General features: G+C 65.7%; 103 protein-coding genes, 1 tRNA gene and 1 other RNA gene (2 of these 105 cut by a window edge). 46 read left to right on the forward strand and 59 right to left on the reverse strand.

Annotated elements, in window-relative coordinates; translation table 11 throughout:
* The 7 genes from accD to hrpB form a co-directional block, all read right to left on the reverse strand.
* On the reverse strand, positions 1-112 hold the 5' end (the start) of the coding sequence (gene accD / locus DYI37_RS13875; protein ID WP_245413915.1) for an acetyl-CoA carboxylase, carboxyltransferase subunit beta. Its footprint begins 821 nt before the window's first position; 112 of the gene's 933 nt are visible here — the first part of the coding sequence; the start codon lies at positions 110-112; the stop codon falls past the left edge of the window.
* A 67-nt stretch (positions 113-179) separates the two neighbouring features.
* A complete protein-coding gene (trpA, locus tag DYI37_RS13880; protein WP_116683848.1) occupies positions 180-1004 on the reverse strand; it encodes a tryptophan synthase subunit alpha in 825 nt (274 codons plus the stop codon).
* A gap of 149 nt (positions 1005-1153) precedes the next feature.
* Entirely contained in the window at positions 1154-1477 is a 324-nt protein-coding gene (cutA, locus tag DYI37_RS13885; RefSeq protein WP_116683849.1) for a divalent-cation tolerance protein CutA, read from the reverse strand.
* Positions 1478-1488: 11 nt separating this feature from the next.
* The gene (locus DYI37_RS13890) at positions 1489-1881 is read right to left on the reverse strand and encodes a hypothetical protein (protein ID WP_116683850.1); all 393 of its coding nucleotides are present in this window, start codon (positions 1879-1881) and stop codon (positions 1489-1491) included.
* Positions 1882-1910: 29 nt separating this feature from the next.
* On the reverse strand, positions 1911-3131 hold the full coding sequence (gene trpB / locus DYI37_RS13895) for a tryptophan synthase subunit beta (RefSeq protein ID WP_116683851.1): 1221 nt from the start codon (positions 3129-3131) through the stop codon (positions 1911-1913).
* Positions 3128-3799, reverse strand: a complete 672-nt coding sequence (locus tag DYI37_RS13900; protein ID WP_116683852.1) for a phosphoribosylanthranilate isomerase — start codon at positions 3797-3799, stop codon at positions 3128-3130. Before DYI37_RS13900 ends, trpB begins: the two co-directional genes overlap by 4 nt.
* A gap of 103 nt (positions 3800-3902) precedes the next feature.
* A complete protein-coding gene (gene hrpB / locus DYI37_RS13905; RefSeq protein ID WP_116683853.1) occupies positions 3903-6458 on the reverse strand; it encodes an ATP-dependent helicase HrpB in 2556 nt (851 codons plus the stop codon).
* Positions 6459-6568: 110 nt separating this feature from the next.
* Here hrpB and DYI37_RS13910 point away from each other — a divergent pair, with 110 nt between their 5' ends.
* Positions 6569-7324, forward strand: a complete 756-nt coding sequence (locus DYI37_RS13910) for an SDR family NAD(P)-dependent oxidoreductase (protein WP_116683854.1) — start codon at positions 6569-6571, stop codon at positions 7322-7324.
* Positions 7325-8151: 827 nt separating this feature from the next.
* Here the strand turns inward: DYI37_RS13910 and DYI37_RS13915 are convergent.
* From DYI37_RS13915 to ffs, 6 genes are all read right to left on the reverse strand, one after another.
* Positions 8152-9324, reverse strand: coding sequence for an HPP family protein (locus DYI37_RS13915; RefSeq protein WP_116683988.1), 1173 nt, complete (start codon positions 9322-9324; stop codon positions 8152-8154).
* Between the two features lie 91 nt (positions 9325-9415).
* On the reverse strand, positions 9416-10042 hold the full coding sequence (locus DYI37_RS13920; protein ID WP_116683855.1) for a nucleoside triphosphate hydrolase: 627 nt from the start codon (positions 10040-10042) through the stop codon (positions 9416-9418).
* Between the two features lie 71 nt (positions 10043-10113).
* Positions 10114-10719 (reverse strand): recombination mediator RecR, encoded by a 606-nt coding sequence (gene recR, locus DYI37_RS13925; RefSeq protein WP_116683856.1) that lies wholly within the window; start codon positions 10717-10719, stop codon positions 10114-10116.
* Positions 10720-10772: 53 nt separating this feature from the next.
* Positions 10773-11096: a YbaB/EbfC family nucleoid-associated protein gene (locus DYI37_RS13930; RefSeq protein WP_116683857.1), complete on the reverse strand. Its 324-nt coding sequence runs from the start codon at positions 11094-11096 to the stop codon at positions 10773-10775.
* A gap of 6 nt (positions 11097-11102) precedes the next feature.
* Positions 11103-13181, reverse strand: a complete 2079-nt coding sequence (locus DYI37_RS13935) for a DNA polymerase III subunit gamma/tau (RefSeq protein WP_116683989.1) — start codon at positions 13179-13181, stop codon at positions 11103-11105.
* Positions 13182-13443: 262 nt separating this feature from the next.
* Positions 13444-13540: signal recognition particle sRNA small type (ffs, locus tag DYI37_RS13940), an RNA gene on the reverse strand.
* A 64-nt stretch (positions 13541-13604) separates the two neighbouring features.
* Here ffs and DYI37_RS13945 point away from each other — a divergent pair.
* The 3 genes from DYI37_RS13945 (at position 13605) to DYI37_RS13955 (ending at position 15975) form a co-directional block, all read left to right on the forward strand.
* Positions 13605-14030: an HIT domain-containing protein gene (locus tag DYI37_RS13945; protein ID WP_116683990.1), complete on the forward strand. Its 426-nt coding sequence runs from the start codon at positions 13605-13607 to the stop codon at positions 14028-14030.
* The gene (gene nudC / locus DYI37_RS13950; protein ID WP_116683858.1) at positions 14027-14974 is read left to right on the forward strand and encodes an NAD(+) diphosphatase; all 948 of its coding nucleotides are present in this window, start codon (positions 14027-14029) and stop codon (positions 14972-14974) included. Before DYI37_RS13945 ends, nudC begins: the two co-directional genes overlap by 4 nt.
* 128 nt (positions 14975-15102) lie before the next feature.
* Entirely contained in the window at positions 15103-15975 is an 873-nt protein-coding gene (locus DYI37_RS13955) for a DUF1028 domain-containing protein (protein WP_116683859.1), read from the forward strand.
* 15 nt (positions 15976-15990) lie between these two features.
* Here DYI37_RS13955 and DYI37_RS13960 read toward each other — a convergent pair whose 3' ends face one another.
* The gene (locus DYI37_RS13960; protein WP_116683860.1) at positions 15991-16929 is read right to left on the reverse strand and encodes a DMT family transporter; all 939 of its coding nucleotides are present in this window, start codon (positions 16927-16929) and stop codon (positions 15991-15993) included.
* Between the two features lie 151 nt (positions 16930-17080).
* Here DYI37_RS13960 and pepN point away from each other — a divergent pair, with 151 nt between their 5' ends.
* The 3 genes from pepN to DYI37_RS13975 all read left to right on the forward strand — a co-directional run bounded on the left by pepN (position 17081) and on the right by DYI37_RS13975 (position 23922).
* Positions 17081-19729: an aminopeptidase N gene (pepN, locus tag DYI37_RS13965; RefSeq protein ID WP_116683861.1), complete on the forward strand. Its 2649-nt coding sequence runs from the start codon at positions 17081-17083 to the stop codon at positions 19727-19729.
* Between the two features lie 253 nt (positions 19730-19982).
* Entirely contained in the window at positions 19983-22187 is a 2205-nt protein-coding gene (locus DYI37_RS13970) for a PAS domain-containing sensor histidine kinase (RefSeq protein WP_158555182.1), read from the forward strand.
* A 187-nt stretch (positions 22188-22374) separates the two neighbouring features.
* A complete protein-coding gene (locus tag DYI37_RS13975) occupies positions 22375-23922 on the forward strand; it encodes an undecaprenyl-phosphate glucose phosphotransferase (protein WP_116683863.1) in 1548 nt (515 codons plus the stop codon).
* A gap of 28 nt (positions 23923-23950) precedes the next feature.
* On the opposite strand, the gene DYI37_RS13980 is transcribed toward DYI37_RS13975, so the two are convergent.
* Positions 23951-24805: a DMT family transporter gene (locus DYI37_RS13980; protein WP_245413916.1), complete on the reverse strand. Its 855-nt coding sequence runs from the start codon at positions 24803-24805 to the stop codon at positions 23951-23953.
* A 397-nt stretch (positions 24806-25202) separates the two neighbouring features.
* Between DYI37_RS13980 and DYI37_RS13985 the strand changes: the two genes are divergently transcribed.
* Complete coding sequence (locus tag DYI37_RS13985) at positions 25203-26171, forward strand: AEC family transporter (protein ID WP_116683864.1); 969 nt, start codon at positions 25203-25205, stop codon at positions 26169-26171.
* Here DYI37_RS13985 and DYI37_RS13990 read toward each other — a convergent pair.
* The 3 genes from DYI37_RS13990 to DYI37_RS14000 all read right to left on the reverse strand — a co-directional run bounded on the left by DYI37_RS13990 (position 26148) and on the right by DYI37_RS14000 (position 28995).
* Positions 26148-26642: a hypothetical protein gene (locus tag DYI37_RS13990; protein ID WP_116683865.1), complete on the reverse strand. Its 495-nt coding sequence runs from the start codon at positions 26640-26642 to the stop codon at positions 26148-26150. The two genes, DYI37_RS13985 and DYI37_RS13990, sit on opposite strands and share 24 nt — an antisense overlap.
* A 279-nt stretch (positions 26643-26921) precedes the next feature.
* A complete protein-coding gene (locus DYI37_RS13995; protein ID WP_116683866.1) occupies positions 26922-28688 on the reverse strand; it encodes a sodium:solute symporter family protein in 1767 nt (588 codons plus the stop codon).
* Between the two features lie 22 nt (positions 28689-28710).
* Positions 28711-28995, reverse strand: coding sequence for a DUF4212 domain-containing protein (locus tag DYI37_RS14000; protein WP_116683867.1), 285 nt, complete (start codon positions 28993-28995; stop codon positions 28711-28713).
* A gap of 366 nt (positions 28996-29361) precedes the next feature.
* On the opposite strand from DYI37_RS14000, the gene DYI37_RS14005 reads away from it, so the two are divergent.
* Both DYI37_RS14005 and DYI37_RS14010 read left to right on the forward strand, forming a co-directional pair.
* On the forward strand, positions 29362-29868 hold the full coding sequence (locus DYI37_RS14005; protein ID WP_116683868.1) for a GNAT family N-acetyltransferase: 507 nt from the start codon (positions 29362-29364) through the stop codon (positions 29866-29868).
* A gap of 91 nt (positions 29869-29959) precedes the next feature.
* Positions 29960-30913, forward strand: coding sequence for an alpha/beta hydrolase (locus DYI37_RS14010; RefSeq protein WP_116683869.1), 954 nt, complete (start codon positions 29960-29962; stop codon positions 30911-30913).
* Positions 30914-30953: 40 nt separating this feature from the next.
* On the opposite strand, the gene cobT is transcribed toward DYI37_RS14010, so the two are convergent.
* The 10 genes from cobT to choX all read right to left on the reverse strand — a co-directional run bounded on the left by cobT (position 30954) and on the right by choX (position 42360).
* Entirely contained in the window at positions 30954-31970 is a 1017-nt protein-coding gene (gene cobT, locus DYI37_RS14015) for a nicotinate-nucleotide--dimethylbenzimidazole phosphoribosyltransferase (protein WP_116683870.1), read from the reverse strand.
* A gap of 175 nt (positions 31971-32145) precedes the next feature.
* Entirely contained in the window at positions 32146-33222 is a 1077-nt protein-coding gene (gene cobD, locus DYI37_RS14020) for a threonine-phosphate decarboxylase CobD (protein WP_116683871.1), read from the reverse strand.
* Positions 33219-34517, reverse strand: a complete 1299-nt coding sequence (locus DYI37_RS14025) for a cobyrinic acid a,c-diamide synthase CobB (protein ID WP_116683872.1) — start codon at positions 34515-34517, stop codon at positions 33219-33221. The genes cobD and DYI37_RS14025 overlap by 4 nt, the downstream gene beginning before the upstream one ends.
* Positions 34518-34524: 7 nt before the next feature.
* Positions 34525-35301, reverse strand: coding sequence for a precorrin-4 C(11)-methyltransferase (gene cobM, locus DYI37_RS14030; RefSeq protein ID WP_116683873.1), 777 nt, complete (start codon positions 35299-35301; stop codon positions 34525-34527).
* Positions 35302-35404: 103 nt separating this feature from the next.
* Positions 35405-37249 carry a precorrin-3B C(17)-methyltransferase gene (gene cobJ, locus DYI37_RS14035; protein WP_245413917.1) on the reverse strand — a complete coding sequence of 615 codons (1845 nt, stop codon included), beginning with the start codon at positions 37247-37249 and terminating at the stop codon, positions 35405-35407.
* Positions 37246-38016 carry a precorrin-2 C(20)-methyltransferase gene (gene cobI, locus DYI37_RS14040; RefSeq protein ID WP_116683874.1) on the reverse strand — a complete coding sequence of 257 codons (771 nt, stop codon included), beginning with the start codon at positions 38014-38016 and terminating at the stop codon, positions 37246-37248. Before cobI ends, cobJ begins: the two co-directional genes overlap by 4 nt.
* A gap of 12 nt (positions 38017-38028) precedes the next feature.
* Positions 38029-39228 carry a sirohydrochlorin chelatase gene (locus DYI37_RS14045; RefSeq protein ID WP_116683993.1) on the reverse strand — a complete coding sequence of 400 codons (1200 nt, stop codon included), beginning with the start codon at positions 39226-39228 and terminating at the stop codon, positions 38029-38031.
* Between the two features lie 235 nt (positions 39229-39463).
* Positions 39464-40501, reverse strand: coding sequence for a choline ABC transporter ATP-binding protein (gene choV, locus DYI37_RS14050; protein WP_116683875.1), 1038 nt, complete (start codon positions 40499-40501; stop codon positions 39464-39466).
* Positions 40498-41340, reverse strand: coding sequence for a choline ABC transporter permease subunit (gene choW / locus DYI37_RS14055; RefSeq protein WP_116683876.1), 843 nt, complete (start codon positions 41338-41340; stop codon positions 40498-40500). The genes choV and choW overlap by 4 nt, the downstream gene beginning before the upstream one ends.
* Before the next feature lie 81 nt (positions 41341-41421).
* Positions 41422-42360 carry a choline ABC transporter substrate-binding protein gene (choX, locus tag DYI37_RS14060; RefSeq protein WP_116683877.1) on the reverse strand — a complete coding sequence of 313 codons (939 nt, stop codon included), beginning with the start codon at positions 42358-42360 and terminating at the stop codon, positions 41422-41424.
* A 136-nt stretch (positions 42361-42496) separates the two neighbouring features.
* On the opposite strand from choX, the gene betI reads away from it, so the two are divergent.
* The 6 genes from betI (at position 42497) to DYI37_RS14090 (ending at position 50034) form a co-directional block, all read left to right on the forward strand.
* A complete protein-coding gene (gene betI, locus DYI37_RS14065) occupies positions 42497-43087 on the forward strand; it encodes a choline-binding transcriptional repressor BetI (RefSeq protein ID WP_116683878.1) in 591 nt (196 codons plus the stop codon).
* Positions 43084-44601, forward strand: a complete 1518-nt coding sequence (betC, locus tag DYI37_RS14070; protein ID WP_116683879.1) for a choline-sulfatase — start codon at positions 43084-43086, stop codon at positions 44599-44601. Before betI ends, betC begins: the two co-directional genes overlap by 4 nt.
* A gap of 1 nt (position 44602) precedes the next feature.
* Positions 44603-45250, forward strand: coding sequence for a glutathione S-transferase family protein (locus DYI37_RS14075; protein WP_116683880.1), 648 nt, complete (start codon positions 44603-44605; stop codon positions 45248-45250).
* Positions 45247-46710, forward strand: a complete 1464-nt coding sequence (gene betB / locus DYI37_RS14080) for a betaine-aldehyde dehydrogenase (protein ID WP_116683881.1) — start codon at positions 45247-45249, stop codon at positions 46708-46710. The genes DYI37_RS14075 and betB overlap by 4 nt, the downstream gene beginning before the upstream one ends.
* 3 nt (positions 46711-46713) lie before the next feature.
* The gene (betA, locus tag DYI37_RS14085) at positions 46714-48396 is read left to right on the forward strand and encodes a choline dehydrogenase (protein WP_116683882.1); all 1683 of its coding nucleotides are present in this window, start codon (positions 46714-46716) and stop codon (positions 48394-48396) included.
* A gap of 198 nt (positions 48397-48594) precedes the next feature.
* Positions 48595-50034 (forward strand): YfcC family protein, encoded by a 1440-nt coding sequence (locus DYI37_RS14090; protein WP_116683883.1) that lies wholly within the window; start codon positions 48595-48597, stop codon positions 50032-50034.
* Positions 50035-50113: 79 nt separating this feature from the next.
* On the opposite strand, the gene DYI37_RS14095 is transcribed toward DYI37_RS14090, so the two are convergent.
* On the reverse strand, positions 50114-51115 hold the full coding sequence (locus DYI37_RS14095) for a 2-hydroxyacid dehydrogenase (protein ID WP_116683884.1): 1002 nt from the start codon (positions 51113-51115) through the stop codon (positions 50114-50116).
* A 157-nt stretch (positions 51116-51272) separates the two neighbouring features.
* Here DYI37_RS14095 and DYI37_RS14100 point away from each other — a divergent pair, with 157 nt between their 5' ends.
* From DYI37_RS14100 to DYI37_RS14120, 5 genes are all read left to right on the forward strand, one after another.
* Positions 51273-51839, forward strand: a complete 567-nt coding sequence (locus tag DYI37_RS14100) for an SH3 domain-containing protein (RefSeq protein ID WP_116683885.1) — start codon at positions 51273-51275, stop codon at positions 51837-51839.
* A 165-nt stretch (positions 51840-52004) separates the two neighbouring features.
* Positions 52005-52970 (forward strand): methionyl-tRNA formyltransferase, encoded by a 966-nt coding sequence (gene fmt / locus DYI37_RS14105; protein ID WP_116683886.1) that lies wholly within the window; start codon positions 52005-52007, stop codon positions 52968-52970.
* The gene (truA, locus tag DYI37_RS14110) at positions 52970-53755 is read left to right on the forward strand and encodes a tRNA pseudouridine(38-40) synthase TruA (RefSeq protein ID WP_116683887.1); all 786 of its coding nucleotides are present in this window, start codon (positions 52970-52972) and stop codon (positions 53753-53755) included. Before fmt ends, truA begins: the two co-directional genes overlap by 1 nt.
* Positions 53756-53820: 65 nt before the next feature.
* Positions 53821-55923: an ATP-dependent DNA helicase RecG gene (gene recG, locus DYI37_RS14115; RefSeq protein WP_116683888.1), complete on the forward strand. Its 2103-nt coding sequence runs from the start codon at positions 53821-53823 to the stop codon at positions 55921-55923.
* Between the two features lie 119 nt (positions 55924-56042).
* On the forward strand, positions 56043-56987 hold the full coding sequence (locus DYI37_RS14120; protein ID WP_116683889.1) for a glutaminase: 945 nt from the start codon (positions 56043-56045) through the stop codon (positions 56985-56987).
* 54 nt (positions 56988-57041) lie between these two features.
* On the opposite strand, the gene DYI37_RS14125 is transcribed toward DYI37_RS14120, so the two are convergent.
* The gene (locus DYI37_RS14125; RefSeq protein WP_116683994.1) at positions 57042-57725 is read right to left on the reverse strand and encodes a DUF502 domain-containing protein; all 684 of its coding nucleotides are present in this window, start codon (positions 57723-57725) and stop codon (positions 57042-57044) included.
* Positions 57726-58027: 302 nt separating this feature from the next.
* Here DYI37_RS14125 and DYI37_RS14130 point away from each other — a divergent pair, with 302 nt between their 5' ends.
* Positions 58028-60241, forward strand: coding sequence for a xanthine dehydrogenase family protein molybdopterin-binding subunit (locus DYI37_RS14130; RefSeq protein WP_116683995.1), 2214 nt, complete (start codon positions 58028-58030; stop codon positions 60239-60241).
* Between the two features lie 73 nt (positions 60242-60314).
* On the opposite strand, the gene cysK is transcribed toward DYI37_RS14130, so the two are convergent.
* Positions 60315-61343 carry a cysteine synthase A gene (gene cysK, locus DYI37_RS14135; RefSeq protein WP_199520161.1) on the reverse strand — a complete coding sequence of 343 codons (1029 nt, stop codon included), beginning with the start codon at positions 61341-61343 and terminating at the stop codon, positions 60315-60317.
* Between the two features lie 262 nt (positions 61344-61605).
* On the opposite strand from cysK, the gene DYI37_RS14140 reads away from it, so the two are divergent.
* A complete protein-coding gene (locus tag DYI37_RS14140) occupies positions 61606-62406 on the forward strand; it encodes a GGDEF domain-containing protein (RefSeq protein ID WP_116683890.1) in 801 nt (266 codons plus the stop codon).
* Positions 62407-62489: 83 nt separating this feature from the next.
* Here the strand turns inward: DYI37_RS14140 and dut are convergent, their stop codons facing one another.
* From dut to ubiE, 4 genes are all read right to left on the reverse strand, one after another.
* Positions 62490-62936 carry a dUTP diphosphatase gene (gene dut / locus DYI37_RS14145; protein ID WP_425365046.1) on the reverse strand — a complete coding sequence of 149 codons (447 nt, stop codon included), beginning with the start codon at positions 62934-62936 and terminating at the stop codon, positions 62490-62492.
* Positions 62933-64159 carry a bifunctional phosphopantothenoylcysteine decarboxylase/phosphopantothenate--cysteine ligase CoaBC gene (gene coaBC / locus DYI37_RS14150; protein WP_116683997.1) on the reverse strand — a complete coding sequence of 409 codons (1227 nt, stop codon included), beginning with the start codon at positions 64157-64159 and terminating at the stop codon, positions 62933-62935. Before coaBC ends, dut begins: the two co-directional genes overlap by 4 nt.
* Before the next feature lie 174 nt (positions 64160-64333).
* On the reverse strand, positions 64334-65920 hold the full coding sequence (gene ubiB / locus DYI37_RS14155; RefSeq protein ID WP_116683892.1) for a 2-polyprenylphenol 6-hydroxylase: 1587 nt from the start codon (positions 65918-65920) through the stop codon (positions 64334-64336).
* Positions 65921-65964: 44 nt separating this feature from the next.
* Positions 65965-66744 (reverse strand): bifunctional demethylmenaquinone methyltransferase/2-methoxy-6-polyprenyl-1,4-benzoquinol methylase UbiE, encoded by a 780-nt coding sequence (gene ubiE / locus DYI37_RS14160; RefSeq protein WP_116683893.1) that lies wholly within the window; start codon positions 66742-66744, stop codon positions 65965-65967.
* Between the two features lie 156 nt (positions 66745-66900).
* Between ubiE and mutM the strand changes: the two genes are divergently transcribed.
* The 11 genes from mutM (at position 66901) to tal (ending at position 78029) form a co-directional block, all read left to right on the forward strand.
* A complete protein-coding gene (mutM, locus tag DYI37_RS14165; protein ID WP_116683894.1) occupies positions 66901-67794 on the forward strand; it encodes a bifunctional DNA-formamidopyrimidine glycosylase/DNA-(apurinic or apyrimidinic site) lyase in 894 nt (297 codons plus the stop codon).
* A 122-nt stretch (positions 67795-67916) separates the two neighbouring features.
* Positions 67917-68690, forward strand: a complete 774-nt coding sequence (locus DYI37_RS14170; protein WP_116683895.1) for an enoyl-CoA hydratase — start codon at positions 67917-67919, stop codon at positions 68688-68690.
* Positions 68691-68839: 149 nt separating this feature from the next.
* Positions 68840-68915, forward strand: a tRNA-Ala gene (locus DYI37_RS14175).
* A 370-nt stretch (positions 68916-69285) separates the two neighbouring features.
* Positions 69286-70284, forward strand: coding sequence for a BMP family lipoprotein (locus DYI37_RS14180; protein WP_199520162.1), 999 nt, complete (start codon positions 69286-69288; stop codon positions 70282-70284).
* 18 nt (positions 70285-70302) lie between these two features.
* On the forward strand, positions 70303-71880 hold the full coding sequence (locus DYI37_RS14185) for an ABC transporter ATP-binding protein (protein WP_245413919.1): 1578 nt from the start codon (positions 70303-70305) through the stop codon (positions 71878-71880).
* Positions 71877-73040 carry an ABC transporter permease gene (locus DYI37_RS14190; RefSeq protein WP_116683897.1) on the forward strand — a complete coding sequence of 388 codons (1164 nt, stop codon included), beginning with the start codon at positions 71877-71879 and terminating at the stop codon, positions 73038-73040. Before DYI37_RS14185 ends, DYI37_RS14190 begins: the two co-directional genes overlap by 4 nt.
* Positions 73037-74005, forward strand: coding sequence for an ABC transporter permease (locus tag DYI37_RS14195; RefSeq protein WP_116683898.1), 969 nt, complete (start codon positions 73037-73039; stop codon positions 74003-74005). The genes DYI37_RS14190 and DYI37_RS14195 overlap by 4 nt, the downstream gene beginning before the upstream one ends.
* A 4-nt stretch (positions 74006-74009) precedes the next feature.
* Positions 74010-74801, forward strand: coding sequence for a purine-nucleoside phosphorylase (locus DYI37_RS14200; RefSeq protein ID WP_116683899.1), 792 nt, complete (start codon positions 74010-74012; stop codon positions 74799-74801).
* Between the two features lie 21 nt (positions 74802-74822).
* Positions 74823-75566 carry a deoxyribose-phosphate aldolase gene (gene deoC / locus DYI37_RS14205; protein WP_116683900.1) on the forward strand — a complete coding sequence of 248 codons (744 nt, stop codon included), beginning with the start codon at positions 74823-74825 and terminating at the stop codon, positions 75564-75566.
* A 16-nt stretch (positions 75567-75582) separates the two neighbouring features.
* The gene (gene deoA, locus DYI37_RS14210; protein WP_116683901.1) at positions 75583-76923 is read left to right on the forward strand and encodes a thymidine phosphorylase; all 1341 of its coding nucleotides are present in this window, start codon (positions 75583-75585) and stop codon (positions 76921-76923) included.
* A 161-nt stretch (positions 76924-77084) separates the two neighbouring features.
* The gene (gene tal, locus DYI37_RS14215; protein ID WP_116683902.1) at positions 77085-78029 is read left to right on the forward strand and encodes a transaldolase; all 945 of its coding nucleotides are present in this window, start codon (positions 77085-77087) and stop codon (positions 78027-78029) included.
* A 120-nt stretch (positions 78030-78149) separates the two neighbouring features.
* On the opposite strand, the gene DYI37_RS14220 is transcribed toward tal, so the two are convergent.
* From DYI37_RS14220 to DYI37_RS14250, 7 genes are all read right to left on the reverse strand, one after another.
* Positions 78150-79601, reverse strand: coding sequence for an aspartate aminotransferase family protein (locus tag DYI37_RS14220; protein WP_116683903.1), 1452 nt, complete (start codon positions 79599-79601; stop codon positions 78150-78152).
* A gap of 11 nt (positions 79602-79612) precedes the next feature.
* A complete protein-coding gene (locus DYI37_RS14225; RefSeq protein WP_116683904.1) occupies positions 79613-80626 on the reverse strand; it encodes an NAD-dependent epimerase/dehydratase family protein in 1014 nt (337 codons plus the stop codon).
* Entirely contained in the window at positions 80623-81063 is a 441-nt protein-coding gene (locus DYI37_RS14230; protein ID WP_116683905.1) for an EamA family transporter, read from the reverse strand. The genes DYI37_RS14225 and DYI37_RS14230 overlap by 4 nt, the downstream gene beginning before the upstream one ends.
* A 159-nt stretch (positions 81064-81222) precedes the next feature.
* Complete coding sequence (locus DYI37_RS14235) at positions 81223-82551, reverse strand: FAD-binding oxidoreductase (RefSeq protein ID WP_116683906.1); 1329 nt, start codon at positions 82549-82551, stop codon at positions 81223-81225.
* Entirely contained in the window at positions 82544-83980 is a 1437-nt protein-coding gene (locus DYI37_RS14240) for a UbiA family prenyltransferase (protein WP_116683907.1), read from the reverse strand. Before DYI37_RS14240 ends, DYI37_RS14235 begins: the two co-directional genes overlap by 8 nt.
* A 178-nt stretch (positions 83981-84158) precedes the next feature.
* Complete coding sequence (locus DYI37_RS14245; RefSeq protein ID WP_116683908.1) at positions 84159-84986, reverse strand: ferredoxin--NADP reductase; 828 nt, start codon at positions 84984-84986, stop codon at positions 84159-84161.
* 249 nt (positions 84987-85235) lie between these two features.
* Positions 85236-85742 carry a DUF3429 domain-containing protein gene (locus tag DYI37_RS14250; protein ID WP_116683909.1) on the reverse strand — a complete coding sequence of 169 codons (507 nt, stop codon included), beginning with the start codon at positions 85740-85742 and terminating at the stop codon, positions 85236-85238.
* Positions 85743-85892: 150 nt separating this feature from the next.
* Between DYI37_RS14250 and DYI37_RS14255 the strand changes: the two genes are divergently transcribed.
* The 4 genes from DYI37_RS14255 (at position 85893) to DYI37_RS19815 (ending at position 89693) form a co-directional block, all read left to right on the forward strand.
* Positions 85893-87002: a branched-chain amino acid ABC transporter substrate-binding protein gene (locus DYI37_RS14255; protein WP_245413920.1), complete on the forward strand. Its 1110-nt coding sequence runs from the start codon at positions 85893-85895 to the stop codon at positions 87000-87002.
* Positions 87003-87004: 2 nt separating this feature from the next.
* Complete coding sequence (locus DYI37_RS14260; protein ID WP_116683910.1) at positions 87005-87985, forward strand: P1 family peptidase; 981 nt, start codon at positions 87005-87007, stop codon at positions 87983-87985.
* 120 nt (positions 87986-88105) lie between these two features.
* Positions 88106-89428, forward strand: a complete 1323-nt coding sequence (purB, locus tag DYI37_RS14265) for an adenylosuccinate lyase (RefSeq protein WP_116683911.1) — start codon at positions 88106-88108, stop codon at positions 89426-89428.
* 79 nt (positions 89429-89507) lie between these two features.
* A complete protein-coding gene (locus tag DYI37_RS19815; RefSeq protein ID WP_147307933.1) occupies positions 89508-89693 on the forward strand; it encodes a hypothetical protein in 186 nt (61 codons plus the stop codon).
* Between the two features lie 86 nt (positions 89694-89779).
* On the opposite strand, the gene DYI37_RS14270 is transcribed toward DYI37_RS19815, so the two are convergent.
* Positions 89780-90541: an endonuclease/exonuclease/phosphatase family protein gene (locus DYI37_RS14270; RefSeq protein WP_116683912.1), complete on the reverse strand. Its 762-nt coding sequence runs from the start codon at positions 90539-90541 to the stop codon at positions 89780-89782.
* Between the two features lie 181 nt (positions 90542-90722).
* Here DYI37_RS14270 and cls point away from each other — a divergent pair, with 181 nt between their 5' ends.
* The gene (cls, locus tag DYI37_RS14275; RefSeq protein ID WP_245413921.1) at positions 90723-92231 is read left to right on the forward strand and encodes a cardiolipin synthase; all 1509 of its coding nucleotides are present in this window, start codon (positions 90723-90725) and stop codon (positions 92229-92231) included.
* A gap of 12 nt (positions 92232-92243) precedes the next feature.
* Here the strand turns inward: cls and DYI37_RS14280 are convergent, their stop codons facing one another.
* The 4 genes from DYI37_RS14280 to DYI37_RS14295 all read right to left on the reverse strand — a co-directional run bounded on the left by DYI37_RS14280 (position 92244) and on the right by DYI37_RS14295 (position 97022).
* Positions 92244-93296 carry a phytoene/squalene synthase family protein gene (locus tag DYI37_RS14280; protein WP_199520163.1) on the reverse strand — a complete coding sequence of 351 codons (1053 nt, stop codon included), beginning with the start codon at positions 93294-93296 and terminating at the stop codon, positions 92244-92246.
* Positions 93293-94822, reverse strand: a complete 1530-nt coding sequence (locus DYI37_RS14285) for a phytoene desaturase (protein WP_116683913.1) — start codon at positions 94820-94822, stop codon at positions 93293-93295. The genes DYI37_RS14280 and DYI37_RS14285 overlap by 4 nt, the downstream gene beginning before the upstream one ends.
* A complete protein-coding gene (gene crtY / locus DYI37_RS14290; RefSeq protein ID WP_116683914.1) occupies positions 94819-95994 on the reverse strand; it encodes a lycopene beta-cyclase CrtY in 1176 nt (391 codons plus the stop codon). Before crtY ends, DYI37_RS14285 begins: the two co-directional genes overlap by 4 nt.
* Before the next feature lie 317 nt (positions 95995-96311).
* The gene (locus DYI37_RS14295; RefSeq protein ID WP_158555183.1) at positions 96312-97022 is read right to left on the reverse strand and encodes a HisA/HisF-related TIM barrel protein; all 711 of its coding nucleotides are present in this window, start codon (positions 97020-97022) and stop codon (positions 96312-96314) included.
* A gap of 78 nt (positions 97023-97100) precedes the next feature.
* On the opposite strand from DYI37_RS14295, the gene DYI37_RS14300 reads away from it, so the two are divergent.
* Positions 97101-98132: a hydantoinase/oxoprolinase family protein gene (locus DYI37_RS14300; RefSeq protein ID WP_245413922.1), complete on the forward strand. Its 1032-nt coding sequence runs from the start codon at positions 97101-97103 to the stop codon at positions 98130-98132.
* A gap of 40 nt (positions 98133-98172) precedes the next feature.
* Here DYI37_RS14300 and DYI37_RS14305 read toward each other — a convergent pair whose 3' ends face one another.
* The 9 genes from DYI37_RS14305 to DYI37_RS14345 form a co-directional block, all read right to left on the reverse strand.
* Positions 98173-99588: an L-serine ammonia-lyase gene (locus DYI37_RS14305; protein WP_116683917.1), complete on the reverse strand. Its 1416-nt coding sequence runs from the start codon at positions 99586-99588 to the stop codon at positions 98173-98175.
* 169 nt (positions 99589-99757) lie between these two features.
* Positions 99758-101329 (reverse strand): PQQ-dependent sugar dehydrogenase, encoded by a 1572-nt coding sequence (locus tag DYI37_RS14310; protein WP_116683918.1) that lies wholly within the window; start codon positions 101327-101329, stop codon positions 99758-99760.
* Positions 101322-101777 (reverse strand): DUF2231 domain-containing protein, encoded by a 456-nt coding sequence (locus tag DYI37_RS14315; RefSeq protein ID WP_116683919.1) that lies wholly within the window; start codon positions 101775-101777, stop codon positions 101322-101324. Before DYI37_RS14315 ends, DYI37_RS14310 begins: the two co-directional genes overlap by 8 nt.
* Positions 101778-101899: 122 nt before the next feature.
* Positions 101900-103045, reverse strand: coding sequence for a carboxylate-amine ligase (locus tag DYI37_RS14320; protein ID WP_116683920.1), 1146 nt, complete (start codon positions 103043-103045; stop codon positions 101900-101902).
* 121 nt (positions 103046-103166) lie between these two features.
* Positions 103167-104102, reverse strand: coding sequence for a l-ornithine N(alpha)-acyltransferase (gene olsB, locus DYI37_RS14325; RefSeq protein WP_116683921.1), 936 nt, complete (start codon positions 104100-104102; stop codon positions 103167-103169).
* Positions 104103-104373: 271 nt separating this feature from the next.
* Positions 104374-105363: an acrylyl-CoA reductase (NADPH) gene (acuI, locus tag DYI37_RS14330; RefSeq protein WP_116683922.1), complete on the reverse strand. Its 990-nt coding sequence runs from the start codon at positions 105361-105363 to the stop codon at positions 104374-104376.
* 60 nt (positions 105364-105423) lie between these two features.
* Complete coding sequence (lspA, locus tag DYI37_RS14335) at positions 105424-105933, reverse strand: signal peptidase II (RefSeq protein WP_245413923.1); 510 nt, start codon at positions 105931-105933, stop codon at positions 105424-105426.
* The gene (locus DYI37_RS20315; protein ID WP_116683924.1) at positions 105930-106784 is read right to left on the reverse strand and encodes a TrmH family RNA methyltransferase; all 855 of its coding nucleotides are present in this window, start codon (positions 106782-106784) and stop codon (positions 105930-105932) included. Before DYI37_RS20315 ends, lspA begins: the two co-directional genes overlap by 4 nt.
* Entirely contained in the window at positions 106781-107830 is a 1050-nt protein-coding gene (locus DYI37_RS14345) for a class I SAM-dependent methyltransferase (RefSeq protein ID WP_245413924.1), read from the reverse strand. Before DYI37_RS14345 ends, DYI37_RS20315 begins: the two co-directional genes overlap by 4 nt.
* 196 nt (positions 107831-108026) lie before the next feature.
* On the opposite strand from DYI37_RS14345, the gene DYI37_RS14350 reads away from it, so the two are divergent.
* The gene (locus DYI37_RS14350; RefSeq protein ID WP_116683926.1) at positions 108027-108506 is read left to right on the forward strand and encodes an SRPBCC family protein; all 480 of its coding nucleotides are present in this window, start codon (positions 108027-108029) and stop codon (positions 108504-108506) included.
* Positions 108507-108639: 133 nt separating this feature from the next.
* Here DYI37_RS14350 and DYI37_RS14355 read toward each other — a convergent pair whose 3' ends face one another.
* The 3 genes from DYI37_RS14355 to sppA form a co-directional block, all read right to left on the reverse strand.
* Positions 108640-109059, reverse strand: a complete 420-nt coding sequence (locus DYI37_RS14355) for a LapA family protein (protein WP_116683927.1) — start codon at positions 109057-109059, stop codon at positions 108640-108642.
* A 188-nt stretch (positions 109060-109247) separates the two neighbouring features.
* On the reverse strand, positions 109248-109532 hold the full coding sequence (locus DYI37_RS14360) for an integration host factor subunit beta (RefSeq protein WP_199520169.1): 285 nt from the start codon (positions 109530-109532) through the stop codon (positions 109248-109250).
* A gap of 109 nt (positions 109533-109641) precedes the next feature.
* A complete protein-coding gene (gene sppA / locus DYI37_RS14365) occupies positions 109642-110586 on the reverse strand; it encodes a signal peptide peptidase SppA (RefSeq protein WP_116683928.1) in 945 nt (314 codons plus the stop codon).
* A 251-nt stretch (positions 110587-110837) separates the two neighbouring features.
* Here sppA and lptC point away from each other — a divergent pair, with 251 nt between their 5' ends.
* The 5 genes from lptC to hpf all read left to right on the forward strand — a co-directional run.
* Positions 110838-111647, forward strand: a complete 810-nt coding sequence (gene lptC / locus DYI37_RS14370; RefSeq protein WP_245413925.1) for an LPS export ABC transporter periplasmic protein LptC — start codon at positions 110838-110840, stop codon at positions 111645-111647.
* A gap of 2 nt (positions 111648-111649) precedes the next feature.
* A complete protein-coding gene (locus DYI37_RS14375) occupies positions 111650-112261 on the forward strand; it encodes an LptA/OstA family protein (protein ID WP_245413926.1) in 612 nt (203 codons plus the stop codon).
* A 4-nt stretch (positions 112262-112265) separates the two neighbouring features.
* Positions 112266-113081 carry an LPS export ABC transporter ATP-binding protein gene (gene lptB / locus DYI37_RS14380; protein WP_245413927.1) on the forward strand — a complete coding sequence of 272 codons (816 nt, stop codon included), beginning with the start codon at positions 112266-112268 and terminating at the stop codon, positions 113079-113081.
* Between the two features lie 190 nt (positions 113082-113271).
* Positions 113272-114708, forward strand: a complete 1437-nt coding sequence (rpoN, locus tag DYI37_RS14385; protein WP_116683930.1) for an RNA polymerase factor sigma-54 — start codon at positions 113272-113274, stop codon at positions 114706-114708.
* Positions 114709-114968: 260 nt separating this feature from the next.
* Positions 114969-115343, forward strand: the 5' portion of a protein-coding gene (gene hpf / locus DYI37_RS14390) for a ribosome hibernation-promoting factor, HPF/YfiA family (RefSeq protein WP_116684005.1). The gene runs 198 nt beyond the window's last position; only the first 375 of its 573 coding nucleotides appear in the window; its start codon is at positions 114969-114971; the stop codon falls past the right edge of the window.

The following is a 115343-nucleotide window of genomic DNA, read 5'->3' on the forward strand; positions in this document are numbered from 1 at the left end:
GGAAGACCATCTCGCCCGTTTCCGGGCACTTGATCCAGAGATTGTCCGGAACGGTCCGCGGGCCGAGAAGGCTCGAGAACTTCGGGCGGACGTAGTTGGTGATCCAGTTCATGACGTGACGCTTTGCGTTCGTGTTTGGTGACGCGCGTGACCCGATGTGGGCAGGCGGCTGTGCGGACTCAAGCCTTGGAAGCGCGAAGCCCCGAGGACAGGTCGCGAACCACCGAGAGCGCCGCCTCGACGGTTCGGCTGCCGGCCCGGCCCTCTTCGAGCGAATTCTCGATGGCGGAGACGATGGCGGAGCCGACGACCACGCCGTCCGCACCCTTGCCGATCTCAACGGCCTGTTCGGCGGTGCGCACGCCGAAACCGACGCAGACGGGAAGATCGGTATGGCGCTTGATCCGCTCGACGGCTTTCGCGACCTTGCCGGCATCGGGCGCGGCCGCGCCGGTGATGCCGGTGATCGAGACGTAATAGACGAAACCGGAGGTGTTCTTCAGAACGGCGGGCAAGCGTTTGTCGTCGGTGGTGGGCGTTGCGAGACGAATGAAGTTGAGACCGGCCTCAAGCGCCGGGAGGCAGAGTTCGTCGTCCATCTCGGGCGGCAGGTCGACGACGATCAGGCCGTCGACGCCCGCTTCGAGAGCTGCAGCGACGAAGCGGGCGACGCCGTAGATATAGATCGGATTGAAGTAGCCCATCAGGATGACCGGCGTCTCGTCGTCGCCCGCCCGGAAGCCCTTCACGATATCGAGCGTCTTCTGGAGGCTCGCACCGGCCTTCAGCGCGCGGATGCCGGCTTTCTGGATCGAGGGTCCGTCGGCCATCGGATCGGAGAACGGCATGCCGAGTTCGATGATGTCGGCGCCGGCGCCCGGCAGGTCGCGCATGATCTGAAGACAGGTCTCGTGATCCGGGTCCCCGCCCATGATGAAGTTCACCAGCGCCGGTCGCCCCTCGGCCTTCAGCTTGGCGAAACGGTCCTCGATGCGTGTGGTCATGGCAAGCTTTCGGCGGCAGCGGTTCTGGACGACGGGACGCGAACGGCAGGCAAGGCCATTCGTCCGCAGGAAATCGTCCGCACCCTTACGCGATCCGCACCGACGATGCCAAGACTCGCGCTTCGTCCCTTAAGAGGCGACGGGAGTTCTCAGGCGCTGGTGCAGCTCTCGTCGATCCAGCGCTTCGTCGCCTCGTCGCTGAACGGCACCACGAAGCCGAAGATCGCCGGCGTTTCGTAAGGATGATGCTCGCGGATCATGGCGGCGATCCGATCGAAGAGATCGGCGCGCGTCTTGATGATCAGCGGCGTCTCGTCGCCGCGATGCTGACTGCCGTCGTACCAGTAGCGGCTGTCGATTTCCTTGGCGATCTGGCAGCAGGCCGCCAGCCGCTCGTCGAGCAGGATATGGGCGAGCTGGCGCGCGTCCTCCAGGCTTGGACAAGTGGTCTGGATTTCGATGATGTCGGTCATGGACGGCCTTTCTAGCTGGCGAACAACACGACTGATGCCCCAAATAAAGCGAACACCGCCATCAAGATATAAAAAATCTTCAGCGAATTTCCGTATGTGACGCGAAAGCCTTCAGGCTGATCAAAATCATCAAGAAGACCCTTATAGGAATGCCAAAACTTCATTTGAGATTCTGAAATCTTGACCAATTCCTTAGTTCTAATCTCTAACGCCCAAAATACTGCCGAAATGCCAAAAAGTACTACGAATATCATTGCCCCGGCGTAAAGATTGACGCCGGATAAGAAAGATGCTGCAGCAAAAATTCCAGCATAGAGAGCGCAGAAATACTGAACCAGCCTCAATCTCTGGTCAGCGTGAATTTTGAACATTTCGAACACGAACTCGGCTTTATCCTTCTTCATATCATATCTTCTATCCACACTACTAAGCCTCAGATTTCCACGCCAAGATGCTTGGCCGCCGTGTGGACGTCCTTGTCGCCGCGGCCGCACAGATTCATGATGATGATCTTGTCCTTGCCCATCTTCGGTGCGCGCTTGACCACCTCGGCGAGCGCATGGGCCGGCTCCAGCGCCGGGATGATGCCCTCGGTGCGGGTGAGGAGCTGGAAGGCGTCGAGCGCCTCGGTGTCCATGATCGGGACGTATTCGACGCGGCCGGTATCCTTCAGCCAGGAATGCTCCGGCCCGATGCCCGGATAGTCGAGACCGGCCGAGATCGAATGGCCTTCCTTGATCTGTCCGTCCTCGTTCTGGAGAAGATAGGTGCGGTTGCCGTGCAGGACGCCGGGCGAGCCTGCGGTGAGGGACGCGCAGTGCTCGTCCCCGTCGAGGCCCTTGCCGCCCGCCTCCACGCCGACGATCGCCACATCCTTGTCGTCGAGGAAGGGATGGAACAGGCCGATGGCGTTCGAACCGCCGCCGACGGCCGCGACGAGGAGATCGGGCAGCCGGCCTTCGGCCGCCAGCATCTGCTCGCGCGCCTCTTTGCCGATCACCGACTGGAAGTCGCGCACCATCTCCGGATAGGGATGCATGCCGGCCGCCGTGCCGATCAGGTAATAGGTCTCCTCGACATTGGTGACCCAGTCGCGCATGGCCTCGTTCATGGCGTCCTTGAGTGTGCCGTGGCCCGCCGTGACGGGCACGACCTCCGCACCCAGAAGCTTCATGCGGAAGACGTTGGGCGCCTGACGCTCGACATCGGTCGCGCCCATGTAGACGACGCAGGGCAGGCCGAAACGCGCGCAGACCGTGGCCGTCGCGACGCCGTGCTGGCCGGCTCCCGTCTCCGCGATGATCCGCGTCTTGCCCATCTTGCGGGCGAGGAGGATCTGGCCGAGGCAGTTGTTGATCTTGTGCGAGCCCGTGTGGTTCAGCTCGTCGCGCTTGAAATAGATCTTCGCACCGCCGAGCTTCTCGGTCAGCCGCTCGGCGAAGTAGAGTGGCGAGGGACGGCCCGTATATGTGGCGTTCAGCGCATCCAGCTCGCGCTTGAAGCCGGGGTCGCTCTTGGCCCAGGTCCACTGCTCCTGAAGGTCGAGGACGAGCGGCATCAGGGTCTCGGCGACGAACCGGCCGCCGAACTTGCCGAACCGGCCTTCCTCATCGGGACCCGCGCGGAAGGAATTCGGGTTCAAAGCCTGGTTCATGACTGGTCTTCTCCTTGAACGTCCGTCTCGCGCGCCCGCTCCAGCGCGTCGAAGAAGCGGTTGATGCGGCCGATATCCTTGATGCCGGGCGCGCTTTCGACCCCCGACGATATGTCGAGTCCGGCCGGGCGCGCAATGCGCACGGCTTCTTCCACATTGTCGCTGTCGAGCCCGCCCGAGAGCATGAAGGGCACGTCGCGGTCAAGCGCCGTCAGAAGCCGCCAATCGAAGGAAAGGCCGTTGCCGCCGGGAAGATTCGACCCCTGCGGCCGCTTGGAATCGAGAAGAATGGCATCGGTGACGGACCGATAGGGCTCGATCCGATCGAGATCGTCGATCCCGGCGATCGGCAGAGCCTTCATCACCTTGAGGCCCGTCTTCGCCTTCGCCTCGGCCACCCGCCGCTCGGTTTCGCTCCCGTGCAGCTGGAGCCAGTCGACCCCGACATCGCCGGCAAGACGGGCGAGAAGGTCGTCCGAAGGATCGACGGTAACGGCGACGGTCTGCGCGCGGCCCTGAACATAGTCGACGAGTTCGGCCATTTCGGCGAGATCCACATGGCGCGGGCTCTTCTCGAAGAAGACGAAGCCGAGATGGCTCGCGCCCCGCGCGATCGCGGCATCGATGGCCTCGAAGGTGGAGAGGCCGCAAATCTTGACGTCGAGCATCCGGCAGCCTTTCTGCGTGCATTCGATTGTCGTGCATGAGCCGGTAGCATCGAAACGGGCTGTTTCGCAAAGGCCATCCCTGCGAACGAGCCGTTCCCGAAGTTCAGGGCGTCCTGCGTTTCGCGCGCGCAGTCGGAGCGGCGTTCGCCGGATCTTCCGGCCATTCGTGACGCGGATAGCGGCCGCGAAGATCGGCGCGTACATCGGCCCAGGAACCGGACCAGAAGCCCGGCAGGTCACGGGTGATCTGGATCGGCCGCTGGGCCGGCGACAGAAGCTCGATCGTCAGCGGCAGTCGTCCCTCGGCGATCGAGGGATGGCGCGTCAGGCCGAACAGTTCCTGGACCCGGATCGAGAGCACGGGCTGGTCGTCTTCGTAACGGATCGGATGGCGGTTGCCGGACGGCGCTTCGAAGTGGCTCGGAGCAAGGTCGCCGAGCCGTCCCTGAACGGGGCCCGGCACGAGCGCGTGAAGCGCCTGGCTCACCTGCCCCTCGCTGATCTCCGAGAGCGAGGTCGCACCGGGCACGAAGGGACCGAGCCATTCGGCAAGGCGTCGGCGAAGGGTCTCTTCCGAAAGATCCGGCCAGACCTCAGGATCGGCGCCGGCAAGGAAGCGCAGCCGCCGCAACAGGCGCTCGCCCTCCTTGCCGAAGGGCAGGATGCTGAGATCGAACCCCGCAAGGCCCTCCATCAGCGCCGTCGCCGCCGCCTCGCCCGTCGGGGTCTTCAGCGGTGTTTCCGATAGGATGATGCGCCCGAGCCGTTCGATGCGCCGGGCGCGCACAGCCTTGGCGTTCCGGTCGAAGAGAAGGACGTCCTCGGCGAGGCCATCGCGCTCGACGATGGCCGCGAGCGCCTCCTCAGACAGGGGCGCGGCCGCGACGATCCGCGTCGACTTGGCAGCCCCCACCAGATCGGCCACCACGAGAGCACGATGTCTTGCCAGCGCCTCGGCCGGGTCGACGAGCCCGCCGCGACCATTGGAGAGACCATAGGCGCCAGGGACGCCGCGCCGGACCGCGATCCTGTCCGGATAGGCAAGGGCGAGAAGCGCGCCGGCTTCGCCCGAGAGACGCGGATCGCGGGACGCATCCTCCTCACCGCCGTCCGCGCTTTGCGCAATGCGCCTCGCCAGGGCGTCCGCGCTTCTGGCGCGCGGGCCACGATCCGTCTCGAAACGGCGCAGGCGCTCGGCGAGATCGGCATCATTGCCGCCAAGGCCCCGCTCCGTGAGGAGAACGGCGAGCCGCGCGGCCATCAACCGGTCGCCTCTGCCGGCCGCGACCACCATCCGCGCAAGGCGCGGCGGCAGCGGGAGGCCGCGCATCGCCTCGCCGGCAGCGGTCAGCCGCCCATCGCCATCGAGCGCACCGAGATCGGCGAGAAGCCGCCGCGCTTCGTTGAGCGCAGGTTCCGGCGGGGGATCGAGAAAGGCGAGATCGCGCGGGTCCGCGACGCCCCAGGCGGCACAATCGAGAAGCAGGCCCGACAGATCGCTCGCCATGATTTCCGGCGGATCGAAGGCTTCGAGCGCCGCCGTCTGCTCGGCCCGCCAGAGACGAAGGGCGATGCCTGGCTCGGTGCGTCCGGCCCGCCCCGCCCGCTGGTCGGCGGAGGCCTTAGAGACGCGAACGGTTTCCAGCCGCGACAGCCCCGTCGCCGGCTCGAAGCGGGGCCGGCGCGAGAGGCCGCTATCGATCACCACGCGCACGCCGTCGATGGTGAGTGAAGTCTCGGCGATGGAGGTCGCGAGCACGACCTTGCGCTGGCCGGCGGGGGCGGGCCTGATCGCGAGATCCTGAGCGGCGCCGTCCATCGCCCCGTAGAGTGGAGCAAGGATCGTGTTGGCGGCGAGACGCCCCGCGAGCCGCTCGGCCACTCGCTCGATCTCGCGCTGGCCGGGCAGGAAGGCGAGCACGCTCCCTGTCTCCGTCGCCAGAATCTCGCGGATCGCGCTCGCCATCGCGTCCTCGATCCGCTCGGTGCCTGGATGCTCGCGGTGGCGGATCTCGATCGGAAATCCCCGGCCCTCGCTGGTGATCACGGGCGCATCGCCGAGAAGGCTCGAGACCCTCGCACCGTCGAGGGTCGCCGACATCACGAGGATGCGCAGATCCTCCCGCAGGGCGCCCTGCACATCGAGGGCGAGAGCGAGGCCGAAATCGCCGTCGAGGGACCGCTCGTGGAACTCGTCGAAGATGACGGCGCAGACACCGGCAAGCTCGGGATCGCCGAGGATCATGCGCGTGAACACACCCTCGGTGACCACCTCGATCCGGGTCCTGGCCGAAACCTTGGTGTCGAGCCGCATGCGCCAGCCGATCGTCTCGCCCACCGTCTCCCGCGCGATCTCGGCCATGCGCCGGGCGGCGGCCCTCGCCGCGAGCCGGCGCGGCTCGACGAGGAGGATCGTTCCCGGCGATCCGCCGCCCAGCAGATGGAGCGGAACGAGCGTCGTCTTGCCCGCGCCCGGCGGGGCGACGAGGACGGCCGATCGCCGTTCGCCGAGCGCCGTGCTCAGATCGTCGAGACTATGGGATACGGGAAGGCGGGGAAGGTCGAACAGGATCGGAACTCGCTGGAATTCGGTCGGCGATTGGCTTGCCCTGAAGATCGGCGATGTGGCCGGCACGCCGAAATGACGGACCGGTGCCATCGCGATCTTGGGCCTTGCCGCCACATGGTATAGGACGGGACCAAGCCCTGCGAGGGCCGTCAATCGCCGCAAGGCCACGACCGATCCCGGTCCCAGGAGTTCTCCCGACCATGTCGCAGATCCAGTCCGACGAACGCAAGACGATCGTTCTCACCGGCGCATCCCGGGGGATCGGCCATGCGACGGTCAAGCGCTTCTCGCGCGAGGGGTGGCGGGTCATCACCTGTTCGCGCCAGGAATTCGCCGACAACTGCCCCTGGCCGGCGGGACCCGAGGACCATATCCGCGTCGATCTCTCCGATCAGGAGGATGTGGGCTATGCGGTGTCCGAAATCCGCCAGCGGCTGCAGGCCAACGGCTCGCGCCTCCACGCCCTCGTCAACAATGCGGCGATCTCGCCCAAGGTCGAGGGCGGCGGGCGCATGGATTCGATCAAGACGCCGATGCATCTGTGGCGCGACGTCTTCCAGGTGAACTTCTTCGCGCCCATCATGCTGGCACGCGGGCTCTTCAAGGAACTTCAGACCGGGAAGGGATCGATCGTCAACGTGACCTCGATCGTCGGAAGCCGTGTCCATCCCTTCGCGGGCACCGCCTACGCCACCTCGAAGGCCGCCCTCAATTCCCTCACGCGGGAGATGGCCGCCGACTTCGGCCCCGCCGGCATCCGCGTCAACGCCATCGCACCCGGCGAGATCGAGACCGCGATCCTGTCCCCTGGCACCGAAGACATGATCGACGACATCCCGCTGCGCCGCCTCGGCCAGACCTCGGAAGTGGCCGACGTCATCTACTTCCTGTGCTCGGACCAGTCCTCCTACGTCAACGGCTCCGAACTCCACATCAATGGCGGCCAGCACGTGTGAGGGCGTGGGGCGACCTATGAACGTGGCTTCACTCTCGAACACCACGTGGCAGGCGCCGGTCGCTTCGCAATGCAGCGATTACATCAGAGTGAAACAGGATTAATAATTCTGTTTCAGGAAACGCCTACATCACGCGAACGAAGCGACCAGGCATGTTGCCTTTATTCGAGCATAGAAAGGCTCGGCCCGTAGTCTTGCTGGTAACGATCAACGATCCCCGACGAGGCTGGATGACAGATCGTAAAGCATCTTTGAACTCATCCCACGTCATTGAACTTGGACGCTTGAGCAGAAGGGTCGTTTTGTGTCGGACTATCTCGACGTCTAGACCGAGATGCTCCAGACGTTTCGCACAAAGCGCGATGCTATCACCGCGAACCCTGTTAAATTCCGCCATATAGTAACGGGATTTGAGAACCAACTTCATTTTCTTGGGCATGTGCCGAAGCCTCAAGGCGGTTAAAAAACGAAAATTGGCAGCCCTTGCGATGACGACAAGTCATCTCAATGAAACGCCTTTCAATGAATTCCGATTCAAGGACGCTCGGCACGGCATTACCGTGCCGAGCGCGAGGCGTGGGTTCAGGCGGAGATGCGATGGATTGCCATGGCTAGGTAGCAAGCGGCATGACGGCATAGATGGGTGTAGAACATGAAATTCTCCGAGATTGCAGGTTTTGAAATGCCCTCGGAGGCGCTGGACTGAACGGTCCTCGCACGAGCATCGTGCGAACCCTTCGAGCCTGCGGAGTTCGCTCTTTTTGTTTCTCACAAAGCCGTGATTACTCATTCTGAAACGCTTCTTCCTTATTCTGTTTCAAGCATCATCATTCCTCAACCATCTCGCCCGTACCCCTCACATCACCGCTAAAAAGCGCCATGACCAGATCCGTCTGGGTCACGAGCCCGACCAGCCGTCCGGCGTCGTCGGTGACGGCGACATGGTGTAGCCCGGCTTTCGAAAGGGTCGGGACGAGATCCGCGATCGCGGTGGACGCCTTCGCCGTCCGTGGGTTCCTCGCGGCGATCCGCTCCACGGGCATTCGCGCCGAAAATCCCTTGTCGAGACCGTGGCCCAAGCGCTTGCCTCCTCGCACGGGTGGCCAGGAGAGACCGCGTCCGATGGCGTTCACGAAGGTCTCGCGGGTCAGGAGCGCGACGAGCGTCCGGTCGTCGGTGGTCACAGGCAGAACGCTGAAATTGCGATCCTGGATGATGTGCCAGGCCTCGCCGATCGGCGTTTCCGGCGAGACCGTCACCACGTCGCGCGACATGATGTGCCCGCATGTGAGACTGCCCGAGCGGCGGCGATGGGCCTCGTGCTCGGCCGTCGTCAGGATCTCCATCAGTTCGTTGCGGTCGATATCGACGACCCGGCCCCGGCGCTCCAGCACCGTGTCGAGATCGTCCAGCGTCAGCCCGGTCCGCTCGCGCGGCGACGGGTCGCTCGTCCCGTGCGGGTTCGGGCTCTCCGTCGGTCGCAGCTGGGGATATCGCCGGCCGGTGAGGCGGTTGTAGAGAAGTGCCGTCGCCAGAAGAAGCGCCGAGTTGAGGCCGATCGGAACGGCGGCGAAGGCAAATCCCAGGCTATCGGCGACGGGGCCGGCAAGCACCGCGGTGACGGCGACCGCTCCACCCGGCGGATGAAGGCAGCGCAAGGCGAACATCAGGGCGATGGCGAGGCAGACCGCGGCTGCCGCGGCAAGCAGGGGATCGGGTATCAGCATCCGGCACGCGATGCCGACGAGAGCCGCAGAGACATTGCCGCCGATGATCGACCAGGGCTGGGCGAGAGGACTGGATGGGACCGCGAACAGCAGAACGGCCGAAGCGCCCATGGGAGCGACCAGAAGCGGCACCGCCGTATCGGGGCCGAGAACGAGAAGCGTGGAGAAGCCCGTAACGGCGATACCGATCAGCGCGCCGAGACTGGCACGCACCTGTTCGGTGGCGCTGACATAACCGAGATCGGGGATGAGACGAAGAAGAGACCGAGCCATCGCGGCACCTGCGAGCGAGAATTTCTGCCGCATTTATCAGCATCTCGCTCAAAAGACAGGCATACGACGCGACGATCTCGGTAAAGGCCTCTCACCCGATCCGATAGTCCGGGTCGATGCTGCGCCGGACGACCGTCGCAACGTTCGGAAGATCGTTGCCCTCCAGCTTGGCTCGCAGGGTCTCGCCTTCGAGGCCAAAGCCGAGCCAGCGATCGGTGAGGCGCTCCCTGAGTGTCGCCTCGGGCACGTCGAGAAAGGCGGTCAGGTCGAAGAACTCCCGCAGCACGGCCCAGCGCGGCTCGTCGAGCAGGAGATAATTGCCCTCGACGAGGATGATCGGAACCTCGCGCTCGATCAGCCGGGCGCCGGCCCGAGCGATTTCGATGGATCGGTCGAAAACCGGAACGGCGACGACGTCCTCCTCCCGCCGCTTCAGGCGTTCGAGCGTCGAACGAAGGCCGCCGACGTCGAATGTATGCGGTGCACCCTTGCGCGGGCGGTCTCCGCGCGCCTCCAGCACCCGATCATCGAAGTGGAAACCGTCCATCGGCAGGATGGCTGAGGCGCCCGGCATCTCATCATTCAGGCGCTCGCAGACCATCTCCGCGAAGGTGCTCTTGCCTGAACCCGGCGCACCGGCGATCGCGACGATATGCCGGCGCGAGCGATCGAGACCGAGCACGATCTCCGTGAACGTCTGTCGTGATATCGTCGTCATCGCGGTTCTCCCCTCTCCTCGCCTCGCACGCACCCCCGTGAAGCGCGGTCCGGCTCGGTCGGACGAACCCATCAGAGGGCCGTGCGCGACCGCATGGCTGCGGACAGCGTGCCCTCGTCCAGATAATCGAGTTCGCCGCCGACGGGAACGCCGTGGGCGAGCCGCGTCGCCTTCACGTCGAGGCCTTCCAGCTGATCCATCAGGTAATGGGCGGTGGTCTGGCCCTCCACCGTGGCGTTGACCGCGATGACCAGCTCCTTCACCTCGCCGGTTGCGACGCGCTCGACGAGCTGGCGGATGGTGAGGTCCTCCGGGCCGATCCCTTCCAGGGGCGACAGCACGCCGCCGAGCACGTGATAGGCGGCATTGAGGGCCTTTGCCCGCTCCAGCGCCCAGAGATCGGACACATCCTCCACCACGATCACCACCGACTGGTCGCGGCTCGGATCGCGGCAGATCGTGCAGGGATCGGAAGTATCGATATTGCCGCAGACGGAGCACTCGCCGACCTTGTCGAGGGCGTCCGCCATGGCCGCCGTCAGCGGACGCAGGATCGGCTCGCGCTTCTTGACGAGATGAAGCGCCGCGCGCCGGGCCGATCGCGGCCCGAGGCCCGGGAGCTTGGCGAGAAGCTGGATCAGCCTCTCGATCTCGGGGCCGGCGATGGTCTTGGCCATGGGTCTTTTAACCTAGAAGCTTGCGCCGGTCGTCGTCGCGCCTGGAAGAGCGGTCAGAACGGCAGCTTCATGCCGCCCGGCAGATTGAGCCCGGCGGTCATTTCCTGGGTCTTCTCCTGCATGGCGGCATCGAGCTTGGTCTTGGCATCGGCATGGGCCGCGACCAACAGATCCTCGAGAATGTCGGCTTCTTCGGGTTTGATCAGCGACGGATCGATCGAGACGCCCGTCATCTCGCCCTTGCCGGACAGGGTGACCGACACGACGCCGCCACCGGACTGACCGGTGACCACCATGGCCGCCATCTCCTCCTGGAGACCCGCCATTTTCTCCTGCATGGCTTTCGCCTGCTTCATGAGGTTCATCATGTCTTTCATCGGGGATCACCTGTCCTCGTCGTCATCGTTGTCGTCGTCGTTCGTGCCGATATCGTCATCGTCGAGCCCGGAGTCCAGACCGAAATAATGTTCGGGATAGGCTTCGATGTCGGGCCCGCCCTCGGGAATGCCGTCGACGAGGTCGGCGGCGGCCTCTTCCGCCATCATGTCCTCGCGAAGGCGCACATCGGCGATCTTCGCGCCGGGAAACGCCTTCAGCACGGCAGCGACGGCCGGATCGAGTTCGGCATCGCGCAGAAGATTGCGCCGCTTTTCGGCGCGCGCCTCCTCCAATGTCGCCCCCTCCACGCCGCCCGAGACGGTGACCGACCAGCGGGCGCCGGTCCATTCGTGCAGCTTGCGCGTCAGCTCGCCCGCGAGCGCCTCGGGCGCCTCCTCGGTCACGCCGATCTCGAGCCGCCTGTCGCCGATGGACTTGAGGCGCACATAGCGGCGCACCCAGGCTTCCAGGCGCGAATCCCGCTTGTCCTTCGCAAGATCGGCGAGGTCGGCGAGGCTCGCGATCCGCACCTCGGGCAAGCCGGGATCGGGTGCGGTCTCGCGGCGCGTCTGGTTCGCCATCTGCGGCATGGAGCTCGTCGCGAGCGAGAGCGGCGCACGCACGGGATGGGCGGACGATGCGAGAGAGGCGGAAGGCGAAGCCGACACCGCGCGCGGGGCCGTCGCTCTGGCATTCTGGGCGCCGCCCGCGCCGCCCGCCGCCGCGGACACCGCCTGCCTGCCCGGCCCGGCCTCGGGTTCAGGGGCTTCGGAACCCGTCTTTGCGACCGCTTGCGAATGCGAGCCGATCCGCGAGAAGCCGGTCGAACCAACCATGGACCCAGCGGGCCCCTCCCCGCCACCTTTCGCCGCGGTGTCGGCTGACGCGGCTCGCGGCCCCGGCAGAGCGCCGGTCTCGCCGGTCTTCAGGAGACGCAGGAGATCGTCCGGCGAGGGCAGATCGGCGGCGTGGGCGATGCGGATCAGCGCCATTTCCGCCGCCTGCCGGGGCGAATCCGCGTTGCGGGTCTCCTCGATCGCCTTCAGGAGCATCTGCCAGACCTGACCGAGGGTACGGACCGACAGGCTCTTCGAATAGGCAAGGCCCCGCTGGGCTTCGTCGGGCGAGAGCACCGCATCCTCCGCCGCTTCGGGCGCATAGCGCAGCGTCGTGACGAGATGGGTGAAATCGGCGAGATCGCCGAGCACGATCGCGGGATCGGCTCCGACGGTGTACTGATCGCGCAGTTCGGCGAGAGCGGCGCCCGCATCGCCCCGCATCACCGTCTCGAAGAGATCGATGATGCGCACCCGGTCGGCCAGACCCAGCATGTCGCGGACGGCGCCCGCCGTCACCGCTCCCGCGCCGTGGGCGATCGACTGGTCCATCAGGGACAGGGAATCGCGCACCGAGCCTTCCGAAGCACGCGCGACGAGCCGAAGCGCGTCGTCCTCGATCTCCACATTCTCCTTCTGCGCGATCGCCTTAAGATGGCCGATGAGGACACCCGCCTCCACGCGCCTCAGATCGAAGCGCTGGCAGCGCGACAGAACGGTGATGGGCACCTTGCGGATTTCGGTCGTCGCGAAGACGAACTTCACATGCTCCGGCGGCTCCTCGAGCGTCTTCAGGAGCCCGTTGAAGGCCTGGGTCGACAGCATGTGGACTTCGTCGATGATGTAGACCTTGTAGCGCGCCGAAACCGGCCGGTAGCGCACCTGGGCGATGATCTCGCGAATGTCGTCGATGCCCGTATGGGAGGCGGCATCCATCTCCACCACGTCCACATGGCGCCCCTCCATGATCGCCTGGCAGTGGATGCCCGGCTCGTTCATGTGGATGGTCGGCTGGTGGATCGTCTCGGTCTCGTAGTTCAGCGCGCGGGCGAGGATGCGGGCCGTCGTGGTCTTGCCGACGCCGCGCACACCGGTCAGCATCCAGGCCTGGGCGATGCGTCCGGTCTCGAAGGCGTTGGTGAGCGTGCGGACCATCGGATCCTGGCCGATGAGATCGGCGAAGGAATGGGGGCGATATTTGCGGGCGAGGACCCTGTAGGCCTCGGCCTGGGGGGCTTTCGTCTCGATCTCGCTCACGGGCGGACCGCCGGGCGGCAGATGCCGCTCCCCTGCCTCGTCCACTGGTCGCACGGCAACGCTCGGGGTCGAAGGACGGTCATCGAAACGGACAGCTCCCGGAGTGGCAGGCGATCTCTCAAGGCTCGTCTTGTGCGGCCTTGCGGCCGCAGGCGCAACCCTCCACCGATCGACTTGCGACGAAACGGATCTTTTCCGTCACCGGGCGGCCTGCCGGGCGACGGACGCAGATCTGTCGTCGAGGGGATGAAGGGTGGGAGGCTGGCACGATGACCCGTGCCTGGCTCGTTGGGGCTGCTTCCTTCCGGACCTGACCCGGTTGGCGAGTGGCTCGTCCACCACCAACCTCCCGGGCTCCATATCGCCGATGGGTGCCCTAATTGCAAGGCGGGGCCGATGGAAAACAGGAAGACGATGACGACCAAGCCGACGCCATTCGAGTTGCACCCGCGCCTCGCGGCCGACTCCCTGCCGGTCAAGACGCTCGGTCTGTGCGAATTGCGTCTGATCAACGATTCCCGCTGGCCCTGGCTGATCCTCGTCCCGAGGAGACCCGATACGGTCGAGTTTCACGACATGACGGGGCTCGACCAGACCATGCTGACCTTTGAGCTCGGCCTCGTCTCCAAGCCGTTCAAGGCCCTCACCGGCTGCGACAAGCTGAACATCGCGATGATCGGCAACATGGTGCCGCAGCTGCATGCCCACATCGTCGCGCGATCGTCGGGCGACGCGAACTGGCCCGGGCCCGTCTGGGGTTTCGGCGAGGCGGTCGCCTACGAGCCGGGCGTCGCCGACGCATTCATCGACGATCTCGTGAAGGCCGTCTTTCCCCTATGACCAGCCTCTTCAAGACCCCGACCGAAGCCTCGACCCCGCCGCTCGGCTTTGCCACCAACAGCCTCGACCGGGAGAGCGAGACGCGTGGCCCCGAGACGCTGGCGCAAGCGCTGGCGGATCCGAATGCGATCGTCTTCGTGCGCGCGGCCACCGGCTTCCTGTGTGCCGTGACGGGCGATGCGCCGCAGCCCGGCTTCTCGATGGAAGAGGCGACCCGGTTCGCCGATCTGGCGAACCCCGACACCGTGCTTCTCGGCCATGACGGCGAGAAGCGGCCGGTGATCGCGGTGGGTGCCCTCCCCGATCTCGATCCGCCCGACCACATCAAGATCATCGACCTGCGTTCGCTTGCGGCCCAAGGCAATCTCGAACCGGAAACCGAAGGGCGTCTCGCCCAGGCCCAGCATCTCCTCCTGTGGCACGGGTCGAACCATTTCTGCGCCCAGTGCGGCGGGGAGACCGTCAGCGAGGCGGCCGGAGCCAGCCGGCGCTGCACGCGCTGCGGCGACATCGTCTTTCCCCGCATCAATCCGGTGTCGATCATGCTGATCCACGACGGTGCGGGGCGCTGCATCCTCGGCCGCCAGCCGCATTTTCCCGAAAAGTCCTGGTCCTGCCTTGCCGGTTTCGTGGAGGCGGGGGAGACGCTGGAGGCGGCGGTGCGGCGCGAGACCCGGGAAGAGGCCGGGGTCGAGATCGCCTCCGTGCACTACCTGTGCAGCCAGCCCTGGCCGTTCGCGGGCAATCTCATGCTCGGCCTCGTCGCACTCGCGGCCACCACCGAGATCCGCTTCGATTCGAACGAATTGGAGGCCTGCCGCTGGTTCGGGCGAGACGAGGTGAAGGCGATGATCGAAGGGCGTCATGCAGATGGTCTCGTCGTTCCCCCGCCGCTCGCCATCGCCCACCATCTGATCCGCGCCTTCGTCGCGGACGAGATCTGATCGGAGCGTTCCAGACGCCTCGTTCGCGTCCCTCGTCGTTTGCCGACCCGCCGCATCGTGCCAGATGATCGGAACGTGCCGCCCCGTGCGGCCGCAATCCTCACGCGACATCTTCGGAGCACGACCCCATGACCTATTCCATCATCGGCCGCGATCCCGAAACCGGTGCGGTCGGCGGCGCGGTGCAATCGAAATTTCCAGGTGTCGCCTCCCTCGTCCTTCATGGCGATGCCCGCTGCGGGATCGTCCATACCCAGGCCTTCGGCAATCCCGATCACGGCGAGGACGGGCTGGAACTTCTGCGCCTCGGCCTCGATCCGGCAGGCGTCATCGGCGTCCTTTCCAACAAGGACGACGACGACCATTGTCGCCAGATCGCGGTGATGGGCCTCAATGGCGCAAAAGCGCATTTCACCGGGAAGAGCATCGCGACGTGGCGCGGTGAAAGTGGCGGCGCAGAAGGCGAGAACAGTGTCGCGATCGGCAATTCCCTGACCAATGACAGGGTTCTGGATGCCATGATCGAGCGTTTCGAGACGGGCACCGGCGACCTTGCCGAACGTCTCGTCTCGGCACTTGCGGCAGGCCGGGACGCCGGTGGCGAGATGCGCGGACAGCAGGCGGCCGGCGTCCTCGTCGTCAAGGCGGGCACGGCCTATGCCGGACGGGCGGGCCGGCTCGTCGACATCCAGATCTACGACCATCTCCAGCCGATCGAGGAACTTGCCCGTTGCTACCGGCTGCACAAGCTTTCCTTCTTCCCGTCGAACGAGAGCGATGTCGTCCCGATCGACGCCGGGACCGCCGCCTATCTCAAACGCCTCCTTTCGAGGACCGGTCTTCTGTCCCGGCCGTCCGAGGGGGCGGAATGGAAGGAGGCCGAGATCGCGGCGATGGCCCGCTTCATGGGCGAGGAAAACTACGACAACCGGATCCGCGACGATGCGCGGATTGATCTCGAAGTCCTCGCCGATATCAGGACGAAGCACCCGGAGGCATGATCTCTCCCGGGCTTGTCAGAAGGTGCGGGTTTGGCGGTCCTTGCGCCGCTTCAGGCCGAGCTGGCTCTCGCGCCAGATAATGGAGATACCGGCCAGCACGACGATGGCGCCGCCGAGGATGGTCGATACGGCGACGACCTCGCCGAAGACCGTCGCCCCGATGAGGATCGCGAGGATGAGAGAGGAATATTCGAAGGGTGCGATGGTGGACGTGTCGGCGAAGCGATAGGCGGCCGTCAGGAGAAGCTGGCCGATGCCTCCGAGAATACCGGCGATGACGAGGAGGACCGCCTGTTCCGGCGTCGGCACGACCCATCCGAAGGGCAACGAGAAGAGCGAGATGATGCTCGCGGCGACCATGAAGAACAGGACGATGGTGGCCGTCTTTTCGCGCTGGGCGAGCCGGCGCACCTGGATCATCGCGATCGCGGCGAAGACGGCCGAGAAGATCGCGGCGAGCACGCTGAGGCCTTCGACCCCGCCCATGTCCCGTCCCGCGACGCTGAAATTCGGCAAGGTGACGACGGCGACACCGACGAGGCCGATGGCGACCGCCGTCCAGCGATAGGCGCGCACCACCTCGCCGAGGAAGAGCGCGGCAAAGACCACCGTGATGAGCGGCGTCGCATAGTTGATCGTCGTCCATTCGGGATAGGCGAGCCGGGTGATCGAGAAGAAGCCGAGCCCCATGGAGGCGACGCCGACGATGCCGCGCAGCACATGGCCCTTGATGTCGTTCGTGCGGAACGCGGTCTTCAGATCGCCGAGCCAGGCGAGATAGAGAAGCACCGGCAGCAAGGCGAAGAAGCAGCGGAAGAACACGATCTCGCCGGCGGGCACGCCGGAACCCGCCAGCTTGATGGCGGTCTGCATGCCCACGAAGGACAGGATCGAGAGAAGTTTCAGGCAAACGCCGAAGACCGGCCTGTCGTCGTCCGTCGAGCCTTGCTGCATGGGTCATCGGCCTTCGTATGCGATGCTGGATCGTCACCCTATGGGTGTGGACGCCACCGGGATGCCGTCCGTTCCTATCCCAATCGGCCGGCCAAATTGCAAATGGTGCGGGCCTATCTAACTAGGGGACCAGAGGAAAAAGGACCCCGCCATGCTGCGCACCGAGACCGGACAGACCGTGAAGCTGAAGAATTATTCGCAGACGGATTTCGTCTTCAAGGGCGTTTACCTGACCATCCGTCTGTTCGAGGGCTCGGCCGAAATCGAGAGCCAGATACGTCTCGAGCGGCGGCAGGGCACCGCGAGCGACGCCCCGCTCGTGCTCGACGGCGACGAACTGAACCTCACCTTCCTGAAGCTCGACGGCCGGACGATCCCGGACAGCGATTACGACGCCGCGCCCGATCGCCTGACCATCCGCAATCTTCCCGCCTCCGGGGAGTTCCTCCTCGACATCGGCACCCGGATCGTGCCGGAGGAAAACACCAAGCTGATGGGGCTCTACCGCTCGAACGGCATCTGGTGCACCCAATGCGAGGCCGAAGGTTTCCGCCGCATCACCTATTTCTACGACCGCCCCGACGTCCTCATTCCCTACACGGTGCGGATCGAGGCTTCGAAGGAGGCGGCTCCGGTTCTCCTCTCGAACGGCAATCCCGGCGAGACCGGCGACCTGCCGGACGGCCGGCATTTCGCGGTCTGGGACGATCCGTTCAACAAGCCGTCCTATCTCTTCGCGGTCGTCGCGGGCGATCTGGAGCGGGTCGGCGACAGCTTCACCACCGCGAGCGGGCGAAACGTCACCCTCGGCATCTTCACCGACAAGGGCCGCTCCCATCAGGCCGGCTACGCCATGGATGCCCTGAAACGCTCGATGGCCTGGGACGAGCGGCGCTTCGGGCGCGAATACGATCTCGACGTCTTCAATGTGGTCGCGATCTCGGACTTCAACATGGGGGCGATGGAGAACAAGGGTCTCAACGTCTTCAACCACAAATACGTGCTGCTCGACCCCGACACCGCGACCGATCAGGACTATGCGGGCGTCGAGACGGTGATCGCCCACGAATACTTCCACAACTGGACCGGCAACCGCATCACCTGCCGCGACTGGTTCCAGCTCTGCCTGAAGGAAGGCCTGACGGTGTTCCGCGATCAGGAATTCTCCGCGGACGAGCGCGAGCGCACGGTCCAGCGCATCGGCTCGGTGCGCCGGCTGAAGAGCATGCAGTTCCCCGAGGACCAGGGCCCGCTCCAGCATCCGGTGCGGCCCAGCGAATATCGCGAGATCAACAACTTCTACACGGCGACCGTCTACGACAAGGGTGCCGAACTGGTGCGGATGATCGCGACGCTCCTCGGTCCCGAGGACTTCCGCGCCGGAATGGACCTTTATTTCGAACGCCATGACGGCGACGCCGCGACGATCGAAGACTTCGTGAAGGTTTTCGAGGATGCGAGCGGGACGGATCTCTCCACCTTCGCCCTCTGGTACGAGCAGGCGGGAACGCCGACGCTGACGGTTTCGGAACGCTACGACGCGTCGGCCGACAGCATGACCGTGACCCTCTCCCAATCCCTGAAGCAGGGCGCGGCGAGGACCGGAACGAAGCCGGTGATGATGCCGGTCAGGATCGGGCTCGTCGGACCCGACGGCGAGGACCGTCCGCTGGTGCCGGCGGCGGGCGGCGACATCCGGGACGACGTGATCCGTCTTCAGGAGGCCGAGGAGAGTTTCGTCTTCGAGAAGGTCGGCGGCCGCCCCTACCTGTCGGTGCTGCGCGATTTCTCGGCGCCCGTCACCCTCGTCCACGATCAGCCCGAGAGCGACCGGCTGGCCCTTGCCCGCCTCGATCCGAACCCCTTCAATCGCTGGCGCATCCTCAACGACCTTCTCGGCGAGCGTCTCGCCTCGGCCGCGGGCGGCACGGGGCCCATTGCCGAGGATCCGCTCGGGGACGAACTGATCAGGGCGATCGTCGAAACCGCCGGCGACGACGATCTCGATCCCGCCTTCCGCGCGCAGGTGCTCGCTCTGCCGGCCGAGACCGACATCGCCCGGCTCATCGGCAAGGATATCGATCCGAGCCGGATCTACGAGACCAGTCTCAACGCCCGCAGTGCCATCGCCGAGCGCGGCCGTGCGGTTTTCGAGCGACTGATCGCGATCGCGCCCGCGGACGAGGCGTTTTCGCCCGATGCCGAGAGCGCCGGACGGCGGGCGCTCGCGAATGCGGCGCTCGGATTCGTCACCGTCGCCGATGGCGATCCCGAACGCACCTTCCAGCGCTTCGAAGAGGCGACGAACATGACCGATCGCCAGGGGGCGCTCGCGATCCTCGTCTTCCGCTTTCCCGGGCATGAGAGAACCCGGCAGGCGCTCGATCGCTTCTACGAACGCTACGAGGACGACCCGCTCGTCCTCGACAAGTGGTTCGCGCTCCAGGCCGCAGCGCCGGGCGAGGCGACGCTCGATCGCATCCGCGAGCTTGCCGCGCACCCGCGTTTCACGCTGAAGAACCCGAACCGCGCACGATCCCTGATCGGCTCCCTCGCGGGCATGAATCCGACCGCGTTTCACCGGCCCGACGGCGAAGGCTATGCGTGGTTCGCCGAGCGCCTTCTGGAACTCGACGCGATCAATCCACAGATCGCGGCGCGGATGGCGACCGCCTTCAGAACATGGCGAATGCTGGAGTCCGGCCGCAGGGGGAAAGCCGAAGCGACCCTCTCGAACATGGCCAAAATGCCACAGCTTTCGAAAGACCTTAAGGACATCTTGGAACGAACCCTTGGCTGACAATGTCAAGTTCAGTGAAGAAAAATTTAACCAAATCGATCTTGTGGACAAACTGATTCGCGTCTGTTGATATCTTGTTGGTTCGCGGATGTGGCGTTTGCGAATCAGCAGTGCGGCTACGAGGAAACTTCATATGCGCGCAGACGCGATCATCGCGTCGGCAGGGGATTTGTTGTCCAAATTTCGGACCTTCCTCTCCGACAAGTTCGCAGTTTTGAGTCGACAAGAGCTTTCCCTTCGCTCTCTTCACGACATGAGCGTGCGCTCCGCTCCTTTCCGCCGACGCGGCATCCCGGTCCTCATCATCGGCTTTCTGGTCCTCGTCGCGCTCATCCGCTTCGGGGCCCTGGCCGAACATCATTCGACCGTCGAGAGCGACGTGGACCGCGACCTGAAGATGGGCGCCCGCTATATCGCGGCGGAGAGCCACGCGCTTTCGAGCGACGAGGCCGAGGCCTCGCCCCTCGACATCCTTGTGACGAGCCGCCTGCCGGCCGACCTCATGGTGCCGGGGCGCTTCGTCGTCATCAGCGGCACGGACGGCGCCATCAAGGCGACGAGTGTCGGATACGAATATCTCATCGGCTCCGATCTCGTCTCGACCCTCGGCCTTTCCCCGAGCGCCATTCAGTTCGGGCGCGGGGATGCCGTCATCGCCGGCATCTTCGACGAGGAGCCGGTCAGCACCGCCTCCATGAGCCTCGCCGCAGATCTCGGCCTCGCGACGATCGTTCAGATCGACAGCGCCGCCATGACGGGCTGGCGCAAGTCCCTCGCGATCAACGTCTCGCTCTTTACCTTCACGAGCCTCGTCCTCCTCGCTCTCATCCTGGCCTTCTACCAGCAGGCCGCCCGCGCCGCGGAGATCGAGGCCGATTATCAGGAGCAGCGCGATCTCGTCGACACCGCCTTCGTCCTCGGGCATTCCGGCATCTGGGACTGGAACGTGACCGGCGGGCAGCTCCAGCTTTCCGGATCGGTCCACACCCTTCTCGGCCTGAAGGCGGACGGTTCGCGCATCGGATTGAGCGAGTTCCGCGACCGTCTGCATCCGTCCGACAGAAGCGTCATGAACAAGCTGCACCGGATCCTCGCCGGTGAGGGATCGAGCTTCGACCAGACCTTCCGCCTGCGCCATCACAACGGTCACTATCTGTGGTTCAGGGCCAGAGCCGAAGCGACCGTGAAGGCCGATGGCGAGCGTCATCTCGTAGGCGTGGTCGCCGATGTCAGCGAACAGCAGGAGCTCTCGGAGCGGACGCGTCAGGCCCACCAGCAGCTTCACAACGCCATCGAGAACATTCCCGAGACCTTCGTCCTGTGCGACAACGACGACAAGATCGTGCTCGCCAATTCGAACTACCGCGCCGTCTTCGGCCTTTCGGAAGCCGACACGAAGCCCGGGACCCACCTCGCCGAGGTCATGACCCGCTCGCGTCGACCGATCGAGAGCCATCCCCTGACCGGACGCACCTCGAACGGTGCCGACAGCGCCTACGAGATCAAGATGGCCGATGGCCGGTGGCTGCTTCTGTCGGAGAGGCGGACCCAGGAGGGCTTCATCGCCATCGGCGCAGACATCACCAAGCTGAAGATGCATCAGGCCCGTCTGCACGAGTCCGAACGCCGGCTCACGGACGCGATCCACACGCTGAGCGAGACGCAGCGTGACGCCGAGTTGAAGGCCGAGCAGCTCGAGGAGCTCAATCTCAGCTTCCGCAGGGAGAAGAACCGCGCCGAGGCGGCGTCCTGCGCCAAGACCAAGTTCCTCGCCAATATGAGCCACGAGCTGCGCACGCCGCTCAACGCGATCCTCGGCTTCTCCGACATCATGCGGCAGGGCATCCTCGGACCGATCGGCTGCGAGAAATATGCCGGCTACGCGAACGACATCTACGAGAGCGGCTCCTTCCTCCTGCAGCTGATCGACGACATCCTCGACATGCAGAAGATCGAGTCCGGACGCACGACGATCCTGCGCCAGGTGTTCAACCTGTCCGAAGCCGTGGACGAGAGCGCGCGCATGGTGGAGGCGACCGCTGGCAAGCACAACGTGACCGTCGCCATCGAACAGCCGGAGACGCTGAACGTCTATGCTGATCGCCGCGCGCTGATCCAGATCATGACCAATCTCGTCTCGAACGCGGTCAAGTTCAGCGAGGACGGGGGCACGGTCCGGATCTGCGTCAGGGAGCGCGGCGGCGCGATCCATCTCAGCGTCACCGATCGGGGCGAGGGAATTGCCAGAGAGCACCTGAAGACGATCGGCAAGCCCTTCGAGCAGACCGAGAGCGAGTGGACCCGCACCAAGAAGGGAACCGGTCTCGGTCTCGCGATCGCCCGCTCCCTCACCGAACTGCAGGGCGGACGCCTGAAGATCGCGTCGACCTTCGGCGAGGGCACGATCGTCGCGGTCCGCCTTCCGAACAAGCCGGTCCGGCGCGCCTTCGCGGCTTGACCCGAGGGCGGGACCGGGGAGCGTCCTGCCGCCGGGATCCGGACTTTTCGACCCGTTGCAGACATCCGTTGAGCGCGCATTGATCCTTTCTTAGTCAGGCAACCGTATAGTTGGGCCGAAGAGGAAGCGCGCTGCGCATGGACGCCCATTCGGTGCGCCGCTTCCGATCAGTGCGACCGGACATGCGATGAGCCAGATCGAACTCGTAGACGACCTGAGCAGGCTGAAGGACCAGACGCCCGGTCCGGCCCGCAAGGAGGTCGACGCGGAACAGGCGGAGTTGAACGCCCTGGCCGCGCGGATTGCGGATCATTACCGCACGGACTTCATCACCCCACGCCTCCTCAGCGGTTACCTGCGGCTCGCCGAGTTTTCGGCGCTCGTTCTCGTGGGCATCCTCCTGCTTGGCTTCAGGGTGGAGTTCGCGACACCGTTCATCACGTCCTACGCCCTGATGATCGTTCTCGGCCCCCTCGCCGCCATCGCGGCGATCGAAATGGCCGGCGGCTACAGGATCGCCTTCCTCAAGCGATCCCCGCTTTCGCTATGGCGCATCGCGGCGACCTGGGTCGGCATCGTCGCGGCGATGACGACGAGCGTCTTCTTCATCTACGAGGACGCGGTCCATTCGCGGATCTTCTTCGGCGGATGGGCGCTGGGCGGCATCGTCTCCCTTCTCGCTTTGCGCATCCTGCTGCGCTCCCAGATCCGCCGATGGGCCCGGGACGGCCGCATGGAGCGGCGCGCGGTCATCGTCGGCGGTGGCGGCAATGCCGAAAAGCTCATCCGCGGCCTCGAAGCCGATCCCGGCTCCGACATCCGCATCTGCGGCATCTTCGACGACCGCGACGACCGGAGGTCTCCGCCGATCGTCGCCGGCTATCCCAAGCTCGGCACGATCCCCGAACTCGTCACCTTCTCGCGGCGAACGCGCATCGACATGCTGATCGTCACCCTGCCGCTGACGGCCGAACAGCGCCTTCTGGCGCTTCTGAAGAAACTCTGGGTCCTGCCCGTCGACATTCGCCTTTCGGCCCATGCGAGCGAACTGAGCTTCCGGCCGCGCAGCTACTCCTTCATCGGCGACATGCCGATGATCGACATCCTCGATCGGCCGCTGGCGGACTGGGATCTCATCGCCAAGCGGATCTTCGACATCGCCTTCGCTGTCCTGGCGATCCTCGCCCTCTCGCCTCTCCTCGCCCTTACGGCACTGGCGGTGAAGCTCGATTCACGCGGTCCGGTGATCTTCCGCCAGAAACGGCACGGCTTCAACAACCAGACCATCGAGGTCTTCAAGTTCCGTTCCCTGAAGCACGAGTTCACCGATCCGGAGGGCAAGCGCATCGTCACCCGGAACGACGATCGGGTGACCCGCGTCGGCGCCTTCATCCGCAAGACCTCGATCGACGAGCTGCCGCAGCTGTTCAACGTGCTGCGCGGCGAACTCTCCCTGGTCGGGCCGCGTCCCCATGCGCTCCGGGCCCAGTCCAGCCAGAACGAGACCTTCGTCGAGATCGTCGACGGCTATTTCGGTCGCCACAAGGTGAAGCCCGGCATCACCGGCTGGGCCCAGATCAAGGGCTGGCGCGGCGAGATCGACCAGCCGCAGAAGCTGAAGATGCGCTTCGAGCACGACCTCTACTATATCGAGAACTGGTCCCTGAGGCTCGACCTCTACATCCTCGTGATGACCCCGATCAGCATGCTGCGGAAGACCGACGGGGCCTATTGAGCCGATGAGGCCGGCACGGCCGGACGCCTCAGGCGGTCGGAGGCACCTGCCGGCGCGTCCAGCGCCGGGTGGACACCGCGACGCCGAGGGCCGCCAGGACGAGGCCCGCAAGCTGCACCGCCGTCAACCTCTCGTCGAACAGCCAGTAGGCCATGACGGCGGTGACGCCCGGCGTCAGATACATCAGCGATGCGACGGACGAGACGGCACCCTCGCGGATCAGCACCATCATCAGAAAGATCGCGCCGATCGACAGGACCAGCGTCAGCCAGACGAGGGCGAAGACCAGTTCTCCCGTCCAGTCGACCTCCCCTGTTTCGAGGAGGAAGGCGAGCGCCAGCGTCGGGACGAGCGCCCCGCAATATTGCAGCGCGGTTCCCGCTCGAAGGTCCAGCCCGCTGGCGAACTTCTTCTGCCAGATCGTTCCGATGGAGATGCCGAAGGCGGCCGCGAAGACCGGAGCGAGCGTCTGAAATCCAAGATCGCCGCCGGAGCCGAGCTTCGGCGAGACGACGAGGGCGATGCCGCAAAGCCCGAGCGCAAGGCCGGCAAGATGGCGGGCCTCGATCCTGTCACCGAGAAAGAGCCCCGCCAGCATGGTCGTGATGACCGGCTGCAGGCCGACGATCAGCGCGGCGATGCCGGCATTGAGACCATGACGGATGGCGTAGAACAGACCGCCGAGATAGACGCCGTGAATGAGGGCACCCGCCACCATCGAGTGGAACGCGGCCCGTCCGCGCGGCAGCCCGACGCCGCAGGAGAGGGCAAGAGCGACGAGGACGACCAAAGCCAGAGCGAAGCGCATCGCCAGGAAGGTGAACGGCTCGGCATGCGGCATGGAATAGCGCGCGCCGATGAAGCCGGTCGACCACAAAAGCACGAAGAGCGGCGGGAAGAGCCAGAGAAAACGGGCGATGATCGAAGCTCCCAGAGCATTGGACCGGAAAACAGGCCCCGTTTTCCGACCATCCGATGCGTCTTCACAAAACCGGAGCCGCTCACGGGCTCCGCAGAACGGGTCCGGGGCTCCGGGGGCCCAGGCAGGACGGCCACCCGCTGCAGCGCTATCAGAAGGGATCGGATGGTGCCAGAGCCCTGGCCAGCGATGCACCGAGTTCGCCTCCCCGCTTTCGCGTGTCCCCCGCGCCTCCCCTGCCCCAGCTTCCGCGTGAGAGCTCCGGCGGACGCAATGACCGGGGCCTTCACTGCCTTAAATTTGCAACCCGGCGTGGGAACGCCTATCGCGGACGCATCATCGACACCGGCGCTCCGTCCGAATGCAGACCATCCTCGACATCATCGTTCCAGTCTTCGGGCTCATCGCCATCGGCTACATTGCCGGGCGGGTGAAGCTGTTGAGCGAAGAGGTCGGCCGCGCGCTCGCGCAATTCGTCTTCGTCGTCGCCGTCCCGTGCCTCCTGTTCCGCTCGCTCTCCCAGGCCTCGTTCGGGGATGCCAATCCGCTGACCCTGTGGATCGCCTATTTCAGTTCTGTCGCCATCGCCTGGGCCCTTGGAACCGTCATCGTTCGCTGGGTCGCGAAGGCCGATCATCGCACGGGCGTCATCGCCGGGATCTCGGCGAGTTTCGCCAATACGATCTTCGTCGCGCTGCCGACATTGCAACGCGCCTACGGAGATGCCGGCCTCGAGCCGCTCCTCGTCATCGTCGCGATCCATCTGCCGGTGATGATGATCGCCTCGACCCTCATGGTCGAGCGCGCCATCCATCTCGACAGGCGCACCGAGACCGGGCCCGAGCAGAGCCCGGCAAGCCTTCTCGACATCGCGCGGCGCACGGGACGCAACCTTGCCACGAACTCGATCATCATCGGCATCGTCCTCGGCCTCGTCTGGCGCCTCACCGGCCTGCCGCTGACGGGCCATTTCGACGAGATCACGCGGCTCGTCGGATCGACCGCAGGCCCCCTTGCGCTCTTTAGTCTCGGAATGTCGCTGACGCGCTACGGCCTGAAGGGCGATCTTCTCTCCGCGTCCTGCATCGCCGTCATCTCGCTCATCGTGCAGCCGGGGCTCGTCTGGATCATCGGCCTCGAACTCGGGCTGACCGATCTCTGGCTGAAGGGCGCGGTGCTGACGGCGGCAGCGCCTGCGGGCGTCAACGCCTATCTCTTCGCGGCCTATTTCGGCACGGGCGAGAAGCTCGCCGCGACGACCATCCTCCTGTCGACCATCCTTTCGGTGATCACCCTCAGCGGCTGGCTAATCGTTCTGGGTGCCGGCTGACGAGGCGGCCTTGTCGCAGATCGCCTGGATCAGCCGCCCATCTGCCGCAGTCTCGCCTGCGGGCGATCGAGGCGAGGCGCAGTCGACCGAGATCGTGCTCTTGCGCGCCGCCTGCCGCCGCTCGATGAAGTAGAGATCCGCGCGCACGAGGCCGGAATCGTTCGCCTCCGGGCGCACGCTTCCCTCATCCAGAGCGACCAGGCGCTCGGTGACGGGAAAGAGATAGCTCCAGGGACGCCAGACATTCGATTCGCCCAGTTCGTCGACGACCACGACGCGCGCGGGCAAAGCGGACGCAGTACGGGACGCCCAGGAATAGTCGCCCCAGATCGCGAAGGCGACGAGGGCCAGCGCGGCTGCGACGGGGATCACCGTCTTCGGCAGACGGCCGCCGGAAATCCTGCGCAGGCCATAGGCGAGACCGCCAATGCCGAGGGCGAGCGTGATCGCCGCCACGAGTTCGAAGAGCATGAGAACTGTCGCTCCCTAGGATCGAAAGCATCGGACCGGGACCTGTGCCGGGTTCTCAGATCGTCCGATGCGTCTTTGAGGAACCGGGCCATCGCGGCCGGAAAGGCATGCGCCTCTTATGACCCGGATGGCCGCGTTCGCGCTCGATGACACATCGCGCGGCTTCGGGCCAGCCGAAGAATCCGCACGACACCGGCGCGATCTGGCGCCCGATAAACGAAGACGGCCCGCCCTTAGGGCGGACCGTCCTGTCACTGCGATCGCAGAGGTGGCGAGAGCTTAGTGCGCGCTCGCCGCAGATGCACCGCGCGGAACGCGAAGCGCCTCGACCATTTCCTGGATCCGCTGGGGCGGACGTCCGGTCATCTTCGAGACGATGATCGCCGCCGCGAAGTTGAACAGGGCGCCGATCGCACCGAAGGAGGTCGACTTGACCGAAAGGAACAGCGGGTCGGTATCCGTGAAGCTGTTCGTGTCGGGAATGAACATCCAGCCCTTGTGCAGGAAGATGTAGACCAGCGTCGTGACGAGGCCGACGAGCATTCCCGCGACGGCACCGTAATTGTTGATGCTCTTCGAGAAGATGCCCATCATCAGCGTTGGGAAGATCGATGCAGCCGCGATGCCGAAGGCGAGCGCCACCGTCTGCGCCGCAAATCCCGGAGGATTGAGACCGAGATAGGTGGCCACCGCGATGGCGATCGCCATGGCGATGCGCGCCGTCAGCAGTTCGCCCTTCTCCGATATGTTCGGAGCGAGCGCGCCCTTGACCAGATCGTGGGACACGGAGCCGGCGATTGCGAGCAGCAGGCCTGCGGCGGTCGAGAGAGCGGCCGCGAGACCACCGGCCGCCACGAGCGCGATCACCCATCCGGGGAGATTCGCGATCTCGGGATTGGCGAGAACCAGGATGTCGTTGTTCACCTCGAGTTCGTTGCCGTTCCAGCCGAGCTCCTGAGCGCGCGGCGCAAAGTCCGGATTCTTGTCGTTGTAGATCTGGATCCGGCCGTCGCCGTTCTTGTCGTCGAAGACGATGAGGTTCGTCGTCTCCCAGTTCTTGATCCACTGCGGACGGTCGTCATAGGCGAGCGACTGTTCGCCGACGCCGTTCGGATAGACCGTATCGATGATGTTCAGACGCGCCATCGCGCCGACGGCAGGCGCCGTCAGGTAGAGGAGCGCGATGAACACCAGGGCCCAGCCCGCCGAATAGCGTGCGTCCGAGACCTTGGGTACCGTGAAGAAGCGGATGATGACATGCGGCAGGCCCGCGGTGCCGATCATCAGCGTCAGGGTGAAGAGGAACAGGTTGAGGTTCGTGTCCTGCTGGCCGGTATAGCTGGCAAAGCCGAGATCGCCGAGCACCGAGTTCAGCGTGGCGAGGATCGGCTGGCCCGACTGCTGGAAGTCGGAGAACAGGCCGAGCGGCGGGATCACGTTGCCGGTCAGCTGCAGCGAGATGAAGATCGCCGGGATCGTGTAGGCGAGGATCAGCACGACGTACTGGGCCACCTGGGTGTAGGTGACGCCCTTCATGCCGCCGAGAACCGCGTAGAAGAACACGACCGCCGCGCCGATCAGGAGACCTGCGGTGTTCGAGACTTCGAGGAAGCGCGAGAAGGCGACGCCGACGCCGGTCATCTGCCCGATCACGTAGGTGACCGACGCGATGATGAGGCAGAGAACGCCGATGAGGCGGGCCGACTTGGAATAGAAGCGCTCGCCGATGAACTGCGGAACCGTGAAGGATCCGAACTTGCGCAGATAAGGAGCAAGAAGCAGTGCGAGAAGCACGTAGCCGCCCGTCCAGCCCATGAGATAGGCCGAAGCGTCGTAGCCGTTGAAGGCGATGATGCCGGCCATCGAGATGAAGGACGCGGCCGACATCCAGTCGGCTGCCGTCGCCATGCCGTTGGTGATCGGATGGACGCCGCGATTGGCGGCGTAGAAGTCGTCCGTCGACCCGGCCCGCGCCCAGATCGCGATGCCGATGTACAAGGCGAAGGTCGCCCCGACGAAAAGAAGATTCAGATAGTATTGATCCATAGCGCTTACCTCCCCACTCCGATCACTTTTCGTCCACGTCGTACTTGCGATCGAGAGAGCCCATCCGCCAAGCATAGAAGAAGATCAGCGCGATAAAGACGAGGATCGATCCCTGTTGAGCGAACCAGAATCCCACATCTGTTCCCCCGACGCTGATTTCGGCGACAAGCGGCCGCAAGAAGATCGCGAAGCCGAACGACACGATCGCCCAGACGATCAGGCAGCCAACCATTAGCCTGACATTCGCACGCCAATAGGCGGCGGCACTGCGATCGTGTGCGCCCCCCGGTTTGTTCGTTTGACTCATTTAAGATTCCTCCCACTCGACAACTGCGATGATTAGCATGAGGAAGACCGGAAAGGTAAAGCCGGCGAAAGTCCTATTTCGTGAATTATTCGTTGTGCAGCGCAGCAAATGCTTCGATTTTCATACTCTCTTGTCGCCTGCTTTGGCCGCTTCGACATCTGTCCCTGGGCAAGTCCCGTTCATCCGAGACTAGTCAGACCAGTAATTCTCAAAGAGGCGCCACCCTCCCCCGATAAGCTGAGACGTTACAGGGGCGATGGACTTTCAAACCTCCCTGCACCAGTTTGTCCGTCAGGAAGACACTCGCACCACTCCTCAGCGGACCGGGTATCGAACGCCTTCGTTCCCGGGCAATTGCAGGCTGGAATGACCACCACTGTCACGGATATCCGCCTGGCGGACGAGACGGATAGCGCGGGCCTCGAGCGCGTCCACGCTGCGTCCTGGCGCCAGGCCTATACCGGGATCATTCCCTTCCGCGAGCTCAACGCGATGATCTCACGGCGGGATACGGCCTGGTGGGCGCGCGCGATCCATGCGGGGGCACAGGTCCTCGTCTGCAGCTTCGGCGGCACGACCGTTGGATACGCGACCTTCGGTCCGAACCGGACCGCTGCCCTTGCGGGCCAAGGCGAGATCTACGAACTCTATCTCGATCCCGTCTTCCAGGGCGTCGGCCTCGGCAGGCGCCTGTTCGGCGCCGCGCGCCGCAGGCTCTCGCGCGATGGATTGGACAGCTTTCTCGTCTGGACGCTCGCCGAGAACCTCCGGGCCGTCGACTTCTACGGTGCCATGGGCGGCGTCCGTGTCGCGACGGGGACGGAACGCTTCGGAGCACGAGCCGTCGACAAGGCCGCGTTCCGCTGGGCATGACGGGCGATCACGGACGGACATCTGCGCCGATGCGGACCTCGAACTCCCATGAGAGCCACGTCCGGAACCCGTTGCGAAGAGGTTCGAATCGATGATCTCCGCCAATGTCTCGACCCTCGACAGCCCGACGGGCGCTGCCCTGAACCTCTACCGCTGGGGTCCCGAACGGCCGAGAGGCGTCGTCATCGTCTTCCACGGCCTTGCCGAGCATGCCGGGCGCTATGGCGCCCTTGCCGCGCGTCTCGCCGGGGAAGACCTGGCCGTCTTCGCCCACGACCATCGCGGCCACGGCTCCACGAGCGCCGCCGATGCTCCGCTACGCCGGTTTGCCCGCAGGGATGGTGCGTCGAAGGTGGTTCGCGATTGCCGGGCGGTGTTCGATCATGCCCGCGAGACCGTTCCCGGTCGCCCGATCTTCGTCTTCGGTCACTCCATGGGCGGGCTGATCGCCCTCAATTATGTGCAGCACCACGGAAAGGACGTCGCCGGCGCCGCGATCTGGAATGCGGATTTCCGCACCGGCTGGCAGTTCTCCGCTTCCCGCTACGCCCTCAAGGCCGAGAAGGCGCTGAAGGGATCCGACGTGGCGAGCCTTCTCTTCCGCCGGCTGCTGTTCGACGCATGGGCGAAGACCGTACCGGAGAGGAGAACCGAGTTCGACTGGCTCTCCCACGATCCGGCGAGCGTCGATGCCTACATCGCCGATCCCCTCTGCGGCTTCACGCCGACCGTCTCGATGGCCGAGGACATCGTCGCCCTGGTCGAGGCCGGCTCGTCGAAGGAAGGGCTCGCCCGCCTTCCGCCCCATCTGCCGATCCATCTTCTGGGCGGAACAGAGGACCCCGCGACCGGCAATGGCGAGGCCATGCGCTGGCTGGCGGATCGCCTCGGAGACCGGGGATGCAGCGACGTGACGCTGACGATCGCAGAAGGCGCGCGGCACGAGACCCTCAACGAGATCGCCGCAATTCGCGATGCGGCGATCGATACTCTCCTGGGATGGCTGAAGGCCCGTATGCCGGACGAGGTCGCAAAGCGCACCTGAGATCGGCGGCGGGGACGGTCTCGTTCGGACTGCGACGGAATCAGCCGGCCTTTGTGGAGACGGCGGCCTGCTCGAAGGTCGCCATCCCCGTATGGCACTGGCACGCGGCCTTGACGATGCCGGCGGCGAGCGCCGCCCCGGTCCCCTCGCCCAGCCGCATGCCGAGTGCCAGAAGCGGCACCTTGTCCATGGCGGCGAGCGCCTTCATGTGGCCGGGCTCGGCCGAGACGTGGGCGAACAGGCAGTGGTCGAGGCTGGACGGGTCCATCTTGTAGAGGACGGCCGCAGCCGCCGTCGCGACGAACCCGTCGATGATCACCGGAACGCGCTGGGTGCGCGCGGCGACGATCGCCCCGGCCATCGCCGCGATCTCGCGGCCGCCGAGCCTGCGCAGAGCCTCCAGTGGATCGCGCAGATGGCCCTTGTGGGTTTCGAGCGCCCTGCCGACGACCTCGGCCTTGTGGCGCAGGCCCTCTTCGTCTAGGCCGGTGCCGGGCCCGACCCATTCGGCAGGCTCTCCCCCGAACAGCGCGCAGTAAAGGGCAGCGCCGATCGTGGTATTGCCGATCCCCATCTCGCCGAGGCAGAGAAGATCGGGATCGCCGGCCAGCACCTCCATGCCGAAGGCCATCGTCGCCGCGCAGGTCTTCTCGTCCATCGCCGGCTCGACGCTGATATCGCCCGTCGGATATTCGAGGGCGAGGTCGAAGACCTTCAGTCCGAGATCGTAGGTCGCGCAGATCTGATTGATCGCCGCGCCGCCTGCCGCGAAATTCGAGACCATCTGCTGGGTGACCTCGGACGGATAGGGCGAGACGTTCTGCTTCGTCACGCCGTGCGTTCCGGCGAAGACGGCCACGAGGGGCCGCAGGATGGTCGCCGAGCCGCGCCAGGACGCCACCCATTCGGAGAGGTCTTCGAGACGGCCGAGAGAGCCCGCCGGCTTGGTCAGCTGCGCCTCGCGCTCTCGCTTGGCGTGAACGGCCTTTCGATCGGCCTTCGGCATGTTTGCGACGAGATCGCGGATATCGTCGAAGGGAAGACCGGACGCGGACATGACATCTCCTTGAATTACGATCGCGGCACCGCCGTCGGACCGGCCTGCGGGTCGAGTGCCGGCTGGGTTCCGGCCGAAAGGTGAGGCCGGAAGCCCGTCACTCGAGGCTTGCTTCCGAACTTTCAGGCCCGGCCGAGCGACCGAAGGCCGGCGGCCACCGCTTCGACCCGACGCTCTAGCGCAAGCGGCCGGCTTCGTCATCCGGCGCGGGTCCGGAAAGTTCGGCCAGTGCCTCGGCCAGCGCCTCTTCGAGCCGTTCGGCCTCGCCTCGACCCGGCGGGTTGCCTATGCGCAGCCAGTCGGGCGCATAGTCGAACGGCCGCGTCAGGATCAGCCGGCGGCAGAGTGCGTCGTGCAGCCGGCCCGCCTGCCCATGACGGATCGTCGCAAAAAGCGCGGTCCGACCGAGGATCGGGATGTTCAATCGGGCGAAGACGCCGTCGCGGCGCTCCCCCTGGTCGATGACGGAGGCGCGCAGCCGCGCGCCGAGGGGCGCGTCCTCGAGAAAGGACGCGCCGATGGAAAGAGCCGGTCCTGACACCGCCCAGGGTCCGAGCCGTTCGGCAAGCCGTGCGGCAAGCGTCCGTGTCGTCAGGGCGAAGCCCAGCCGCAGCCCGGCGAGGCCGTAGAACTTGCCGAAGGAGCGATGGACGAGAAGCCCCTCGCACCCGGCCTGCGAGGCAAGGCTGAGATCGGGCTCCGCATCCGCGAAGGCCTCATCGACGATGAGCAGTCCCCCCCGGCTCGCGAGCCGTTCGCGGAGCGCGAGAAGCTCGCGGGGCGCGAAGCGACGTCCATCGGGATTGTTGGGATTGACCACGACGACGATCCGCGCGTCCGTCGGAATGTCCGCAAGGCCGTGGAAGCTCCTCACATCGTGACCTGCCGCCGCGAAAGCCGCCGAATGCTCGCGGTAGCTCGGATCGAGGACCGCCACGGATGTCGGGGCAAAGAGGAATGGCAGATTCGAGATGATCGCCTGCGAGCCCGGCGCTGCGACGATCCCGGCCTCCTTCCCCGCGCCATAGGCTCGGCGCGCGGCCTCTCTCAACCGCTCCTCCATGCCGCGTTCGGGCAGCCGGGTCCAAGCCTCCATGGAGAGATCCGGCAGCGGGGCCGGCCTCGGATTGATGCCGGTCGAAAGATCGAGCCAGTCCTCGCGACGGCCACCATAGCGGGCGATGGCGGCATCGAGGGCGCCGCCATGGCGGGCGAAGACCGGTTCGGCGCAGCCTTCCGGGGTCGTCGTCATTCGCAGGCCCGATCGATGACATGGAGGAACGAGCCCGAGACCTTGCCCAGGACGTGCCCGCATGTGCCGAGATCGGCGCCGCGTGCATCCGCCATGCGCCAGAGCGGACTATCGCTCGCCTGTTCGAGGATCGTCGCATAATGGAACTCGTGCCCCGTCACCGCGAAGGGCAGTGCTGCCGCGTTCACGGGCTCGGCGCGGCGATAGCCGAGGGTGAGACGACGCTCCGCGAAACTCGTTGCGACCGGCAGAAAGCCGAGCATGGCGTGACGTTCGCCCGCGCCGTCCACCAGCCCCTCACCCAGGGCCATATAGCCTCCGCACTCGCCGTAGATCAGCGCGCCCCGCTCGCGGGCCACAAGCATTCCCCGTCGGTAGTTCGACGCCGCCGCGAGGCGGCCCGCATGAAGTTCGGGATAGCCACCCGGAAGATAGACCGCATCGGCATCGGCTGCCGGCGCCTCGTCGCCGAGAGGAGAGAAGAACGAGAGTTCGACGCCCGCCGCCCGCCAACCCGTGAGGAGATGCGGATAGGTGAAGGCGAAAGCGGCGTCCCTTGCGATCGCGACGTGCTGGCCAGGAGGCGGCAGACGGGCCGGATCCCGAACCGCGCCCCCGGTGGAAGACCGGGCGAGACGCTTCAACGCGTCGAGATCGGCATGGGGCGTGAACCAGTCGGCCGCCGCGCCGAAAAAACCGCCGAGATCGCCGTGTTCCATCGCCTGGACGAGGCCCAGATGGCGCTCCGGCAATGCAAGCCCCGTCTTGCGAGGCAGGCAGGCGAGGATCGGCAGGCCGAGAGGATCGAGTGCCTCGCGAAGAAGCATCTCGTGTCGCGCCGACCCGACGCGATTGAGGATGAGACCCGCGAGCGAGAGGCTGGGCCGAAAGCCCGCAAAGCCCGAGACGAGCGCTGCGACCGAATGGCTCTGGCGCGCGCAGTCGACGACGAGAACCGTCCGAAGTCCGAGAAGGAGCGCCAGATCGGCGGGCGAACCTGTCCCGTCCGCCGCGCCGTCGAACAGCCCCATCGCGCCCTCGACGATGAAGGCTTCGCCGTTCGCCCGTGCCTCGTCCGCGAGAGCCTTGAGAAGATCGGCCCGCATCGCCCATGGATCGAGATTGACGCATGGGCGCCCGCTTGCAGCCGCATGGAAGGCGGGATCGATATAGTCCGGCCCGGCCTTCGCCGAAGAAACGGTCAATCCCGAGCGAGCGAGGGCCGCGATGAGGGCCAGGGTGACGGTGGTCTTGCCTGCCCCCGAGGCGGGCGCCGCGATCAGGAGGCCGGACATCGGAGGATCAGCCGGCCGTCTTGCGCTTGGGGCGCAGGACATGGACGTGATTGCCGTCATAGAGCTTTGAATCGATGAAATCGCGCGCGCCAAGCCCCCGGCCGACGAAGATCAGCGCCGTGCGGGTGAGTTTCGCCTCCCGCGCCTTGCGATGGATATCGCCGAGCGTTCCGTGGATGAAGGCCTGGTCGGGCCAGCCCACGCGATAGGCGATGATCGCCGGGCAGTCCTCGCCATAGGCCGCGACGGGAAGAAGCTCACGCTGGATATGCGGAATGTTGCGGACAGACAGGTGGATCGCGAGCGTCGCCCCGCTCTTGGCGAGCGTCGAAAGCTCCTCGCCTTCCGGCATGGACGAGGACTTCATGGCGGTGCGGGTGAGGATGACCGTCTGGCAGACTTCCGGCACCGTAAGCTCGGTGCGAAGGGCGGCGGCGGCGGCCGCGAAGGCCGGCACGCCCGGCGTGACGTCGAAGGGAATATCCAGCGCCTCCAGCCGCCGCATCTGCTCGGCGGTCGCACCATATAGCGAGGGATCGCCGGAATGGACGCGCGCGACGTCTAGCCCCTCGTCATGGGCCGAAACGATCTCGGCGATGATCTCGTCGAGCGTCATGGGCGCGGTATCGAGAACCCGCGCCCCCGCAGGCGCGGCCTCGACTACCTCCTTCGGAACGAGGGAGCCCGCATAGAGGCAGACCGGACAGGCTTCGATCAGCCTCAGGCCGCGAACCGTGATGAGATCCGGCGCGCCGGGGCCGGCTCCGATGAAATGAACCGTCATATGGTCTCGCTCGTCGTTCCGATTGTCCGGCCGGCCGGCATCCGGCCTTGGTGTGCACGGACCGGGGACCGGGTGTCGCTGGTGGATCGGCGGACACGCGCGCTCATTGCGCGATCCCCGTTCCGTCTTTGCGGGCATAGCCGCGGGGCGTGTAGACGTGACGCCGGCCGTCGCCGGTCGTCACGACCCGGCTGTTGGAGGAGCCGACGAGGACGACGGTGAGCATGTCCACGTCGTCCACCTGCAGGTCACCGAGCGTCACGATGCGCACCGTTTCCTGCGGTCGCCCGAGATTGGTCGCGAGAATAACGGGCGTCTCGGCGGGCCGGTGGCGCAGGAGTTCCTCGCGCGCATAGGCAAGCTGGGTCCGCCGCTTCCTCGATACGGGATTGTAGAAGGCGATGACGAAATCGCCCCGCGCCGCCGCCTCCACCCGGCGGACGATGTCCTCCCAGGGGGTGAGGAGATCGGAGAGCGAGATGGTGCAGAAATCGTGGCCGAGCGGGGCGCCGGCGCGGGCGGCCGCGCCCTGCAGCGCGGAGATGCCCGGCGAACAGGCGATCGCGATCCGCCGCGCGCCGCCCGAAAGCTCGCCCTTGTCGAGAAGTTCGAAGACGAGGGTCGCCATGGCGTAGATGCCGGCATCTCCCGAGCAGACCAGCGAGACCGTCCGTCCCTCGCCCGCCAGTTCCATGGCGTGACGCACCCGCTTTTCTTCCGCGCCGAGGTCGAAGTCGTGGCGGACGCGGCCCGCAGCGAGCGGACCCAGAAGATCGAGATAGAGCGAATAGCCGACGAGATCGCTGGAGGCCGCGATCATGCTCGAGACTTCCGGCGAGCGCCATTCAGCCTGACCCGGACCGATGCCGACGACGAAGAGCGTTCCGCGTGCCCGGCCGATCGTCTCGGGATCGATCGGGGCCACGGCCTCGCCGATCGCCGCCGTGACGCGGGCGGATTTGCGCTTCGCGAGGCGAAAGACGCCGTCACCTCCGACCGCCGCAAGCGCCGCGCCCTCGGCCACGCCGTGACAACCGATCTCGGCGAACACGATTTCGGAGGGATTTTCGAGCCGGCCTCGTTCCTCTTCCAGACGGGGAGCCGTGAAGAAGCGGGCGGGGACGCCGAAATGATCGGCGACCGCATGGATCGCGGTCTCGTCGGCCTTCAGGTCGACGCTCGCGACGGCTGCGAGCGCGAGCGGACTGACGCCGGCTTCGGCGAGGACCCGTTCGGCAAGATCGATCGCCTCGTCCTGCGGCGCGCCGCGCTCCGATCCCATGCCGAGGACGAGGGTCTTCGGCCGGTAGAGGAGTTCGCCGGCTTCCGCGGGCCCGGACCTTGCCGAGACCGTCAGGCGGATGCGCGCATCCGGCGCGGTCGCAAGTCCCGAGGCTTCGAGCCAGGGCGCATTGCCCTCGATCCGTGCGGGCTCTCCCGCGATGAGATCGGCCATCACGGATTTGGCGTGATCCGGGTTTTCGAGGCGATATCCGCTGGGCGGAGCATCGAGGGCGATGCCAAAGGCGAGATCGCCCGCCGTGGTCACGGCCGCATGTCCGGAAATCGCGGAGGCGATCATACGCGCGAGATCGTTCGCCCCGTGATGGCCGCCGAGAAGCGGCACCACACTCGACCCGTCTTCCGCCAGAGCCAGCACGGGCGGCTCGGATCGCTTGTCGGACAGAACCGGAGCGAGAAGGCGGATGACCGCGCCCGCAGCCATCACCGCGACGATCGGCGTCCCGGCGAGGAACAGCGCGCGAAGATGGTCGTCGGCCTTCTCGAAGGAAACGGGCGCATCGCTCGTCCGCAGGACGGCACCGTGGATCTCTCCGCCGACAAGTTCGGCGACCGTCTCGGCGAGCGCGCGCGCACTGTCCGACAGGATGACCACGGCGGGCGGCCTCGAACGGGCGGATGCTATGGAATGCGCGCTCATGCTCATGGTCTTGCATCCTCTCCAGCCTGCCTCGATCGGGACGGCGCCTGGAGGATCGCCGGCTCCCCGCCGCGATAGCCGAGGATCATCGAGAAATAGGGCGCGGTCTCGCCGGCCTCGGCGAGCGGCCGGATCCGCTCCTCGTTCAGCGTCACGCGCTCGCAGTAGCGGCACCGTCCGGTGAGGCCCAGACTGTCGATCAGGGCACGGATGCGGGCGAAATGCCGGCCGAGCTTCATGATGGCGAAGGCATCCGCCATCGCGATTCGCTCGGCAAGGTCCGCATCGGACAACGGCCCCGGAATGATCACGAGGCTGTCGTTGCGCGCCGCGAGCGGACGGAACGACGCCGCGCTCGCGGCCATGACCGAGGACACCCCCGGCACGACGACGACCTCGAAGCGATCGGCGAGGCGTTCGAAGAGATACATGAAGGAGCCGTAGAAGAAGGGATCGCCCTCGCACAGCACGGCGACGTCCTCGCCCGCATCGAGCCGGCACGCGATGCGCCGGGCCGCGTCCTCATAGATCGCGGCGGCTGGAAAACGCTCGACCCGCATCGGAACCTCGATGGCGATCTCCGCCTGATCGGGCCTCAGGAATCCGGCGACGATCGCCCGCGCGAAGCTCTCGCCGCTATCCGGCTTCGGATAGGCGACGACGGGTGCGCGCGTGAGAATGCGATGCGCCTTGAGGGTCAGGAGTTCGGGATCGCCCGGCCCGACGCCGAGCCCGTAGAGAATGCCCGCTCGCCGGGCGGAGGGTCCGTTCATCGAAGCGCGGCGTCAGCGCATGGATTTCGGGCCGAGCGGATGATCGGCATGCGGATAGGGATGATGGTGATGATCGTGCCCATGGGAATGACCGTGGGAATGCCCGTGCCCGTGTCCGTGTCCGTGTCCGTGTCCGTGCGAATGATCATGGTGATGATGATCGCCGTCATGGCTGTGGCTGTGGCTGTGGTCATGGTCATGGTCATGGTCATGGTCATGATGGTGGTGACCATGTTCGCCGGAATGCGAATGCGAATGCGCGGCGCCCGGAACAGGCCCCGGTCCCGGTACGGCCCGGCAGGCGCCGGTGCACACGTCGTCGCATAGCAGGCAGTCCGCCGAGGAGCCGACGCCTTCCACGTGATGGTGATGGCTTTCCTGCGCCAGCCCCACCTCACTCTCGAAACCCAGAACCTGCTCGCGATATTTGCACATCTGGCAGTTCATGTTGTTGGTGCCTTCCAGCACCTCCCTCAGCCGCTCCACGAAAGTCTCGACCACGAGATCGTGGGCCCCGAGATAGGACGCCTTCAGGAACCGGATATCGGGATTGGCGGCCGCGACCTTGTCGGTCTGGTCGTAGATCCGGCGCACGAGAACGCCGGTGAAGAGGAAATAGGGAAAGACCACGATGCGCTTGTAGCCGAGGCGCGCCGCATGGGTGAGGCCCGGCTCGACCAGCGGGAAGGTGACGCCCGAATAGGCCGTCTCGCCCCAGCCGAAGCCGAGGCCCTCCCAGAGCATGCGCATGACCTTGGCGACGTTCGAATTGGCGTCGGGATCGGACGCGCCGCGCCCGACGACGACCAGCATGGTATCGTGCAGCGGCTCACCATCCCGCCATCCATCCGAGCGGAGGCATTCGCGGATGCGCTCGCCCGCCGCCCGGATCATCTTCAGGTCGATGCCGAGTTCGCGGCCATAGGTGATCGAGACGTCGTTCGCGGCGGCATAGGTGTTGAGGACGGACGGGATGTCGTTCTTCGCGTGTCCCGCCGCAAACAGCATGCCCGGCAAGGCGATGATCTCGCGCGCGCCGCCGTCCTTCAGCTTGTCGAGCCCGTCACGGATGACGGGCTTGGCGAATTCCAGATATCCGTGCTCGGTGGTCCATTCGGGAAGGGCCGCGCGCAGCTTGTCGGCGAGCCCGCCGAACTCCTCCATCGCGCCCTTGTCGCGGCTTCCATGGCCGCACAGCATCAATGCTTTCATCATCCCCTCAGGCGGCCCTCTGGCCGCGCGTTCTCGCCGGAGGACCGGTGATCGCGCGGCAGGCGCGACCAGGATGCAGTCCGACAGCTCCGTCTAGGCCCCCGGTATGGGTCGGCCGCACCGGAATGAGTTTCAGCCGGATCGCGCCGGCCCGTCGATATGGCGAGGAGGGTTATCGGGAAGAGCCCGGCGGGTCAACGCGGCCCATGGCCCTTTGCCACCGTTCTTGAACACCTCAGGCCGCGGACGTCTTCGGCACGACCGCCGAGACGAGATCCTTGGGACGGATGAGCCCGACCGTGCGTCCGTTCTCCTCCACCCGGATGGTGGCTCCCTGGCCGAGTCGCTCCAGAAGCTCGCGGATCGGCGTATCGATCGTCACCGCGCCACCCTCCGAGGCCGGCGTTCCGTCATCCTCCTTCATGATGTCCTTGGCGCGCAGGACCTCGAGAAGATTGGCCTGCGCCACGAAGTCGGCGACATAGGCGTTGGCGGGGTTCTGGATGATGTTCGACGGCGTGCCGCACTGGACGATCCGCCCGCCCTCCATGATCGCGACCCGGTCGCCGAGCTTGAAGGCTTCGTCGAGATCATGGCTGACGAAGAGGATCGTGCGCCTCAGGCGCTGCTGCAGATCGAGGAGTTCGTCCTGAAGCCGGGTGCGGATCAGGGGATCGAGAGCGGAAAACGGCTCGTCCATGAGAAGGATCGGCGCTTCGGTGGCAAAGGCGCGGGCAAGGCCGACGCGCTGCTGCATGCCGCCGGACAACTCGCCGACCTTGCGATCGGCCCAGTCGGTGAGGCTGACGAGTTCGAGCTGCTTCCTCGCCTTCTCCTCGCGCTCCTTCTTGGGCATGCCGGCGAGTTCCAGGCCGAGCGCCACATTGTCGAGGACGTTGCGCCAGGGCAGGAGCCCGAACTGCTGGAACACCATCGAAACGCGGGACAGACGCATCTCGCGAAGCTTCTTCGAGCCCGCATTGGTAATGTCCGCCATGCCGGTCCCGTCATTGACGAGAACCCGGCCACGGCAGACCGGGTTCAACCCGTTGACGGCGCGAAGCAGTGTCGACTTGCCGGACCCCGAGAGGCCCATGAGGACGAGGATCTCGGCCTCCTTGACCTCCAGCGAGCAGGCGTGGACGCCGAGGACCTGATCGGTCTCGGCCTGGATCTCGCTGCGGGTCTTGCCGGCATCCATCATGCCGAGCGCGCTTTCCGGATTGTCGCCGAAGACGATGTTGACGTCCTCGAATACGATCGCCTGGCTCATGCCTTCCTCCTCTGTCCGACCCTCAGGACGCGATCGAGGATGATCGCGACGACGACGATGATGAAGCCGGATTCGAATCCGAGCGAGGTGTTCACCTGGTTGAGCGCCCGCACGACGGGAACGCCGAGACCGTCGGCACCGACGAGCGCGGCGATCACGACCATCGAGAGCGAGAGCATGATGGTCTGGTTGAGGCCCGCCATGATCTGCGGCAGGGCGGAGGGTAGCTCCACCTTCCACAGCTTCTGCGAGCCGGTGGCGCCGAAGGCGTCGGCTGCTTCCAAGAGCGATTTCGGCGTCGAGGCGACCCCGAGGCAGGTGAGACGGATCGGCGCCGGCAGGACGAAGATCACCGTGGCGAGGAGGCCCGGCACCATGCCGATCCCGAAGAAGACGATCGCGGGAATGAGATAGACGAAGGTCGGCAGCGTCTGCATGAGGTCGAGGACCGGCTGCAGGAACGCGTAGAGCTTCGGCCGGTGGGCTGCGGCGATGCCGACCGGCACGCCGATCGCCATGCAGACGAGACAGGCCGAGAGAACGAGGGTCAGGCTCTCGGTCATCTCTTCCCAGTAGCCCTGGTTGATGATGAAGAGGAAGCCGAGGATGACGAACAGGGTCAGCTTCCAGCTGCGCTGAAGCCAGTAGCTGAGGGCGGCGAAGATGGCGACGACGAGGAGGGGGTTGGGCGCCTGGAGAATCCAGAGAAGCCAGTCGATCAGGAAACTCCCGACCGCGGCCATGCCGTCGAAGAACCAGCCTCCATTCGCCTGAAGCCAGTCGAACCCGTCCTCGGCCCAGCGGCCCACGGGTATCTTAGTCTCTGTCAGCCACTCCACGGACGGCGTTCCCCCTTAATGCCTCGTCTTTAGGACCCCCGCCGGCATGGCGGAGGTCGAGTTTTCAACCGGTCGCGCGGATCACATCCCGAGCGACGTCTTGACCGCCGGCAGGCCCGGCTCGCCATCGACCGTGGTCACGCCCTCGAGCCAGCCTTCCCACTGGTCGGGATTGGCCTTCAGCCAAGCCTCAGTGGCGTCACCGGCATCCTCGCCGTCGTCGAGAATCTGGCCCATGATCCGGTTTTCCATGTCGAGGGAGAACTTCTCGTTCTTCAGGAACGTCGCGACGTTCTGGCAGTCCTCGGCATAGCCCTTGCGCGTGACCGTGTGGACCTGACCCTCACCGCCGAAGAAGTCCTGGCCGCCCTGAAGATATTTCAGGTCGAAATTCGCGTTCATCGGATGGGGCTCCCAACCGAGGAAGACGATCGGCTTGTCCTGCTTGTAGGCGCGGCCCACCATCGCGAGCATGCCCTGCTCGGAACTCTCGACGACCTCGTATCCCTGAAGGCCGCTATCGGCTTTCTGGGTGAGGCCGATCAGATAGTCGTTGCCTTCGTTGCCGGGCTCGATGCCGTAGATCTTGCCTTCGAGCTGATCCTTGAACTTCGGCAGGTCCTGATAGGACTTCAGACCCTCGTCGTAGACATAGGTCGGCACCGCAAGATTGTACTTCGTCCCTTCCAGATTGACCGAGAGATCGTCGATCTGACCGGCTTTCAGATAGGGATCGATCGCCGCGCCCTGGGAGGGCATCCAGTTGCCGAGGAAGACGTCGACATCGCCTTTCTCCAGCGAGGCGAAGGTGACCGGCACGGACAGGACCTTCACGTCGACCGAATAGCCGAGCCCTTCCAGGATGTGCTTCGTCATCGCGGTCGTGGTGGTGATGTCGGTCCAGCCCACATCCGACATGGTGACCGTCTTGCAGGCGTCCGGGACCTCGGCGCGCGCGGCGCCCATGAGCGCGGTCGTCGCGGCGAGGGACAGTATGATCGTGCGGACTGAATTCGTCATGAATGTTCCCTTTTCGGTTGGACAGCAGCGCGGCTGACTGTTCTTGACTGATCGATCAACTAAACGCGATAGTGGATGTGATGTAAACAGCGGCACTGCCCAGTGCCGATGCAATTGGCAGCACAGGCGAGTTCGGATGCCGAGATTGGGGATGGAACCGGTGCGCCGGGAGGCGCTGATCAGCGCGGCGATCGCGGAGATCGGCGCCGTCGGTTCGCTCGACGTGACCGTCGCCCGGATCGCCGGAAGAGCCGGTGTTTCGGCAGCCCTCGCCCACCATTATTTCGGCTCGAAGGACCGCATCCTCATCGCCGCGATGCGGCGGATCCTCGAGGATTTTCGCAACGCCGTTAACCGACGGCTCAAGGCCGCCTCGACACCTCGCCAGAGGATCGAGGCGATCGTCGAGGCCTCGTTCGAACCCGCGCAATTCGATTCGGCGATCGTTTCGGCCTGGCTCGCCTTCTATCTCGAAGCCTATCGCTCGCCCCAGGCGGCCCGCCTCCTCACGATCTATGCAAGGCGGCTGGATTCCAACCTCGTCCACGCGCTGCGCTGCCTCGTCGCCCCGTCCTCGGTCCGCATCACGGCCCAGGGCCTCGCCTCTCTGATCGACGGCCTCTACATCCGCGCGGCCCTGCAGGACCGGGCACCCAAACGCGAGGACGCGGTGCAACTCGTTCTCGACTATCTCGCACTCCGACTGAACAGCGAAAGCCCGTCATGACCGCCAAGCAAAACATCCTGATCCTCATGGTCGATCAGCTGAACGGCACGCTGTTTCCGGACGGTCCAGCGGACTTCCTGCACGCGCCCAACCTGAAGAAACTCGCCGCGCGTTCGGCCCGGTTCCGCAACTGCTACACGGCCTCGCCGCTCTGCGCGCCCGGCCGCGCGAGCTTCATGTCCGGGCAGCTTCCCAAGCGCACGCGGGTCTACGACAACGCCGCCGAATTCGCCTCCGATATCCCGACCTACGCCCATCACCTGCGTCTTGCCGGCTATCGCACGACGCTCTGCGGCAAGATGCATTTCGTCGGTCCCGATCAGTTGCACGGCTTCGAGGAGCGGCTGACGACCGATGTCTATCCGGCCGATTTCGGTTGGACGCCCGACTATCGCAAGCCCGGCGAGCGGATCGACTGGTGGTATCACAATATGGGCTCGGTGACCGGTTCGGGGATCGGCGAGATCACCAACCAGCTCGAATACGACGACGAGGTCGCCTACGAGGCGAAGCGCAAGATCTACGATCTCGGGCGGCGCGGCGACGACAGGCCGTGGATGCTCACCGTCTCCTTCACCCATCCGCACGATCCGTATGTGGCGCGCCGAAAGTACTGGGATCTCTACGAAGACTGCGAGCATCTGCTGCCCGAGGTGCCCGCCATCCCCTACGAGGACCAGGACAAGCATTCCCGGCGCATTCTCGACGCCAACGACCGCTCGAACTTCGAGATCACCGACGCCGACATCATGCGCTCGCGCAGGGCCTATTTCGCCAATATCTCCTATATCGACGACAAGATCGGCGAGATCTTCGAGGCGCTCGAGGGCACGGACCAGGCGGAGGACACGATCGTCCTCTTCCTGTCCGATCACGGCGACATGCTCGGAGAGCGCGGCCTGTGGTTCAAGATGAGCTTCTACGAGGGCTCGTCGCGCGTGCCGCTGATGATCGCGGCGCCCCAGATGCCGGCGGGCCGCATCGATGCGCCGGTCTCGACCATCGACGTGACGTCGACGCTCGCGGACCTTGCCCACATCGATCTTCACGGCATCAGGCCCTGGACGGACGGCGAGAGCTTGGTCCCGGTCGCGAACGGGGCCGCGCGCAGTCATCCGGTGCGGATGGAATATGCCGCCGAGGGGTCCGAGGCCCCGCTCGTCTCGCTTCGCGAGGGTCGCTGGAAATACAATCACTGCGAGCTCGATCCGCCGCAGCTCTTCGACCTCGAGGCCGATCCGCACGAGCTGACCAATCTCGCCGCCGATCCCGCCCACCGCGAGACCGCTGCCGATTTCGCACGGCGCGTGGCGGAAGAATGGAATATGGGCCGATTCGACGCCGAGGTGCGCGAAAGCCAGGCGCGCCGCTGGGTGGTCTATCCCGCGCTGCGCAACGGCGACTACTATCCCTGGGACTACCAGCCGCTGAAGATCGCTTCGGAGCGCTACATGCGCAACCACATGGACCTCAACGTCCTCGAGGCATCCCAACGCTATCCGCGGGGCGACTGAGATGCTGACGGTCTACGGCAGAGCCGATTCCAACAACGTCCAGCCGGTGATGTGGCTGATCGGCGAACTCGGTCTCGATCATCGCAGGCTGGATGTCGGCCATCGCTTCAAAGGCACCCGGACGCCCGAATTCCTCGCCATGAACCCGATGGGGCTCGTTCCCGTGCTAAAGGATGGCGAGGACGAGCCGATCGCCGAGATGGGCGCGATACTGCGCTATCTCGCCGCGCGCTACGGCCGGGAGGACGCGTTCTGGCCGGCCGATGCGAGCGCCCGCGCGCAGGTCGATCGCTGGGCCGAGTGGTCGAAGATCGAGGTGATGGGCGCGTTCCAGTCGCCGATCTTCTTTGCGGCCGTGATCGCCAAGCCCGGACGCCTCGATCGAACGGCCTTCGACGCGGCGGTCGTAAAGTTCGACCAGCGTCTCGCCATCGCCGAGGCCAGGCTCGGCAGACATGCATACCTTGCCGGTGACGCCTTCACCCTCGCCGACATCGTCTTCGGCGCGGTGCTTCACCGCTATTTCACCATGGACGTCGCGCGGCCCGACCTGCCGAACGTGACGGCCTATTACGAGCGCCTCACGCAGCGCGAGGCCTATGCCCGCCACGTGATGGTCTCCTACGACGCATTGAGAGGAACCGTATGAAAGCCCAACCGCAAGCCAGCCATTTCGTCGGCGGTGCCTATGTCGAGGACGAAGCCGGAGAGACGATCACCTGCGTCTATTCCGCGACGGGCGAAACGATCGCGGAGCTTCATGCCGCAACGCCCGAAATCATCGAGCGGGCGATGACCTCGGCCGCGAGAGCGCAAGCCGAATGGGCCGAATGGACGCCCGTCGCGCGATCGCGGGTCCTGCGCCGCGCCGCCGACATCATCCGCGAGCGCAATCAGGCCCTGTCCGAACTCGAGACGCTCGATACCGGCAAGCCGATCCAGGAGACGATCGTCGCCGACGCGACTTCGGGGGCGGACTGCCTCGAATGGTTCGCCTCGATCGCGGCGACGCTTTCAGGGACAAGCGTCCCGCTCGGGGCGGATTTCGCCTACACGATTCGCGAGCCGCTCGGCGTCTGCGTCGGCATCGGCGCCTGGAACTATCCGACCCAGATCGCCTGCTGGAAGGCCGCGCCCGCGCTCGCCTGCGGCAATGCCATGGTCTTCAAGCCTTCCGAAATGACGCCGCTCTGCGCCCTCAAGGTCGCCGAGATCATCCACGAAGCGGGTGCGCCGGCGGGGCTCTTCAACGTGGTGCAGGGCTTCGGCAAGGTCGGCGCGGCGCTGACGGGCCACGATCTGTGCGCCAAGGTCTCCCTGACCGGTTCGGTGGAGACCGGCCCCAAGGTCTATGCGGCCGCCGCCGAAGGCATGCGGCACGTGACGATGGAACTCGGCGGCAAGTCGCCGATCCTCGTCTTCGACGACGCGAGCCTGGAGGACGCGATCTCCGGTGCCATGCTCGGCAATTTCTATTCGACCGGCCAGATCTGCTCGAACGGCACACGCGTCTTCGTCCAGCGCGGCATCTACGAGCGCTTCCTCGAACGCCTCGCCGAACGCACGAAGGCGATTCGGCTCGGCGAACCGACGGATCCCGAAACCCAGATCGGTCCGCTCGTCTCCTTCGCCCAGCGCGACAAGGTGCAGTCCTATCTGAAGAGCGCGACCGAGGAAGGCGCGCGGCTCGTCGTCGGCGGCGGCGTGCCCCAGGGCGAGGCCTTCGCCAAGGGGGCCTATATCGAACCGACGGTCTTCGCGGACGTCTCCGACGAGATGACGATCGCCTGCGAGGAGATCTTCGGGCCGGTGATGTCGGTCTTCCCGTTCGACACCGAAGAGGAGGCGCTGTCCCGCGCCAATGCGACGCCGTTCGGCCTTGCCGCCGGCGTCTTCACCAGCGATCTCACGCGCGGACACCGCGTCGCGAAGCGCCTTCAGGCCGGCATCTGCTGGATCAACGCCTACAATCTGACGCCCGTCGAAATTCCCTTTGGCGGCGTGAAGAGATCGGGGCTCGGCCGCGAGAACGGCAAGGCCGCGATCGAATTCTATTCACAGCTGAAGACCGTTCACGTCGGAATGGGTCCTGTCGAGAGTCCGTACTGAACCATGGCAAACGATCAGAACATTCTCGGCGAGGCCGATTACGTCATCATCGGCTCGGGCTCTGCCGGTGCCGCGCTCGCCTACCGTCTGTCGGAAGACGGCAGGCATTCGGTCATCGTGCTCGAATATGGCGGCACGGATATCGGCCCCTTCATCCAGATGCCGGGCGCCCTCTCCTACCCCATGAACATGAGCCGCTACGACTGGGGCTTCAAATCCGAGCCCGAGCCGCACCTCAACGGCCGCAGGCTCGCCTGTCCCCGCGGCAAGGTGATCGGCGGCTCGTCCTCGATCAACGGCATGGTCTATGTCCGCGGCCATGCGAGGGATTTCGACCACTGGGAGGCGTCCGGCGCCAAGGGCTGGAGCTATGCGGACGTCCTGCCCTATTACAAACGGCTGGAGAACTGGCACGACGGCGGCCATGGCGGCGACCCGGAATGGCGCGGCAAGGACGGGCCTCTCCATGTCGGTCGCGGCTCGCGCACCAATCCGCTCTTCAAGGCCTTCGTCGATGCCGGCATCCAGGCCGGGTTCGAGGCGACGGACGACTATAACGGCGAGAAGCAGGAGGGCTTCGGCCCGATGGAGCAGACGGTCTGGGAAGGCCGGCGCTGGTCCACCGCCAACGCCTATCTGCGTCCCGCCATGAAGCGCGACAACTTCGAACTGATCCAGTGCTTCGCAAATCGGGTGCGGATCGAGAACGGCCGCGCGGTCGGCGTCGAGGTGACGAAGGGCGGCACGGACGGTCTCGTGAAGGCGAGGCGTGAGGTGATCGTTTCGGCCTCCTCCATCAATTCGCCCAAGATCCTGATGCTTTCCGGCATCGGGCCGGCGGACCATCTGCGGGAGCACGGGATCGAGGTCATCGCCGATCGCCCCGGCGTCGGCGGCAATCTCCAGGACCATCTTGAGGTCTATTTCCAGCAGGCCTGCACCCAGCCGATCACGCTGTTCAAGTATTGGAACCTCTTCGGCAAGGGCTATGCCGGGGCCGAGTGGACCATCGCCAAGACCGGTCTCGGCGCGTCCAACCAGTTCGAGAGCGCCGGCTTCGTGCGCTCGCGGGCCGGCGTCGAATATCCCGACATCCAGTATCACTTCCTGCCCATGGCCGTGCGCTACGACGGCAAGGCGGTGGCGGAAGGCCACGGATATCAGGCCCATGTGGGTCCCATGCGCTCCCCCTCGCGCGGCCGGGTCTCCCTCGCCAGCGCCGATCCCTCCGAGGCGCCGAAGATCCTCTTCAACTACATGTCGACCGAGGAGGACTGGGTCGATTTCCGCCACTGCGTGCGCCTGACCCGCGAAATCTTCGGCCAGAAGGCCTTCGACGAGTATCGCGGCAAGGAGATTCAGCCGGGCGAGGCCGTACAGTCCGACGAGGAGATCGACGACTTCATCCGCGAGGAGGCCGAAAGCGCCTATCACCCCTGCGGCACCTGCCGGATGGGCGACCCCGCGGAGAGGAACACCGTCGTCGATCCCTTCTGCCGCGTCGTCGGCGTCGAGGCCCTGCGCGTCGTCGACTCATCGATCTTCCCGCGCATCACCAACGGCAATCTCAACGCGCCCTCGATCATGGTGGGGGAAAAGGCGTCCGATCACATTCTCGGCCGGACGCTCTCGCCCGACCATTCCGAGCCCTGGATCAATCCCCGCTGGGAGACGTCCGACCGTTAGGCGCCCGACGTGGTGCCCGAATGGAAGCTGCGAGCCCGCCCATCAATTCAAGGTCGAGGCTCGATTACCGGTGATGAGACGGCACCAATCGCTCTTTCGGGATTGACCTCGCGTCTCCTGCCCTTTCAATAGGCATCGAACTATCGTGCATGTTGCAGGGCAGAATCGGGGTGCGAGCCTCGGTTGGAAGGGGCGGAAATGGCGAAGACCGGAACGAGCGAACCAGCCGACACGGGGAGCGCCGGACGGTTCGCGCTTCCCCACATCTATGTCATCCTCTTCGTCTTCATCGCCCTTGCGGCCCTCCTGACCCACATCCTGCCCGGCGGGATCTACGACCGGGTGGAACTGCCGAACGGGCGCATCGCGATCGACCCGGACTCGTTCCGCACGATCGATGCCGAACCGGTCGGTCCCGTCCAGTTCATGCTCGCGATCCCGCAGGGCCTCGTGGATGCCGGCATGGTGGTGTTCTTCACCTTCATCATCGGCGGCATGTTCATGGTGCTTCGGCGCACCGGCATCATCGAGGTCGCCGTCGACCGGTTGACGCGTCGGTTCTCCGATCGCGCGATCCTCGTCATTCCGGTGCTCGTCACCGTCTTCGCCCTCATCGCGACGCTGATCGGAACGCAGGAGCTCTCGCTCGTCTACGTGCCGGTGATCCTGCCCCTGATGATCGCGCTGCGTTTCGATTCGGTCACCGCCGTCGCGGTGGCCCTGCTCGCGACCACCACCGGATTTACCGCCGGCGTTCTCAACCCGGTCAATACCGGGCTCGCCCAGACCATCGCCCAGATCCCGCTCTGGTCGGGCATGGGCCTGCGATCGGCGCTGTTCCTCTGTCTGCTCGCGAGCGCCCTTGCCTGGCTTCTCACCTATGCGCGGAAGGTGCGCGACGACCCGGCGAGGAGCCTCCTCGCCGGCGACCCGGCCGAGGCGGAGAAACGACGGAGATATCGCGGCTTCGAGGACGGAACGCCGCCCGAATTTGCGCTTCGCCAGAAGGCGGCCAGCCTCGTTGCGATCGCCTTCTTCGCCGTCATGGTCTGGGGCGTGCTGACGCGCGGCTGGTTCATGATGGAGATGTCGGGCCTCTTCATCATGATGGGGATCGCGACGGGCCTCGTCGCGGGCCTGTCGACCCGGGACATCTGCGAAGGCTTCAACGAGGGCTTTCGAGAGGTCCTCGTCGGCGCCATGATCGTCGGCATCGCGCGGGCGGTCGCCGTCGTGCTGGAACAGGGACAGGTGATGGACACCCTCGTCCACGGCCTCGGCGACGTCGTCGGCTCCTTCCCCGAGGCGCTGTCGGCGATCGGCATGTTCCTCGCCCAGGTGTGCTTCAATTTCGTCATTCCATCGGGCAGCGGACAGGCGCTGGTGACCATGCCGATCATGGCGCCGCTCTCCGATCTCGTGGGCGTGACGCGGCAGACGGCGGTTCTGGCCTACCAGCTCGGGGACGGGCTCTCGAACATCCTCTTCCCGACCTCCGGCTACTTCATGGCCACGCTGGCGCTCGCCGGCGTTCCCTGGGATCGCTGGGTGAAGTTCTTCCTGCCCCTCTTCGGCATCTGGATCACGATCGGCGCGGCCTTCATGATCTATGCGCAGGTGACCGGCTGGACCGGATAGGACCATCCGGGCCTGCCCGGCCACGGATCGTGGACAGGCTGCCGCCGCCAGGCTTAGGGCGAGCGGCATACCTGCGTGGTCATCCCCGAATGGGAAGGATCCGGTCCGGCGGCCGGTGACCGTCGATGAGGGTGCGGATGTTGATGATGACCTTCTCGCCCATGTCGATGCGCCCTTCGAGGGTCGCCGATCCCATATGGGGGAGGAGAACGACACGGCCGCTGGCAGCGAGCTTCATCAGCTTGCGATTGGCAGACGGCATGGTCTCGAACACGTCGAGACCCGCGCCCGCCAGACGGTTCTCCTCGATCATCTGGACGAGCGCCGCCTCGTCGATGACCTCTCCGCGCGCCGTGTTGACGACGAAGGCATGGGGCTGGATGAGGGCGAGGCGCCGGGCCGATAGAAGATGGAAGGTTGCCGGCGTCGAGGGGCAGTTGACCGAGACGATGTCGGCGCGGGCCAGCATCTGGTCGAGGCTTTCCCAATAGGTCGCGCCGAGCTGCTTCTCCGTCGCCGGGTCGACCCTGCGCCGATTGTGGTAGTGGATCTCGAGACCGAACGCCTTCGCCCGGCGTGCGACGGCCGTTCCGATCCGGCCCATGCCGATGATGCCGAGCTTCTTGCCCCAGATCCTGCGGCCGAGCATCCAGGTCGGCGACCATCCCGCCCAGGTCTCGGAGGACTGCAGCAGGCTCGCCCCCTCCACCAGCCGGCGTGGAACGGCGAGGATCAGCGCCATGGTCATGTCCGCCGTGTCCTCGTTGAGAACGGTCGGCGTGTTGGTGACGTGGATGCCGCGCTCGTGGGCGGCGGAAATGTCGATATTGTCGATGCCGTTGCCGAAATTGGCGATCAGCTTCAGCCGCTCGCCGGCCTTTTCGATGATGGTGCGGCTGATCCGGTCCGTGATGGTGGGCACCAGGACGTCGGCTTCGCGAACGGCGGAGACGAGATCGGCATGGGACATCGGCCGGTCGTCGCCATTGGTCCGCACGTCGAACAGTTCGGCCATGCGCGCCTCGACCGGCTCGGGGAGTTTGCGCGTGATCACGACAACCGGCTTCGAGCGCTCCGACATCGACCCCCCTCAAGCAATCATTAACCGAACGGAGCGATGATCTCTGAGACCGTCCGAACCTCGTCCTACCGCGTCGGGCCGGCGAAAACAAAGTGTTTCGCAAGGGCCGGCGGATCGGGATGCGCTCGGCGGCAGTGGCACAGATCCGGAGTTTCCCATGTCGCGCAGGCCGCGTTCGCCCCTTGTGGCTGGCTTTCGTCTCTCTTCGCGTCTCGCACTGACGGGCGCCCTTCTATCCACTCTTCTCGTGGCGGCACCCACCGTGTCCTCGGCTAGCGAGATCGGCCGTTATTCGAAGCTCCCCCTGCCCCGCTATGTCAGCCTGAAGTCCGGCCGCGTCAATCTGCGCAACGGTCCGGGCCGAGAGCACAAGGTCAACTGGCTCTACCTGAAGAATGGCCTGCCGGTGGAGATCGTCCAGGAATTCGACCACTGGCGGAAGATCCGAGATTCGGACGGCACCGAGGGCTGGGTCTACCATTCGCTCCTGTCGGGCGAGCGCACCGCCATCGCCGCGCCGTGGCTGAAGGGCAAGGAAACTTATATCGACGTCCATTCGAGCCCCGCTCGCGATGCAGGCCTCGTGGCGCGCCTCGAGCCCGGTGTCGTCTCGAAGGTGGAGACCTGCAAGGCCGGGTGGTGCGAGATCAAGGTCTCCGGCCGCGACGGCTTCGTGGACCAGCGCGAGATCTGGGGCGTCTATCCCGACGAGACCATGGAATAGCCCATCGAACCGGAACCCGGACTTGCGTTTGCGACCATCCGATGTGTCGGCGTAAGACCGGGTCCGAAGCTCTTTGGCGGCCGGGCGGAGCATCGCCGCGCCGCGCTGCGATGAGGCCGGCGAAACCGCTTTTCCCTCGAAGGGTCTTGCGCTAACACCAGTCCCATGTCGCTCAAACTCGCTTTCATGGGTACGCCCGCCTTCGCCGTTCCCACGCTGCGGGCGCTTCACAACGCAGGCCACGAGATCGCGCGAGTCTACTCGCAACCGCCTCGGAAGGCGGGACGGCGCGGGCTGGCGCTGACCCCCTCCCCGGTTCACAGCGAGGCCGAGATGCTCGGCGTTGAGGTCGCGACGCCGCTCGGCTTCGGCGAGGAGGACGAGCGCTCGTCCTTCGCCGCGCTCGAACTCGATCTCGCGGTCGTCGTCGCCTACGGCCTGCTTCTGCCGCTGGAGATCCTGAACGCGCCGAAATCCGGCTGCCTCAACGGCCACGGGTCCCTTCTCCCGCGCTGGCGCGGTGCCGCGCCCATCCAGCGCGCAATTCAGGCCGGCGACAGGCGAACCGGCATGATGATCATGCGCATGGAGACCGGTCTCGATACCGGGCCGGTCGGCCACAGCCTGGAAACCGAGATCGGCGAAACCGAGACGGCGGGCGAGTTGCACGACCGCATGGCCGATCTCTGCGCGAAAGCGATGGTGGAGGCACTCGAAAAACTCGAAGCCGGTCGCCTCGCCTTCGAGGATCAGGACGCGATGGCCGAGCGCACCGGCCGGGCGCCCTGCTATGCCCGCAAGATCGACAAGTCCGAGGCGCAGGTCGACTTTTCCGCGAGCGCCGAGGACGTCGCACGCAAGATCAACGCCTTCTCTCCGTTTCCCGGTGCCTGGACACAGGTTCCAGTCCATGGAACGGGCGAGCGCGTGAAGCTTCTCAGAGCCCGCGCCGTCGCGGGCGACGGCTCTGCGGGGCATGCCCTCGACGACCGGCTGACCATTGCCTGCGGCACCGGCGCGGTCGAGATCCTCGACGGCCAGAGAGCCGGCGGCAAGCCGATGAAGGCAGCCGATCTCCTGCGCGGCATCGCGGTTCCCGCCGGTACGGTTCTCGGCGCGCCGGACGCCTGATGCCGCGCTACAAGCTGACGATCGAATATGATGGCCGGCCCTATGCCGGCTGGCAGAGGCAGGTGGACGAGCCTTCGGTTCAGGCCGTCATAGAGCGCGCCGCAGAAGCCTTGTGCCAGGAACCGGTAACCCTGTTCGGCGCGGGACGGACGGATTCGGGCGTCCATGCGACCGGACAGGTCGCCCATATCGATCTTCCGAAAGCCTATGGCGGCGACACGGTGCGCGACGCGCTGAACGCCCATATGCGCGACGAACCGGTGGTGATCCTCTCTGCCGAAGAGGTGGGGGACGATTTCGACGCCCGGTTCTCCGCCCGCAAGCGCTGGTATCTCTACCGCATCCTCAATCGCCGGGCTCCGGCCGCCGTGCGGCGCGGCCGCGTCTGGTGGGTCTCGAAGCCGCTCGACGTTCAGACGATGAACGAAGCGGCCGAAGTGCTCGCGGGCACCCACGACTTCACGACCTTCCGCTCGACCCACTGCCAGGCGAAGAACCCGATCCGCACGCTTGAGACGCTGACCGTCATGGAAGGGCCCGAGGACGAGATCCACATCACCGCAATGGCCCAATCCTTCCTGCACAACCAGATTCGCTCCTTTGCGGGCACCTTGAAGCTCGTCGGCGAAGGCCGCTGGACGGCGATGGACGTGAAGGCGGCGCTCGAAGCGAGAGACCGGAAGGCCTGCGGCCCCGTCGCGCCGCCGGACGGGCTTTATCTGACGGCGGTCGAATACACGAACGAGCCGAAGCGCACCCTGCCGCCCTATCCCGGCGCCGACTGATCCGCGCGGCGGGAACGCCGTCCGGCTCTTGCCAAAGGCATCGCGTCCCGCCAAACCTCCCGGCCATGCGCCCCACTTGTCTCGACCCCCTGTTTGCCGCCGTCACCACCCTCGACGGGGTCGGACCGAAGGTCGCCGGGCTCCTCCAGACGCTCCTCGTGCGGTCCGGACAGACGCTCCGGGTGCGGGACCTGTTGTTCCATCTGCCGTCCGGCCTCATCGACCGTCGCCGCCGCGAGGAGGTGCTTTCGGCCTCGCAAGGATCGATCGTCACGCTGACGGTGCGGATCGACCGTCACCTGCCGCCGGGGCGGGCGCAGCCGTCCGCGCCCTACAGGGTGTTCGCGCAGGACGAGACCGGCGAGATCGCGCTCACCTATTTCCGGGCCAAGCCCGCATGGATGGAGAACCTCTTTCCAGTCGGCGAGACCATGCTCGTCTCCGGCAAGGTCGAATGGTTCAACGGACGCGCCCAGATGGTGCATCCCGATTTCGCCGCACCGCTCGCCGAAGCCGAAAATCTCTCGCTGGTCGAACCGATCTATCCGCTGACTGCCGGCCTTTCAGGCAAGGTCCTGCGCCGGGCGATCGGCCAGGCGCTCGAGAAGACCCCGGACCTGTCCGAGTGGATCGAGCCGGGCGTCGTCAGGAAGCAGACTTTTCCCGGCTTCCGGCGCAGCCTCGAACGGCTGCACGACCCGGCCGACGGCGCCGAACTCGATCCCGCCTCGCCGCCGGCACGGCGCCTTGCCTATGACGAGTTCCTAGCGAACCAGCTCGCGCTCGCCCTGTCGCGCAGAAAGACCCGTGGGGCCTCCGGCCGCAGGCTGGAGGGCGACGGCCGTCTTCTCGCCAGGATCAAGCATGCCCTTCCCTTCGATCTGACCGAGGCCCAGGCGAGCGCGATTTGCGAGATCCTCGCCGATATGGCCAAGCCGGAGAGGATGCTGCGGCTGCTGCAGGGTGATGTCGGTGCCGGCAAGACCGTCGTCGCTCTCATGGCCATGGCCCGGGCGGCGGAGGCCGGCGTCCAGTCCGTTCTCCTCGCGCCGACGGAGATCCTCGCCCGCCAGCATGCGAGCGGGCTTTCGAGGTTCTGCGAAGCCGCCGGCATCCGCCTCGATATCCTCACCGGACGCGATACGGGGCGCAGCCGCGCCGACAAGCTCGCCCGGATCGAAAGCGGTGAGACGCGGATCGTCGTCGGCACCCATGCCCTGTTTCAGGAAGCCGTCGCCTATCACGATCTCGGCCTCGTCGTCGTCGACGAACAGCACCGGTTCGGCGTCCACCAGCGCATCCAGCTTCAGGAGAAGGGCGCGCGGCCCGACCTCCTCGTGATGACCGCGACGCCGATTCCGCGAACGCTGGTGCTCGCCGCATTCGGCGACATGGACGTCTCGCGCCTCGCGGGAAAGCCGAAGGGCCGCAAGCCGATCGCGACCGTCGCGCTCGCCGACGAGCGCCTGCCCGACATCGTGCGGCGCATCGGGTCCGCGATCGAGGCCGGCGACCGGGTCTACTGGGTCTGCCCGCTCGTCGAGGAAAGCGAGAAGAGCGACCTGACGGCGGCCGAAGAGCGAGCCAGCGTCCTGCGCCAGTTCTTCGGCGAGAAGGTCGGGCTCGTCCACGGCCGCATGAAGGGCGAGGAGAAGGATGCGGCCATGGCCGCCTTCAAGGAAGGCCGCACCGCGATCATCGTCGCCACCACCGTGATCGAGGTGGGTGTCGACGTGCCCGACGCCTCGATCATCGTCATCGAGCATGCCGAACGCTTCGGCCTCTCCCAGCTCCACCAGCTTCGCGGCCGGGTGGGACGTGGCGACAAGCCCTCCTCCTGCGTCCTCCTCTACCGTCCGCCCCTCGGCGAAACGGCGGCCGCGCGGCTGAAGATCATGCGCGAGACCGAGGACGGCTTCCGCATCGCGGAAGAGGATCTCAAGCTGCGCGGCGAAGGCGATCTTCTGGGCACCCAGCAATCGGGCATGCCCTTCTTCCGGCTCGCCAAGCTCGAACACCATGCCGACCTGATGGAAGTCGCCCGCGACGACGCGCGCCTGATTCTGGCCACCGATCCCGATCTGAAATCCGAGCGGGGCGAGGCGCTGCGCACGCTTCTCTACCTCTTCGGCAAGGACGAGGCGATCAAGCTGCTTCGGTCTGGCTGATGACCCGGGCCGGCCTGCCTCGAAAGCGCCCAGTCGGCCTCCGTTTCCTCTTGCCCCGTCCACCTCGCCTGCTCCATAGCCGGACCATGCCGCCGGAGCGATGCGAGACAGGACGCCCCATGACATCATCCGCACTCCAGACCGCCGTCACCGAGATCGCCGAGGAGATGGCCGCCCGCGAGGATCGCGGGGATGTCGCGAGCTATATCCCCGAGCTCGGGCGCATCGATCCGCGCCAGTTCGCGATCTCCGTCGTCACCCGCGACGGCGAGATCGCCTGCGGCGGCGATTGCGACACGGCGTTCTCGATCCAGAGCATCTCCAAGGTCTTCACCCTGACGCTCGCCCTCGGCATCGCCGGCGACCGGGTCTGGAACCGGGTGGGCCGCGAGCCTTCGGGCTCGCCCTTCAATTCGATCGTCCAGCTGGAACGGGAAAAGGGCATTCCGCGCAATCCCTTCATCAATGCCGGCGCCATCGCCGTGACGGATCTGGTGCTGGCCGGCCATCAGCCGCGCGAGGCGATCGGCGAGATTCTTCGCTTCATGCAGTTCCTCGCGGACGACGACGCGATCTTCATCGACCGGAACGTGGCGCTTTCGGAGAACGCGACAGGCTTCAACAACCGGGCGCTCGCCAATTTCATGAAGGGGTTCGGCGTTCTCGAAAACGAGGTCGAACACGTCCTCGGCGTCTACTTCCACCACTGCGCGATCGCCATGACCTGCCGACAGCTCGCCCTGGCCGGACGGTTCCTCGCCCATAACGGCGTGCGGCCGGAAACCGGCTACTCCGTCGTCACGCCCGAGCGCGCCCGCCGGATCAACGCCATCATGCTGACCTGCGGCCATTACGACGGATCGGGCGAATTCGCCTATCGGGTCGGCCTGCCGGGCAAGAGCGGAGTGGGTGGCGGGATCCTCGCCATCGTTCCGGGCAAGGCCTCGGTCTGCGTCTGGTCGCCGGGCCTCGACGTCACGGGCAATTCCCATCTCGGCCGCATCGCCCTCGAACTCCTGACGAGCCGCCTCGGCTGGACGGTCTTCGGCCCCGGCGCGGTCTGACCAACGGGAGAGCGTTGTCGACGATGGGCGAGGCGCGAGGGCCGAGCCCTCGCGTCAGCCGACCTCTTCCTTCGCGGCCTTCTCCTCCACCAGCCGCGCGGCCTGCGCCTGCGTCATCGGTGCCTGCTTGTCGTCGCCGGTGACGAGCCCCGCAGAGACGACGAGTTTCAGCGCCGCCTCGATGCTCATGGACAGGATCCGCACGTCCTCCTTCGGCACAAACATCAGGAAGCCGGACGTCGGATTGGGCGTCGGCGGCATGAACACCGCCAGCATTTCATCGCCCTGATCGGAGAGGACGCGGGCGATCTCGCCCTTGGCCGTCGTCGCGATCAGCACGATCGACCAGACCCCCTTGCGCGGATATTCCATCAGCCCGGCCGTCTTGAACGAAGAGGACCGGTCGGCGAGCACCGTCTCGAAGATCTGCTTCAGGGCGGTGTAGACCGTGCGGACCAGCGGCATGCGGCCGAGCAGGTTCTCGCCCCAGCCGAAGATCGTGCGGCCGATGAAATTCGCCGTGAGGAAGCCGATGATCGTGATGAGGATCAGCGCCACGAGCAGGCCGAAGCCGGGAATGGCGAAGGGCAGATAGGAATCGGGCAGGAACCGGGTCGGAATATACGGCTTCACCCAGCTGTCGGTCCACTGCATGAACGACCAGGTGATCCAGACCGTGATCGCGAGCGGCGCGCAGACGATGAAGCCCGTCAGGAAGTAATTGCGCAGACGCGCCATGAATGGATGCCCCGTTGCCGCCATGGATGCGCCGAAAGGGCGCGGGTGGCCGCCGGCCATCGGCACGGCGGGTCGACCATCACGCGCGAATGCGGATTTTGCAAGATGGCCCCTGCCGGGAGCCGCCAAATTCCGCCCGCCTGCCCCCCTGTACGTACGGAACGGTTCCTCGCCTCCGTCCATCGCGACACGATGCCCGAGAACGATCAGGCGGCTTCCTCGTTTCCCGATGAGGCCGAGGCTGGCGGACGATCTTAAGATCCCGCTCCCTGCCGCTCGGCCGGATGGCAATGGAGATTCCCATGGCGGAATGGACGATGGACGAACCGGTCGGCGAGACGCGGCTCGATAATTCTGTGCAGGGCCTTCTGGGCAAGCCGCTCGACAGGATCGAAGGCCGGTTGAAGGTTTCCGGAACCGCGGCCTACACACTCGACGAACCGGTCGAGGGCAGGCTCGCTCATGCCTATGCGATCTGCGCGCCGGTCGGCCATGGCCGGGTCGCGGGATTCGATGTCGAGGCGGCCCGCGAGATGCCGGGCGTCATCGACGTGATCGTCGAGGACGAGCGGATCGCTCGCGAGACCGGCGGCTTCTTCGACGGATGGATGATGCAGGGCAATGGCGTGATCGACCATTACGGCCAGTCCCTCGGCCTCGTCGTCGCCGAAACCTTCGAACAGGCGCGGGCGGCCGCCCATGCCGTCACCGTCAGAACCGAGGAGGCGGAAGGGCGCTACGACGCCGACAGGCTGGCGCACGAGGCGGAGCCGGTTCCCGCTGACGCCCGCCTGCCCGATGCGACCGTCGGCGATCTCGATGCCGGGATGGCGCAGGGCGTCCACAGTGTCGACGCGGTCTATTCGACGCCGTCGATGGTGCATGCCGCGATGGAGCCCCATGCCGCCATCGCGGAATGGAAAGGAAAAGACCTCGTCGTCCACACCTCGGCGCAGCTTCTCGAGATCGCGCGCCAGATGTTGGCGGACGCCCTGAAGATCGATGCCGACAGGGTCCGCGTGGTCTCGCGCTATGTGGGCGGCGGCTTCGGCGGAAAAGGCGGGATCGGCGTCGAGGGCGTTCTGGCGGCGATCGCCGCAGAGCGGACCGGTCGCCCGGTGAGGCTCGCGATGACGCGCCGCCAGCTCTTCCATATCGTCTACCGGCGCTCCGAGACGCGGCAGCGCCTGCGCCTTGCCTGCGACGCATCGGGACGCCTGACGGCGATCGGCCAGGATTCGATCGTCAGCCAGCGCCCCGAGCGTTCGAATTTCGAGCCCGTCGCGCTCGGCTCGCTCGCGCTTTATGCCGGGGCCAACCGGCGCTTCACCACGAAACTCCTGACCCTCGACCTGCCTGAAACCGGCCCGGTGCGCGCGCCGGGCGAGGCCGTCGGCATGCTGGGCCTCGAATGCGCCATGGACGAACTCGCCGAGAAGGCCGGTATCGATCCGGTGGAGTTTCGCCGGATCAACGAGCCGGACCGCGATCTGACGCGCGACCGGCCGTTCTCGGCCCGCGCCCTGATCGAATGTCTCGACGAAGGCGCGCGCCGTTTCGGCTGGGAGAAGCGTAAGGCCAAGCCCGCCTCGACGCGCGAGGGCGACTGGCTGATCGGCCATGGCGTCGCCTCGGCGATCCGCGTCAACCTTCTGGCAAAGGCGAGCGCGGCCCTCAGGATCGACCGGACCGGCGAAATCACCGTCGAGAGCAGCATGACCGATATCGGCACGGGCAGCTATACGATCCTCGCCCAGATCGCCGCCGAGAGTCTCGGCGTGCCGATGGACCGGGTCGCCGTGAAGCTCGGAGACACGGCCTATCCGAACGGCTTCGGTTCGGGCGGCTCCATGGGCGCGGCGAGCGCCGGCTCGGCCGTCGCGCTCGCGGCCGAGGATGCGGTGAAGGAGCTTGCCCGGCGCATGGGCGTTCCCGCAGCGGAGATGACCCTCAAGGACGGCTACGCGATCGCCGCCAATCGCCGCGTTGCGATCGCCGATCTCGTCTCGGACGAGCCGATCGAGGCGAGCGGTACGATCCAGCCCGGCACGATGAGCAAGACCTACGACCAGGCCGCCTATGGTGGCCATTTCGTCGAAGTGGCGGTGAACGCCGTCACCGGCGAGACCCGCGTGCGGCGCGTTACCAGCGTGTTCGCCGCCGGACGCATCCTCAACGCCAAGACCGCGCGCTCCCAGATGATCGGAGGCATCATCTGGGGCATCGGGAACGCGCTGATGGAAGACGCCGTGACCGATGCGCGGACCGGCCAGTTCGTGAACAACGATCTCGCCGAGTACCACGTGCCGGTGAATGCCGACATTCCCCATCTCGACGTGTCCTTCCTCGACGAGGAGGACGACAAGACGAACCCCCTGAAGATCAAGGGGATCGGGGAGCTCGGGATCAGCGGGGTCGGGGCGGCCGTGAACAACGCGGTCTACAACGCGACGGGGATACGGGTTCGCTCCTTTCCCGTCACGCTCGACAAGTTGATCGCCGGTCTGCCCGGCTGACATCCGCAAAAAACGCCCGCCGACGGAGGAACCGTCGGCGGGCGCGATCTGTCTCGGTATCGGACGAGCCGGATCAGATGGACGGAGCGCCCTTGCGCGGCTCCTTCGGCTCGTCCTCGTCGATCAGACCTTCGAAGAGTGCGGTCGAGAGATAGCGTTCGGCGAAGGACGGGATGATGACGACGATCGTCTTGCCGGCCATATCCTCGCGTTGGCCCACCTTGACGGCCGCTGAGAGCGCCGAACCGGACGAGATGCCGACCGGGACACCTTCGAGCCGGGCGACGAGCCGGGCCATCTCGAAGGACTCCTCGTTGGAGACCGTCACGATCTCGTCATAGACATTGGTGTCGAGGATCTTCGGCGCGAAACCTGCGCCGATCCCCTGCAGCTTGTGCGGCCCCGGCTGGCCTCCCGACAGGACGGGCGAGGCCTCGGGCTCGACGGCGACGACGCGGACATCGCTCTTGCGCTGCTTCAGCACCTGACCGACGCCCGTGATGGTGCCGCCCGTGCCGATACCAGCGACGAAGACGTCGACCTCGCCCTTGGTGTCGTTCCAGATCTCCTCGGCCGTCGTGACCCGGTGGATCTGCGGGTTCGCCGGATTCTCGAACTGCTGCGGGATGATCGCGTTCGGGATCTCGCTCACCAGCTCCTCGGCTCTCGCGATCGCGCCCTTCATGCCCTTCGCGCCCTCGGTGAGAACGAGCTGCGCGCCGAGCAGGCGCAACATCTTGCGCCGCTCCATCGACATGGTCTCGGGCATCGTGAGGATGAGATTGTAGCCCTTGGCGGCGGCCGCGAAGGCAAGGGCGATGCCGGTATTGCCGGAGGTGGGCTCGACGAGCGTCGTCTTGCCCGGCTCGATCTTCCCATCGGCTTCCAGCTTTTCCAGCATGGCGACGCCGATGCGATCCTTCACGCTCGAGATGGGATTGAAGAATTCGAGCTTGGCGAGGATATGGGCCTTCACGCCCTTTTCCTCGGCAAGCTTGTTCAGGCGGACCAGGGGCGTGTTGCCGATCGTATCGACGATCGAATCGTAGATGCGGCCTCGACCATGGGTGCGGGCTTCCGAATTCTGCGTCATATCGTCCATCTCGTGTCTCCTGCCTGTCTCGTTCGGCTCTTCCGATCGAGGGGCGATCGGGGCCATGGATGCATTCGCGGCGCGTTCCGCCCGAATATAGGACGCGATGCCGCGGAAGTTTAAGGGCAAACGCTCCAATCGAAGCCTGGGCGGGAGAAACTTCTCCTCCGACCGGTCGCGGCAAGAGGCTGGCATTCGATGGCACGGCTTTATCCGGCGTTAAGCGTCGAGGGCGCATGTTCAGCCAGTCTCACCTTGCGGAAGTCACTGGATGCCCGAGAGAACCTCGCCCGTTCGCATGGCGCTCGCGGAGAGTGCCGTCATTGCCGTGTCGGGTGCGATTCTGTCGGGTATCGTGGCGCTCGCGCTGTTCAGTGACATGCGGGGAACGGATCTCGTCCGAATCCTCGGATTGGCCGTGTTCGCGCCCCTGACGCTCGGAGCCGCCCACATGATTCACACCGCCTTCCGGGTGAGCATCGTGGACGGCGAACGCAACCAGTGGCAGTTGCGCGCGGTGACCGACAGGCTCACCGGTCTCGGCAACCGCCAGATGCTCCGCTCCGCCTGGAACAGCCTCAAGCGACCACGGCGCGGCTTCGTCCTCATGGTCGTCGATGCCGATCACTTCAAGCAGATCAACGACCGCTTCGGCCATCCGGTGGGCGACAGCGCCCTGAAGGCGATCGGCCACGCGCTCGCGACGTCCGTCGCCAAGACCGATACGGTGGCACGCCTCGGCGGCGAGGAATTCGCGGTTCTCGCCCGCTGTGCGGATGAAGACGAGGCGCTTCAAATGGCCGAGCGCACACGCGCCGCGGTTTCGAACCTCGCTTTGCATGCGAGGGGCGAGAGGCTTCCGATCGCCGTGAGCATCGGCGCCGTCTTCGCGGACAAGGCCATCCGGTTCGAACGCCTCTACGCGATCGCCGACGAGAACTGCTATCGCTCCAAGCATGCCGGCAGAAACAGGGTGACGATCAGCGCGGCGGCATCGGCCACCAAACCGCCCCTTCGCCCGCGGATCGTCGCCCAGGGCAGAGCCGCCGACGGGACGCTCCAGCGCGGTTGAGACAACCGGGACCCGCGTCCGAACCGGTCCTCGAACCCTGACGGCGACGAGCCCTGATCAGGAGACGCGGCGGGAGGGCGAGCTCAGACGCCGGTCGAGCCGAAACCGCCCTCGCCCCTTTCGCTCGTACCGATGCCTGCCGCCTCCACCATCCGCGCACGGGTGACCGGCGCGAGCACCATCTGCGCGATGCGATCGCCGCGCCGGATCGTGAAGGTCTCGGTGCCGAGATTGACGAGGATCACCATCACCTCCCCGCGATAGTCGCTGTCCACGGTGCCCGGCGTGTTGAGGACCGTGACGCCGTGAAGGACGGCGAGCCCCGAACGGGGACGGATCTGCAGCTCGTAGCCGTCCGGGATCTCGAAGGCGAAGCCCGTCGGCACGAGGGATCGCTCGCCGGGGCCGAGATGCCTGTCCTCGCCGAGCGCGGCCCTCAGATCCGCACCGGCAGCTCCGGCACTCTGATAGGCCGGAAGCGGAATGTCCGAGGCATGGGCGAGGCGCTTGACGCGAAGCTCGACGGTCATCGTGGGGCACCCTCGCCGATCTTCGCCGCGACCCATCGGGCCAGTCGTTCGGCGACCTTTTCCTTGCTCATGGTCGGCCATTCCTCGACGCCGTCGCGGGTGACGAGGTGGACCGTGTTCTCGCGGCCCCCCATCACGCCGCCGGCCGCAGACACGTCGTTGGCGAGAATTGCATCGGCGCCCTTTCTCTCGAGCTTGCGGGCGGCGTTCGCGAGGAGATCGTCGGTCTCGGCCGCAAATCCGACGACGAGCGGCGGCCGCTCGGGCGAATGTCCGATCGTCCTCAGGATGTCCGGATTCTCGGCGAATGCGATCACCGGCACCTCGCCGCTATCCCTCTTCTTGATCTTCGATCCGGCCTCCTCGGCGGCGTGCCAGTCGGCGACGGCGGCCACGAAGATCGCGGCATCGCAGGGAAGCGCTGCGCGCACGGCCTCGAGCATCTGTCGGGCCGTCTCCACGTGCACCGTGCGCAGGCCGGCGGGATCTGCAAGCGTCACCGGCCCCGAAACGAGCGTCACGTCGGCCCCGAGCCCGGCGAGTGCGGCAGCGATCGCATGGCCCTGACGCCCGGAGGAGCGATTGGCGATGTAGCGAACCGGGTCGATCGGCTCGTGAGTGGGGCCGGACGTGACGAGGATGCGTCTGCCGGCGAGCGGTTTCGACCCGGTACCGAAGCGGTCTTCCACGGCGGCGACGATCTCCAGCGGCTCGGCCATGCGGCCGAAACCCGCCTCCCCGCTCTCGGCCATCTCACCTGACGCCGGGCCGACGAACTCCACCCCGTCATCCTTCAGCGTCGCCAGATTGCGCCGGGTCGCCGGATGGTTCCACATGGCCGGGTTCATCGCCGGCGCCATCAGCACCGGGACGCGGGCGGCAAGCAGCACCGCCGTCGCTAGATCCCCGACGAGACCATGGGCAAGCTTCGCCATCAGATCGGCCGTCGCAGGCGCGACGAGGATCAGGTCGTGGGTTCGGGCGAGCCGGATATGGCCCACATCGTGCTCGTCGTCTCGGTCGAACAGATCGCCATAGACCCTGGAGGCCGAGAGCGCGCCGACCGAAAGCGGCGTGACGAACTCCCCGGCGGCGCGGGTCATGACGGGCGTGACCTCCGCACCGCGCTCGCGCAGGCGCCGGATGAGATCGAGCGACTTGTAAGCCGCAATTCCCCCTCCGACGATGAGGAGCACGCGTCGGTCCGAAAGGGTCGCGGTCATCTCGGCTTCCATGCGGGTTGAAGATCAGGGGACACGAGGTCGAAATCGCCTCGGGCCGGGCGCCGCGATCCTATCCCCGCGCCTCGGACCGATCAATCGGAAGACGCGGCGCTTCGGGGGCGGCTCGTGCGCCGACCGGGATATGGCCTGCGCAGTGGGGTTGGACGGCAGCGCCTATCGGACAAAGAAGCTGATCGCGATCGAAGCCAGCGAGATCGCGATCACCCACTGGGCGACGCGTCCGGACATGATCGATGCCCGCTTCTCGCTGGCGAGATCCTTCAGCGTATCGTCGTTGAGGCGGATGCCGTTCTCGATCAGATCGGGAAGCTGCACGGCCAGCACGCCGAGCCCGTCGGCGAAATTTGGAACCTTGCGCAGAAGCTTCAGCATGGCATCGACCCCCTCGCGCGCCTCGCGAAGCTTCGCGGCCGGGCCGAGTTCGTGGAGGATGTAGTCCGAGACGACGGGCTCCGCCGCCGCCCACATGTTGAACTTGGGGTCGAAGGTCCGGGCGACGCCTTCGACGACCACCATGGTCTTCTGCAGAAGGACCAGCTCCGGCCGCGCCTTCATCTCGAAAAGCTCCGTCACCTCGAAGAGGAGGGAGAGAAGATGGCCCATCGAGATGGTCTCGGCGGGCTGGCCGTAGATCGGCTCGCCGATCGCGCGCAGCGCCTGGGCGAAGCTCGCGACGTCCTGATGGCGGGGCACGTAGCCCGCCTCGAAATGCAGTTCGGCGACGCGCCTGTAGTCGCGCTGGATGAACCCGTAGAGGATCTCGGCGAGGAAGCGCTTGGAATCGTCCGAAAGCCGGCCGACAATGCCCATGTCGACCGCCACGACCGCCCCGTCCGGGGCGACGAACAGATTGCCCTGATGCATGTCGGCATGGAAGAACCCGTCGCGCATGGCATGGCGAAGGAAGGACTGCACCACCTTCACCGCCAGCGCCTTCGGATCGTGGCCGGCAGCGATGATGGCATTGACATTGCTCATCTTGATGCCGTCGATCCACTCCATGGTGACGACGTCGCGGCCGGTGCGCTCCCAATCGATCCGCGGCACACGGAAGCCCACATCGCCGGCCACGTTGTCGGCCATCTCGGACGCCGCCGCAGCTTCCAGCCGCAGGTCCATCTCGATGCGGGTGCTTTGGGCGAGGGTCTCGACCACGGCGACCGGGCGAAGCCGCCTCGCCGACGGCACGAACTTTTCGAGGAATTTCGCGATGAAGGCGAAGGCGTCGAGTTCACGGCGGAATTGCGCGCGCACGTCCGGCCGGATGACCTTGACGGCGGCGTACCGCTCGCGGCCCTCGATATCGCGGATGCGGGCCTTGTAGACCTGCGCGATCGAGGCTGCGCCCACGATCTCGCCCAGGTCCTCGAACAGTTCGTGGATGGGACGGCCGAGCGTGACCTCGATCTCCTCGACTGCCTTTTCGGTCGGGAATGGCGGAACGCTGTCCTGGAGACCGCCCAGTTCGGTGGCGAAATCGGCGCCGACGATATCGGGCCGCGTGGCGAGGAACTGGCCGAGCTTCACATAGGACGGCCCGAGCCGGTTGAGGGCGCGCGAAAGCCTGTCGGAGCGCTCGCGCCCTTCCGCGCTCCCGCGCTCGATCAGCCGCGCGAACCGGTATCCCAGAAGCGCCGCCGGTGGCAGCCCTTCGGCGGGCAGCGTGCCGACGACACCCTCGCGGGCAAGGACGAAGGCTGCGCGCACGAGAGCGAATGTGCCCCGGATCGGATTGGCCACGATGTCTCAGTCCTGCTTGGAGAAAAGGCGTCGCACGCGTTCGGTCACAGTTTCCAGCCGGAATGCAGCGCGGCGATGCCGCCCGTCAGGTTCCGGTAGCTGACCCGTTCGAAGCCCGCCTGCCGGATCAGCCCCGCGAAATTCTCCTGGTTCGGGAACCGCCGGATCGATTCCACCAGATACTCATAGGACTGGCGGTCGTTCGCGACCCGCTCGCCGATGGCCGGAATGCCGTGGAACGACCAGGTCTCGTAAAGCTTGTCGAGGCCGGGAACGTCCACCTCGGAAAATTCGAGGCACAGGAACCTGCCGCCGGGCTTCAGCACCCGGTATGCCTCGGCGAGCGCCCGGTCGATGCGAGGAACGTTCCGGATGCCGAAGGCGATGGTGTAGGCGTCGAAGCTCGCATCGGGGAGATCGAGTTCCTCGGCATTGGCCTCCACGAAGGTGAGATTGTCCGACAGATCGCGCTTGGCCGCCCTCTCGGCACCGACGCCGAGCATGGAGGCGTTGATGTCGAGGACGGTGCCGTGAGCGCGCCTGCGCGTGCGCTCCACGATGCGGAAGGCGACGTCGCCCGTGCCGCCGGCCACGTCGAGAAAGGTCCAGCCGGAGCGGTGCGGCGGGTTGAGCCAGGACACCATCTGGTCCTTCCAGACCCGGTGAAGACCCGCCGACATCAGATCGTTCATCAGGTCGTAGCGCTTGGCGACCCGATGAAACACGTCGTTGACGCGAGACTGCTTCTCCTCCCGGCCCGAGACGGTGGCATAGCCGTAGCTCGTCTCCATCGCATCGGCGTTCGTCGCACGGCTGTCGGACATGGTATCGAAACCTTGAGGAATTGATCGCATCGCATCCGATGACGATATCTTCTGGACAAATCAAAGAGGGCCGATCGACGCAAGGCCGTTTCCCTCCATACGCGGAACCTGTTTGGCGCCTCGATCGGCGCCATGCAAACCTGGACTTATACGCACATGCCGGAATTGCCAGAGGTGGAAACCGTAAGGCGCGGTCTCCAACCGGTTTTCGAGGGCGCCCGGATCGCCAGACTGCATCTTGCAAGGCCCGATCTGCGTTTTCCGTTCCCCGAGCGCTTCTCGGAGCGTCTCGAGGGCCGAGTGGTGACGAGCCTCTCGCGCCGTGCGAAATATCTCCTGGCGGAGATCGCGGACGGGCCGATCCTCGCAATGCATCTCGGAATGTCCGGCTCCTTCCGCATCGAGGCGAACGGAGCCGGCACCGTGCCCGGCAGCTTCGTTCATCCGCGTTCGGAGGCAAGGCTCCACGACCATGTGCGTTTCGAACTCGCACGGCCCGACGGCTCGGCTGCGGCCATCGTCTTCAACGATCCGCGTCGCTTCGGCTACATGTCCCTGATCGAGCCGGGGGACTTCGGCGCGCATCCCCATTTCCGCGATCTCGGCATCGAGCCGACGGGCAATGGTCTCAGCGGCGAGGCCCTCGCGCCGCTCTTCGCCGGCAAGGCCGTGCCGCTGAAGGCCGCGCTTCTCGACCAGAGGCTGATCGCGGGGCTCGGCAATATCTATGTCTGCGAGGCCTTGTGGCGCGCCAAGCTCTCCCCGCGCCGGGCCGCCGGGAGCCTCGTGCGCCGGAACGGGGCGCCGACCCCGAGGCTCTCGGTCCTTGCCGATCACATTCGCGAGACGATCGCCGATGCGATCCTCGCCGGCGGCTCGACCCTGCGCGATCACCGCCAGGCGACCGGCGAACTCGGCTACTTCCAGCATTCCTTCAACGTCTACGGCCGCGAAGGCCAGCCCTGCCGACGTGCCGAATGCGGCGGCACGGTCTCGCGGATCGTCCAGTCGGGCCGCTCCACCTTCTTCTGCGCATCCTGCCAGAGATGACGCCGGGTGCGCCTCCGGTCCTCGAGGAACCGAAATGCGCGGGCCCGTCTGTTGCATCGCCCCACACGGGCGCTTTCTATGGCGCAGGACTTTGAGAACCGGACGCGAAGGGGCGGACAGGAATGGCATATGAGACGATCAGATCGGAGATGCGCGGCCGCGTCGGCTTGATCACCTTCAACCGGCCGAAGGCCATGAATGCGCTCAGCCATCTGATGATGAAGGAGGTCTGCAAGGCGGCAGAGGACTTCGATGCGGACGGCCGGATCGGCGCGATCGTGCTGACGGGCTCGGACAAGGCGTTCGCCGCCGGCGCGGACGTGAAGGAAATGGCCGACTACGCCTATTCGGAGGCCTTTCTCGACGATGTCTGGTCCGGCTGGGAGCGGCTGACGCGGGTCAGGAAGCCCCTCATCGCCGCCGTCGGCGGCTATGCGCTGGGCGGCGGCTGCGAGGTGGCGCTGATGTGCGACATCCTGATCGCCGCCGAGAACGCCAAGTTCGGCCAGCCGGAGATCACGCTCGGCATCCTGCCCGGCATGGGCGGCACCCAGCGGCTCGCCCGCTCGATCGGCAAGGCGAAGACGATGGACCTCGTTCTCACCGGCCGGATGATGGATGCGAAGGAAGCCGAGAATTGCGGCATCGTCTCGCGCATCGTCGAGACGGCCAATCTCCTCGAGGAAGCCCTGAGGATCGCGGAAAAGGTCTCCGACTTTTCGCTTCCCGCCGTCCTCGCCGCCAAGGAAGCGGTCTCGGAGGCCTTCGAGACGCCGCTCGCGGCGGGCCTCAGGCACGAGCGCCGGCTCTTCCACGCGACCTTCGCGACCGACGACCAGAAGGAAGGCATGGCCGCCTTCGTCCAGAAGCGAAGCCCGCAGTTCAAGAACCACTGAACCGGCGATAACCGGCGCCGGATGTCGCGCGAGACGGCATCCGGCGCCGCGACCTGTCGATTGGACGCGGGCCTCGGGGCATCGGCACCGTCAGCTTCACCGTTGACAGCCCACCTGCCGCCGACGTACATCTCGGCCGCACTGTGGATGGGGCTGTAGCTCAGTTGGGAGAGCGCGTCGTTCGCAATGACGAGGTCAGCGGTTCGATCCCGCTCAGCTCCACCAGTGCCGAAGTCATCTCCCTGATTACGTAATCACGTCCGTCGTTCGGACGATCGCAGCGTCGTGCTCGCACCGGCGTCGCGGCCGAATGCTTTCGGCAGGGCTCGCCTCATCGTCGATCACCCGCCTCCATGCGGGCTTTAGAATCGACGACGATCGTCCGGCGAGAATGCGGGACGACGAACCGGAGGCGCTTCCGGATCCGCCCCCGCCTTCCCCATACCAGAGCACAAGATGTGCAAATGATCGCGGTGCCTCGCGATCGGGCGCATTTCACTCGACAAAGACGAGCCGGTGCGCTTTCCTGCCGCCAAGTGCCGGGCTCGCCGACAACGGATCGATGCGCGGCAGGGGTTTAGAAGGATCAGTCCGTATGCGTTCCAGCTGGATTGCGGCCGCCGTCGCCGCGCTTTTCGCCACACAGGTGCAGGCGGCCGAGGTCGAACCCGCCGTCGTCTACGATCTGGGCGGAAAGTTCGACAAATCCTTCAACGAAGCAGCCTATAACGGCGCCGAGCGCTACAAGGCCGACACCGGCACGGACTATCGCGACTTCGAGATCCAGTCCGATTCCCAGCGCGAGCAGGCCCTGCGCAATTTCGCGCGCCGGGGATTCGATCCGGTGATCGGGATCGGCTTCTCCCAGGCCCAGGCGATCGAGAAGGTGGCCGACGAGTACCCCGACACGCATTTCGTCATCGTCGATGCGGTCGTCGACAAGCCGAACGTACGCTCGGTCCTCTTCAAGGAGGAGCAGGGCTCCTATCTCGTCGGCATGCTGGCCGCGATGGCGTCCGAGACCGGCAAGATCGGCTTCATCGGCGGCATGGACATCCCGCTGATGCGCAAGTTCGCCTGCGGCTATGTCGAGGGTGCGCAGGCTGTCAATCCGGATATCGAGATCTACGAGAACATGGTCGGCACGACCGGCTCGGCCTGGAACGACCCGGTGCGGGGCGGCGAGCTTGCCAAGTCCCAGTTCGACCAGGGTGCGGACGTCGTCTATCACGCGGCCGGCGGCTCGGGTGTCGGCGTCCTTCAGGCCGCGGCCGATGCGGGCAAACTCGGCATCGGCGTCGATTCCAACCAGAACATGACCCATCCGGGCTCGGTGCTGACCTCCATGGTCAAGCGCGTCGACAACGCCGTCTATGACGCGATCGACGATCTCGCCAAGGATCAGTGGAGCGCCGGCGTCGAGAATTTCGGCCTCAGCGACGATGGCGTCGCCTGGGCACTCGACGAGAACAATCGCGACCTCATCAGCAACGAGATGGAAACGCGGGTCGGCGAGGCACGCGAGAAGATCATCGCGGGCGAGATCGAGGTGCACGATTACATGTCGGACAATTCCTGCCCGGCGAAATCCTGATCGCGCCCGGCTGATCCGATGACCGAAGCGGCGCTGCGCGACCCCATGCGCGACCCGGCGGCAGCACGGCCGCCGGCGATCGAACTCGTCGGTATCGACAAGAGCTTCGGGCCCGTGCGGGCCAATCGCGACATTCACCTGCGCATCGAGAAGGGCACGATCCACGGCATCGTCGGCGAAAACGGCGCCGGCAAATCCACGCTGATGTCGATCCTCTACGGCTACTATCATGCCGATGCCGGCCAGATCCTCGTGGACGGCAAGCCGATCGACATCCGCTCGCCGGACGAGGCGATCGCGGCCGGGATCGGCATGGTGTTCCAGCATTTCATGCTAGTGGATACCTTTACCGTGCTCGAAAACGTCATGCTCGGCGTCGAGGGCGGTGCGCGCCTCAAGGGCGGCGCCGCCAAGGTGCGCGCCGAACTCCAGAGGCTCGAAAGGGACTTCGTGCTGGAGGTCGATCCCGACGCGAGGATCGAGGATCTGCCGGTCGGCCTGCAGCAGCGGGTCGAGATCCTCAAGGCGCTCTACCGGGGCGCCGAGACGCTGATCCTCGACGAGCCGACGGGCGTCCTGACGCCGGCCGAAGCCGATCATCTCTTCCGCATCCTCGCCCAGCTGCGCGACCAGGGCCGCACGGTCATCCTCATCACCCACAAATTGCGCGAGATCATGGAGGCGACCGACAATGTCTCCGTGATGCGCCGGGGCGAGATCGTCGCGACCATGAAGACCACGGAGACCTCCCCTGCGGCGCTCGCCGAGGAGATGGTGGGGCGCCGCGTTCTCCTGAGGGTAGAGAAGGCAGAGGCGAAGCCCGGCGCGCCGATCCTCGAGGTCGCCGATCTCTCGCTCACCGATTCGCGCGGCGTGAAGCGGCTGGACGATGTCAGCTTCGATATTCGCGCCGGGGAGATCGTCGGAGTCGCGGGCGTTGCCGGCAACGGGCAGTCGGAGCTCATGGAGGTGCTTTCCGGCATGCGCAAGGCGGACGGGGGCAGGCTCGCGATCGATGGCGAGCCGGTCGACCTCACACGGCCCGCGGCCGCCGCCTCGCGCCGGCGACTGGGTCTCGCCCATGTGCCCGAGGATCGCCACCGGGCAGGTCTCGTCACGGCATTCTCGGAGGACGAGAACGCGATTCTCGGCTATCACGACGACGCCCACTACGGCAGAGGTCTCTTCCTCGATCGCCGTGCGATCCGCGACCACGCCGTCCGGCATATCGAGCAATACGACATCCGCCCGCCCGATCCGCGCCTCAAGGCCGCCAATTTCTCCGGCGGCAACCAGCAGAAGATCGTGCTTGCACGCGAGATGGAACGCGGACCGAAGATCCTCATCGTGGGCCAGCCCACGCGCGGCGTCGACATCGGCGCGATCGAATTCATCCATGCCCGCCTCGTCGAGATGCGCGATGCCGGATGCGCGATCCTCCTCGTCTCGGTCGAACTCGACGAGATCAGAGGCCTGTCGGACCGCATCCTGGTGATGTGCGGCGGCCGCATCGTCGGCGAGCGCGGCCCCGAGGCGAGCGAGGCCGAACTCGGGCTCCTGATGACCGGGATCTCCAGCACCGAGGCTGCCCAATGACGAAAATCCGGTCCCGGACACGCGGCACCGCCCGGCTTCCAGCCTGGCTCGATTACAGCCTCGTTCCGGTGCTCAACGTCGCGGCCGCCTTCGTGATTTCCGGCCTCGTCGTCCTGCTCGTGGGCGAAAGCCCGATCGAGGCGGTCGGCTACCTCGTCTACGGCGCCTTCGGATATGGCGAGGGGATCGGCTTCACCCTCTTCTATGCGACGAATTTCATGCTGACGGGCCTTGCCGTCGCCGTCGCCTTCCATGCCGGCCTCTTCAATATCGGCGGCGAAGGCCAGGCTTATCTCGGCGGCCTCGGCTGCGCGCTCGCCGCCCTCATGCTCGACCGATACGTGCCATGGTGGGTGACGTTCCCGGTCGCGCTCGCCCTGTCGGCCGGTTTCGGCGCGGTCTGGGCCCTCATTCCCGGCTGGCTTTCGGCCAAGCGCGGCAGCCATATCGTCATCACGACGATCATGTTCAATTTCATCGCGGCGAGCTTCATGGTCTGGCTGCTGGTGGAACATCTGTCGCCGATCGGCTCCATGCAGCCCGAGACACGCACCTTCGGGCCCGGCGGCACCCTGCCGAAACTCGACTGGCTGTTCGCGCCCCTCGGCATCGATATCGGCACCTCGCCCCTCAACATCACCTTTCTCGTGGCCCTCGCCGCCTGCCTTCTCGTCTACCTCCTGATCTGGCGCACGCGCCTCGGCTTCGAGATCCGCACGCTCGGCCACAGCCCGACGGCCGCGCTCTATGCCGGCATCTCGCCGGTGCGGATCACCGTGATCGCCATGATGATCTCCGGCGCTCTCGCAGGCCTCATGGCGCTGAATCCCGTGCTCGGCGACCAGCAGCGCCTGCAGATCGATTTCGTGGGCGGGGCCGGCTTCGTCGGCATCGCGGTCGCGCTCATGGGCCGGGCTCATCCGGTCGGCATCGTCCTCGCCTCGATCCTCTTCGGCGCGCTCTATCAGGGCGGCGCCGAACTCGCCTTCGACATGCCGGCGATCTCGCGGGACATGATCGTCGTGATCCAGGGCCTCGTGATCCTGTTTGCCGGCGCGCTGGAGCACATGTTCCGCCCCGGTCTTACCCATGGCTGGTCGCTGATCTCGCGTCCGCGCGAGACCGGCGAGGCGGGCCGGCCGAAGGAGATCGCGCGATGAGCTTCGACGCCCTCATCCTGGTTCTGGACTCGACGATCCGCCTGTCCGTCCCGCTGATCCTCGCGGCGCTCGGGGGCCTCTTTTCCGAGCGTGCGGGCGTCTTCGATATCGGGCTCGAGGGCAAGATGCTGATCGCGGCCTTCGCGGCTGCCGCCGTGGGTGCCGTCTACGGCTCGGCATGGCTGGGCCTCGGCGCTGGCATCCTCGCCTCCGTCGCGCTCTCCCTCGTGCACGGCTACGCCTCGATCTCCCAGCGCGGCAGCCAGATCGTCTCGGGCGTCGCGATCAATTTCCTCGCGGCCGGTCTCACCGCCTTTCTCGGCTATGCGTGGTTCTCGCGCGGCGGACAGACGCCGCCGCTTCCGCCCAGCGGACGCTTCCAGACCCTGACCCTCCCCTTCGCCGATGCCGTGCGCGACGTGCCCATCTTCGGGCCGATCTATTCGACGCTTCTGTCAGGCCACAACCTCCTCGTCTATCTCGGCTTCCTCGCCGTGCCGCTGACGGCGTGGATCATCTACCGGACCCGCTTCGGCCTGCGCCTGCGGGCCGTCGGCGAGAATCCGGCGGCCGTCGATACCGCCGGCATCTCGGTCGCCTGGCTGCGCTACAGGGCGGTGATCGTCTGCGGCATCTTCTGCGGCCTTGCGGGCGCCTATCTGTCGATCGCCCAGTCGGCGGGCTTCGTGCGCGACATGACGGCCGGCAAGGGCTTCATCGCGCTCGCCGCCCTGATCTTCGCGAAATGGCGACCCTGGCCGCTGCTCGGCGCCTGCCTGCTCTTCGGTCTTCTGGACGCAGCCGCGATCCGCCTCCAGGGCGTTTCGGTGCCGGGGATCGGCGAGGTTCCGGTCCAGTTCATGCAGGCCCTGCCCTATATCCTCGTCGTCGTGCTTCTCGCGGGCTTCATCGGCAAGGCCGTCCCCCCGCGCGCCGGCGGCGTACCCTATGTCAAGGAGCGCTGAGCCGATGGAAAAGGCCGCCGCCACCATCCGCACGCGCACCGATCTCGCCCCGAGGATCGCCCTCGTCCTCGGCTCCGGGCTCGGCGGCCTTACGGACCTGATCGAGGATGCGGTCACCATTTCTTATGGCGATCTCGACGGCTTTCCCGCCTCCACCGTCTCCGGCCATCAGGGCGCGCTCGTCATCGGATCGCTGGCCGGCGTTCCGGTCGTCGTCATGGCCGGACGCTCCCATTACTACGAGCATGGCCGGGCGGACGTGATGCGTGCGCCACTGGAAGCGCTGAAGGCGATCGGCATCGAGACGCTGATCCTCACCAATTCGGCCGGAAGCCTTCTTGCCGAGGTCCAGCCGGGTTCGGTCATGATGATCGAGGACCATCTCAATCTGTCGGGGGCCAATCCGCTGATCGGCGAGCCGACCGATCGCCGTTTCACCGGCATGACGACGGCCTATGACGAGACGATCCGGCAGACCGCCCGGGCAGTCGCCGAAGAGCGGGGACTCGCACTCCATGCGGGGGTCTATGCCTGGTTCTCCGGCCCGAGCTTCGAGACGCCCGCAGAGATCCGGATGGCGAAGATCCTCGGAGCGGACGCGGTCGGCATGTCGACGGTGCCCGAAGTGATTCTCGCGCGATTTCTCGGCCTGCGGGTCGCCGCCTTTTCGGTCGTCACCAATATGGGGGCCGGCATCACCGGCCAGGAACTCAGCCACGAGGAGACGAAGGAGATGGCGCCGAAGGGCGGTGCGATCCTCTCCGATCTCCTCGTCGCGCTGGTGCCGCGCCTCTGATACCGCGCTGAAGGGTCTTCGATGTCGTCCAGCCACCTCGCTCTCTCTTGCCTCGATCTCACCAATCTGGAGAACGACTGCACCGAGTCCGACATCGCCGCTCTCTGCGCACGAGCCGTGACACCTCATGGGCCCGTCGCGGCCGTCTGCATCTGGCCGCGCTTCGTTGCGCAGGCCGCCGATGCGCTGGGCGGCAGGCCTGTCCGCATCGCGACGGTCGCGAACTTTCCCGGCGGAGACCAAAGCGTGGAGACGACGGTCGCCGAGACGCAGGATTCGATCCGCGCCGGGGCCGACGAGATCGACCTGGTCATTCCCTATCGGCGTCTTCGTGCCGATACGGGCATGGTCGCGGCCTATGTGTCGGAGATCCGTCAGGCCGCGCACGGGGTCACGTTGAAGACCATCCTCGAAACCGGCGAACTCGAGGACGAGGATCAGATCAGGCTGGCGAGCGAGGTGTGTCTCGCGGCCGGCGCCGACTTCCTGAAGACCTCCACGGGCAAGGTCGCCGTCAACGCGACACCGGAGGCCGCTGAGGTCATGCTGGAGACGATCCGCGCCCATGGCGGGCGGGCCGGCTTCAAGGCGGCCGGCGGCATCCGCACGCCCGAGGCCGCGCGGTCCTATCTGGATCTCGCCGACACCATCATGGGGCCGGGATGGGCGGGACCGAAGACCTTCCGCTTCGGCGCCTCCGGCCTTCTGGACACGCTCACCGCCGACATCGAGGGTCGCGCGGCCGCAAGCGGATCGGGCTATTGATCGCGGTGTTATCATCGTGACGTCGAGCGTCCTGCCGCAGGAGACGATCCGCAGGATCCGGGATGGTGAACCCGTCTCCCAAAACGAGATCGCAGGCTTTGCGAACGGCCTCGCCTCGGGCGCCATCGGCGATGCCCAGGCCGGGGCCTTCGCGATGGCCGTCTTCCTGCGCGGCCTTGAAACCTCTTCGACCGTCGCACTCACCGAAGCCATGCGCGACAGCGGCACGGTGCTGCGATGGCCGAACGACGGGCGCCCGGTTCTCGACAAGCATTCCACGGGCGGGATCGGCGACGCGGTCTCGCTCGTTCTCGCCCCGATCCTCGCGGCCTGCGGTGCGCGCGTTCCGATGATCTCCGGGCGCGGGCTCGGTCATACCGGCGGCACCCTCGACAAGCTCGACGCGATCCCCGGCTATCGCAGCGCGCCGGACCTCGACCATCTGAAGCGGGTCGTCGACGAGACCGGGCTCGCCATCGTCGCGGCGACCGCCGATCTCGCTCCGGCCGACCGGCGCCTCTATGCGATCCGCGACGTAACGGCGACCGTCGACAGCCTGCCGCTGATCACCGCCTCCATCCTGTCGAAAAAGCTCGCGGCCGGCACGGATGCGCTGATCCTCGACGTGAAGCTCGGCAGCGGCGCCTTCATGACGACGCGGCAGGCGGCGACCGAGCTCGCCGAGGCGCTCGTATCCGTCGCGAACGGCGCGGGACTGAGAGCGGCCGCTCTCCTCAGCGACATGAACGAGCCGCTGGCCCCTGCCGCCGGCAATGCGGTCGAAGTCCAGGCGGCGATCGACGTTCTCACGGGCGAGGACGCAGCACCGCGCCTGCGGACCCTGACCCTCGGACTCGCCGCCGCCCTCCTCCAGCTTGCGCAGATCGTGCCCGACCGGGAAACGGGGCTCCTTCAGGCCGAACGGGCCCTCGTGAGCGGAGCGGCGGCCGAACGCTTCGCCCGCATGGTCCATGCCCTCGGGGGGCCCGCCGATAGTCTGGAAAGAGCGGGTCGCTATCTTCCGCAGGCCAGGATCCGGCGTCCGGTCTTTGCTGCGCGGGACGGCACCGTGAGCGCGATCGATGGCCGCGCCATCGGCCTTGTCGTCATCGGGCTCGGCGGCGGACGGCGCCAGCCACAGGACGCGATCGATCATGCGGTGGGGTTCACCCATCTTCGCGGCATCGGGGAGACCGTGGACGAGAATGCGCCGATCGGCATCGTCCACGCCCGGACCGAGGCGGATGCCGAAGCTGCGGCGCGGGCCCTCCAGGCCGCCTACCGGATCGGCGCGCGGGTAGAGCGAGGCCCGCTCGTCCTCGGACGTCTCGACCCTCTCGGACACTGGTCGGATTAGACCCAAGTCGTTCCGATCCCGACCGAAATGGACGATCCGAACCGACCGCACTCGCGTTCCGATCCACCTGACGAGACAGACCGGTCCATGCTTGTTATAGCAGGCCCGACCGGGGCGTTCGCGCCCGACCCATGACGACAGAACAGGAAAGAGACATCGCGATGGCCAGCACGCTCGACCAGTTGAGGGAGATGACCACGGTGGTCGCAGACACCGGCGATTTCGAGGCCATCAAGGCTCTGAAGCCGATCGACTGCACCACCAATCCGAGCATTCTCCTGAAGGTGATCCAGTCACCGGCATCGGAAGATTTCGTCGCCAAGGCGATCGAGAAGGGCAAGGCCGGCAAGATGTCGCCGCTCGACATCGCCGATGCCCTGACCATCGGCGTCGGTACGGAACTGACCAAGCTCGTTCCGGGCCGCGTGTCCACCGAAGTCGATGCCGATCTCTCCTTCGACAAGGAGCGTTCGCTGGGCAAGGCGCGCGCCATCGTGAAGGCCTACGAGGACCAGGGCGTCTCGCGCGACCGGATCCTCATCAAGCTCGCCTCCACCTGGGAGGGCATTCGCGCGGCGGAGGTTCTCGAGGGCGAAGGCATCCAGTGCAATCTCACCCTGCTCTTCTGCCTGGAACAGGCCGTCGCGTGCGCCGATGCCGGCGTCTTCCTCATCTCGCCCTTCGTCGGCCGCATCACCGACTGGTACGCCAAGCGCGAGGGCAAGACCTTCGAGGCGCATGAGGATCCGGGCGTCCTTTCGGTCAAGCGCATCTACGACTATTACAAGTCGAACGGTGTCGACACGATCGTGATGGGCGCCTCGTTCCGCAATACCGGGCAGATCAAGGCGCTCGCCGGCTGCGACCGGCTGACCATCTCGCCGAACCTGCTCCAGGAACTCGATCAGGAACAAGGCGACCTCGCCCGGCAGCTCTCCCCGGATACGGCGAAGTCCATGGACAAGCTGCCGATGGACGAAAGCGCCTTCCGTTACGGCCTCAACGCCGATCCCATGGCGACCGAGAAGCTCGCCGAAGGTATCCGCAACTTCGATGCCGACCACAAGGTGCTTCTGAAGCTGATCTCCGACAAACTCGCGGCCTGACTTATCGCCCCCCTTCCTGTTCGCGCGGGAGGAAACCGGGTCTTCAAGAATGACGAAAGCCGGGCTGTGCAAGCCCGGCTTTCGTCGTTTCGAGATGCGGTAAGATGCCCGCGTGACGTCTCAGCTCACCTGCGACTGGATGAAGTTCTTCACGATCGAGACGATGCCACGGCCCAGAAGGTCGTCGAGCGCGTCGCAGAAGATGTCCACATGGCTCTCGTCGCAGATCAGCGGCGGCTCCAGGCGGATGACGTTGCGGTTGTATTCGGTGAAGGCAACGAGAACGTCGTAGTCGCGCAGGAGCGCGGCGCCGATGAAGCCGGAGAGCGAGCCCTTCAGCTTGTCGTCGAGCATGGCCACCATCGGGCGGAGCGCCAGCGGCAGGGTCTTGGAGAAGTCCTGGAACTCGAGCCCCACCATCAGGCCTTGGCCGCGAACCTCCTTGATGATCTTCGGATACTTCTCCTGGAGGGCTTCGAGGCGCTTCTTCAGATAGGCGCCGGTCTCGGCCGAATTGCCGATCAGATCCTCGTCGTAAAGGACGTTCAGGCCTTCGATGGCGGTGATGCAGGCCTCACCGATGCCGCCGAAGGTCGCCTGGGCGTGGATCATCGCGGTCTTCGGCGTGCCATAGGCCTTCATGTAGATCTCGCGCCGGGCGATCATCGCGCCCACCGGGGCCTTGCCGGCACCGAGGGACTTAGCGAGCGCCGTCACGTCCGGCACCACGCCATGATGTTCGAAGGCGTAGAACTTTCCGGTGCGACCATAGCCGCACTGCACCTCGTCGGCGACCCAGACCACGTCGTGGCGGTCGCAAAGGGCACGAACGCCCTGCCAGTATTCGGTGGGCGCTGTCACGATGCCGCCGCCGCCCTGCACGGTTTCCAGAACGACGACGCCGATATCGCTGTCGTTCTCGACCACCCGCTTCAGTGCGTCCAGATCGCCGAAGGGCACCTTGTAGGTGTTGCCGACGAGCTTGAAGTCACCCTGATAGAGCGGCGAGTCGGTAAGCGAGAGAACGCCCTTCGACTTGCCGTGGAACGAGTTCTCCGCGTGGACGATCTTGCAGTTCTTGCGACCCGAAGCCCGCTCGGCGACCTTCACCGCCGCTTCCATGGCCTCCGAGCCGGTGGAGCCGAGGAACACCATGTCGAGATCGCCCGGCGAACAGGCCGCGATATTCTTGGCGAGGGCCGAGGCATACTGGGAGAGAAAGGCGATGGCGATCTCGTGCCGGCCTTCGTCCTGAAAGCGCTTGCGCGCCTCCAGTACCCGGGGATGGTTGTGGCCGTGTGCGAGCGAGCCGAAGCCGCCGAAGAAGTCGAGGATCTTCCGGCCGTTCTGGTCGGTGTAGTACATTCCCTCGGCGCTCTCGACCTTCACCTTGTGAAAGCCGAGCAGTTTCATGAAGTGGAACTGGCCGGGATTGATGTGGTCCTTGAAGAGATCCGCCATCGTCCTGACGTCGAGGGCCTTGGCATCCTCGACGCTGAGAAGGTCCGGTTTCCTCGGGCCGGTCCGGCTGGTCTCGAGTTCCGTTCCCTGAAGCGTTGTGCGATCGAGCATCGGTTTGCCCCCTATTCGGCCGGTTGCATGAGCGGGAACGGTTCGCCGGACTTGCCGGAGAGCTTCGCGCGATATTCGTTGTAGGCGGCGATCAGCATGTCCTCGTCGCGATATTGCGGAACCCAGCCCAGCTGCTCGCGTCCCTTGGTGACATCGAGGACGCAGTTCTCGTCGGCGATGAGATACTGTTCGGGATCCATCAGCGGCCGGTTCATCCAGTCGAGCGTGTCGAGCGTGCGCTTGACCGCCCAGCCGGGTGTCGGCAGCAGGATCGACTTCGATCCGGCATGGCGGATGAGGTCGCCGAGAAGCTTCCTCACCGGCGGCGGGTTGAGCGAGCCGAGATTGTAGGCCTCGTTCGGAACGCCGGCCTTCCAGGCAAGGCGCGCGGCCTCCGCGCAGTCGAAGACCGAGATGAACTGGTAGGGGTTCCGGCCGGAGCCGATCATCGGAACGGGAAGATTGCGGTCGATCAGCTTGAACAGCTTTTCGAGGATGCCGAGCCGGCCCGGACCGATGATGAGGCGCGGCCGGAAGAGCGAGATGTCCATGCCGCGCTCGCGCCAGTCATGGGCGAGATATTCGGTGTCGAGCTTGGACTGGCCGTATTCGCCGAGCGGGGCGACGGGATGCTCCTCCGTCATCGGATAGGTGACGGTATGGCCGTAGATCATGTCGGTGGTGAAGTGGACGAGCTTGGAGGCGCCCGCCTTGTCCATGCCCTCGATGATGTTCTTCGTGCCGTCGTAGTTCACCGGATAGAAGAATTCGTGACGCTTGGCGCGCACCTGGAGGGGCGAGAGCATCTTGGCCGACAGGTTGTAGACCATGTCGTTAGACTTGAGGCCGAGCCGTTCGATCGCCGCCGGATCCGTCACGTCGCAGTGGACGTGGCGCACGCCGGAATAATGGGCGAAATCCCCCTTGGCGATATCGGCGACGACGACCTCCTCTCCATCCGAATGCAGCTTGCGGGCAAGATGGCGACCGACGAAGCCGTCGCCTCCGAACAGGATATGTCTCATTTGGAAACCTCGTGGGCAGCGTTCTGGGAGATCTCGACGGCGCGCTCGGCCTCCTCGCTGACGGCGGAACCGCCCTGGGCGATGAAATACGTGCCGACGCAGATGAGCGCGATACCGCCCACACGATATGCGTTCAGGTCCTCGTGGAAGACGAAATACGCAAAGACCGCGACGGCGACATAGGCGAGCGAGAGGAAGGGATAGGCGTAGGACAGCTCGACCTTCGACAGGACGTAGAGGTGCGAGGCCATGGAGATGACGAAGGTGCACAGCCCCAGGAAGACGAAGGGACTGAAGACGATCGACAAGAGCTTGAAGACCGGATTGACGCCGACGAAGCTGAGGCTGCCGAGCTGCATCATGCCGTATTTGAGCATGACCTGCGCCGCCGCGTTCGTGAAGACGGTGAAGAGGATGAAGGGAATGTATTTCGACATCACGCTGCAAGGCTCCGTTCCGACTGGTTTCCAGTCCTCGGTCATTGTCTAGACGCTTCGCCCAACTTAACGGTTAAGACGCGCGGCTCGCTGCCACAGCCTCTCGACGATCGCTCGTGACGGTAAAGAGACGGTTTGCGTCCTCACGGGGCGGTGCCTTCAGGCGGCGGAGGGCACGGCGCCTGCGAGGACCGTGCGGGACCAGAAATCGGACAGGATCGAGGGGTCGCGCAGGCGTTCCAGCTCGCCATGGCGCGGGAAGCTCGCGGCGAAGGTCGCAGGCGACATGCGGTGCTGCTTGTAGGGATTGACGGCGCCGCCGGCATCGATGGTGATCCGGTCGAGTTCGGCGAGGAGCGCCAAGGTCTTCGGCCCGCGATCGGGAAAGTCGAGGGTCAGTGTGAAGCCCGGCCTCGGGAAGGAGGTGAGACCGGGGCTTTCGATCGCGCCGAACCGCTTCAGGACCGTCAGGAACGACCCCTGACCGAAGTCCTGGGCGCATGCCATCAGCGCGCGCACGCCGGCCCGGGCGCCCGTCTCGGGCAGCACGCTCTGATGCTGGCACAGACCGCGCGGTCCGTAGAGACGGTTCCAGCCCCCCACCCTGTCGAGCGGAAAGAAGAAGCTGTCGAAGGGCACGCTTCGCGAATGGGTGCCGGGCTTCGCCTTGCGATAATAGACCTCGTTGAAGATCTTCAGCGACGGGCCCATCAGTGGGCTCACAGGCGGCGTCAGCGGAACGCTGGCGACCGGAGGGCGGCTCGCACCGTCGCGCGGCCCCTCGGCCCGGTGATCGCCGCAGATGAGGTGGCCGCGTCCGAACGAGGATCCGGTGGCAAGGGAATCGATCCAGGCGACGGCGTATTCGTGGCGCCTGTCCGCATCCTCGGCGAGGTCGAAATAGTCGTCGAGCCCGCCGAAACGCGTGACCGTCTCCTCGATCGCGGTCGAGCCGATCGGCATCAGCCGCAGCGTCGCACGCTCGATCAGCCCGGTCAGCCCCATTCCCGAGATGGTGGCGGCGAAGAGATCGGCGTTCTCGTCACGCGAGCAGGTGAGCCGGCCGCGATCGGAGCGCAAGAGGACGAGGCTTTCCACATGGCAGCCGAAACTGCCCCTGCGATGGTGGTTCTTGCCATGAATGTCGTTCGCGATCGCTCCGCCTACGGTCACGAACTGGGTGCCGGGAAGCACCGGCGGAAACCAGCCCCGGGGAGCGGAAAAGGCGATGAGGCGGGACAGGAAAAGGCCGGCCTCGACCGTTACCAGCCCCGTTTCGGCATCGAAGGAGAGGACCGCGTCGCGCTGCCGTCCCTCGATCATGGCCCCGTTCGACAGGAGACAGGTATCCCCATAAGAGCGGCCGTTTCCATAGGGCAGGCACGGAGCGCCGCCTTCGAGAAAGGCTTCGGCGCTGATCGCAACCGACCCCGTCGCGCTCGCGCCGCCCCAGGACGAGAAGCGCGGATCCGTCGAGGCGCTAGACATAGGCGGCCGCAAGGAACATGACGCCGCCGATGCCGATCATCAGCTGCGAGCGCCAGTCGCGCAGGATGAAGACGACCGGATCCTCGTGCATCTGGTTGCGTCGCGCCAGAATCCACATGCGCACGATGATGTAGAGGAGCAGCGGGCAGAGCGGCCAGACGAGCCAGGGCGACTCGTAGTGCCGCGCGACCTCGGGGCTGTTGATGTAGAGGGCGAGAACCAGGATCGCCGCAAAGCCCGATGACATTCCCGCCTGACTGATCGTCTCGACATCGGCATCCACATAGCCCCGTCCCGTCGAGGCCCGGTCCGCCCCGGTGCCGAAATCCACGAGTTCCGTATAGCGCTTCACGAGGGCGAGCGAGAGGAAGAAGAAGATCGAGAAGGACAGGAGCCAGAACGAGGTTCCGGCGCCCGTCGCCTCGGCGCCCGCGATGATCCGGGTCGTGTAGAGGAAGGCGAGCGTCATCACGTCGATCAGCAGCATCCGCTTCAGCGCGAAGGAATAGGCGGTCGTCGCGACCAGATAGCCGGCGAGGACGACGGCATAGGCCATCGGCAGCAGGAGCGCGCAGAGGACCGAGACGAGGAGGAGCCCCGCCGCCATTCCGAGGCCCGTCGGGATCGACAACAGGCCGCTCGCAAAGGGCCGGTTGCGCTTGGTGCGATGGCGTCGGTCCGCCTGAAGGTCGAGAAGGTCGTTGACGATGTAGACCGCGGATGCGGCGGCCGAGAAACTGACGAAGGCGAGGATCGCGGCCTCGGCCATTTCGAGATTGAAGAATTCGTGGGCGAGGACGATGGGGACGAAGATCAGGAGGTTCTTCATCCACTGATGCGGTCGCATGGCCTTGATGGCCATTTTCAGCCGTCCGGCCTCGTGCCCGATCAACGTCGAGCCGGTCCGCTTCTGCCAGCGGCTCGCCGCCCGGTCCGGAGCGACGACGGTCGCTTCGGCGGCGCTTTCCAGAAGACAGAGGTCTTCATGGGAATTGCCGAAATAATCGTAACCCTCGCGCCCCGCCTCGGCCTCGATACGCGAAAGTTTGCGCTCGGCGGTGAGGTTGATGCGTTCGTCGGAGGCCATGACGTCGTCGAAGATGCCGAGATGATCGGCGACTGCGCGCGCTAGGCGCTCGTTGGCGCCGGTCGCGAGCACGATGCGGCGGCCCTCGGCTTTCAGGCGGGCGAGTTCGTCGAGAACCGACTGACGATAGGGAAGCGAGTGCGCCTCGAAGGCGACGTGTCGGGCTAGTTCCGCCTTCAGGACCGCCTTGCCGCGAGCGATCCAGCCGGGAAGCCTGACGAGGAGAAGAGGATTCTGACGGGCGGTCAGAAACAGGCTTTCCCAGAGGAGATCGCTATGGATCAGCGTCCCGTCGAGATCGACGTAAACGGTCCGCTCGGTATTGGGTACTCTTGCATCCACGACCCTGGCCTCCGTCTCGGCGCAATGCCGGTTCGATGGCCTGTCTTACGATGTATGGGTTTTGAAAGGTTTACCACGGGGCACGAGGCGCCGTTTCCCGGCGGCTCGGTTAACGAAACGCGACCGCTGCGGGATGTCCCGAAGCGGCCGCCAACCGGTGCGTGTCACCCAGACGGGCTCAGTCCACGAAGGCGCGTTCGACCACGTAGCTGCCCGGTGCGTTGTTCGCTCCCTCCTCGAAGCCGCGCGTCTGAAGGATCTTCTCGACATCCTTCAGCATCGCCATGGACCCGCAGATCATCGCACGATCGGTCTTCGGATCGAGGGGTTCGATGCCGAGATCGGAGAACAGCTTGCCGTTCTCGATCAGCGTCGTCACGCGCTCGCCCTTGGTCTCCCCCTCGCGGGTGGCGGTCGCGTGGAGCAGAAGCTGCTTCTCGCCCACGATCTCCTGCATCATCTCGTCGGTCCTCATATGCTCGACGAGTTCGCGGCCATAGGTGAGTTCGGCATCCTCGCGGCAGGTCTGGGTGAGGATCACCTGATCGAACTTCTCATAGGTCTCCGGGTCGCGGAGAACCGATGCGAAGGGGGCGATGCCGGTGCCCGTGGAGAACATGAACAGGCGCTTGCCCGGGATCAGCGCATCATGCACCAGCGTCCCCGTCGGCTTCTTGCGCATCAGGACGGTATCGCCTTCCTTGATCTTCTGAAGATGCTCGGTGAGCGGCCCGCCCGGCACCTTGATCGAGAAGAATTCGAGTTCCTCGTCCCAGGCGGGCGAGGCGATCGAATAGGCGCGATAGACCGGCTTCTCGGCGTTCGGCAGGCCGATCATCACGAATTCGCCGGAGCGGAACCGGAAGCTCTGCGGCCGGGTCATGCGGAAGGCGAAGAGCCGATCAGTGTAGTGGGTGACGGAGGTCACGGTCTCGGCGAACACGTTTGCCGGGATCGGGAACTCCTGCGTTCCGGTCTCGGGCGTCTCTTGGGCGAGCGAACTCATTCGGCGTCCTTCTCAGTCTGTCGTCGCAATGACGGCGAGGCCGGCTTCGTGTGGCCGGCGCATGGTCATGTGCCCGTCATCGTCAAATCTTCTGGTGCATTCGCTTCGAAAGCCGGAATCGAATGCGCGTCGAGGCCAACATAGGCGTTTTTTCCCCATCCGCAGCCCCAGAGACGTTTCATAGTTGCGCTCAGGTCCGAACGATTTTTCCGCTCGAGGCCCCTCCGGGAGATCCTGTTCGTCCGGCCCTCAGAAGAACGGGCTCGTCCAGATCCAGTAGCCGACGACGAGGAGCGAGACCAGCGGCAGCAGCATCTGTACCGGCCTCAGCCGCGCGAAGTAGAGAGGCGCCGTTCCCCGTCGGGCGCTGATCGGATCGAGGACCGCAAGGGCCAGGAAGCCGAGAAGCTGCAGAGCGACAGAATAGAGAGGATAGGCCCAGACCACGCAGAGGACGGCCGCGAAACCGGTGACGAACAGGAAGAGCATGATCGCCAGTTGCGTCACCTTCGGGCCGCCGGGCTGGCGAAAGCTGACCCCGCGCCGGACGCCCGACAGGAAGGTCAGGATCGACGCACCCCAGAGCAGGGTGAAATTGAGTGTCAGAAAGGCCCAGTTGTCGGGCAGGAGGAACAGCGCGAGCGCGCCCGCCACCAGGGGAAGCATTGCAAGATAGGCGAAGAACAGGCCGTCCGCGGGGATGTCCGCCGGCTCCCGCGCCTTGATGGTTCGCCCGTTCGCCGCTCGCTCGCTCATGCCGTTCGTCCTGTCCCAAAGCGCATTCTCGTCATGCTCCCCCAACGCGCGAACGGGCGCATCGTTCGACCGGGTCGTGACGCAATGCACACGGGAAGAGCCTCGCCTTCCCTCGCTCCCCAGCCATTGGACCGATCGGGGCAAGGCGCTATGATCGCCGACATGTCCCTGCGCCCGGTTCCGCTTCTCCTGTCGACCCTCTTCGTCCTCGCCCCGGGCTCGCCCGAGGCGCTGTCTCAGGAGCGCGGCGCGGTCGTCGGGGTCGCGGCGCCACTCTCGGGCCCGAGATCTTCTCTCGGCGAACAATTGGAGGCCGGCGCGAGGCTCGCTGCCGACGCATCGCAGGTCTCGGTCGTCGAGGCGGATACGCAGTGCAGCGCGGAGGGGGGAGTAGAAGCCGCCGAGACGCTGGTGGAAGCCGGCTCGACGGTCGTTCTCGGCTTCCTCTGCACGGATGCGCTCCTTGCCGCTCTTCCTCCTTTGACCGAGGCCGGCATCCCGGTCATCGATATCGGCGTTCGCACCAATCGGGTGACCGACGACCGGGAGAAGACGGGCCATCTGGTCTGGCGCCTCGCACCGCGATCGGATGCGGAAGCTGCGGCTCTCGCGGACTGGATCGCGTCGAACTGGGAGGGCGAGCCCTTCGGCCTGATCGAGGACGGCTCGATCGCCAATCGCGGTCTCGTCGATACCGTGCGCAGGCTTCTGGCGGACAGGGGGCTGGAGCCGTCTGCGACGGACAACTACCGCCCGGCCGAGGAGAAGCAGTTCGGCCTCGCCCGTCGCCTGGCTCGCACCGGGGTGACCCGTTTCCTGATCGCCGGCGACCGCCCGGACATCGCGGTGATCGCGCGCGATGCGGCCGAACTCGGCCTCGATCTCCAGATCGTCGGGGGCGAGAGCCTTCTCGACGAGACGGCGCCCGACCAGTCTCTTGCGGCGGGCGTCACCGCGCTTGCGCCGCCCTATGCCCATAGGCTCGAAGCAGCCGACGGATCGCCGGAACGCACCCTTCCGGGCTATTCGGTACTCGCTTATGCGGCCATGCAGATCGCCGCGCAGGCGATCGGCGCGGCCGGCGAGACGGGCCAACCGCTCAAGGAGGCTCTGGACGCGGGATCGTTCGAGACCATTCTCGGCCCGGTCTCCTTCGATGCGAAAGGCGATGCCTCCGCCGTCGCCTACCAGGCTCTGCGCTGGAACGGCGAAGCCTTCGTCCGTGAGGACGAGGCCGGCCGGAGCGCTGCCGGCGGGTGAGCGTGTGGCCGGCGGGCGCGCGCAACGACATCACCGATATCCGTGGCCTGAAGGTCGGCAACGCCCATGACGCGCAGCTCGCGAGCGGCACGAGCGTCATCCTCTTCGACGCCCCGACGGTCGCCTCCCTCTCGATTCTGGGCGGCGCACCGGGCACCCGCGAGACGAACCTCCTCGATCCGGAAAACCTCGTCGGCGGCGTCGACGCGCTGGTTCTGTCCGGCGGGTCGGCCTTCGGGCTCGATGCCGCCAGCGGCGTCCAGGCCTATCTGCGCGAACAGGGCCGCGGCTTTGCCGTCGGCTCCGTGCGCGTGCCGATCGTGCCTGCCGCGATCCTCTTCGATCTCCTCAATGGCGGCGACAAGGACTGGGGCCGTTACCCGCCCTATCGCGACCTCGGATATGCGGCCGCCGCGAACGCATCCGCCGACCCCGTCACCCTCGGCCGTTCCGGTGCCGGCTATGGTGCGACGACCGCCCGGGGGCGTGGAGGGCTCGGCAGCGCCTCCTGCCGTCTTCCCTGCGGCGTGACGGTCGCCGCCCTCGTCGTCGTCAACGCCGTCGGCAGTTTGACCATCGCAGCGAGCGGCCATTACTGGGCGGCTCCCTTCGAGATCGGCGATGAATTCGGCGGACATGGCCTGCCGCATCCCTTCCCGGAGGATGCCGGAGCGCCGGTCTCCAAACTCGATGCCCGCCAGGGCGCGAACACCACGATCGGCATTCTCGTCACCGATGCCCGGCTCGACAAGGCAAGCTGCAAGCGCCTCGCGGTCGCGGGGCAGGACGGCTATGTCCGCTCGATCTGGCCCTCGCATACGGATTTCGACGGCGATCTCGTCTTCGCCGCCTCGACGGGCGCGATCGATCTCCCCGACGATCCGGTGGTGCGGATCGAACTGATGGCGGCGGCGAGCGCCGTCATGGCGCGGGCCGTGGCGCGGGGCGTCCATCTGGCGAACCGCGATCGCGATCCGCATTGAGAGGCAGGCAAGGCGCGGATGCCGGCCTTTCGGCGAAGAGCGTGACCCGAGATTGAGCCTGCGCGGCACCTCTGATAGATCGCAGGGCAACTCCTTGAAGCTGCCGAAAGTCGTTGCCGCATGATTCCTCGCTATGCCCGTTCCGAGATGGTCGCCGTCTGGTCGCCCGAGACGAAGTTCCGCATCTGGTTCGAGATCGAGGCCCATGCCTGCGACGCGCTCGCCGAACTCGGCGTGATCCCGAAGGAAGCGGCGAAGACGATCTGGGAAAAGGGCGGCAACGCGACATTCGATATCGAGCGGATCGACGCCATCGAGCGCGAGACCAAGCATGACGTCATCGCCTTCCTCACCCATCTTGCAGAGATCGTCGGGCCGGACGCGCGCTTCGTCCATCAGGGCATGACCTCGTCCGACGTGCTCGACACCTGCCTCAACGTGCAGCTGACGAAGGCGAGCGACATTCTCCTCGCCGACCTCGACGCCCTTCTTGCGAGCCTGAAGAAGCGGGCCTTCGAGCACAAGGACACGATCACCATCGGCCGGTCCCACGGCATCCATGCCGAGCCGACGACGTTCGGCGTCAAGCTCGCCCAGGCCTATGTGGAATTCGAGCGCTGCCGCGCCCGACTGGTCGCCGCTCGCGAGGAAATCGCGACCTGCGCGATCTCAGGCGCCGTCGGCACCTTCGCCAATATCGACCCGCGCGTCGAAGAGCATGTCGCGGATGCCATGGGGCTGAAGGCCGAGCCGGTCTCGACCCAGGTGATCCCGCGCGACCGGCACGCGATGTATTTCGCGACCCTCGCCGTCATCGCCTCTTCGGTGGAGCGGCTCGCGACGGAAATCCGCCACCTTCAGCGCACGGAAGTTCTGGAGGCCGAGGAGTTCTTCTCCAAAGGCCAGAAGGGCTCGTCGGCCATGCCGCACAAGCGCAATCCGGTGCTGACCGAGAACCTCACCGGCCTTGCGCGCATGGTCCGCTCCTATGCGATCCCCGCGATGGAGAACGTCGCCCTCTGGCACGAGCGCGACATCTCCCACTCCTCCGTCGAGCGCTATGTCGGCCCGGACGCGACGATCACCCTCGACTTCGCCCTCGCCCGCCTCACCAACGTGGTCGAGAACCTGCTCGTCTACCCGGAGCGCATGCAGGGGAATATGGACCGCCTCGGGGGCCTCGTTCACTCCCAGCGCATCCTCCTCGCCCTCACCCAGGCCGGCGTGTCCCGCGAGGATTCCTACCGTCTCGTCCAGCGCAATGCGATGAAGGTCTGGGAGAGCTATCACGTCTCCGGCGACGCGACCGTCGACTTCCTCGAACAGCTTCTGGCGGACGACGAGGTTCGCGCGGCTCTTTCGGAAGAGGAAATTCGCTCGCGCTTCGATCTCGGCTACCACACCAAGCATGCCGACACGATCTTCAAGCGGGTCTTCGGCTGACGGGGCCAGACCGCTGCTCTGAACCGGCGCGGGAGGCTCTATCTCCCGCTCGGAGCACGGCTGCGCGAAAGGAAAGAGGATGGCCCCCAGAATGGGACCGAGTTTTCAGAAGGGACGCCTGCGCGCGTTGATCTGGCCCATGGTCGCGATCATCGTCGCGATCGCCATCTACTTCCTCTTCGTCGGCAATCCCGAGGACGGAACCCCGACCGATCGGCCGCTCGAGCCGGCGACCCAGGGCGATCTCGCCCAGCCGGAAAGCTGAACCAGCCGCGCCGCGCCGCGCCCTTCGCGGCAAAGAGAGCAGGGACCGTGGCCGGCCGAGCGCCTGCCGAACCATGCCTGCCGGCCCTATTGCGCGATATCCATCACCAGCATCTGGTGATCCGAATAAGGCTGGTCGACGATGGTGATCGAGGCCTGCTCGCGCAGATCCTCCGAGATCAGGCAAGTATCGAGCGCCGCGCGCCAGGGGCCGAAGCGGAAGGTCGGCTCCATGCCGCGATTGGCGTGGTAGAGATGGCCAGAGGCGAGCAGAGGACGCAGTTCCGCATCGCCCTTGAACACATTGAAATCCCCGACGACGATCGTCGAGGCCTGCTGTTCGGCAACCCAGGTCGCAAGCTCCCTGATCTGCAGGGCCCGTTCGCTCTCGACGAGCGACAGGTGGACGACCAGCACCCGCAGATCGAGCGATCCGGCCTCCATGCGGATGTCGTAGACGAGCTTCTTCTTGCCGTCCTTCAGGTAGCGATCGGTCGCGACGAGAGGTCGCTTGGCGAGGAAGGCGTTTGATTTGCCGTAGGAGATGTGGAGCGGCGAAAGGGTTCGCTCCGTGCCGTATTTTCCATGGGCACCCGATACCGGGAACAGGTCTCCTCCGATCGTCGGCAGCTGGTCGAAGAAGCGATTGGTGATCGAACCGCGATCGATCTCGACGAGGCAGCAGAGATCGGGAGACAGTTCCTGCACCTTCGCGGTCAGCTGGGCGATACTCTCCGTCTGGGCCGCAAGAGGCGTGTAGACATGACGCCACACGCGCCCGACATGCTGGCGAATGGAGCCGTCGATCCCGCGCAGATAGCCGAGATTGGCATAGACGATGCGGGTCACGGGATCTCGTCGCTCGGGGATGGATGACGTTGGCGGGCAGGCCCTGCCGGCCAGATAGCGGGAGAATGCGCGAATGCAAAGAGCCCGCTCCAACCTCGCACGCCTCTATGTTGCTCGTCGGCGATCTCTCGTGCGGCGATCGTCCTCACGGTAACCGTTGGCGTCTCCGCCGCGATCGTCTATGGCATCGCAGGATGCGGCAGCGGGGTTGATCGGCCTCGGAGCGGGGGGCGAGACCATTTTCGATTTCCTGACGATCGACCTTCTCGCAACGCTCCTGAAGATCGCCGGATGGACGATCGTCTTCGGCGCGATCGTCTACATCCCGTTCAGGCGCTCCCCCACGGCATCCCAGGCCTGGCTTCTCCTTTTCTTTTTCCTGCCCTGGATCGCGCTGGTCCTCTATTTCCTTCTCGGAAACGCCCTGCATCCGGAGTGGCGCCGCAAGCGCCTGGAACGCCTGCCGGCGGTTCTCCAGCCGATCATCGATCGCATTCCCGATCGTCCGCCGGGCGATTTCACGGGGCTGAAGACCCGGCACCGCATCACCGCGCAGCTCGTCGAGAACATCGGCCGTCTTCCGCCGCTCTATGGCAACGAGATCGAGTTCGACGGCAATTACGACCGGGTCGTCGACCGGATCGCGGCCGATATCGACGCGGCATGCCACCATGCCCATCTCTGCTTCTACATCCTTCAGAACGACGAGGCCGGAGACAAGGTTCTCAGTGCTCTCGAGCGGGCGGCTGCGCGCGGTGTGCAGTGCCGGCTCCTGATCGATGCCGTCGGCTCCTCCACCGACCGCAAGAAGATCGCCCGGCGGCTGAAGGACACCGGCGTGGAGATGCACGTCATCCTTCCCCTGCGCTTCTGGAGCCAGGCGACGCGGCTCGACCTGCGCAACCATCGCAAGATCGTGGTGATCGACGGACGGATCGGCTGGGTCGGCTCGCAGAACATGCACCGGATCGAATACGAGCCGAAGACCTTCTATCGCGAGCTAATGGCCCGGGTGACCGGACCCGTCGTCCTCGAACTCCAGACGATCTTCGTCGGCGACTGGTATCTGGAGACAGAGGAGGATATCGGCACGGAGGAACTCCTGCCGCGAGAGACCCTTGCGAAAGCGGAGATCGGCTCGGGCTCGCTGCTGCAGGTCATGCCGACAGGGCCGGATTTCCCCGAGGCCGGCGTCGACGTCCTCTTCACCGATCTCATCCACAATGCCCGCGAGCGCGTGGCACTGGCGACCCCCTATTTCGTCCCCAACGAAGAGCTCCTCAATGCGATCTCGACGGCGGTTCGCAAGGGCGTGAAGGTCGAACTCTACATCACCGCGACGACGAACAGCTTCCTCATCGATTTCGCGCAGGAGTCCTATTTCGAGGAGCTTCTGAGCGCGGGGGTCGAGGTCTATCTCTACAAGGAGCGGTTCCTGCACGCCAAACACCTGTCGGTGGACGACGACATCGCCGTCATCGGCTCCTCGAACATGGACATGCGCTCCTTCGAACTGAATTCGGAGGTCACGCTGATCGCCTATGACGGGCGGCTTGCGGGCGAGTTGCGCGAGATCGAGACCGATTATCGGCAGAAATCGAAGCGGCTCGACCTCGAGGAATGGCGCCAGCGCGGGTTCTTCCGCCAGCTTGCCGAAAACGTCACGCGGCTGATCAGCCCGCTTCTCTGAAACGAGAGGCGATCAGTCCTCGGCTTCGACGCGCTCGCCGAGTTCGGCCATGCGGGGCCGTGTCCAGAGGCCCTGCGGACGATCGCCCGGGTTCCGGCGCAACCGGGACATTGCGGTGTTCCCCGCTCCCCGTCCGGCATGCAGGATCTTGGCCGCGCCACTGGTCGATGCGCGGCTGTCCCAGGCGGCAGCGCCGCGCCGGCGGATCACCATGCCGATATCGCGATAGACCCCGGCGGCAGTCGCGACCGCCCAGGCCGCACGCGGCGGCAGGGCCGCGAGCCCCTGGGAGGCGGACGCGTAATAGGGCTCCGCCAGATCGACGAGGCGCTGCCCGATGCGCGCGACCGCCTCGCGCTTCTTCGGCAGGTGGATCTCGGAGCCCGATAGCCCCTCCTCGCGCAGCCATTCCCCCGGAACATAGACCCGGCCCGCGGCGCTGTCGTCGACGAGATCCCGCGCGATATTGGTGAGCTGGAAGGCGAGCCCCAGATCGCAGGCCCGGTCGAGCGTCAGCGTCAGGTCGGCGCCCCGGCGCCCCTCGGTGCCGACGCCCATGACGCGCGCCATCATCACCCCGACGACGCCGGCGACCGCGTAGCAATAGTCGAGCGTGTCGTCGATCGTCTCGTAGTCGCGACCGCCCACATCCATGCGGAAGCCTTCGAGATGGGCGAGGACGAGGCCGGTGGGAAGTGCATGGCGGTGGACCACGTCGCCGATCGCATCGAAGGGCGCCTCGCCCGTGCGAACGCCGTCGATCGCCGCGAGCGTCCTCGCCTCGAGTTCTGCGAGACGCTCCTGCCCCGAGGACGCGGAAAGGCGGACACCCTGGCGGTGACCGAGGATCTGGTCGTCGACCACGTCGTCGCAATGGCGGCACCAGGCATAGAGCATCATCGCGCTTGCCCGCAGATCGGGCGCGAACAGGCGCGCGGCCGCGGCGAAGCTCTTCGAACCCTTCGCGATCGTCGCCTCGGCCTCGGCCGCGAGCTGCGCGCGCTCATGGGCGCCGAAGACGATGCTGCCTGCGATCGGGGCCTCCATGCGATCGGTCAGGTTCACGCCGGCACGGTTCCAAGACCCGCATCCTCGATCATCAGCCCGGCCGTCGCCTTGGCCGAGCCGACGACACCGGGCACGCCCGCGCCCGGATGGGTGCCGGCACCGACGATGTAGAGGTTCGGGATCTTGTCGTCGCGATTGTGGGGGCGGAACCAGGCGCTTTGGGTCAGGACCGGGTCCAGCGAGAAGGCCGAGCCGAGATGGGCGTTCAGCTCCGTGCGGAAATCCTCGGGCGTGAAGATGCGGCTGGTCACGAGATCGTCCTTCAGGCCCGGAATGTAGCGCTCCTCCAGATAATCGAAGATCCGGTCGCGATATTTCGGCCCCTCCACGGACCAGTCGATCTCGGCATTGCCGAGATGGGGCACGGGAGACAGGACGTAGAAGGAGCCCATGCCCTCCGGCGCGAGCGAGGGGTCGGTGACGCAAGGATTGTGGAGATAGAGCGAGAAGTCGCCGGCAAGCTCCTTGCCCTTGAAGATCTCGTCGATCAGCGGCCGGTAGCGCGGCCCGAAGCAGACCGTGTGATGGGCGATGTCCGGCCGGTGGGTCTTCAGGCCGAAATAGATGACGAAGAGCGACATGGAGAAGCGCTTCTTCTTCAGCGCAGCCCCGTGCTTCTCGCCGCGTTCGCTCTTCCCCATGAGCTTGGCATAGGTGTGGACCACATCGGCATTCGAGGCGACGAGATCGGCCTTGAAGATCTCGCCGGCACGGGTGCGCACGGCCGTCGCCCGGCCGTTCTCGATGGTGATCTCGTCGATCTCGGCATTGAGCGCGACGGTTCCGCCGAGATCGGTGAAGAGCTTCACCATGCCGCGCACGAGAGCCCCGGTCCCGCCCTTCGGGAAGAACACGCCCCATTTGCGCTCCAGCGCATGGATCAGCGCGTAGATCGAGGAGGTCGCGAAGGGATTGCCGCCGACGAGCAGGGAATGGAAGGAGAAGGCCTGCCGGAGCTGGTCGTCCTTGATGAACTGGGACACCTTCGAATAGACCGAGCGATAGGCTTCGAGGCGCATCAGCTGGGGCGCCGCGCGCATCATGTCCTTGAAGGCGAGGAAGGGCACGGTGCCGAGCTTCTCGTATCCCTCGTGGAAGACGTCGCGCGAATAGGCGAGGAACCGGCGATAGCCCTCGACATCCTCGGGGCTCTTCGCGCCGATCTGCCGGTCGAGATCCTCCTGATCATCGGCATAGTCGAAGACGAAGCCGTCTTCCCAGGCGAGCCGGTAGAACGGCTTGACCGGCAGAAGCTCCACATAGTCGCTCAGTTTTGCGCCGGCCGTCTCGAACAACTCTTCGAGCGCCGAGGGATCGGTGATGACGGTCGGCCCGGCATCGAAGGTGAAGCCCTTGTCCTCGTAGACATAGGCCCGGCCGCCCGGCTTGTCGCGCTTTTCCAGAAGCGTCGTCGAAATGCCCGCCGCCTGCAGGCGGATGGCGAGGGCGAGCCCACCGAAGCCTGCCCCGATGACGACGGCGCTCTTCGCCGGTGTGAATCCGTTCTGCGGCATCTGGTTCATGCGACCGCCCCTTCGACGGAATTGGGCGAGATCACCTTGAGGGCGGAGATCACCCCCACCGGCGGCTTGCCGGTGAGAATGCGCACCTTGTCGCTCGCCGCGAGCTTGGCCGCGTAGAAACGGGAGACGACCGGCTCCGGCAGGCGATAGAAGTGCTGGAGGATGACGTAGCGCTTCAAGGGATCGCCCGCGAGATAGAGGAACCGGTTGAGCATACGGAAGAATCTGCGCTGTTTCCAAGCCTCGCAGGAGTGGCGACGTGTCGCGGCGAAAAGAGCCTCGGCCGAATGCTCGGGAAGGCCGGCGACGAGATCGGCGAGATGGACGGCGTCCGGCAGCGAATAGCCGGTGGTCGGATGGAACAGCGCCGCGTTGAGACCGCTGGCCGCTATCCCGTTCTTCTCCGACCAGAACGCCTCGATATCGCCGGCAAGGGCGATGGGCAGGACGCCGTCCTCCTCGCGCACGACACGCCCCGCCGGCCAGCCCTTGGCCTTGCGGTAAAGATCGATATTGCGGCGGATCTCGTCGCGGTCGAGCGCTTCGCCATCGGCATAATAGGTATCCTCGACGAGAAGCCGGGTCGGTGTCATCGGCAGGAGATAGACGAAGCGATACCCATCGGCCTGGGGCACCGTGGCGTCCATGATGACCGGGCGCTCGACCCCGTGGGGGGCTTCGAACTCGATCTCCTGACCGAGGAACTTCTGGAAGCCGAGCGTGAGGTGCGGGCTCGGACGGTGGCCCCGGCCGTCGATCACTGCGCCGGCCTCGATGCGTTCGCCGCCCGAGAGAACCACGTGCCGGGCGCCCACCTCTTCGACACGAACGCCCGTACGGATCCGGTCGGCGAGCGTCCGCGTGACATGGTCTCTGAAGAGATCCGACGAAATGCTCAGATAGCCCGTCGACAGATGCCGATATCGATCGGGAAAATGGACCTCGTTCGTCGGCCAGCGATGGGCGACGAAAGGCTGCGTCCAGGCATGTTCGGCGGGCGTCAGGTCGTGCTCGTGATAGGACCAGGTGTGGTTGCCGCCGATCGCCTCGCCGGCCTCGAGCACGAGAACGCGCAGATCGGGCCGCAACTGCGCGAGGCGCCAGGCGATGAGGCCGTTGGCGAGGCCGCCGCCCACGAGGACGAGGTCGGCGGTTTCCCGATGTTCATTCAACGCCACGTCGCCTTCAGCTCCATTTCATCGCACCGCCTGCATGCTGCCGACCCGCAAGGTCGCGAGAGACCTTCGGGCATTCGCGTCCCAGAGGATCATCTAGGACGAATTGCGGTGCGCCGGAACCGGGAAACGATCTTCGGACCTCACGCAGCGCGTCGCCGCTGCCGGAAAGTCGCACCGCTTTCAGGCCTCCTGACGACATAAGAAGGGGTTTTCTCCTCTCAAGCCGACCTTCGGGCGAGATGGAGAGGCAGAACGACGCAAGGGGGCGATGACCCGTTCGGACAGACGCGCGAAGGTCGGCCGAGGCCCGGTCAAGCGCCCCGCTCAGGCTCAACGCGAATCGCCCCCGAGTGCAGCGCGCTCGCAACCAGCGCGCCCGCGATCCCCATCTCGCCCAGACGTCGAAGATCCTCCTCGCCGCGAACGCCGCCGGCGGCGAAGAGACGCCCATTGCCCATCGCCCGGCGCACCTCCGCCAATCGCTCGAAATCCGGCCCGAGGCTCCGGCCGACATTTCGCATGGACATCAGGACGACGTCGCTCGGCCAGCGGTCCGCATCCTCCCGGATTTCGGGCAGGCCGCGATAGCCTTCCGGCCCGTAATCGAGGGAGAGGACGAAGGGCGAATTCCCCTCCGATGCGGCGCCGCGCTCGGGAAGCTGTTCGCAGAGCGTTTCGGTTCCGAGCACGGCCAGCATCCGCGATCCCGCTCCGAGGGTCTTCAGGAAAGCGTCGGCCTCGTCGACGGAGCGAAAGCCGCCATCGAGCCAGAAGGTGATCTCGGGAAAGGCATCGATCAGGTCGCAGAGCCGGTCTCTCTGCGGCGCCTGGTGCATGATCGCGTCGAGATCGGCGATGTAGAAGACGTTTGCGCCGGTGACGCGCCGGAGCCCGGCTACCACGGCCGTTGCGTCGGCACTCTCGGCGAGCGGCGTTTCGATGGGCCGATAGCTTTCGCGCTCGCCGCCCCGCCCCTTCACGACGAGTCCGTTCATCAGGTCGATCACCGGGATCAGTTGCATGGATGTCGAGATCCCCTGTCTTTCGCGATCGATGATGCTATGAGGCGCATCGATCATGAAACCGCATCGAGGCGCGCAATGGCACGGGCATTGGGTTGGGATATCGGCGGGGCGCATCTGAAGGCCGCGCTCACCGAAGACGACCGGGTGATTAAGGTCTGGCAGAAGGTAACGCCGATCTGGCGCGATTTCGATAGTCTCAGTGCGGCCGTCGACGAGATCGAGGAGGAGGCCGGCGACGTGTCGGTCCATCTCGTGACGATGACCGGCGAGGTCTCGGATCATTTCCCCTCGCGCCGGACGGGCGTCGAACGGATCGCCCGCGTCATCGCCGAGCGGCTTTCCGGCGATATCCGCCTCTATGGCGGCGCGGCGGGTTTTCTTTCGCTGGGCGACGCCCGCTCCAACATCTTCGATATCGCCTCGGCCAACTGGCATGCGAGCGCGACCCTCGCCGCCTCCCGGATCGAGGAAGCGCTGTTCATCGACATGGGCTCGACGACCACCGACCTCGTCCCGGTCTCCGAGAAGAAGGTCTGGGCCAAGGGCCATACGGACCGGGACCGGCTGGCATCCGGCGAACTCGTCTATCAGGGCTATACGCGAACGGCGCTCATGGCGGTTGCGCGGGACGTGCCGTTCGTCGGCCGCTCGATCCCGGTCATGAACGAGCTCTTCGCCACCATGGCCGATGTCCAGCGCGTGATCGGGGTTCTCGACGAGGCCGACGATCTGCACGAGGCGGCCGATGGCGGCGACAAGACGATCGAGGGCTCGCGCAAGCGCATCGCCCGCATGGTGGGAATGGATGCGGTGGACGCGCGCGACGGGGCCTGGGAGTGGCTGGCTCACGCCTTCGCGGAAGCGCAGGTGCGGGCGATCCACGATGCCGCGCTGAAGGTTCTGTCGCGCGACGAACTGACCGACGACGCCCCCCTCGTCGTCGCCGGAGCCGGCCGTCCGGTGCTGAAACGCCTCGCCGCGCGTCTCGATCGCGGCGTCGTCGATTTCTCGGATCTGATCGATTGCCCCTCGGACCTGCGCGACGGCATCTGCCGGGCGGCACCCGCCTGCGCCCTCGCCGTTCTTGCCAACGAAAAACCGGCCTGATCGAGGCTTGCCCCGAGCGGCGTCGGCGCAGCCTCGCCGCTCAGCACTCCGGCAGGTTGACCGCGAGACCCCCGAGCGAGGTTTCCTTGTAGCGGTCCGACATGTCGATCCCGGTCTGGCGCATGGTCTCGATGCAGTTGTCGAGCGGCATGAAATGCGTGCCGTCGCCGTGAAGTGCGAGGGAGGCGGCCGAGACCGCCTTGATCGCCCCGAAACCGTTGCGCTCGATGCACGGCACCTGGACGAGGCCGTTCACCGGATCGCAGGTCATGCCGAGGTGATGTTCGAGCGCGATCTCGGCCGCGTTCTCCACCTGCTCGTTGGTGCCGCCGAGGGCGGCACACAGGCCCGCCGCCGCCATCGCCGAGGCCGATCCCACTTCGCCCTGACATCCGACTTCCGCCCCGGAGATCGAGGCATTGTGCTTGACGAGCGCGCCGATCGCCGCCGCCGCCAGGAGGAAGGTTCGAATGCCCTCGTCGCTCGCACCGATGCAGTGATCGCGATAATAGCGGATGACCGCCGGCACGACGCCGGCCGCCCCATTGGTGGGCGAGGTCACCACCCGGCCGCCGCTCGCATTTTCCTCGTTGACCGCCATGGCGTAGACCGAGAGCCAGTCGCTCTTGGAATAGGGTTGCGTCTGGTTGCGCAATTCGTCGGCGCGCAGGCGCTCGGCGATCGCCTTGGCGCGGCGCTTCACCTTCAGCCCGCCCGGCAGAATTCCGTCCATCACCATGCCCCGGTCGATGCAGTCGCGCATCGCGTGCCAGATCCGGTCGAGGCGGTCGTCGAGCGCGTGCCGGTCGAGGTGGACCTCCTCGTTCTTGCGCTTCATCTCGGCGACGGTCAGCCCCGAATCCCGGCCCATAACCAGCATTTCGGCGGCCGTTCCGAAGGGATAGGGATAGCCGAGCGCGCGCTTGCCCTCTTCGAGCGCGCCCTTGCGATTTTCCGCCGAGGCGGCGAGTTCGGCCGCCGACAGAACGAAGCCGCCGCCGACCGAATAATAGATGGTCTCGTGCAGCAGACTGCCTTCGGCGTCATAGGCCTCGAAGGTCATGCCGTTGGCATGGGCCGCCCGTTTCGTCTTGAAGTCGAAGACGAGGTCGGTCTGCGGATCGAAGGTGACCGTGCCGAGACCTGCGATCTCGATCGCCTTCTCGGCTTCCAGACGGCTGAGGAGAGGCTGGATGTCGTCGGGATCGATGCTGTCCGCCCTCTCGCCGAGGAGGCCGAGGCAGACGGCATTGTCGCTCGCATGGCCGCGGCCGGTATAGGCCAGAGAGCCGTGCAGCCGCACGCGAAGCCGAGCCGGCCTTGCAGCATCCCCATCGGCCTGGACGAAGGCCCGAAGCTCTTCGAGAAACCGCGAGGCAGCCACCATCGGGCCGATCGTATGGGAGCTCGACGGCCCGATCCCGATCTTGAAGATGTCGAAAACGCTGATGAACATCGAAACCCTGCCTCTCCGTTCATCAATGGCTAGGCGGTAAGCAGACAAGGGACGAGCAAAAAGGCGACGCTTTTGGGGACTGAAGCGACCAGCCCGGGATGGCGGCTGGTCGCGTCAAGCCCGCGCCGATCTCATGGTCCGAGGTTCTCGGACCATGAGATGCGCTCTCCTAGTTGCCGGACTCGCTTCCGGCCGGCACCGTGCCTTCGGGCAACACGGCCGGAGCGATCTCCGTCTGGGACGGGTCGGCAGCGTTCGCATCCGGTGCATCCTGTTCCCCGGTCGCCGAACCGCCCGGAGGAGGTTCCGAACCATTACTGACCTCGGCCGGTTCGGTATCGGCCGAGGCCGAGGCCTCTGCCGGCTGGACCCCATCGGTCCCCACCGGCTGCTCCGTCGTCGAACCATCGGCCGCAGCCACGCGCCAGACCGTGTTGCCGGCATCGTCCGCGACGAGCAGGGCGCCCGTTCCGTCCACTCCGACCCCGACCGGCCGCCCGTTCGCCTCGTCTCCATCGAGGAAGCCGGTCACCACATCCTGAGGCATGCCGTTGGGCTTGCCATTCTCGAAGGGGATGTAGACGACCTTGTAGCCGTTGAAATGATCGCGGTTCCAGCTGCCGTGTTCACCGACGAAAGCCCCGCTTCGGTAAGCATCCGGCAGAGCGGAGCCATTCGAAAACGTCAGACCGAGCGCTGCGACATGGCTCGAAAGCGCGTAATCCGGCTTGATCGCCTGTGCGACCATATCCGGTCGCCGCGGCATGACGCGTTCGTCAACGTGATCGCCGTAATAGCTCCACGGCCAGCCGTAGAACGCATCCTCCTTGACCGAGGTCATATAGTCGGGAACGAGATTGGGGCCGAGTTCGTCGCGTTCGTTGACGACCGTCCAGAGCTCGCCGGTATCGGGATGGAAGGTCAGGCCGTTCGGATTGCGCAGCCCGGAGGCGAACACCTTCGAGGCGCCCGTCTCCCGATCGATCTGCCAGATCGCGGCCCGCCCCTTCTCCGCCTCCAGTCCCCGTTCGAGAATGTTGGAGTTCGAGCCGACGGACGCATAGAGATACCGGCCATCGGGCCCGAGCGCGAGATCCTTCGTCCAGTGGTGATTGATCGGGCCGCCCGGCAGAGGCGTGACGAGGGTCGGCTGTGAGGTGATCTCCGTCTGGCCGAGTTCGTAGGGGTAGGAGACGACCGCCTCGGTGGTCGCGACGTAGAGCGTGTCGTCGATCCAGGCGACACCGAACGGCGAGGCAAGACCGGTCAAGAGGTCCGAGCGGTCGTCGACCGTCCCGTCGCGATTGCTGTCCCGCAGGAGCGTGATCCTGTTGGTTTCCGGCGACGGGCCGCTCCCGCTTCCATGGGCGATCGACATGATCCAACCCCGGATGTAATCCTTCGGCCGGTTCAGGGGCTTGCCGGACGGTCCCTTGGACTGGATGACGAGAACGTCGCCATTGGGAAGGGTGTGGACGGTGCGCGGATTGCCGAGATCGCGGGCATAGGCCGAAACGGCGAGACCCTCGGGAACGGTCGGGGCTTCGCCCTCCCCCCAGCCCGTCACTTCCGCAACCTTGAGGGCAGGCACCAGGGATTGATCGGGTTCCGGCAGATCCGGATCCGGACCGATCTGCCGGGAGATGTCGTAGTCGCTCTCGCTGCATGCGGACAAGGCGAGAAGGGCCACTGCCGCGACTGACGCGGTCAGCGGGCGGCTCGGTATCCGGGTCTTATTCATAAGTCGAAACTCCAACGCCGTGCTTGAAGACAAGGGACCGCCCGATCCAGGAGGTGACGATCACGACGATGACCGTCAGAACGGAGAGCGTCAGGCCCCACGGCATGACCGCCGTCCAGCCGTCGCCGGCGTGGACGAAGCTGTTGACGAAAGCGAGCGCCATCATCACGCAGAAGCCGGCAGCATAGATCCAGGCGCTGCGCTCTTCCCTCAGGCGCCGGCTCCCGACGAGATCGACGAAGCCGGCGAGAAGCGCCAGGCCCCCGAAGACGAGGCCGGCGAGAAGCAGCCAGGCGGAGAAATCCTGCCAGAGAAGATTGGCGGACGCGACATAGGCGAGATCGGTCAGAAGAGCCAGCGTGAAACACACGGTCGGAAAAGGCGACAGCATGGCATGGATAGGCTGCCCACCCACCGAAGCGGTGGCGGACGCATAGGGATAAGCCATCAAGGAGGGTCCCGTTCGTAGGTGGTCGGTCCAGGGACTACGGCTCAGGGGTGCCATGGTTCCCGATCGGGTCTCGTCCACGGACAATCCTCAGTCCGGCCTGTTCCGCCCGCAAGCCCGTTTCAGGATGCCGCTTCCAGGCCCTCGCAGAATTCCTCGATCAACGACCGGACCACCGTGCGGATCGCCTGCTCCTCGTCCTGCCCGCCGTCGATGGCCTTGCGGAAGACCGCGCATTGCCGGTCGGCGCTCGTGCCTTCGGCCGCGATCGTTCGGACCCGGCGAACCTCGTTGAGACAACCGAGCGCTTCGGCATGGGGGCTGACGAGTTCGATCAACTCGTCAACCAGATCGGCGAAGGGCACGACTTCGCCGATGCCGAAGTCGATCAGTCCCTCGCCGACCCCGTAGCGCTGGGCGCGCCAGCGGTTCTCGCGCAGGAGGAACCGGTCGTATTGCCGCCAGCGCATGTTCGAGGCCCGCAGAGAATGAAGGAAGCGGAAGATCGACTGGGTCAGCGCCGCAAGCGCGAGCGTATCGTCGAGCCTCGGCATCACGTCGCAAATGCGCGATTCGAGCGTCGGGAAACTGGCCGAGGGACGGACATCCCACCAGATCTTCGAGCAGTCCTCGATCATGCCCGTTTCGACGAGAATGTCCGTCGTGCGCCGATAATCGGCCCAACTGTTAAAGCTCGGCGGGAGCCCGGTGCGCGGCAGGTTGTCGAAAACGGTGAGCCGGTAGGATTTGAGGCCCGTCTCGCGCCCCTGCCAGAAGGGCGAGGAGGTGGACAGCGCCAGGAGATGGGGCAGGAAATAGGCGAACTGGCCGAGGAGATCGACGCGCAGATCGTCGTCCTCGATCCCCACATGGACGTGGGTGCCGCAGATCAGCATCCTGCGCGCGACTGCGGCGAGATCCTCCTCCAGTTCGCGGTAGCGATCCTTCTCGGTGAAGGCCTGGTCGTCCCATCGCGCGAAAGGGTGCGTCGAGACCGCGAGCGGCGCGAGACCGTAGCCCTCGCAGACATCGGCGATGGTCCGTCTCAGCCGGACGAGATCCTCCCGTACCTCCGCGATATTGGCGCAGACCTTGGTGCCGACCTCGATCTGGCATTTCAGGAATTCCAGGCTGACCTGATCGCCGAGATGCCTGCGGCAATCCTCGAAGAGCCCGTCGGGGACCGATGCGAGGTCCAGTGTTTCGCGATCGACGAGGAGATATTCCTCCTCGACCCCCATGGTGAAGCTCGGCGCCGGCTCTTTCATTGCCAAGTCTTGGGGCGGAGATCGCCCCAAGACAAGTAAGCCTCACCCTGCCGCGTTCGAACGAAAGCGTGATCGTGGACGCAAGACCGCCGCAGCGATCGCCGTCGAAGACCCGCCCGGATCAGGCGGCGAACCGTCCGGCATCGCTGCCATAGTGGTTGACATATCGCGGATTGATCCGCTCGCGCGGCAGGACGATCATCACATCGGTGGTTCCGAACTGGTGATCGATCACCGCACCCTCGCCGATATAGCCGCCGAGGCGCAGATAGCCCTTCAGAAGCGGGGGAAGAGCCGCGAGCGCCCGCTTGGCATCGACGGCCTCGGCGCTTTTCTGCGCGAAGGTTCCGCAATGGTCGTGCGCCTTCACATGCCACTCGTCGGGTGCCGGCGCGGCATCACGCAGAAACGCCAGCGAATTGGCTATTCTGTCGGGATCGGTTCCCGCGATCGACGCGCAGCCGAACATGACGTCGATGCGGTGAGCGATGACATAGGACCAGATGCCCTGCCACAGAAGTTCGACGGTCCGCTTGCCCCGGTACTCCTTCAGGACGCAGGACCGCCCGAGCTCGAGAAAGCGGCGGCCGGCATGGCGGCGCAGCATCGGCGAGATGTTGAATTCCTGTTCGGTGTAGAAGCCACCGACGAGACGGGCCCCGGACTCGCGCATCAACCGGTAGGTTCCGACGATCTTGTCCGCGACGGAGCCCTCTCGATCCCGATCGATGACCAGAAGATGGTCGCAATACCGGTCGAACCCGTCGCTGTCCCTGCGCGTGAACTGCTGGACCCGCGAGGGCTTGGCGCTCATCTCCTCGTAGAAGACGTGGTAGCGCAGCTGCTGTGCGGCCTTCACCTCCAGCGGCGAGCGCGCGAGACGAACCTCGAGCGAACCGATCCGTCCGAGGACCGGCGCATCCTGACTGAAGCGTGTAGCAAGATGGATGATCTTGCCGGTCACACCGCGAGAGAGAAATCCGGCACCATCGCGTGACGGAACGAAACCGGTTCGCTCCACCAGCGCGCCCCTTGCGGTATCGGCGATCGCAAACATGACTACTTCCGTCCCAAGCTATGTTTTGCCTGCCGCGAGGCCATAGGTTGCGAACGCGACAGGGCGATGACGTCATGAACGTCACCCTAACACTTGTAAACGTGATGTCTTAACGTGCGTTCCGAATCCAGACGGCCGAACGGCAAGAAAAACCGATGAAAAGGCGGCATTCGGCGCAAGGTGGGAAGTCCGGCTGGCGGTCGAGCCGGCTTCCAGATCCGGAGATCCGAAAGCCGGTTCCGTATCTCGGGCCGATGCCGGAGGCGACGCGTCACAGGTTGACAACGACCCGCCCCCTCACCTTGCCGTCGATCAGGGATTTCGCCGTCTCGATCACCTCGTCGAAGGTAACTTCCGACGCGATGGCGCGAAGCTTCTCGGGCGCCAGATCTTCAGAAAGCCGCCCCCAGGCCTCTTCGCGCAGTTCCTTAGGAGCCATCACCGAATCGATCCCGTGCAGGGAGACGCCGCGAAGGATGAACGGCATGACGGTTGCCGGAAGATCGAAGCCCTGAGCCAGGCCGCAGGCGGCGATCGAGCCGTGGCGCTTGGTGCCGGCGAGCATGTTGACGAGCGTGTGGGAGCCGACGCAGTCGACGCCGGCGGCCCAGCGCTCCTTTTCGAGCGGCTTGCCCTTTTCGGAGAGTTCCGACCGATCCATGATCTCGGAGGCCCCGAGGTCCTTCAGATAGTCGTGCTCCGAGGACCGGCCCGTCACGGCGATCACGTCCCAGCCGAGCTTGGAGAGCAGCGAGACGGCGACGGAGCCGACGCCGCCGGTGGCTCCCGAGACGATGACGGGACCATGCTCGGGCTTTGCGCCGGCCTTTTCGAGCGCGAGAACCGAAAGCATCGCGGTATAGCCCGCCGTTCCGATCGCCATCGCATCCTTGGCCGAGAACCCGTCGGGACGGCGCACGAGCCACTCGCCCTTGACGCGCGCCCGCTCGGCATAGCCGCCATAATGGGTCTCGGACAGGCCCCAGCCGTTCAGCACGACCTTGTCGCCGGCCTTCCATTGCGGGTTCTTCGACTCGATCACCTCGCCGGCGAGATCGATTCCGGGGATCATCGGCCAACGGCGCACGATCGGCGATTTGCCGGTGATCGCAAGACCGTCCTTGTAGTTGATCGTGGAGGCCTCGACGCGCACGTCCACGTCCCCGTCCATGAGGTCGGAGGGCGACAGTTCGGTCATCTCGACCGTCTGATTCTTGTCCTCGTCCCGGCTGATCAGCACGGCCCGGAATGTGTCGGCCATCGTTCTATCTCCCATGCGCCTGTTCCTCTCGCATGGCAGGAAGGGCGAGAGCCGCCGAAGTCAATCGATGGAGCGTCGGCGACGGGTTCGGCGCTGGCGCAGCGGATCGAGGATCAGTTCGTCGAGAATGATCAGGAACGCTCCGACGCTGATGAAGCTGTCGGCGAGATTGAAGATGGCGAAGCTGAAGGCGGGCGTGTGGAAGTAGACGTAATCGACCACATAGCCGAGACTCAGGCGATCGATGAGATTGCCGATGGCGCCGCCCGTGACGATGGCGAGCGCGAAATGGGTGAGCTTTCGCTCCGGCGGCGTCTTCACCCACAAAATCATGACCGCGACGAGAACGACGCTCGCCAGAATCGCGAGACCGAGCGGTCCCACATCGGCGAACATCGAGAAGGCGATGCCGGTATTGCGCGCATGAAGCAGCGCGAGGAACGGAAAAATCGGGATCGCCTCGCCGAGAGCCATCGTCGAGACCACGACATATTTGATCAACTGGTCGAGCACGACGGCGGCGACGACCACCGCGCCATTTGTCAGGAGCAGCTTGCGTGTCGAGCTCACAGCTTCAGAACTCCCCGTCTTGCCTCGAACAGCATCACGCCGGTGGCGACCGCGAGGTTCAAACTGTCGGCACGCCCGGCCTGTGGGATGCGCACCAGGATGTCGCAGGCCGAGGCGAGAGTGTCCGAAAGCCCCGCCTGCTCGTTGCCCATCAGGAGAACGGTTCCCTTGGCGCCGTAATCGGGCTCGCGATAATCCATGCTTCCCGCCATGTGCGTGCCGACGAGCGGAGCGTCCATGCTGGCGCACCATTCGATGAAGGCGCTCTCGCTGGCTCGCGCCACGGGCACCGCGAAGATCGAGCCCATGGTCGCGCGGACGGCCTCCAGGGAGAACGGGTCGACCGTATCGCCGACGAGCACGACGCCCTTCGCGCCGACCGCGTCCGCCGTCCGCAGCACCGTTCCGAGATTGCCCGGGTCGCGCACCCGGTCGAGGGCGACGAGAACCTCGTTCGCCTTCGGCGCGAGGCTCGCGATCGGAGCCAGACGCTTCTTGAAGACGCCGATCGCGTTCTGGGGATTGTCGCGCCGGGTGATCGCCTCGAGAACCTTGGCATTGGCCTCGATCAGATCGGCCCCGAGCGCGACCGTGCGGGAGGCGGTCTTTTCGAGAAGCGGCGTCTCCAGCGCGGCCCGGGCGACCACGAGGGTCTCGATCTCCCAGCCGGCATCGAGCGCATCGATGACGAGTTTCAGGCCTTCGGCCAGAAACAGGCCGGTCTCGTCGCGGTGCTTCTTCTGGGCGAGCGCCCGGATGTCCTTGACGATCGGGTTGGCGGTGCTCGTCACCTCCTTCACCCGGCCGGGCGCCGACAGCGCCCGCTTGGAGGGATCGGTGCGTTGGGTCATGGATGGGCGGTCCAGCGTGCGAAAAGTGAGGTTGAGAGAAGACGGGAATCGGCGCCCTCTTCGGCGATGACGAGTTCGCCCGCCTCGATTCCCCCGCCAAGACCCCGGAACTCCTCGCGCATGAGTTCGGCGATGGAATAGAACGAGGAGCGGATCGAATAGGCGGTGAGGATCGTCAGGAGCGGCGATTTTGACAGGAGCATCCGCGTAAGGGCCAGGAGATAGGGAAGGTCCTCCATGATCTGCCAGATCTCGCCCTTCGGCCCGCGGCCGAATTTCGGAGGATCGAGCAGGATCGCGTCATAGCTGTTTCCGCGTTTGATCTCGCGTTCGCAGTAGCGCACGGCATCCTCGCAGATCCATCGGATCGGTGCCTTCTCCATATCCGCCAGCGCCTGGTTCTCGCGCGCCCAGCCGATCGCCTTCTTGGAGGCGTCCACATGGGTCACCTCTGCACCGGCGCGGGCGGCGACCAGAGAGGCGAGCCCCGTATAGCCGAAGAGGTTGAGAAGCCGGACCGGCCGGCCGGCCGAAGCGATCGCCTCTTCGACGAAGCGCCAATGGGCCGCCTGCTCGGGGAAGACGCCGGTATGGCGAAAGCTCGTAAACCGCCCGTGAAAGGCGATCCCGTCATAGGCGAGCGGCCAGGTCTCGCCCAGCGCTTCGCCCGAGAAGCGCCAGCGTCCGGCGCCCTCCTCGTCCACGTCGCCGGTGAAGATCGCGTCCGCCCGTTCCCAGGTGGAAGATGCGCTGCGGCGCGGCCAGATCGCCTGATTTTCGGGGCGCCGGATCGTCAGGGGGCCGTAACGCTCGAGCTTTTCGCCTTCGCCGGAGTCGAGAAGCGCATAATCCTCGGTCGGCTCGACGGTCAGGATGACCGGCGCGCGCAGCGTCGGGCGCTCACCGGTCGCAGCCTCGACGGCGATGCGCTCGCGCTCGGCGACCGGTGCGTCGGCCTTGTCGCCCCCGCGCGGCTCCGCCTTCGCGCGGAACGCCGCCCCATCTGGCGAAGCGTCCCGCCGACGCTTGGCCGGCTTCTCCTTCACAGGGGCCCGCTCGTCCCGTTTCTGTCCGCGTCCACGCGCCACGCGCTCACCGCCGTTTCTTGAAGTCGATCATCGTCCTTTGGTTCAAGGGGCTGCATAAACGCTGGATTCGCCCTTGGCAAAGCCGTCATAGAAGAGAAACTGAGGCCAGCTGCGACAATCCGTACGTCGCGGCACAACCATCGGGAGGTGACCTATGGAACTCAAGGGCGAATACCGGCTGCCCGCAAGCCGAGAGACCGTGTGGGAGCAACTCAACGACCCACAGACCCTTCAGGACTGCATTCCGGGGTGCGAAAGCCTGGAGAAGAACGACGACGACACGATGAACGCCAAGGTGAAGGTGAAGATCGGCCCGATGAAGGTCACCTTCAACGGCGAGGTCAGCCTCCAGAACATCGACGCACCGAAGAGCTATTCGATCGTCGGCGAAGGCAAGGGCGGCATCGCGGGCTTTGCCAAGGGCCGCGCGGACGTTCACCTGGAGGAAGCCGGCCCCGACGAGACGATCCTGACCTACAATGTCGATGCTCAGGTCGGGGGCAAGATGGCGCAGCTCGGCGGGCGGCTGATCGAATCGACCTCGAAGAAGCTGGCGGCCGAGTTCTTCGACTGCTTCGCCCGGAAGATCGCCGGCGAGGACGCCACCGTCGAAGGCGAGACCGTCACGGTCTGACGTGCCGGACCCGGCCGGGTCCGCATCGGTCCGGTATCTGCTTTACACTTTAAGCTCGGATGACGGCCTTGCGGGTTTCGACCCGGCCGTCGTCTGCCGTTCGAGGATACGTCCTAGTCGAACCTTCGCTGCCTCAGGCGGCTCGTTCGGAGCCGATCATCTTCGGGGAACCGCCCGGTGCGGGCGCGATGGCCCGGCTCTCGGCAAGGCCGCGCTCGGCGTTCGCACGCTCGGCCCGCTCCTGTCGCAGGCGCTGGAGAGCATCCTCCAGTTCGGCCTTCTCGCGCTCCATCTTCTCCATCTCGAACTTCCGGCGCCAGGCCTCGCGGCGGTTGGTACCCTCGGAAATCCAGGTGAAGACGCATCCCACCACGACGCCGACGAGCGCGGAGGCGATGATGATAAGCGAAAGCGGAAGGTCGAACACGAATTGCGGCATCGTCCCGAACGGATCGAGGCTCAGGGAGACGGGGTTCCGATTGATGACGAGGAAGGTGACGAGCGGAACGGCGATGACGAGAAGAAGGAGAACGGACAGAATGCGGGAAATCATGACGGTCTCTTTCGTCCCTCTGTATATCTGCGGCCCATAGCCACTCGAAGCGTCACCGGCGCTTCACGGTTCAATCGTGAAGATGCCGCGTCGTCTCACCAAGTCAATCGATTCGTTGGATTGGAAGAGCCCATGCGGAAAGCCGGGCGTCTCGGTCGGCGCTTCTCGCCTCGGAACCCGCCAAGTCCTCAGCTGTCCTCGTTCAGCCGTTCGCGCAGTTCCTTGCCGGGCTTGAAGAAGGGCACCCACTTCTCCGGCACCTCCACCGCCTCGCCGGTCCGCGGGTTGCGGCCGGTGCGCGGCGGACGGTTCTTGATGGAGAAGGCTCCGAACCCGCGCAATTCGACCCGGTTCGACTCGCACAGCGCCTCGGTGATCTCGTCGAAGATCGCGTTGACCACCGTCTCCACGTCGCGGTGATAAAGATGCGGATTGCGTTCCGCGATCACCTGAACCAGTTCCGACTTGATCACGTCCTCGCCCTTCCGCTTCGACCGGCGCAGATCGCCTCCGTCGATGACCGGCACCGACCGGTCGAAGACTGGAACGGACGGATCGTTCGCCGGACGGACGATGCACACATTATCGTGAAGGGTGCCAAAGCGAGACCAGCCCGTCAAGCTGCATGGCCTTGACGGACCACGGAAGAATTCCTGCGTCGAAACCAAGAGCCTCGGCCAGCGAACGGCTGCCCGCCTCAAGGAGCGCGAAAGGCAATCCGTCCTCGCTGTCCGGCTTGCGATCGACGATCTCGAGCCCGGCCGGGATCTCCCGTTCCTCTTCGAGCCACTGCCGCACGGCCTCTTCGCCGCCGATGGCGTCGACGAGCTTCAGGTCGATCGCCTGCCGGCCGGAAAAGATCGCGGCATTGTCGACGGCGGCGATCTCGGCCGCCGTCATCTGCCGGCGCTCGCGGACGATGTCGCGGAACCAGTCATAGGTGTCCATGATGAGGGAGTCGATCATCTGCAGCGCCTCGGGCGGCGGCGGACCGAAGGGCGAGGGTTCGGCCTTGATCGGCGAGGACTTCACCGAATCCACCTCCACCCCCACCGTGTCTAGGAGCTTCGAGGCGTTCACATACTGGAACAGGACGCCGATCGAGCCGACGATCGAGGTCCGCCGCGCGACGATGTGATCGCTGGCCGCCGCCACCATGTAGCCGGCCGAGGCGGCCAGCGTGCCGACCTCGGTCGCGACGGGTTTGGTCTCGGCGAGCGAGCGGACCGCCTCGTAGAGCGCTTCGCCGCCCACCGTCGTCCCGCCCGGCGAATCGATGCGCAGGACGACCGCGCGGACGGCTTCGTCCTCCTTCAGCCTGTCGAGAAGATCGAGGAGCTTGTGATCCTCGGTGATCATGCCTTCGATCGAGACGCGCGCGATCTCTTCGCCGCCCGTTTCGCCGTCGAATGTGAGAAGGCTCGCGACTGCGACGGCCGCGACGACGGCGAGCGCCGCCACCACGCGCCAAAACGAGACCTTTCGCCTCAGGGAGCGGCGGTCGATGAGATCGTCGGCACGGGCCACGGTCTGTCTCCTCAGACGGTCTGGGTCGATGGGGGGCCGAGGGTGTGAGCCGGCCGTTCGAAGCTTGCGGCCGGCCGGACCCTCGATTTAGAGCAGGATCGTTCACACATGAAGGATAGACTCGCCAAGATGCGGCGAAACATCTACCCTGCGTGCTGCCTCACAATTCACGTAAAGTTCCACGAAGAGCGGGCGTTACGAAGCGTGTTTAAGCGGCATGCGGGCCGAAGCCAAGCAAGGGAACATCCGATTTGACGGATCACGTCGGAAACAGCGGACACGATCCGGTCGAGCAGGCAGGCCGATTGGGCTCCGCAGCCGATCATGCGGGGCATTCGACGACCGAAGACGCACGTCAGGCGCGCGAGTTCGCGAGCGCCCGGCGGTCCGGTCGCCGCGTGAAGACCCTGAAGATCGTGCTGCCCGTCGTCGGCTGCCTCATCGTCGCCGCCGGTATCGCGATCACGGTGGTCGCCCGTGCGATCCCCGACGGGGTCCGCCTCTCCAATGCCAGCATCCAGGACGGGCGCGTGGTGATGGACGATCCGCGCATGTCGGGCGTCGACGCCAATGACCGCCCGTTCCAGCTCGTCGCCCAGAAGGCGATGCAGGCGATCACGGGCGGCGCCGTCGATCTGGAGGGCATCAACGCCAAGGTCTCGATCAGCGACGATGCCAGCGCCGTCATCCGGGCGAGCGCGGGGCACTACGATCCCGAGGGCCAGAAGCTCAATCTCACCGGCAAGCTCGACGTCCAGACGACCGACGGCATGGAGATCGCCATGCGCTCGGCGGCGATCGATCTCGACGAGGGCGTTCTGACCAGCGACGAGCCGCTCTTCATCCAAACCTCTCGTCAAGAAATCCGTGCTAATGCTCTGCGACTGAGCGATAGCGGCGACAAGATCCGGTTGTCCGGCGGCGTCTCGATCGTTCTGAAGCCCGACCGGGCCGCCAACGGCGTCGAGGACCCGGCCGACGACGGTCTCAAGGAGGCCGCCGCTATCATGAACGATCCACGCCTGGCCGACGCCGAGCCCTTTTCTCCCGGAGACCAATGATCATGCGACCCTCCTCTGCGATCGTCACGGCCGCGCTCCTCGTCGGAGCCATCGGCGCATCCATTCCGGCCGCTTACGCGCAGGAGGGAAGCTTCGGCAGCAGCTTCAACGGGCTTCAGGTCGACGGCAACCAGCCGATCTCGATCGAGTCGAGCACGCTCGACGTGGACGACAAGGCGGCGATCGCGACCTTCACCGGCAATGTCACGGTGGCTCAGGGACCGACGGAACTCAGAACCGGCAAGCTCATCGTCCACTACAAGGGCAACTCGGCGCGCGGCGGAACGACCAACGCCTCCACCGGCGGCGGCGGCCTTCCGGGCGGATCGAGCTCGATCGAGCGCCTCGAGGCGTCCGACAAGGTCTATGTGAAGTCGCAGGATCAGGTCGCGACGGCCGAACGGGCGACCTTCGACATGGCCAGCAATCTGGTGGTGATGAGCGGAGACGTGGTGCTGAGCCAGGGCGACAACGTCGCCGAGGGATGCCGCCTGACGATCCGCATGGATACGGGCCAGGCCAAGCTCGAATCCGCCAACTGCGACGGCGCTTCCTCCGGAGCCGGCGGCGGCAGCGGCCGGGTTCGGATGATGCTGACGCCAGGCAACAACTGACACGATGCTCGACAGAATGACGCCGGCTGACCGGCACGAGGGGTCCGGTGGCCAGCTGCCGGATCGCGCCTTTCCGGACGGCACCACGCAGCGCAGCCAGGGTGTCCTGACGGCCGAGGGTCTGACCAAGACCTATCGCGGTCGCCGGGTCGTCGACGGCGTCGGCCTCTCGGTCCGGCGCGGCGAAGCCGTGGGGCTCCTCGGGCCGAACGGCGCCGGCAAGACGACCTGCTTCTACATGATCACGGGTCTCGTGCCCGTCGACGACGGAACCATCACGCTCGACGGACAGGACGTGACGAAGGTGCCGATGTATCGGCGCTCGCGCCTCGGGATCGGCTATCTGCCCCAGGAGGCCTCGATCTTCCGTGGCCTGTCCGTGGAGGACAATGTGCGTGCGGTGCTCGAAGTGTCCGAGCGCGACAAGACCCGGCGCGAAGCGGAACTGACCTCCCTTCTGGAGGAGTTTCACATCGACCATCTGCGCAAGCAGCCCTCGACTTCGCTTTCGGGCGGAGAGCGGCGCCGCTGCGAGATCGCCCGCGCACTCGCCTCAAAGCCGACCTTCATGCTGCTCGACGAGCCCTTCGCGGGCGTCGATCCGATCGCAGTCGCCGACATCCAGGCTCTGGTGCGCCACCTCACCCAGCGCGGGATCGGCGTTCTCATCACCGACCACAATGTGCGCGAGACGCTCGGCCTCATCGACCGCGCCTATATCATGCATGCCGGACGGGTCCTGACCCATGGCAGCCCGCAGGAAATCGTCGACGATCCGGACGTGCGCCGTCTTTACCTTGGCGATCAGTTCAGCTTCTGAAGAAGCCTGCGGCCGGCCTTGAATCTGTTGACTCCCGTGGCGCGGTCGCGCTTGATGTCAAGGCATCGGTTCGTCTTCGAACATGCCGGCCGGGCCGGGTCGACGGCGGAGGTCGCCTCCCCGGTCGATGCCGGCTTCGCCTCGCATCGATGAGCATCTTCAATCGGAGAGTCTGGGTTCAGCGTTCACCATGGCCTTAGCTGCGAAACTTCAGTTCCGGCAGAGCCAGTCCATGGTGATGACGCCGCAATTGCTGCAGTCGATCCGGCTGCTGCAATACGGCCACGGCGAGTTGAAGGCGTTTCTCGACGCGGAGATCGAGCGCAATCCCCTTCTGACCATCGCTCCCGGACAGGCTCTCACGACCTCCGTTCCCTCGCCCGAGATGGCGATCGGGGCGGGGATCGGCGCGATGTCCGGAAGTGTCGGCGCGTCCCTTCCCCCCGCGACCCAGGCGCGCCATCGCGGATCGAGCGGCACCGGGTCGTCGGCCGCTTCCGATCACGGCCTCGAAAATCTCGCCGACGACAGGGTCTCTCTCCTCTCCCACGCGCTCGGCGAGGCGCGCGACATCGCGGGCGGGGCGAGGACACGGGCGATCGCGGAAGCCTTCGCCGACGCCCTCGACGAGAGCGGCTATTGCCGATCGAGCCCGGCGGAAATCGCCGCTGAGAATGGGTTCGAGCCAGATCTCTGCGAGACGGTTCTGCGAAAGCTCCAGGCGCATGCGGTGCCGCCCGGCCTCTTCGCCCTCGATCTGAAGGATTGCCTCGCCATCCAGCTGACGCGGCAGAACCGCTACGATCCGGTGATCGGTGCGGTGATCGACAATCTGCATCTTCTCGCCAATCGCGATTTCGCGGCGCTTCAGCGCCTGACAGGTGAGGATCAGGAAGGCCTTCTGGAGATCCTGGCGGAAATCCGCGCCCTCGATCCCAAGCCCGGCCATGCCTTTGTCGGTGGCGGTGCCGAGAGCATCGAGCCGGACGTCCTGATCCGCGAGGACGGGGCCGGCGGCTGGATCGTCGAACTCAATCCGGAAACCCTGCCCCGCGTGCTGACGGACCGCACCTATATGAAGCGGGTGCGCCAGACGGCGAAGAGCGAGCCGGACCGCGCCTTTCTCAGCGAATGTCTGCAATCGGCGAGCTGGCTGGAGCGCGCCCTGGAAAGCCGGGCGCAGACCATTCTGAAGGTCGCCGAGGAGATCGTCAGGCGCCAGGCGGGTTTTCTGTCCGAAGGCGTGACGGGCATGAAGCCGATGACCCTTGCGGCGGTCGCCGAGGCGATCGGCATGCACGAGTCGACGGTGAGCCGTGTCACGCACATGAAATTCGTCGCAACGCCGCGCGGCGTCTTCGAGATGCGCTTCTTCTTCACGCGCGCCATCGCGGCGGCCGATGGCGGGGATGCCCATTCGGCCGAGAGCGTCAAGCACCGGATCCGGTGCCTGATCGGAGCGGAGGTCGCCGGCAAAGTGCTCTCCGACGACGACATCGCGGCGGTCCTGAAGAGCGAGGGCGTCGACCTCGCGCGCCGAACCGTCGCGAAATATCGCGAGGCGCTCGCGATCCCCTCCTCCATCCAGCGCCGACGCGAACTGAACGCGCGGCGCCTTGCGTCATAGGGCACCGCACGCAAGCGGCGACGCGGCCGTTTTGCGACCGGTAACGGAGGTTACTTTTCGGCGAGCCGCGCTGCATCCACCCGCACGGCTTGCGCGTTGACATTGCGAGGGCCGGTCCATAGAAGGCGCCCGTTCCGGCAGATGCCGTCATCGTGGGATGCGGATGTCGGAAAATGCGTCTAGACTGGCCTTTCGCCCTGCTGTCGGTGCGTTCGCGCGGCGGGCAGGACGTGGCAAAGGATGCGAAGAGGACAACGGTGATGACTATACGTGTTTCCGGCAAGCACATGGAAGTCGGTGAAGCGTTCCGCACTCGAATCGAGGAACGTCTCGGCGAAGCGGTCGACAAATACTTCGACGGCAATTTCTCAGCCTCGGCCGTCGTCACCAAGGCGGGCAACCGCTTCTCCTGCGACTGCGTGATCCATCTCGATACCGGCGTCGTGTTCCAGGCCCAGGGCGAGGCCCACGATCCAGAGGCGAGCTTCGCCGAAGCCGGCGAGAAGATCGAGAAGCGGCTGCGCCGCTACAAGCGCCGCCTCAAGGATCATCACGCCAACGGCAATCACAAGACCCTCGCCTACCAGATCATGGAAGCGATCCCGGAAGAGACCGAAGAGGTTCCCGAGGACTAC

Origin of the sequence: Fulvimarina endophytica, from assembly GCF_003403015.1 — a bacterium.
Classification (GTDB): Bacteria; Pseudomonadota; Alphaproteobacteria; order Rhizobiales; family Rhizobiaceae; genus Fulvimarina; species Fulvimarina endophytica.

Bases quoted from the DNA above. Each gene is read 5' to 3' on its own strand.
- trpA (WP_116683848.1), bottom strand. From the start codon at position 1,004: ATGACCACACGCATCGAGGACCGTTTCGCCAAGCTGAAGGCCGAGGGG.
- cutA (WP_116683849.1), bottom strand. From the start codon at position 1,477: ATGACCGACATCATCGAAATCCAGACCACTTGTCCAAGCCTGGAGGAC.
- DYI37_RS13890 (WP_116683850.1), bottom strand. From the start codon at position 1,881: ATGAAGAAGGATAAAGCCGAGTTCGTGTTCGAAATGTTCAAAATTCAC.
- trpB (WP_116683851.1), bottom strand. From the start codon at position 3,131: ATGAACCAGGCTTTGAACCCGAATTCCTTCCGCGCGGGTCCCGATGAG.
- DYI37_RS13900 (WP_116683852.1), bottom strand. From the start codon at position 3,799: ATGCTCGACGTCAAGATTTGCGGCCTCTCCACCTTCGAGGCCATCGAT.
- hrpB (WP_116683853.1), bottom strand. From the start codon at position 6,458: ATGGCACCGGTCCGTCATTTCGGCGTGCCGGCCACATCGCCGATCTTC.
- DYI37_RS13910 (WP_116683854.1), top strand. From the start codon at position 6,569: ATGTCGCAGATCCAGTCCGACGAACGCAAGACGATCGTTCTCACCGGC.
- DYI37_RS13915 (WP_116683988.1), bottom strand. From the start codon at position 9,324: ATGGCTCGGTCTCTTCTTCGTCTCATCCCCGATCTCGGTTATGTCAGC.
- DYI37_RS13920 (WP_116683855.1), bottom strand. From the start codon at position 10,042: ATGACGACGATATCACGACAGACGTTCACGGAGATCGTGCTCGGTCTC.
- recR (WP_116683856.1), bottom strand. From the start codon at position 10,719: ATGGCCAAGACCATCGCCGGCCCCGAGATCGAGAGGCTGATCCAGCTT.
- DYI37_RS13930 (WP_116683857.1), bottom strand. From the start codon at position 11,096: ATGAAAGACATGATGAACCTCATGAAGCAGGCGAAAGCCATGCAGGAG.
- DYI37_RS13945 (WP_116683990.1), top strand. From the start codon at position 13,605: ATGACGACCAAGCCGACGCCATTCGAGTTGCACCCGCGCCTCGCGGCC.
- nudC (WP_116683858.1), top strand. From the start codon at position 14,027: ATGACCAGCCTCTTCAAGACCCCGACCGAAGCCTCGACCCCGCCGCTC.
- DYI37_RS13955 (WP_116683859.1), top strand. From the start codon at position 15,103: ATGACCTATTCCATCATCGGCCGCGATCCCGAAACCGGTGCGGTCGGC.
- DYI37_RS13960 (WP_116683860.1), bottom strand. From the start codon at position 16,929: ATGCAGCAAGGCTCGACGGACGACGACAGGCCGGTCTTCGGCGTTTGC.
- pepN (WP_116683861.1), top strand. From the start codon at position 17,081: ATGCTGCGCACCGAGACCGGACAGACCGTGAAGCTGAAGAATTATTCG.
- DYI37_RS13970 (WP_158555182.1), top strand. From the start codon at position 19,983: ATGAGCGTGCGCTCCGCTCCTTTCCGCCGACGCGGCATCCCGGTCCTC.
- DYI37_RS13975 (WP_116683863.1), top strand. From the start codon at position 22,375: ATGAGCCAGATCGAACTCGTAGACGACCTGAGCAGGCTGAAGGACCAG.
- DYI37_RS13985 (WP_116683864.1), top strand. From the start codon at position 25,203: ATGCAGACCATCCTCGACATCATCGTTCCAGTCTTCGGGCTCATCGCC.
- DYI37_RS13990 (WP_116683865.1), bottom strand. From the start codon at position 26,642: ATGCTCTTCGAACTCGTGGCGGCGATCACGCTCGCCCTCGGCATTGGC.
- DYI37_RS13995 (WP_116683866.1), bottom strand. From the start codon at position 28,688: ATGGATCAATACTATCTGAATCTTCTTTTCGTCGGGGCGACCTTCGCC.
- DYI37_RS14000 (WP_116683867.1), bottom strand. From the start codon at position 28,995: ATGAGTCAAACGAACAAACCGGGGGGCGCACACGATCGCAGTGCCGCC.
- DYI37_RS14005 (WP_116683868.1), top strand. From the start codon at position 29,362: ATGACCACCACTGTCACGGATATCCGCCTGGCGGACGAGACGGATAGC.
- DYI37_RS14010 (WP_116683869.1), top strand. From the start codon at position 29,960: ATGATCTCCGCCAATGTCTCGACCCTCGACAGCCCGACGGGCGCTGCC.
- cobT (WP_116683870.1), bottom strand. From the start codon at position 31,970: ATGTCCGCGTCCGGTCTTCCCTTCGACGATATCCGCGATCTCGTCGCA.
- cobD (WP_116683871.1), bottom strand. From the start codon at position 33,222: ATGACGACGACCCCGGAAGGCTGCGCCGAACCGGTCTTCGCCCGCCAT.
- DYI37_RS14025 (WP_116683872.1), bottom strand. From the start codon at position 34,517: ATGTCCGGCCTCCTGATCGCGGCGCCCGCCTCGGGGGCAGGCAAGACC.
- cobM (WP_116683873.1), bottom strand. From the start codon at position 35,301: ATGACGGTTCATTTCATCGGAGCCGGCCCCGGCGCGCCGGATCTCATC.
- cobJ (WP_245413917.1), bottom strand. From the start codon at position 37,249: ATGAGCATGAGCGCGCATTCCATAGCATCCGCCCGTTCGAGGCCGCCC.
- cobI (WP_116683874.1), bottom strand. From the start codon at position 38,016: ATGAACGGACCCTCCGCCCGGCGAGCGGGCATTCTCTACGGGCTCGGC.
- DYI37_RS14045 (WP_116683993.1), bottom strand. From the start codon at position 39,228: ATGAAAGCATTGATGCTGTGCGGCCATGGAAGCCGCGACAAGGGCGCG.
- choV (WP_116683875.1), bottom strand. From the start codon at position 40,501: ATGAGCCAGGCGATCGTATTCGAGGACGTCAACATCGTCTTCGGCGAC.
- choX (WP_116683877.1), bottom strand. From the start codon at position 42,360: ATGACGAATTCAGTCCGCACGATCATACTGTCCCTCGCCGCGACGACC.
- betI (WP_116683878.1), top strand. From the start codon at position 42,497: ATGCCGAGATTGGGGATGGAACCGGTGCGCCGGGAGGCGCTGATCAGC.
- betC (WP_116683879.1), top strand. From the start codon at position 43,084: ATGACCGCCAAGCAAAACATCCTGATCCTCATGGTCGATCAGCTGAAC.
- DYI37_RS14075 (WP_116683880.1), top strand. From the start codon at position 44,603: ATGCTGACGGTCTACGGCAGAGCCGATTCCAACAACGTCCAGCCGGTG.
- betB (WP_116683881.1), top strand. From the start codon at position 45,247: ATGAAAGCCCAACCGCAAGCCAGCCATTTCGTCGGCGGTGCCTATGTC.
- betA (WP_116683882.1), top strand. From the start codon at position 46,714: ATGGCAAACGATCAGAACATTCTCGGCGAGGCCGATTACGTCATCATC.
- DYI37_RS14090 (WP_116683883.1), top strand. From the start codon at position 48,595: ATGGCGAAGACCGGAACGAGCGAACCAGCCGACACGGGGAGCGCCGGA.
- DYI37_RS14095 (WP_116683884.1), bottom strand. From the start codon at position 51,115: ATGTCGGAGCGCTCGAAGCCGGTTGTCGTGATCACGCGCAAACTCCCC.
- DYI37_RS14100 (WP_116683885.1), top strand. From the start codon at position 51,273: ATGTCGCGCAGGCCGCGTTCGCCCCTTGTGGCTGGCTTTCGTCTCTCT.
- fmt (WP_116683886.1), top strand. From the start codon at position 52,005: ATGTCGCTCAAACTCGCTTTCATGGGTACGCCCGCCTTCGCCGTTCCC.
- truA (WP_116683887.1), top strand. From the start codon at position 52,970: ATGCCGCGCTACAAGCTGACGATCGAATATGATGGCCGGCCCTATGCC.
- recG (WP_116683888.1), top strand. From the start codon at position 53,821: ATGCGCCCCACTTGTCTCGACCCCCTGTTTGCCGCCGTCACCACCCTC.
- DYI37_RS14120 (WP_116683889.1), top strand. From the start codon at position 56,043: ATGACATCATCCGCACTCCAGACCGCCGTCACCGAGATCGCCGAGGAG.
- DYI37_RS14125 (WP_116683994.1), bottom strand. From the start codon at position 57,725: ATGGCGCGTCTGCGCAATTACTTCCTGACGGGCTTCATCGTCTGCGCG.
- DYI37_RS14130 (WP_116683995.1), top strand. From the start codon at position 58,028: ATGGCGGAATGGACGATGGACGAACCGGTCGGCGAGACGCGGCTCGAT.
- cysK (WP_199520161.1), bottom strand. From the start codon at position 61,343: ATGGACGATATGACGCAGAATTCGGAAGCCCGCACCCATGGTCGAGGC.
- DYI37_RS14140 (WP_116683890.1), top strand. From the start codon at position 61,606: ATGCCCGAGAGAACCTCGCCCGTTCGCATGGCGCTCGCGGAGAGTGCC.
- dut (WP_425365046.1), bottom strand. From the start codon at position 62,936: ATGACCGTCGAGCTTCGCGTCAAGCGCCTCGCCCATGCCTCGGACATT.
- coaBC (WP_116683997.1), bottom strand. From the start codon at position 64,159: ATGACCGCGACCCTTTCGGACCGACGCGTGCTCCTCATCGTCGGAGGG.
- ubiE (WP_116683893.1), bottom strand. From the start codon at position 66,744: ATGTCCGACAGCCGTGCGACGAACGCCGATGCGATGGAGACGAGCTAC.
- mutM (WP_116683894.1), top strand. From the start codon at position 66,901: ATGCCGGAATTGCCAGAGGTGGAAACCGTAAGGCGCGGTCTCCAACCG.
- DYI37_RS14170 (WP_116683895.1), top strand. From the start codon at position 67,917: ATGGCATATGAGACGATCAGATCGGAGATGCGCGGCCGCGTCGGCTTG.
- DYI37_RS14180 (WP_199520162.1), top strand. From the start codon at position 69,286: ATGCGTTCCAGCTGGATTGCGGCCGCCGTCGCCGCGCTTTTCGCCACA.
- DYI37_RS14185 (WP_245413919.1), top strand. From the start codon at position 70,303: ATGACCGAAGCGGCGCTGCGCGACCCCATGCGCGACCCGGCGGCAGCA.
- DYI37_RS14190 (WP_116683897.1), top strand. From the start codon at position 71,877: ATGACGAAAATCCGGTCCCGGACACGCGGCACCGCCCGGCTTCCAGCC.
- DYI37_RS14195 (WP_116683898.1), top strand. From the start codon at position 73,037: ATGAGCTTCGACGCCCTCATCCTGGTTCTGGACTCGACGATCCGCCTG.
- DYI37_RS14200 (WP_116683899.1), top strand. From the start codon at position 74,010: ATGGAAAAGGCCGCCGCCACCATCCGCACGCGCACCGATCTCGCCCCG.
- deoC (WP_116683900.1), top strand. From the start codon at position 74,823: ATGTCGTCCAGCCACCTCGCTCTCTCTTGCCTCGATCTCACCAATCTG.
- tal (WP_116683902.1), top strand. From the start codon at position 77,085: ATGGCCAGCACGCTCGACCAGTTGAGGGAGATGACCACGGTGGTCGCA.
- DYI37_RS14220 (WP_116683903.1), bottom strand. From the start codon at position 79,601: ATGCTCGATCGCACAACGCTTCAGGGAACGGAACTCGAGACCAGCCGG.
- DYI37_RS14225 (WP_116683904.1), bottom strand. From the start codon at position 80,626: ATGAGACATATCCTGTTCGGAGGCGACGGCTTCGTCGGTCGCCATCTT.
- DYI37_RS14230 (WP_116683905.1), bottom strand. From the start codon at position 81,063: ATGTCGAAATACATTCCCTTCATCCTCTTCACCGTCTTCACGAACGCG.
- DYI37_RS14235 (WP_116683906.1), bottom strand. From the start codon at position 82,551: ATGTCTAGCGCCTCGACGGATCCGCGCTTCTCGTCCTGGGGCGGCGCG.
- DYI37_RS14245 (WP_116683908.1), bottom strand. From the start codon at position 84,986: ATGAGTTCGCTCGCCCAAGAGACGCCCGAGACCGGAACGCAGGAGTTC.
- DYI37_RS14250 (WP_116683909.1), bottom strand. From the start codon at position 85,742: ATGAGCGAGCGAGCGGCGAACGGGCGAACCATCAAGGCGCGGGAGCCG.
- DYI37_RS14255 (WP_245413920.1), top strand. From the start codon at position 85,893: ATGATCGCCGACATGTCCCTGCGCCCGGTTCCGCTTCTCCTGTCGACC.
- purB (WP_116683911.1), top strand. From the start codon at position 88,106: ATGATTCCTCGCTATGCCCGTTCCGAGATGGTCGCCGTCTGGTCGCCC.
- DYI37_RS19815 (WP_147307933.1), top strand. From the start codon at position 89,508: ATGGCCCCCAGAATGGGACCGAGTTTTCAGAAGGGACGCCTGCGCGCG.
- cls (WP_245413921.1), top strand. From the start codon at position 90,723: ATGGCATCGCAGGATGCGGCAGCGGGGTTGATCGGCCTCGGAGCGGGG.
- DYI37_RS14285 (WP_116683913.1), bottom strand. From the start codon at position 94,822: ATGAACCAGATGCCGCAGAACGGATTCACACCGGCGAAGAGCGCCGTC.
- DYI37_RS14295 (WP_158555183.1), bottom strand. From the start codon at position 97,022: ATGCAACTGATCCCGGTGATCGACCTGATGAACGGACTCGTCGTGAAG.
- DYI37_RS14300 (WP_245413922.1), top strand. From the start codon at position 97,101: ATGGCACGGGCATTGGGTTGGGATATCGGCGGGGCGCATCTGAAGGCC.
- DYI37_RS14305 (WP_116683917.1), bottom strand. From the start codon at position 99,588: ATGTTCATCAGCGTTTTCGACATCTTCAAGATCGGGATCGGGCCGTCG.
- DYI37_RS14310 (WP_116683918.1), bottom strand. From the start codon at position 101,329: ATGAATAAGACCCGGATACCGAGCCGCCCGCTGACCGCGTCAGTCGCG.
- DYI37_RS14315 (WP_116683919.1), bottom strand. From the start codon at position 101,777: ATGGCTTATCCCTATGCGTCCGCCACCGCTTCGGTGGGTGGGCAGCCT.
- DYI37_RS14320 (WP_116683920.1), bottom strand. From the start codon at position 103,045: ATGAAAGAGCCGGCGCCGAGCTTCACCATGGGGGTCGAGGAGGAATAT.
- olsB (WP_116683921.1), bottom strand. From the start codon at position 104,102: ATGTTTGCGATCGCCGATACCGCAAGGGGCGCGCTGGTGGAGCGAACC.
- acuI (WP_116683922.1), bottom strand. From the start codon at position 105,363: ATGGCCGACACATTCCGGGCCGTGCTGATCAGCCGGGACGAGGACAAG.
- DYI37_RS20315 (WP_116683924.1), bottom strand. From the start codon at position 106,784: ATGACCCAACGCACCGATCCCTCCAAGCGGGCGCTGTCGGCGCCCGGC.
- DYI37_RS14350 (WP_116683926.1), top strand. From the start codon at position 108,027: ATGGAACTCAAGGGCGAATACCGGCTGCCCGCAAGCCGAGAGACCGTG.
- DYI37_RS14355 (WP_116683927.1), bottom strand. From the start codon at position 109,059: ATGATTTCCCGCATTCTGTCCGTTCTCCTTCTTCTCGTCATCGCCGTT.
- DYI37_RS14375 (WP_245413926.1), top strand. From the start codon at position 111,650: ATGCGACCCTCCTCTGCGATCGTCACGGCCGCGCTCCTCGTCGGAGCC.
- lptB (WP_245413927.1), top strand. From the start codon at position 112,266: ATGCTCGACAGAATGACGCCGGCTGACCGGCACGAGGGGTCCGGTGGC.
- rpoN (WP_116683930.1), top strand. From the start codon at position 113,272: ATGGCCTTAGCTGCGAAACTTCAGTTCCGGCAGAGCCAGTCCATGGTG.